We start from the raw sequence: 110,218 nt of genomic DNA, 5'->3' as shown, positions 1-110,218 counted from the left end.
GTGCGGATCTCGAGCGGATCGCCCATGGGGGCAATGCGGGTGACGACGAGCTCGGCCCCGGGCGTGAGGCCCATCGCGAGCAGCTTGCGGCGGTAGGATTCGCCGCCGGGCGCATAGCCGGTGACGCGGGCGCGCTCGCCCACGGCGAGGTCACGCAGCAGCATGGGCATCGCGTTCCGCCACGAGGGATTCATGCACCAGGATCTTGTGCGCCATGCCGCCGCCGAGTGCGAAGCGCGTCTCGCCGCGCTTGACGACGAATTTTCCGCCCTCGCGTTGCTGCAAGGTGATCTCGCAGCCGACGTTCAAGCCGAGTTCGGTGAGACGGCGCGTGAATTCGGCGCCGCCGTGGAGCGCGGCGATGCGCAGGCGGCAACCGAGCGGGGCCACGGGAAGGGGAAAGGCTTTGGCGGCGGACTCAGGAACCATGGCAAGACTCCGGGTAGCGATGGGCAAATTCGATCGGTTGGATAGGCCTGATTGATTATAGTTCTCATTTACTGGCGTAGCAAGGGCTTTTTTTAAAATTTTGCACCGGATTTTTCTTTTTGCTGCAGTGGACTTGGCGGCTCGTTCCGGGTTCAGAGCATACCGAGTTGCGCGAGCGAGACGACGTTACCTGCCGTGACGATGAAATGGTCGAGCAGGCGTACGTCGATGAGCGCCAGCGCCTCGCGCAGCGTGCGGGTAAGTGCGGCATCGGCGCGGCTCGGCTCGGCGGCGCCGCTGGGGTGGTTGTGCGCGACGATGACGGCGCTTGCGTTGGCGTGGAGCGCCAGCTTGACGAGTTCGCGCGGGTGGACGGCCGTCTGGTCGACGGTGCCGCGAAAGAGTTCGTGGGCGGCGAGCAGGCGGTGGCGGTTGTCGAGCAGCAGGGCGTAAAAGACTTCGTGCTCCAGCCCGGCGAGCCGCAGGCGCAGCCAATCCTTGACGCTCTCGGGATCGGAGAGAAGGTCGGCTTCGCGGGCGGTTTCGGCCAGCGCCCGGCGGGCGAGCTCGAAGGCGGCCTGGAGCTGCGCGTATTTGGCCAGGCCCACGCCATGCACGGCGGCGAAGGCTTTGGGCTGGGCGGAGACGAGCGCGCGCACGCCACCGAAGTGTGTGAGTAGGTCGCGCGCGAGATCGACGGCGCTCTTGCCTCGCACGCCGACCCGGAGGAAAATCGCCAGGAGCTCGGCGTCCGAGAGGGCTGAGGCGCCGCGTTCGAGCAGTTTCTCGCGAGGGCGTTCCTGTTCTGGCCAGTCGGTGATGGGCATGGGGCGCCTGCGCAGCGAACGAGACGAGATGCATTTTCCATGAAGTGCGCCCCGGGCGCAACGGGGAAGAGGAGAGAAGATGGAGCGCAATGAAAGCGGGGCGCCGCCCTTTCTGTTCGGTCGGCGGATCGTGCTGGGCGTGACGGGGGGGGTGGCGGCCTACAAGGCGGCCGAACTCGTGCGCCGGCTCGTCAAGGCCGGAGCGCAGGTCGACGTGGTGCTCACGCCGGGCGGGGCGCATTTCGTCACGCCCACCACCTTCCAGGCGCTCTCGGGGCGGCCGGTGTGGTGCGACCCTTGGGACGAGCGACGCGCCAACGCCATGGCGCACATCGATCTCACGCGCGGGGCGGACCTGCTGCTGGTGGCGCCCTGCACGGCCGATGCCATGGCGCGCTTCGCCCAGGGGCAGGCCGACGATCTGTTGGCGACGCTCGCGCTGGCGCGCGCCTGCCCGATGGCCGTGGCGCCGGCGATGAACCGCCAGATGTGGCTGCATCCGGCCACGCAGCGCAACCGGGAACGGCTCGTCGCCGACGGCGTGCTCGTCTGGGGGCCCGCCGAGGGCGAACAGGCCTGCGGCGAGACCGGTCCCGGGCGCATGATCGAGCCCGAGGAGATCGTGGCGCGGCTGGAAGCGTTTTTCGCGCCGAAGTGGTTCTCCGGGCATGCGGTGCTGGTCACGGCCGGGCCGACCTACGAGCCGCTCGACCCGGTGCGCGTGCTCACCAACCTCAGTTCCGGCAAGATGGGCTATGCGCTGGCGCAGGCGTTCGCGCAGGCCGGCGCCGCGGTGACGCTCGTCTCCGGCCCCGTGAGCCTGCCCACGCCCTTGGGCGTGACGCGGGTGGACGTGACCACCGCCGAGCAGATGCGCGCGGCGGTGCTGGAGCGCGTCCCGGGGCATCGCATCTTCGCCTCGGTGGCGGCGGTGGCCGACTATCGGCCGGCGCGCGTCTCGCCGCAAAAGATCAAGAAGGGGGCGGAACGGCTCACGCTGGAGCTGGTGCGCAATCCCGACATCCTCGCCGAGGTGGCGGCGCTGCCCGAGCCGCCCTGGTGCATCGGGTTCGCCGCCGAGAGCGAGAATCTGGACGAATACGCCGAGCGCAAGCGCCGGGAAAAAGGGCTGCAGCTGGTGGTCGGGAACCTCGTGCAGGAGGCGATGGGGCGCGACGAGAACACCGTCGTGCTCTACGACGAGAACGGCCGCATTCCCTTGCCGACTGCGGACAAGGTCCAGGTTGCCTGGGGCATCGTGCGGCACGTGGCGCAGCGCCTTGGCTTGATCGACACGGCCGTGGAACGGGGGGATCTATGAGCGCTCCGACGCAGGGTAATGACGAAGTGACGGTGCAGGTGCGCTTTCTCGACGAGCGCATCGCGGCCCGCCCGCCGCAGTACGCCACGCCGGGTGCCGCGGGAATGGACCTGCGCGCGGCGATCGCGGCTCCGTTCGAGCTCGAGCCCGGTGCCACGGCGCTCGTGCCCACCGGCATCGCGCTCCATCTGGCCGATCCGGGCCTTGCGGCCCTCATCCTGCCGCGCTCGGGGTTGGGACACAAGCACGGCATCGTGCTGGGCAACCTCGTCGGGCTCATCGATTCGGACTATCAGGGAGAGATCCTCGTGTCGCTGTGGAATCGCGGCGATGAGGCGTTCGTGGTCGAGCCGCTCGCGCGTATCGCCCAGCTGGTGATCGTGCCGGTGATCCATGCGCGTCTCGTCGCGGTGGAGTCGTTCGACCCGAGCGAGCGGGGCGCGGGCGGATTCGGCAGCACGGGGCACGCTTGAGCGCCACGCCAGTGCGGTTCGCCATCCCCACCGCGGTGCAGGTACGGCTCTTCGACGAGCAGGGCCGGGTGCTTTTCCTGCGCCGCGCCGGTACGGGCTTTTTCGACGGGTTCTGGAGCCTGCCGGGCGGGCACGTGGAAAACGGCGAGAGCCTGCGGCAGGCCGCGGTGCGCGAGCTCGCCGAGGAGCTGGGCATCGAGGTGGCGCAGGAGGCGCTCACGCCGGTGGCGGTGGTGCATCGCGCATCCGACACCAACCGCATCGAGTTCCTCTTCGAGGCACGTCGCTGGCAGGGGGAAGCGCGCATCGCCGAGCCGCACCGCTGCGACGGATTGTGTTGGGCCGATCCAGCGCGGCCGCCCCAGCCCTTCGCGCCCTACCTCGCGGCGGTGTGGTCGCGGTTGGGGCAGACGTGGTTGCTCGAGGTAGGATGGGACTGACGCCCGGTGAGAGGCGGTTTCTGGCGTGCCGCGCATTCCCTTTTCCTCTTTTGCCGCAAGCTGCGGCGGGGGCTTTCGATGGCGCCGCGGCCTGCAGTTCTGCTGGCGCCGCGCCGCGTTAGCCCGTAAAATGGCGCCTTTGCGCCGCCATCGAGCATCCGGACGGACTATGAGCGAAGAAAAACCCACGTTTCAGGACCTCATCCTGCGCCTGCAGCGCTACTGGGCCGAGCTGGGCTGCGTGCTGCTGCAGCCCTACGACCTCGAAGTGGGCGCGGGAACCTCGCATACCGCCACTTTCCTGCGGGCCATCGGCCCCGAGCCGTGGAACGCCGCCTACGTGCAGCCCTCGCGCCGGCCCAAGGACGGGCGCTATGGGGAGAACCCCAACCGGCTGCAGCACTACTACCAGTTCCAGGTGGTGCTGAAACCCTCGCCGCTCGACATCCAGGATCGCTACCTCGCCAGCCTCGTGGCGCTGGGGATCGACCCGCGCGAGCACGACGTGCGCTTCGTCGAGGACGACTGGGAGAACCCCACGCTCGGCGCCTGGGGCCTGGGCTGGGAGGTGTGGCTCGACGGCATGGAAGTGACGCAATTCACCTACTTCCAGCAGGTCGGCGGCTTGGACTGCGGGCCGGTGCTGGGCGAGATCACCTACGGGCTCGAGCGCCTGGCGATGTACCTGCAGGGCGTGGAGAACGTCTACGACCTCGTCTGGACGCGCACGGGCGACGGCCGGGTGGTCACCTACGGCGACGTCTTCCACCAGAACGAGGTGGAGCAATCGAAGTACAACTTCGAATATTCCAACGTGCCCCTGCTCTTCGAACTTTTCGGGCATTTCGAGCTTGAAGCCAAGCGGCTGATCGAGGCGGCGCTGGTGCTGCCCGCCTATGAGATGGTGCTCAAGGCTGCGCACACCTTCAACCTGCTCGATGCGCGCGGGGCGATCTCCGTGACCGAGCGCGCCGCCTACATCGGGCGCATCCGGGCGCTCGCCCGCGCGGTGGCGCAGGCTTATCTCGCCAGCCGCGAGGCGCTGGGCTTTCCCATGCTCGCCGCGGCCGCAAAGAAAGGAGCCTGAGTCATGAGTGAACGGGAAACCCTGCTGGTCGAACTCGTCACCGAGGAACTGCCGCCCAAGGCGCTGCCGCGGCTGGGCGAAGCCTTCGGGCGCGGTGTGCTCGAGCGCCTACAGGCGCGGCGCCTGGTCGATGCCGACGCGCCCTGGCGCTGGTTCGCCAGCCCCCGGCGGCTGGCGGTGCAGGTGAGCGGCGTGCGCGAGCGTGCGCCCGATCAGGCCAAAGAAGAACGCCTCATGCCCGTGGCGGTGGCGTTCGATGCCGCCGGCAAGCCCACGGCGGCGCTGGAAAAGCGCCTCGCCGCCAAGGGGCTCACGCTGCAGAACGCCAAGCTCGAGCGCCGCATCGAGGGCAAGCAGGAAATGCTCTACCTGCACACGGTGGAAGCAGGGGCGCGGCTCGACGAGGCGCTCGCCGTGCTCGTGGCCGAGGCGATCCGCGCCTTGCCCATCCCCAAGCTCATGCGCTGGGGCTCGGGCGAGGCGCAGTTCGTGCGCCCGGTGCATCGCCTGGTGCTGCTGCACGGCGCACGGGTGGTGCCGGGGCGAGTGCTCGACCTGGACTCGGGCCGCGAGACCCTGGGGCATCGCTTCATGAGCCGCGGTGCGATCGAGCTCGCCCATGCCGAGGCCTATGAGCCGACGCTGCGCGCCGAGGGCAAGGTCATCGCCGACTTCGCCGAGCGGCGCGCCGAGATCGAACGCCAGCTGCAGGAAAAGGCCGCCGCCGAAGGGGACGTTCTGGGCGAGCATGCGGCGCTGCTCGACGAAGTAACCGCCCTCGTCGAGCATCCCACCGTCTATGTCGGGCGCTTCGAGGAGGAATTCCTCGCCGTGCCGCCCGAGTGCCTCATCCTGACGATGCAGGCGAACCAGAAGTATTTTCCCTTGTTCGATGCGCAGGGGCGGCTGACGAACCGCTTCCTCATCGTTTCGAACATGCACCTGCCCGAGCCCAAGAGCCGCAACATCGTCGAGGGCAACCAGCGGGTGGTGCGCCCGCGCCTGGCCGATGCGCGCTTCTTCTACGAGCAGGACCGCAAGGAACGGCTGGAATCGCGCCTGCCGCGGCTGGATGCCATCGTCTATCACAACCGCATCGGCACCCTGGGCGAGCGCGTGGCGCGGCTGGAATCGCTCTCAGGCTGGCTCGCCGAGCGGCTGGCCGCCGACGTGGCGCTCGCGCGGCGTGCGGCAAGGTTGGCGAAGTGCGACCTCGTCACCCAGATGGTGGGTGAGTTCCCCGAGCTGCAGGGCGTGATGGGGCGCTACTATGCGCTCGCCGACGGGGAGCCGGAAGCGGTGGCCGAGGCGATCGAGGATCACTACAAGCCGCGCTTTGCCGGCGACACGCTGCCGCGCCGGCTCACGGGGAAAATCGTGGCGCTCGCCGAGCGGCTCGACGCGCTCGCCGGGCTCTTTGCCATCGGCGAGATCCCCACCGGCGAGAAAGATCCCTATGGTCTGCGCCGCGCCGCGCTGGGGGTGCTGCGCATCGCCGTCGAGACGCCGCTGCCGCTCGAGCTCGACGCGGCGATCGAGCGCGCGCTCGCCGAGCAGCCCCCGGCGGTGCGTGCCCAGGCTCCGGCCGATACCGTCGAGAAACTGCGCCGCTTCTTCGACGAGCGTCTGCGCCATTGGCTGCGCGAGGCGGGGCATGCGCTCGATGCGATCGATGCAGTGCTCGCGCTGCGCCCGGGCCGCATCGACACGGTGCCGGCGCGGCTCGAGGCGGTGGCCGCTTTCCTCGAGGCGCCGGAAGCGCCCACGCTCGCCGCGGCCAACAAGCGCATCGCCAACCTGCTCAGGAAAGCGGGCGAAGAGGGCGCGGCGCACGTCGACGTGGCCCTCTTTGCCGAACCCGAGGAGAAGGCGCTCTTCGAGAAGATGCACGCCGTGGCGCCTTACGTCGCCTCGCATCTGGAAAACGAGGCCTACGCCCAGGCGCTCAGCACGCTGGTGGCGCTCGCCGCGCCGGTGGATGCCTTCTTCGATCGCGTGATGGTGCTGTGCGACGAGCCGCTCTTGCGCGCCAACCGTCTGGCGCTGCTGCGCGAGCTGTGGCGGCTCATGAACCAGGTGGCCGACCTGTCGGTACTCGCGCGCGAGGCCGGCGCCTGAGGGGGGCAGCGATGAAACTCATCGTGCTGGATCGCGACGGGGTGATCAACGAGCATTCCGAGCAGTTCGTCAAGAGTCCGGAGGAATGGATCCCCATTCCCGGTTCGCTCGAGGCGATCGCCCAGCTCACCCAGTGGGGCTGGCGCGTGGTGATCGCCACCAACCAGTCGGCGATCGGTCGCGGCCTCATCGGCATGGATACCCTCAACGCGATCCACGAGACCATGCTGCGGCGCCTGGCCGAAGTGGGCGGGCGCATCCACGCCATCTTCTTCTGCCCGCACGCCGAAGTGGAGAACTGCGCCTGCCGCAAACCCAAGCCGGGGATGCTGCTCGAGATCGGGCAGCGCTTCGGCGTGGATCTGTCGCAGGTGCCGGCGGTGGGCGACGGCATCCGCGACATCCAGGCGGCGGTTGCCGCCGGCTGCCGCCCGTGGCTGGTGCTCACCGGCAAAGGGCGGCAGACGTTGGCAAGCGGTCTGCTGCCGGAGAACGTGACCATCGCCGAAGATCTGGCCGAAGTCGCCCGCCGGCTCACGGAGTCGCCATGAGCCCCCGCCGCGCCCCGCTCTCGGCCTGGATCCGCTCGATCCTCTTCGTCGTGCTCATGACGCTCGTGACGGTGCCCTATTCGCTGGTGACGGTCGCCGTGCGTCCCTTGCCGCCGCTGCCGCGCCATCGCATCGTCAGTTTCTGGGCGAAGATCACCGCCTTCCTCATCTGGCACGTGCTCGGCATCCGCTGGCGGGTGGAGGGGAGGGAGAATATCCCGGCGCGGCCCTGCGTCTTTCTCGCCAAGCACCAGTCGGCCTGGGAGACGCTGGTGCTGGAGGCGATCCTGCCGCGGCTCGTCTTCGTGCTGAAAAAGGAGCTGCTGCGCATCCCCTTCATCGGCTGGGGACTGGCGAGCTGCTCGATGATCGCCATCGACCGCAACGACCGGCGCGGCGCGCTGCAGCAGGTGATCGAGCAGGGCAAGGAGCGGCTCGCGCAGGGCTTCTCGGTGCTCATCTTCCCCGAAGGCACCCGGGTGGCGCCGGGGCACACGAGGCGCTATCTCGCTGGCGGCGCGGCGCTTGCCGTGTCGGCGGGCGTGCCGGTGGTGCCGATCGCGCACAACGCCGGTGAATTCTGGCCCAAGGGGGCCTTCGTCAAGATCCCGGGTGAAGTGCTGGTGTCGATCGGACCGCCGATCGATCCCCAGGGAAAGAGCGTCGACGAGGTCAATCGCCTGGCGGCACAGTGGATCGAGGCCGAGATGCGGCGCCGCTTCCCTTGGCATTATGGCGACGGCGACGTGACGGCGGGGGTGCGAGCGTGAGCGAGAAAAAGGAAAGGAAACCCCCGCGTCCGGTCTGCGGTGCCGAGACGCGGGAGAAAATCCTCGATGCGGCCGAGGCGCTCTTTGCCGAGCACGGCTTCGAAGGCGCTTCCATGCGCATGATCACCGCCCGGGCCGGGGTCAACCTCGCGGCGGTCAATTATCACTTCGGATCCAAAGAGAACCTGCTGCGCGAGATCTTCCGCCGGCGTCTGGCCGAGATCACGGAGGAGCGACGACGCCGCCTGGCGCAGCTTCAGCGCGACGCCGAGGCGCTGGGAAAGGCGGTGCGACCCAGTCGCATCGTCGAAGCCTTCTTCGCCCCATTGCTGGAACTGGCCCGCACGGAAGGAGGGCGGCGCTTTCTCCAGCTCCTGGGCCGGACGATGACCGATCCGAGCGCCTTCGTGCGGCACGTGCTCGCCAAGGAGTACGGCGACGTCACCGACGAATACCTCGAGGCGCTCTACCGCTCCCTGCCGGGCGTGCCGCACGCGGAGATCTTCTGGCGTTTCCACTTCATGCTGGGCGCCGTCTCCTACGCCATCGCCGGCGCCGGGGGGCTGCAGCAGCTTGCCGGAGAATCCTTCGACGATCACGATCCGGCCAAGCTCGAAGCGCGGCTCATGAGTTTCCTTTTGGGGGGATTGCGCGCACCGTTGCCGGATTTTGCGGCACAAGCGCACGCCGGCTGAGCTTGGCGTATCATGAACGGGCCGTGATCCATTCCCCAGAGGAGACCCGAACATGGACCAATCCCAGACGACCGCCGCCGAGCCCCTGGTGCACACCAAGCTCGAAGACGGCGTGCTCACCCTCACCCTGAACCGGCCGCAGCAGTACAACGCGCTCTCCTGGGCGATGCTGGAAGCCTTGCGCGAGGCGCTGAGCTCGGCGCAGGATCCGGCCGTGCGCGTGGTCGTGCTCGCCGGCGCCGGCAAAGCCTTCTGCGCCGGGCACGACCTCAAGGAGATGCGGGCCAACTGCACGCTGGATTTCCAGCGCCGGCTCTTCGCATTGTGCTCCGAGGTGATGCTCTCCCTCATCAGATTACCGGTGCCGGTGATCGCGCGCGTGCATGGCATTGCCACGGCCGCCGGTTGCCAGCTCGTGGGCATGTGCGACCTTGCCGTGGCGAGTAGTCAGGCGCGCTTCGCCGTCTCCGGCATCAACGTCGGGCTGTTCTGTTCGACTCCCTCCGTGGCCCTGTCCCGCAACATGGGGCGCAAGGAGGCGTTCGAAATGTTGGTCACGGGGGAATTCATCGACGCCGAGGAGGCGCGCCGCCGCGGCCTCGTCAATCGCGTCGTCGCCCCGGAGGCGCTCGATGAGGAGGTGGAGCGGCTCGCCGCCGCGATCAAGGCCAAATCCCCCGTGGCGGTGCGCATGGGCAAGGAGCTTTTCTACCGTCAGCTGGAGATGGGGATCGAGGCGGCCTACCAGCTTGCCGGCGAGGTGATGGCCTGCAACATGATGGCCGAGGACGCCGCCGAAGGGATAGACGCCTTCATCGAGAAACGTCCGCCGCAGTGGCGCGGATGCTGATCGACACCCACCTGCACTGGGACGCCGAAGAATACGACGCCGATCGCGAGGATCTGCTCGCGGCAGCGCGCGCGGCCGGTATCGGCCTTTTCGTCGTGCCCGGCGTGGTGCCCGGGCTTTTCGCCCGGCAGGCGGAAAAATGCCGGGACGTGCCCGAAGCGCGGCTCGCCTGGGGCGTGCACCCGCTCTACGTACACGAGGTGCAGCGCCACGCCGAGGCGCTTGCCGGAGCCAAGCCGGATGGGCCGGGCGCCTGCGCCGCGGCGATGGCGCAGCTGGAATCCTGGATCGCGGCGCACCCGACGGTGGCGATCGGCGAGATCGGGCTCGACCGCTTCGTCGCTTCCCCTTCGCTCGAAGCGCAGCGGCCCTGGTTCGAGGCCCAGCTGCGGCTGGCACAGCAACTCGGTCTGCCGGTGATCCTGCACGTGCGCCGAGCCGTCGAGGACGTGCTCCAGAGCCTGGCGAAGCACCGCGTGGCTGGCGGCATCCTGCACGCTTTCAATGGCTCCTTCGCCCAGGCGGAACGGGCGCTGCGCCTGGGATTTGCTTTGGGATTCGGCGGCACGATGAGCTACGAAGGGTCGCGCCACGTCCGCCGGCTCGCCGCCGAGCTTCCCTGGGAGGCGATCGTGCTCGAGACCGACGGGCCGGACATCCCGCCCGTCTGGGCGCAGGACCGGCGCACCGTGCCGGCGGATCTGGCGCGCTACGCCGAGATCCTCGCGGAGCTGCGCGGCTGCACGGTTGCTGAAGTGATCGAGCGCACGGGCGAGAACGCGCGCCGCGTGCTTCGGCTGTGACATGCTCCGGTCGTCTTGTTCCGTCGTCGCTCGCGACGGTTGGACGCGGCGCCCTTCATTCGGCGTGCAGGCGCTCGCTGCTGCCCTCGTCGTCGCCCGCAGCGGGTCCGGTGATCCAGCCGGCGATGCGCGTCTTCAGACGCTCGATTTCCTGCGGCATGCGCTCGACGTGCATGAGCGAGAAGCCGAAGACGTAGGCGTAGAGGAGCGTGGCCCGCGCCGTGGCCTCTTCTTCCGAAAGCCCCAGCGCGAGGAAGAGGTCGCGGGCGCAGGCGAGCCGGATCGCATCAACTTCCGCCACCACTTCGGCCACTTCCGGGTCGCGTTGCGCCCATTCGCGGATGGCGAGTTCGATGAGGATGCCCTTGCGGTTGCGGCTCGCGCTATAGACGTCGATCACGTGGCGCAACTGCTCGGCCTCGTGCCCTGGTCGGGCACGGGTCTGTTTGTGGATGTCGCGGATGCGCCCCTCGCGCCAGTGCTCGAGCAGCGCCCGCTGCAGCGCCCGGCGGTCGCGGAAATGCCAGTAGAAGCTGCCCTTGGTGACGCGCAGCTTGCGCGCCAGCGTCTCGATGCGCAGGCCGGCGATTCCTTCCGTGGCGATGAGATCGATCGCTGCCTCGATCCAGGCGGCGCGATCGAGCGAGGCACGCTCGACGGGGGAGCGGTTTGGGTCGTTCACGGTTGCCATCTTGACGAAATCCTTTCCATACGATACCGTATGGAGCACGATCCCGCAAGGGGTGGCCCGGCCCGGCCGGGCGAGGTCGAGATGGCATACTCAACTCGGGGAGAAAAATGAAGATCCTGGTACCGGTAAAACGCGTGGTGGATTACAACGTCAAGATCCGCGTCAAGCCCGACGGCAGCGGCGTGGATACCGCCAACGTCAAGATGTCCATGAACCCCTTCGACGAGATCGCCGTGGAAGAGGCGATCCGGCTCAAGGAAGCGGGCGTGGCGAGCGAGGTCATCGTGGTCAGCTGTGGCGTGGCCCAGTGCCAGGAAACGCTGCGCGCGGCCATGGCCATGGGGGCCGACCGCGGCATCCTGGTGCAGACCGACGTGGAGCTGCAGCCGCTGGCGGTGGCCAAGCTCCTCAAAGCCGTGGTGGAGAAAGAGCAACCGGGCCTGGTGATCGCCGGCAAACAGGCGATCGACGACGACGCGAACCAGACCGGCCAGATGCTCGCGGCGCTGCTCGGCTGGCCGCAAGCCACCTTCGCTTCCAAGGTGGAGATCGCCGACGGCAAGGCCCGGGTCACGCGCGAAGTCGACGGCGGGCTGGAGACGGTCGAGCTGCCGCTGCCCGCAGTCATCACCACCGACCTGCGTCTGAACGAGCCGCGCTTCGCCACCTTGCCCAACATCATGAAGGCGAAGAAAAAGCCCGTCGATACGCTCACGCCCGAAGCGCTCGGCGTAGATGTCACGCCGCGCCTTGCCACCCTCAAGGTCGAAGAGCCGCCCAAGCGCAAGGCGGGGGTGATGGTGGGCAGCGTCGATGAGCTCATCGAGAAACTGCGCAACGAAGCCAAAGTGATCTGAGCCGGGAGCCAAATACCATGAAGATTCTCGTCATCGCCGAACACGACAACCAGAAACTCGCTCCGGCCACGGCGCATGCCCTGGGCGCCGCCAAGGCGCTGGGCGCGGCAGCCGACGTGCTGGTGGCCGGCCATGGCTGCCGGGCGGTCGCCGAACAGGCGGCCAAGCTCGAGGGCGTGGCCCGCGTGCTGCTCGCCGATTCGCCGGCGCTCGCAGATCTCACCGCCGAGGCGCTCGCCGCCCAGGCGCTCAAAATCGCCAAGGAATACACCCACATCCTCGTGCCGGCCACGGCCTTCGGCAAGAACGTGGCCCCGCGCATCGCGGCGCTGCTCGACGTGGCCCAGATCTCCGACATCGTCAAGGTGATCGACGCCGACACCTTCGTGCGCCCGATCTACGCCGGCAACGCGCTCGCCACCGTGCGCTCGGGCGATCCGATCAAGGTGATCACCGTGCGCGGCACCGCGTTCGACGCCGTGGGGGACGGCGGAAACGCCCCCATCGAGGCGATCGAGGCCATCGCCGAGCCGGGGCCCACCAAGGTGGTCGGCCGGGAAGTGACCAAGTCGGCGCGCCCCGAACTGACGAACGCCCGCATCATCGTCTCCGGTGGGCGCGGTCTGGGCAGTGCGGAGAAATTCCACGAGGTGCTCGAGCCGCTTGCCGACAAGCTCGGCGCGGCCATCGGCGCCTCGCGCGCCGCCGTGGACGCGGGTTATGCCCCCAACGACTATCAGGTCGGCCAGACCGGCAAGATCGTCGCGCCCGAGCTCTACGTCGCCATCGGCATTTCCGGGGCCATCCAGCACCTGGCCGGCATGAAGGATTCCAAGGTGATCGTGGCGATCAACAAGGATCCCGAAGCGCCCATCTTCCAGGTGGCCGATTACGGCCTGGTGGCCGATCTCTTCCAGGCGGTGCCGGAGCTGACGCAGAAACTGTGAGCGACACGGCGCGAGATGAACCTGCCTTCGGCGCTCTTTTCCGCAGAATGGATCGCCGGTTCCTGGGTGCTGGCGGGGCTGTGGCTTTGGCGCAGCGCTCGCCACACCCCTTGGCAAGCGCTCAAGGACGACCGGCGTTTCCATCTCGTCGCGGGCTGGGCGCTGGGGCTGGCGTTGCTGTGGAGCATTCGCGCCGGCATCGAAGCGGGGCTTACCTTCCACGTGCTCGGGGCGATGGCCGCCACGCTCTCGCTGGGGGCGCCGCTCGCCACCCTGGCGCTCGGCTTGGCCCTCGCCGTGGTGTGCGCCAATGGGGCGTTCGATGCACCGGCCTATGCGCTCAATTTTCTCGTGACGTCGGTCTGGCCGGTGATCTTTGCCGATGCCTGGCGCCGCTTCGTCGCGCGATTCTTACCGGCGCATTTTTTCGTGTTCATCTTCGTGGTGGCCTTCTTCGGGTCGGGATTGACGCTGCTCGCCGAAGGGGCGCTCGCCATCCTGGTATTGTGGGGAGCTGGCGCCTATACGCTGGAGCACCTGCTGCAAGATTGGGCACCTTATTTTGTGCTCATGGGCTTTGCCGAATCGTGGCTCAGTGGGGTGGTGATCACGATGTTCGTGGTCTATCGTCCTGACTGGGTGGCGGCTTTCGACGATGCCCGATACCTGAAAAACAAATGAAAAAACGAAGCCGGCATTCGACCGGGGTGGAAAGGGAACAGGTACCGGAGCCCAGGCTCCGGGATTCGAACGACGAAAACCCTGTAGGAGTAATCCATGAGTGAATATCGTGCCCCGCTGAAAGACATGCGTTTCGTGCTCGAAGAGCTGATCGGCCTCGAGCAGATCGCGCGCCTGCCGCAGTGCGAGGAGGCGAGCCCCGACGTGGTGGCGGCCATCCTCGAAGAGGGCGGCAAGTTCGCCGAGGAGGTGCTCGCCCCCTTGAACCGGGTCGGCGACGTGCACGGCGCCGTGTGGCAGGATGGCGAAGTGAAGACGGCGCCCGGCTGGAAAGAGGCCTACACCGCTTTTCGCGAGGCCGGCTGGACGGCGCTTGCCCGCTCGCCCGAGTTCGGCGGGCAAGGATTGCCCAAAGTGGTGGCCACTGCCGTGATGGAGCTGTGGAAAGGCTCGAACCTCGCCTTCTCGCTGTGCCCCATGCTCACCCAGGGGGCGATCGAGGCCCTCATGCTGTGCGGCTCGCCCGAGCAGAAGAAAATGTATCTGCCCAAGATGGTGAGCGGCGAGTGGACCGGAACCATGAACCTCACCGAGCCGCAGGCCGGTTCCGACCTCTCGGCGGTGCGCACCCGCGCCGAGCCGGTGGGCGACGGCACCTACAAGCTCTACGGCCAGAAGATCTTCATCACCTACGGCGAACACGACCTGGCCGAGAACATCGTGCACCTCGTGCTCGCGCGCCTGCCCGGCGCGCCCGAGGGGGTGAAGGGCATCTCGCTCTTCGTCGTGCCGAAATTCCTCGTCAATGCCGACGGCAGCCTGGGGGCGCGCAACGACGTGCGCTGCGTCTCCATCGAGCACAAGCTCGGCATCCACGCCAGCCCCACCTGCGTGCTCTCCTTCGGTGACCACGGCGGCGCGGTCGGCACCCTGGTGGGCGAGCCCAACCGCGGCCTCGAATACATGTTCATCATGATGAACGAGGCGCGCTTCGCCGTCGGCCTCGAAGGGCTGGCGCTGTCCGAGCGCGCCTATCAAAAGGCGCTCTCCTACGCCAAGGAGCGCATCCAGGGGTTCGAGGTCGGTGTCAAGAGCGGGCCGCGCGTGCCCATCATCCGCCACCCCGACGTGCGGCGCATGCTGATGCTGATGAAATCACAGACCGAGGCCATGCGTGCGCTCGCCTATACGGTGGGGGCGGCGTTCGATCTGGCGCACCACCATCCGGACGAATCGGTGCGCCAGCGCAGCCGCGGCTTCGTCGAGCTCATGACCCCGGTGGTCAAGGGCTGGTGCACCGAGAACTCGGTGACCATCGCCTCGCTCGGCGTCCAGGTGCACGGCGGCATGGGCTTCATCGAGGAGACGGGGGCGGCGCAGCACTACCGCGATGCGCGCATCACCCCCATCTACGAAGGAACCACCGCGATCCAGTCCAACGATCTCATCGGCCGCAAGATCGCCCGCAACGGCGGCGTCATCGCCCGGGGGCTCATCGAAGAGATGCGGCTGGCGGCGGAGAAACTGCGCGCGCAGCCGGGCGAAGACTTCGGCGTGCTCGCGCGCCGGCTTGGCGCCGGCATCGATGCCCTGGAAAAAGGCGTGGCCTACATCCTCGAGACCTACGGGTCCAACCCAAAAGCGGCCCATGCGGTTTCGGTGCCGCTGCTCGAACTCTTCGGCATCGTCTGCGGTGGCTGGCAGCTCGGTCTGTCGGCGCTGGTGGCGGCCAAGCGCCTGGCCGAAGGCGGGGGAGACGAGGCGTTTTATCGCGCCAAGATCGGCACGGCGCGCTTCTATGCCGACCATGTGCTCGCCCGCGCCCCGGCGCTGGGGATGACGGTCACCGAAGGCGCGGCCGGTGTGCTGGCGCTCGACGAGGAGATGTTCTGAACCTGGGTAAAGAGGGGAATCCCATGATGAAACGCCTGCTCCTTGGCGTACTCGTGCTCGTTGCCGTCGCCGTGGCTGCGCTAGCGGTGTTCGTGGCCACTTTCGATGCGGCGCGTTACCGCGACGAGATCGACCGCTGGGCGCAGGCCCACCTGGGGCGTTCCCTCGAGGTGCACGGTGAGCTGCAGCTCGCGCTCTGGCCCCGCCTTGCGCTCGAAGCGCAGACGGTGCGCCTGGGCAACCCGCCGGGGTTCTCCTCCCCCGCCCTGGCCGAGATCGATCGGCTCGCGCTTGGGGTGGATCTTTTGGCCTTGTTCTCCCGCCGGATCGAGGTGGATACGCTCACGCTGGAAGGCGTGCGCCTGCACCTCGAGCGCCGCTCCGACGGGCGGCAGAACTGGCGGTTCGACCGCCCGACGTCCGTGGCCGCGGCGTCCGGAGCCGAGGCCGAACCCGCGCCTGCGGCCGAGCCGGCGGGGGCGAGGGCGGCCGCCCTGCCGCTTGCTTTGGGCCGCGTGTCGGTGCGCGAGGCGTATGTCCTGTGGTATGGGGCGGGGCGCGAGCAGCCGTTTCGCCTCGGGCCGCTCGCGCTCGAGGCCGGGCCGGTGGTGTCCGAGGCAGCGGTGCCGCTGAAAGCGACCCTGGCGCTGTCTGAGCGCAGCCAGATGAGCCTGGCCGGCCGGCTGGAGCAGTGGCCGCGCGCGCCGCGCTGGGTGGGGCGGCTGGAAGTGCCGGAGTTCGATCTTCGCGCCTGGCTCGAGGCGCAGGGCGTGGCGCTCGATCTGCCGTCGTCGGCTCTGCGTCGGGTGCGCCTGTCTTCCGACGTGCTGGCCGACGCCGCCGCGCTGCACCTGGACGCGCTCGAGCTCAGCGTGGACGAGGTCGCGCTGCAAGGGCGGTTGGGGGCGGATCTGCCGGGCGATCGCGTGGAGACGACGCTCAGCGGAAGCGCCTACGGCGGAGCCCTGCGCCTTCAGGCAAACCTGGACGATCTCGCCGGGTCGCCTCACTGGCAAACGGAGGGGCGGCTCGAGGGGGTCGACGTGGCGCGGCTGCTTACCGCCGTGTACGGCAAATCTTCGCTCACCGGCCAAGGGAGCGTCGATTTCGCCTTGCGCGGACGGGGGCTGACGGCCAACGAGGCGCTGCGCTCGGCCCAGGGCACGCTGCGCGCACGGGTGCGTGACGGAGCCGTGCTGGGGGTGGACGTCGAACGCCTGTTGCGCGACGCTTCGGCCGTGCTGCGCGGCGAGCGGCCGGCCGGCGGCGGAGGAGGGGACCGCACGCCGTTCGAGGAACTCTCCGGCAGCGGGGTGCTGGCTGGCGGCGTGCTGCGCAACGACGACCTCTTCGGCCGCACGGCGCTCTTCACCGCCGAGGGGGCCGGTCGCGTGGATCTGATCCGTTCGGAGCTCGATTACCGCCTGCGGGTGCGATTGACCGCCACGCCCGAAGTGCAGCAAGACGGACCGCTCGCCGTCCTGCTCGGGCTGCCGATTCCGCTGGAAGTGACGGGGCCGCTCGCTTCGCCCGCCTACCGGGTGGTGACCGAGGAACTGGCCCGGGATTTCGCCAAGGAGGCGATCCGCCGGCGGCTTGCGCCACCGGAAGAAGGGCAGGTGCAAGAAGAACAGCCGCCGGTGGTGCCGGCGGTGAAGGAGATCTTTCGCGGGCTGATCGGCCGCTGAAGTGGCGCAGGGGGCTTCCTGCAAGGAGCAGGGGCACCCCTTGCTTCTTTCTTATTCCACTTTCGCTTTCGCGACCAGCTCTTCGAGGTGCTTCTGGATCTTCTGCTGCTGCAGCTGCTGCTCGATCTGCGGCCGGATCTGCTCGAGCGGCGGCGGCGTTTGCGGGCGCACGTCGTCGACGCGGATCACGTGGTAGCCGAACTGGGTCTTGACCGGGGTCTTGGAGGTCTCGCCCTTCTGCATCTTGCCCAGCGCCGTGCCGAAGTCGGGCACGAACATGTCGGGCGTCACCCAGCCGAGATCGCCTCCTTTGTCCTTGCTGCCGGTGTCTTTCGACTGCTTGGCCAGCTCATCCCACGAAGTGCCTTTGTTGAGCTTGGCGATGATGTCCTTGGCTTCGTCCTCTTTCTCCACCAGGATGTGGCGCGTGTGGAGTTCGTTGCCCGAGTACATCGTCTTGATCTTCTCGTAGGCGTTCTTGATCTCTTCTTCGCTCACGGGATTCTTGGCGACGAAATCCTTGAGGTAGGCGCGCACGAGCACGCCCTGACGGGCGAGCTCCATCTCGGCCTTCACTTCGGGGCTCTTGTCGAGCCCCGCCTTCTTCGCTTGCTCGGCGATGACGGCGCGGCGGATGAGCTCGTCCTTGACCGCCTGGCGCAGCTGCTCGTTGTCGGGCAGCCCCTGGGCGACCTGTTCCTTGACGATCACGTCCATGTAGATCTGGGGGATGGGCTGGCCATTGACCTTGGCCACGTTCTGCGCCAGGGCGGGCAGGGCAACGAGCCCGAGGCCGAGGACGGCGGCCCGGACGGGAGTGCGGAGTTTGGCGTACATGGGTTTCCTTTCACGGATGACGGTTCCGGCGCGCCGCGATGCGCGCCGCGAATCCGAGTGTAACCGATGACGGCCGAAAGTAATTCATCGACCTGTAGCAAACTGCAAGCGGGCCTCACTCGCCCGGGGCAAGGGCGGTGACGGCGAGCGCGTGAATCCCTTTTTGCATCAGATCGCCCGCAGCGGCGAACACCAGGCGGTGGCGTTGCACCCGGGAAAGCCCTGCGAAGCGGGGCGAGACGAGGCGCACGCAGTAATGCCCGCCACCGGCCGCTCCGGCGTGGCCGGCGTGCGCGGCGCTGTCGTCGCGAATCTCGAGTTCGAGCGGTTCGAGCGTCTGTAGCCGCCGGCGCAGTTCGGCGATGGGGTCGTATTCAGGCATCGGATCGTTCCTCTTCAAGATGACGGGACAGCCACAGGGATTGGGCGAGCACGAACAGCAGCATCGCGCCCAGGGTGCCGAAGAGCTTGAAATTCACCCAGACGGTTTCGGAATAATGCCAGGCGACGTAGAGGTTCAGCGCGCCCATCGCCAGGAAGAATCCGCTCCACAGGTCGGAGAGCCGCGCCCAGACGGGATCGGGCAGCCGCAGCTGCGCCTGCATGGCGCTGCGGATCAGGTTGCGGCGCAAAAACCGCGCACCGATGAGCGCCGCGGCGAAACTCCAGTACAGCGCCGTGGGCTTCCACTGGATGAAGGCGGGATCGTGCAGGAAGAGCGTCGCCCCGCCCAGAACCGTGACCAGGACGAAACTCACCCACAGCATGCGATCGACGGGCCGCCGGCGCAGGCGCAGGGCGAGGATCTGGGCCGCGGTGGCGAGCATGGTCGCCGCGGTGGCGATGGCCAGCGGCAGGGTCGAGGGCGAGGCGCCCATCGCCATCCCCAAGGGAGCGAGGGCGTCCGGAAAGAACCCTGCCAGGCGATAGGCGAGGAAGAAGACGAGCACGGGGAAGAGGTCGAAGAGCAGTTTCATGAAGCGTCCTGCGAAGGAGTGGGAGCGGGAAGGGGAGGCGGGGCGGGTGGAAGTTCGAGGGTTACGGCGAGACCGCCGCCGTCGCGGTTGGCGAGCGTGAGGCGCCCGCCGAGCGCCTCGATGGTGCGCTTGACGATGGCTAGCCCCAAGCCCGAGCCCGTCACGCCGCTGCGCATGGCCGATTCGGTACGGGCAAAGGGGGCGAGCACCCGCTCGAGCTGGTCTTCGGGGATGCCGGGACCGCGGTCGGCCACGGTAAGGGTGGGGGCGGCTGCGTCCTCGCCGAGCAGGATCTCGATGGGGTGTTCGGTTCCGGCATATTTCTTCGCGTTGTCGATGAGATTGACCAGCACCCGGCGCAGGGCCGCGCGGTTGGCGCGCACGAAGACGTGGGGCACGTCGCTTTTCCATTCGATGGGGGTACCGCGCAAACGTTCCTTGGCCACGACTTCTTCGACGAGGTCATCGAGCGCGAAGGTCTCGTCGGCAGCGAGCGCGTCGACTTTGGCATAGTCGAGGAATTGGCCGACGATGCGGTCGATGTCGTCGAGATCGGCCTCCAGCGCCTGGGCTTCGCGCTCGTCGATGGGGAGCAGCGCCAGGGCGAGCCGCAGGCGCGTGAGGGGGGTGCGCACGTCGTGCGACACGCCGGCGAGGATGAGCGCCCGTTCGGTCTCGTTGAGCCGCAAGCGTTCGACCATGGTGTTGAAAGCCAGCACCAGCTTGGCGAGCTCGGCCGAGGCAGGCATGGGCAGCAAGGTGGGCTGGCCGCCGGCGGCCACCATCTCGGCGGCGCGGCGCAGCACCCGCAGCGGGCCGCTGATCCAGCGGGCGATGACGAAGGCGCCCAGGAGCGCCAGGGCGAGGATGACGCTGGCGAGCATCAGCCATTGCCGCGGATCGGGGCGAGGAATGCGCTCGGGGGGAAAGCGCAGCCAGTAGCCGCGAGGGTCCTCCGGCGAGAGGCGGAAGTACACCCACAGTCCGGGCTGCTCGCGCCAGCTCTTGCCTACCTGGGTGGAGGGGCCGAGCAGTCGGCGCAGTTCCTCCTGCAGGGCGCGATCGGGATCGTCGTCTGGCAGTGGCTCGACCTCGTCGCCGAAATCGGCCGGATAGACGGCGATGCCCTCGAGCGTGACCCAATCGATCATCAAGTCGCCTTGAAAACGCTGGGGGGTGTGGCGCAGCGCCGAGCGCGTCAGGTTGATCACCGAGGCGATCAGCCGGGCATTGTCCCGGGCGCGCTGTTCCGTCTCGATCTGCCAGGATAGCCACCACCAGCTGGCGGCGGCGGCGAGAAGCAGCGCGGTGATCGAGACGAAGAGCTGCCAGAAGAGGCTCACCCGGCACAGCAGCGCCCGCAGCCCTTTTTCACGCGACCCGCTCATGGCGAGGATTCGGCCTCCCCGGCGGGCACATCGGGAACGAAGACGTAGCCCACGCCCCAGACGGTCTGGAGGTAGCGCGGTTTGCTCGGATCGGGTTCGACGAGGCGACGCAGGCGGCTGATCTGCACGTCGATGGCGCGATCGAAGGGGCCATGCTCCCGGCCACGGGCGAGCTCCATGAGCTTGTCGCGGGTCATGGGCTGGTTGGGATGTTCGGCGAGCACGCGCAGCACGGCGAATTCGCCGGTGGTGAGCGGAATTTCCTCGCCGTGGCGCGTCAGGCGCCGCGTGGTGAGGTCGAGCACGTTGTCGCCGAAGACCACCGTGCCGCCCTGGGGCGCCGGGGCGCCGAGCGGTTCGCGCGGGCGGCGGCGCATCACGGCGTGGATGCGCGCCACCAGCTCGCGCGGGTTGAAGGGCTTGGGCAAATAATCGTCCGCGCCCAGCTCCAGCCCCCGGATGCGGTCTTCCTCGTCGCCCTTGGCGGTGAGCATGATGACGCCGAGTGGCGCCTCGCGCTGGCGCAGGCGGCGCAACAGCGTGAGCCCGTCTTCGCCCGGCAGCATCAGGTCGAGAATGACCATGTCGAAATGCTCGCGCTCTAGCGCCCGCTCCATGGCCGCCCCGTCGGCCACGGCCTTGACGGGAAACCCCTGGGTGTGCAGGAAGCGCGTGAGCAACTCGCGCAGGCGGGCGTCGTCATCGACGAGCAGGACGCGGCAGCGGCCGATTTCGTTCATGGTTCGATCCTCCCCGGCTGGAAAAACGTCAACGGCGTTTGGTGGGATTGTCGCAGATCGCACGCGAAAATGCCCAGCCCGGCGGTAAAATGCCCGCATGGATCTGCTCGCGATCGAAACTTCCGGCGAAATCGCCTCCGTGGCGCTGCAGCGCGGCGACACCGTCTGGGAACGCCGGCTGCAGGGCTACGCCCGCCACGCCGAACACGTGCTGCCCGCGGTCCAGGCCGTGCTCGAAGAAGCGGGGCTTGCCGTGGGGCAGCTCTCCGCCATCGCGTTTGGCGCCGGGCCCGGGGCCTTCACCGGGCTGCGGCTTGCCTGCGCCGTGGCGCAAGGGCTCGCCATGCCGTGGTCGCTGCCGCTCGTGCCCGTCGGCTCGCTCGAAGCCCTGGCGGCGCAGGCGGGCGAGGGCACGGTGCTGGCGCTTGCCGATGCCCGCATGGGCCAATGCTATCACGCCTGGTTTCGCTGCTGCGGCGGGCGAATCGAAGCGCTTGCCGCAGCAGGGGTGGACGCGCCCGAAGCGCTTTTCCCGCCCGCTGGGGTCGGCCCATGGCACGTCATCGGCCAAGGGATGGAGCCGCTGTGGCCGCGCCTGCCGGAAGCTATCCGCGCCGGCGCGGTCGAAATCGTGCTCGATGCCACGGTCCAGTCCCGCGACCTGTTGCCGCTCGCGCGGCGCATGCTCGCCGAGGGACGGGCGCTTCCCCCCTGGGAGGTCGCGCCCTACTACGTGCGCGACAAGGTGGCGCTCACGGCCGAAGAGCAGGCCGCCTTGCGCCAGCGCAGGGTGCAGGCGTCGTGAACTGGCTGCGCCTGCGCACCATGCGCGAGGACGATCTTCCTTGGGTGGTCGCGCTCGAACGCGACGCGCAGGAAGTCCCCTGGAGCGAAAAGAGCTTTCGCGAGGCGCTCGCGGCGGGTTACGCCTGCTGGGTGGCGGAAGTTCTCTCGGGGGATGATCCGGCCACGGCTTTGGCCGAACCGGTGGGGTTCCTCATCTTGCTGCTCGTCGCCGGTGAGGCCGAAATCCTCAATCTGGCAATCACGCCGACTCATCGCGGCCGCGGGCTGGGGCGCGAGATGTTGGAGGCTGCGCTCGACGAAGCGCGCGAGCGCGGCGCCGCCAGAGTATGGCTGGAAGTGCGCGTCTCCAACCAGGCGGCGATCGCCCTTTATCAGCGCAGCGGTTTTACCATCGTGGCCCGGCGCCGCGGCTATTACGCCACGCGGGAGGGGGCAAGGGAAGACGCGCTGGTGATGCAGCGGGAACTCGTTCGATGAGCGCGCCCCTCGACGAAAAAGAGCGCTTTGCCAAGCTCGAGGAAATGGGCTTGACGCCGCTGTGGCGTCTGCGTACCCGCTTGCAACCGGCCTGCGAGGCGGGTGAGGCCAAGGCCGCGCACCAAGAACTCCCTGCCGTCGCGGCCTCGACCGACCAGACACTGGATACGCCGCCGCAGAAACCCACTACGGCTGCAGTGGCAGCGCCCGCGCCGGCCAGGGAGCGCCCCAGGGTTCGGCCGCTCCATGCTCCTTTCGGACCGGTCGGACCGCCTCTGGCTCCGCCTCCTGTTCCGGCCGCATCCCGCGCCGCTGGCGCTTCGGCGCGGACCGTCGACCCGGATCGCGCCGCACGCATCGCCGCGCTCGACTGGGAGGCACTGGAAGCGGAGATCCGCGCCTGCACCGCCTGTGCGCTGCACCGCACGCGCACGCAGGCGGTGCCGGGCGTGGGCAACCGTCAGGCGCGCTGGATGTTCGTGGGCGAGGGGCCGGGGCGGGAGGAAGATCGGCGCGGCGAGCCTTTCGTCGGCCCGGCGGGCAAGCTGCTCGACGCCATGCTCTTCGCGCTGGGACTGGACCGCACCCAGGTCTACATCGCCAATGCGGTGAAGTGCCGTCCGCCGGACAACCGCACGCCCTCGCCCGAGGAGATCGCCGCCTGCGCGCCCTTCCTCTTCCGCCAGATCGAACTCGTACGCCCGAAGGTGCTGGTGGCCCTGGGGCGTCCGGCGGCGTTCGCGCTCCTCGATGAGGATGTCAAGATCGCCCAGGCGCGCGGCCGGATCTTCCGCTACGGCGAGATCCCCGTCGTAGTCACCTACCATCCCGCCTACCTCTTGCGCAACCCCGCCGACAAAGCCAAGGCCTGGGAGGATCTGTGCCGGGCCAGGGCGCTCGTCGAAGGGCAGGGGTAGTGCGCAGAGCGTTTTCGTTACACGGCGTTCATTCCGGGTTAAGCCTTCGTCCTTTCTCGGCGGTTATCCTATGGCGATGCCAATAGGATAAATATTTCTTGTGGAGGTATGTGATGGATCGGATGCGCCATGGGTTGTGGACCCTGCTGCTCGGCTCTGCCCTGTTGTGGCTGGCGGCCGAGCCGACATTCTACGAAGCGGACACGCTCTTCGCCTGGCGCGAGGTGATGACGCAGTTGAGCGGCGTGCTCGCCTTCGGCTGCATGAGCGCGGCCATGGTGCTCGCGCTGCGCCTGCGCCCCGTCGAGCGCCTTTTCGGCGGGTTGGACAAAACCTACCGTCTGCACAAGTGGCTGGGAATCGGCGCGCTCGTCTTCGCCCTCACCCATTGGTTGTGGGTCAAGGGGCCGAAGTGGGCGGTGCAGCTGGGTTGGATCACGCGCCCGCCGCGCGGGCCGCGACCGGAGCCGAGCAATGCGATCGAGGCGGCGTTTCGCGCCGTGCGGGGTCTGGCCGAGACCATGGGGGAATGGGCCTTCTACGCCGCCGTGCCGCTGCTGCTGATCGCGCTGCTGCGCCGCGTGCCGTATCACGTCTTTGCCAAATTGCACCGCCTGATCCCGCTGCTTTTCCTCGTCTTCGCCTTCCACGCCCTCGTGCTCGTGAAGTTCTCCTACTGGGGCACGCAGCTGGGAGCGCTGCTCGCGCTGGAGATCGTTGCCGGAGTTTGTGCCGCCGCCGTCTCGCTCGCCGGACGCATCGGTGTTGCGCGGCGCATCCTGGGGCGGCTGGAGGCGGTGGAACCGTTGCCGGGCGCGGGAGCGCTCGCGCTCACCGTGGCTCCGCAACGCTGGCCGGGGCACGCAGCTGGACAGTTCGCTTTCCTCACGCTCGACGTGCGGGAAAAGGCTCATCCCTTCACCATCGCCAGCGTCTGGGACGAGCGCTCGCCGCGGCTCTCCTTCGTCGTCAAGGCGCTGGGAGATTTCACCCGCAGTTTGCCGCAGCGGCTGCGCCCGGGGCAAGAGGTACGAATCGAGGGGCCTTACGGCGGTTTCACGTTTGCCGACGAGGCGCCGCGCCAGATCTGGGTGAGCGGCGGCGTGGGGGTGACGCCGTTTCTCGCCGCGCTGCAGCAGAAAGCGCTACGCGGTTCGCCTTCCTGCCCGGTCGATTACTTCCATTCGCTGACGGCGCCGGACGAGGCCGCCGAGGCACGGCTGCGGGCGCTCGCCGAGGCGGCGGGGGTGGCGCTGTACCTCGTCTGGCCGCAGCGCGACGGGCGGCTCACCGGCGAGCGCATCCGCGCTGCCGTGCCGCAGTGGCGCGAAGCGAGCCTGTGGTTTTGCGGCCCCGAGGGGTTTGGTGAAGCGCTACTGCGCGACTTCTCCGCGCAGGGATTCGACGTGCGCCGGCGCTTCCATCGCGAACTCTTTGCGTTTCGCTGACGGGGCGAAACGCCGCGCCTCAATGCCGCTCGACCATCTCCAGTAGGTGGAGCGAATCGATGCGGCGCTGGTTGGCGCGATGCCATGCCCAGATGGCGACCATGGTACCCGCTACGAAGAGCCCGAAGAGCATGATCACCTGGTGGACCGGCAAGTCATACCGCAAAAGGATCGCGTAGAGGCCGGTCATCACCAGGATGGCGAGGTTTTCGTTGAAGTTTTGCACCGCGATCGAATGCCCCGCCCCCATGAGGACGTGGCCGCGGTGCTGCAGCATCGCGTTCATCGGCACCACGAAAAAGCCGGCGAGCGCCCCGACGGCGATCATCAGGATGATCGCCAGGGCGAGCGAATGCACGAAGATCATGCCGATCGCCGCGAATCCCATGACGATCCCCAGAGGAATCACCCGCGGCGCCTCGCGTAGCGCCACCCATTTGGCCGCCGCGACCGCCCCCGCCGCGATGCCCACGGCCACCACTCCTTGCAGCATCGACGCCTGGGATAGCGGCAAACCGAGATTCACCTCAGCCCATTTGAGCACGATGAACTGCAACGTCGCCCCCGCGCCCCAGAAAAGGGTCGTCACCGCCAGAGAGATCTGCCCCAGCTTGTCGCGCCACAGCAGCAGGAAGTAATGCCCGAACTCGTGCAACAGATAGAAGGGGTTCTTCTTGAGCGGCACGTGCGCCACACCCGTGTCGGGTACGTAGAGGTTGCACACCGCAGCGACGCCATAGACCAGCACCACCACGAGCAGGGACACCCACAGCCCGTTGTGCAGCCAGGGGAACCAGGCGTCGAACCGGGCGACCAGACCCGGGGCCACCAGGGCGCCGCCGAGCAGCGTTCCCAAAATGATCGCCCCGACCGTGAGCCCTTCGATCCAGCCGTTGGCTACCACCAGCAGGCGGTGCGGCAGGTACTCGGTGAGGATGCCGTACTTGGCCGGCGAATAGGCCGCCGCCCCCACGCCGACGATGGCGTAGCCCAGCAGGGGATGCACGCCGAAGACGATGAGAAGGCACCCGACGATCTTGATCGAATTGGTGATGAACATCACACGCCACTTCGGCATGGAATCGGCGAATGCCCCCACGAAGGCCGCGAGCAGCACGTAGGAGAGGGTGAAGAAGAGCTTGAGGAGCGGCTCGTACTCGGGTGGCGCCTCGAGTTGGCGCAGGATTCCCATCGCGACGATCAGCAGGGCATTGTCGGCCAGCGCGGAAAAGAATTGCGCGGCCATGATGGAATAGAAACCGCGGGGCATCGGAACGGCGCTCCTCGTGCGACTGCGTAGGATGCGGATACCGCCTAGTGTAACAAGAACCGCGGATCAGAGGCGCGCCCAGCGGGGAAAAAGTCGGACAAGTCCCCCGTCTCTCGTACCGCTCCCAGCGCGTGCGACAGGGGTTGACGTCCGAAAGGCGAGCCCGTATCATTGCGGTCTCTGCACACGACGGGCGGTTAGCTCAGCGGTAGAGCACTGCCTTCACACGGCAGGGGTCAGTGGTTCGATCCCACTACCGCCCACCACCCAGGTGGGTCATACCGTCGTGCAAGATCATGGGCCGGTAGCTCAGCTGGGAGAGCGTCGCGTTCGCAATGCGAAGGTCGGGAGTTCGATCCTCCTCCGGTCCACCAAGCACTTCCCCCAAGACTCTCATACGACGCTCCATACCGACGACAGCGCCTCGGCCTGCGCCAGCACGGTCTGTACGGCGGCATCCTGCAGATCCGGCGGGTAGCCGTATTTGCGCAGGATGCGCTTGACCAGCACCCGCAGCCGGGCGCGGGCCGATTCACGGTGGGCCCAATCCACCGAGACGTTGTCCCGCAGGCTCATCAGCAGTTCGTGGGCGATCACGCGCAGCTTGTCGTCTCCCATCACCTGCACCGCGGATTCGTTCTCCGCCAGGGCGTCGTAGAAGGCGACTTCCTCGTCCGACAGTCCCGATTCCTCGCCCCGCTTCCGGGCGGCGCGGATGTCGCGGGCCAGCTCGATCAGTTCTTGCAGCACCTCGGCGGTGGTGATGGCGTTGGCGTGATAGCGGGCGATCGCCGCTTTCAGCCGTTCGGAGAAGGCGCGGGTTTGGACCACGTTGGTGCGGGTGCGTGAGTGGATGCCGTCGCCGATGAGCTTGCGCAACGCTTCCAGCGCCAGGTTCTTCTTCTCCATCTGCTGCACTTCGGCCAGGAACTCGTCGGAGAGGATGGAGATGTCCGGGCTCTTGAGCCCGGCGGCGCGCAGAATATCCACGATCTCGGTCGAGACCACCGCGCGGCTGACGATCTGCTGGATGGCAAGCGAGCGCTCTTGGGCGGAGGAACCGGAAGCGCTGTCCGATTTGACGAGCGCCGCCCGCACGGCCTGAAAGAAACCCACTTCTTCGCGGATGCGACGTGCTTCGTCCGAGCTGGCCGCCAGCGCAAAGGCTTTCGAAAGGGCGAGCACTGCGTCGGCAAAGCGCCGGTGCGCGGCCTTCTTGCCTTCGGGGGTGGTTTCCTGCTCCGCCCAGTGCTGCTGCTTGGCGAGGATCCATTCGATGGCTTCGGCCAGCATCGCCAGACGCGCTCGAGGCGAGGCATTCAAGGCGGGGCGGTAGTCCAGCCCGAAAAACAGGTCGCGCACGACTTCGTACTTTTCCTGCAGGGCGGCGACGGCCTCGGCTTCGTCGATGCCGGTCTGCTCGCGGTCGCGGGGCGAGTACTGGGCGAGCGCGTTCTTCAGGTTCTGGGCAATGCCGATGTAGTCCACGACCAGCCCGGCCGGCTTGTCGCGAAACACCCGGTTCACGCGGGCGATGGCCTGCATCAGGCCGTGGCCGCGCATGGGTTTGTCGAGGTAGAGGGTGTGCAGGCAGGGTGCGTCGAAGCCGGTGAGCCACATGTCGCGCACGATCACGAGTTTCAGCGGATCGGCCGGGTCCTTGATCCGCTTGGCGAGCAGATCGCGCCGCGCCTTGTTGCCGATGTGCTTCTGCCATTGCGGCGGATCGGCGGCGGAGCCGGTCATCACGATCTTGATGGCGCCTTGGGTGTCGTCGTCGCTGTGCCACTCGGGGCGCAGCCTGACGATTTCATCGTAGAGCTTGACGCAGATGCGCCGGCTCATGCACACGATCATCGCCTTTCCCTCGAGCGCCGCCACTCGGGCTTCGAAGTGCTGGACGATGTCCTCGGCCACCTGGCGCAGGCGTTTGTCCGCGCCCACCAAGGCCTCGACGGTGGCCCACTTCTGCTTGGTCCGTTCGCGGACGCTCTCTTCCTCGTCCTCCAGGATCTCTTCGATCTCGGCGTCGATCTTGGGCTTCTCGTTCTCGTCCAGTTCGATGCGCGCCAGGCGCGATTCGTAGTAGATCGGCACCGTGGCGCCGTCTTCCACCGCGCGGCTGATGTCGTAGATGTCGATGTAGTGGCCGAACACGGCCGGGGTGTTCACGTCGTCGGCCTCGATGGGCGTGCCGGTGAAGCCGATGAAGGAAGCGTTGGGCAGCGCGTCGCGCAGGTATTTGGCAAAGCCGTAGGAAACGTCGCCCGTTTGGGCGTCCACCTTGGCCTTGAAGCCGTACTGGCTGCGATGCGCCTCGTCGGCGATGACCACGACGTTGCGCCGCAGGGTGAGGGGGCCTTCGAGCTCGCCGAACTTCTGCAGGGTGGTGAAGATCACTCCGCCCGAGGCCCGGCTCAAGACCTTTTGCAAGTCTTCGCGGCTCTCGGCCTGGATCGGTGTCTGCCGGATCAGGTCACGACACATCGAGAAGGTGGCAAAGAGCTGATCGTCCAGGTCGTTGCGGTCGGTGATGACCACGATCGTGGGGTTTTCCAGCGCAGGGTGCTTCACCAACAGGCCGGCGTAGAAAGCCATCAACAGACTCTTGCCCGAGCCCTGGGTGTGCCAGATCACGCCCACCCGTCGATCGCCGGCGCGTTGCGTCCTTGCCGACGGCAGCCCGTATTCCGCCGGGTCTTCCTGGGCGATACGAGCCGGGGGCATGGCGCGTAGGGTCTGCTCCACCGCCTTCTTCACCGCATGGAATTGATGGTAGCCGGCGAGGATCTTGATGAGGCCCGCGGGCGTTTGCCCGAACACCGTAAAGTCCCGTACCAGATCGAGCAGTCGCCGCGGCGTGAGCACGCCCTCGATGAGGGTGGCGAGCTCCGGCGCGCCTTTCGGCGCGATGGCCGTGCCGTCGGTGGTGCGCCAGGGCATGAAGCGCTCGAAGTCGGCCGAGATCGAACCCACTCGCGCCGTGAGGCCGTCGGAGGCGATCAGCAGCGCATTGGTGTGGAACAGCTGCGCAATGTCCTGCTTGTAGGTCTGCAACTGGTTGAAGGCGGCCGCGACGCTCGCCTGGGCGCTGCCCGGCGCTTTCAGTTCGATCACTACCACCGGCAGGCCGTTGACGAACACCACCACGTCCGGCCGCCGCTTGGCCTGCCCGTTGATCACCACGAACTGGCTCACCGCCAGCCAGTCGTTGTTGGCCGGGTCATCGAAGTCGATCAGGCGCACCTTGCCGGCGGTGAGCGCGCCGTCGTCGGCGTCGTACTCCACGTCCACGCCTTCGGTCAGCAGGCGATGCAGCCGGCGGTTCTCTTCGAGCAGATTCGGTAGCTCGGTCTGGAGCACGCGCCGGATCGCCTCCCGGCGCGCGGAAGCCGGCAAGGCGGGATTGAGACGCTCGACCGCCGCCGTCAGCCGCCGCTCGAGGATCACTTCGTCATGGCTCTTCCGCTCGGGACGGTGCCCGTCCGGGCCGATGTCCTCCTCACGCTCGATGGCATAGCCCAGCGCAGCCAGCTGCTCCAGCAGGGCAGCTTCCACTTCGGCCTCCGACAGAAACGCCACGGCTCATCCTCCTCCGCTTGCCGGCAAGGCCAGCATGTTTTCGATCAGGCGGATCATCACGTCCTTGTTTTTGGCGTCCGACTCCGCTATCAGTAGCGCCAGCGCGGCAAGCCCCACGTCGTTGATCACCGGCATCCCGTCGCGCAGCAGGCGGCCATTGCGCGCCAGGAACTCCACGAACAAAAACGCGCCCGTGCGCTTGTTGCCGTCCAAGAAGGGGTGATTCTTGATGACGAAATAGAGCAGGTGCGCGGCCTTGGTCTCGAAGGTGGGATAAGCCGGCTCGCCGAACACACTCTGTTCCAGATTGCCCAAGATGGCGGCGAGGGCATCGCCGCGCTCGCGGCCGAAGAGGTCGGACGCCTCGCCGCGCGCCATCAGGTCGGCTTTCAGGCGTGCAATGGCCGCGCGGGATTCTTCCAGCGAAGGCAGCACGCCGCCGGGACTGCCCGGTGGGGCGGTGAGCAGCCCTTCGTCGTAGCGTTGCAGCCACAGGAACGTCTGCGTGTAGCGGGCGATCACGTCCACCAGCCCGCGCCCCTCGTCGAGGGTGATCGCTTCGCCCGCGGCGGCCTTTTTCACCAGGTGCAGCGCGGCTTCGAGTTCCGCGGCATTGCGCTCGAAGCGCTCGCGGTCGAGCGAGAATCCGTGCGTCAGGTGCTCGCGCAGCACGCCGGTGGCCCATTGGCGAAAGCGCGTCGCCCGGGTGGAACTCACGCGGTAGCCCACGGAGATGATGGCGTCGAGGTTGTAGTGCTTGAGCCGGCGCTGCACCTGCCGCGTGCCTTCGGTTTGAACCACTAAGAATTCCTTAGCCGTTGCCTCCTCCTGCAGTTCGCCCTCGGCGTAGATGTTCTTCAGGTGCATCAGCACGTTTTCGGGCGTGGTGGCGAACACCTCGGCCATCTGGCGCTGGGTGAGCCAGATGGTTTCCCCCGCCAGCCGAACCTGCACGGCATGACCGGCAGACTCGAAAATGATGATGGGGTTGTTGGCGCTCACAAGCCACGCTCCGCAAGGAAGGCTTCGGCGTCTTTGACGCGCAGCTCGCCGGAGATGAGCTTGGGCAGGAGGGTATCCCGGAGGTTGGCGAGGGTACGGGATTCGTGTTGATTTTCTGCGACAGCATTCAGAATTGGCGCAGCCCGATGATTGAACGCCGTCAAAATGTCTTTATGCGGATGAAGAAAATCAACTTTCATTATTTGTGATGGCTGTGCCCGTTGGCGGCTGCCAGTCGATCCCGTGACGTGCTTCAGCACTTCGCTTTTTATCGCTTCAGATGACATGAGGCAATATAGGTACGCTCGGTTCCCTCGGTCATATGGAACAAACTGCATAAATTCAGTAGAACAAATGGCATGCGCAGTAGCAACGGCGGGCAACCAAATGCGTGGAGTCTGTGGGTTCAGCTTAGAGATCAGAATAGAATTGGCATCGACCCTATACTTGTTGCTCTTGATCGATGCACCAAATTCCATTGCTGGCATGCGTCCTGCGTCATAAGCCGGAATGCTGTAATGCTCGAAAACGGTCTCTGGTGACTTCCATGGCGAAACACTGGTGGTCACGAGCGCAGCGAAGGTATCAAGCGCTGCTATCGACCACCCCTCCGGAATCTCCCCCAATTCCGATTCGACGAGCCGGTCGGGGAAAAGGTCGTAGAGGTGCGCGGGCAGGCCGGGGAGCGACTGGCCCCGCTGCCAGTGGCCTTCGATTTTGGCGCGCACCGGTTCGAAATCCACGAACCACGCCTTGAACAAGGCCCGCGCCATCGCTTCCAGCGTTTCGTTCTGCTGGCGCAGGTTTTCGATCTTGTCGTCGAGCGTGCCGAGGATGTGGGCGATGGCGCGTTGTTCTGTGGGATCGGCTGGAATCCGAACTCTCGCCTGATGTAAATGGTTGCGATTCAAGCCGGGAACAGCAGCTTTGTCTGAATAGGCGAGAAAATCGACGTTACGCAGAAAGTAGCTGATGAAGCGCGGGTCGCTGCCTTTGAAGTCGCGCACATAAAGCGTTGTGTTGAGCGGCCAAAAATCCTGCTCAACATAAAACACTTGTCCCAATGTTCCATATCGTCCCGTTACGACTCCAGGTCCCTTGACCATAGCTTCTGCGTGTGTATCTGTGACACCCGAAGATGAAACGAGCGGAACATCACCAGGCCGACGGTCTTTTTGCGGCAAGTCGTATCCGCGCTTCAATTCGATCACCTCGCCGAGCGAGCAGTCTTTCCACTCACTTGACATACCCAATCTCCTTCCAACCACCGGCGTCCGCTGCACTCAGCCCGCACGCCTCGCCCCGCAAATCCCGCCTTCGTCCGCCACTCACGCCTGCGCCCCTTCATTGAGAATGTCCAGAAGCCCCTGATAGGCAAACACCCGCTCGCGGCTTTTCTGGGTGAGTTCGCGCAGGATGCGGAGTTGCACCAGTGCCTCCACGTGCCGGGCGGCGGTGGCGAAGCTGACGCCGGTTTGCTGGGCGAGCATGCCGATGGTGGCCACGGGGCGGCGGCGCAGGGCGTCGAACAGGTGTAGCGCATTGGCGGCGCTGCGGCCGAGGGTGCTCACGCGCACGGCGTCTTGCTGAAACAGCGCGAGCAGGCGGTGCGCGGTGTCCATGGCGCCAGTGGCGGTTTGCTCGACGCCTTCGAGGAAGAAATCCAGCCAGGATTCCCAGTCGCCGGTGTGGCGCACGGCGTCGAGCTGGCGGTAGTACTCGGCGCGGTGCTGTTTGAAATACAGCGAGAGGTACAAGAGCGGCTGGCGCAGCACGCCGTCGTGATGCAGGATCAGGGCGATGAGGAGCCTTCCCACGCGCCCGTTGCCATCCAGAAACGGGTGGATGGTTTCGAACTGCACGTGCGCGAGCGCCGCCTTGACGAGCGCCCCCGGGGCGTCAGGCGCGTGCAGGTAGCGCTCCAGCGCGCCCATGCAGGGTTCGACTTCCTGCGGCGGCGGGGGCACGAACTGGGCGTTGCCCGGCCGGGTGCCGCCGAGCCAGTTCTGGCTGGTGCGAAATTCGCCGGGTTGCTTGGTCGCGCCGCGCCCGCTCGCCAGCAGCCGGGCGTGGATTTCGCGCAGCAGCCGGTTGCACAGCGGAAAGCCTTCGCGCAGGCGCGCCAGGCCGTGTTCCAGCGCGGCGACGTAGTTGGAGACCTCGGTGACGTCGTCGAAAGGTACGCCGGGCGCCTGGTCGAGCTCGAACATCAACAGATCGGACAGCGAGGACTGTGTGCCTTCGATCTGGCTGGAGAGCACGGCCTCGCGCCGCACGTAGGCGTAGAGGAAAAGATCGGGCTCGGGCAGCAGCGCGGTGATGGCATCCAGCCGTCCGCAGGCGAGCAGCGCACGTTCGAGCAGGCGCTGGCGCGCACCGGTCAGCTCGATGGCGGGTGTCGGCGGCAGGGGCGCCGGCACAAAGGCGCGTACCGTCTCGCCCGCCACGGCGGTGGCGGTGTATGTTCCCGTGGTTCCGCGTTGCACCGCTGGCCTCCCTGAGATCGGCTGTTTTCACGAGTGAAAATGAGGCACTAGGCTATTTTTACATGAATCGACCCGTGAAAATAGCACATTTTCAAAACTCTGTAGCGGACAATATGTGCTACGAAACCGGACCGTTCTATTTGTTGACAACAGCCCTGTGAGCAATACGAGTACCGCGAAAGCGAATGCACGCGTGCATTTTTATGGGAATCGCGCATAAATATGAGCGGCTCTTCAAAACTTATGAGCGCGCTCATATCTTTTGTCCCTGCTCATACCAGGCGCCCTTGCGCGCACCATGGCGCACCAGGCGGCCCTCGTCCACGAGCCGGGACAGCAGCCGTGTGGCCTGGTAGGGGCCGATGCGGCATAGCTCCGCGACTTCCCGGCGTGTGATCCGCCCGTGTTTTTCCACGTATTGCAACACCATTTGCTCCTGCTGCAACGGCTCGAATCCGCGCTGCCGGACGTAGCCCGCTTTGTCGCCCAACAGCCTATAGACGGCGGCGACCAGATGCCAGGTGCGGCCTTTCTTCTGTCCGCGCTCTTCGACGAGGCCCGCTTCCACCAGAGTGTGCAAGGTGGAGCGGGTTTGCGCTTCGGATTTCTGCAGGAGGTGTGCGGCATCACCGGTCGTGAGGCTGCGCTCCTGCCACAAGGCGTTGAGGATCAGCAGCTCGTCCAAACCCAAGACACGTCCGCTTTGACCTTCCGTGACGAGCAGACGCACGAAATCGAGATTGGCCTCGCCGCCGGGGATGACGAGGGTGACCCCCGTTGCATCGCTGCGTGCGTAAGACGGCGCCGGGCGACCGTTGCGCAACTGCTCGTAGAAGATGGTATCGATGCCGCGCGCGGTGCGTTCGACGATGCCGGCGCGCTTGAATGCATCGGCGAGCAGAGGGTTCCTTGGGCGAGGGGCGGTGACGAGCAGGTTGTCGAGGCGCACGCCTTCGGGAAAGCCGCCGGGATTGCTGATTTCGATCCGGTCCGGGTGCCATTGGAAATGCACCGCCCCCAGACGCAGATAGTCGCGGTGGATGAGGGCGTTGGCTACCGCCTCGCGCAGGGCACGCTCGGGGTAATCCGGCACGCCTACGCGCAGCAGGCCGACCATCAGCTCCTGCTCGCGGTTGCGGGCGCGGATGCGAGCCTCGATTTCCTCCATGATCCTCAGCAGCGGCCAGCGGAAGAAGTCGTTGACCTCCACGTCGAGTCCGCGCAGCACCTGAAAAGCCGCTTCGTGGGCGGGCACAAAACGGCGCAGGGCGTCTTCCTTGCCAAAGAGCAGCAGAGCGGCCAGGCGCACGCCGCGCACGCTGCCGTTGGCTTCGACCACGCCGAGTGCCTTGGCAAGGTCCAGATCCGGAAGGTCGAGCAGGCTTTCGTCACTGCGGCCGCGCCGCTCACGTACGCTGCGGCGGAAGCGCTCGAACTCCAACGGGTCGAGGTCCTGCCAACGGGCTTCAGCGATAATCTGCGCCGAGGGATCCAGCAACCCTCGACCGGCTTGCAGGGACTGCACGTCATGGGCATCCATCGGCATGCAGGCGGGTTTCCCGTCACCGCCTGTTGTTCGGCGTAAAAAGACGCCGTCCGCGCTGGCTATGGGGTGCTGCTGCGGTGGAATTTCAATCACGAGTACAAAGCGACCATCGAGTTCGACCGACTCAACCCGCACCGCTACCGAAGGGCGGGTCTGGTTGGCGATCAGGGCAGCCAGCTTGTTTCGGTCGGTGGTGTCGCCGTGTCGCGGGCGTGCACCGGTGATACGTCCATCGTCTTCGACGCCAATCAACAGATATCCCGGTTCATGTCCGCTGCGATTGGCCAGGCACACGACGGCTTTCACGAGGTCGCGATCGTTGAGCGGTGTCCGTTCCTCGCCCTTGAACTCGACCGCGAGGGTTTCGCCTGCGGCGATCATCTGCAAGAGCTCATCGGCTGTCATATCGCGCTCCACTTGGGGGGCACACAAAGGCAGCTATGTTCAACGCAGCGTTCAAAACCCCAGCTCCCGCAGATTCGCTTCGATCGCTGCATCCAGCCGCGCTGCTTCTTCGCGCTGGGCGCGCCATTGCGCCGACAGCCGTGCCATCTTCTCGGCGAAAGGTTCGCCGTCGTCCTCCTGTGCCGCCGCGCCGACGTAGCGGCCGGGGGTGAGGACGTGGCCGTGCTGGCGGATGTCGTCCAGCGTGGCGGATTTGCAAAAGCCGGGCTCGTCGGCGTACTCGCCGGCATCCGGTTCGCCGCGCCACGCGTGGTAGGTGCGGGCGATTTTCTGGATTTCCTCGTCGGTGAGCTCGCGCCGGGTGCGGTCGACCAGCACGCCCATCTTGCGGGCGTCGATGAACAGCACTTGCCCGCGCCGGTCGCGCCATCCTTTGCCGGGGTTCTTGTTGCGGGCAAGAAACCACAGGCAGGCGGGAATCTGGGTGGAGTAGAAAAGCTGTCCAGGGAGCGCCACCATGCAGTCCACCACGTCGGCTTCGATCATGGCGCGGCGGATCTCGCCTTCGCCGGACTGGTTGGAACTCATCGAGCCGTTGGCGAGCACCACGCCCGCCACGCCGTTGGGGGCGAGGTGCCAGTGAATGTGCTGCAACCAGGCGAAGTTGGCGTTGCCCACGGGCGGGGCGCCGAACGTCCAGCGCACGTCCTCGCGCAGGCGCTCGCCGCCCCAGTCGGAGACGTTGAAAGGCGGGTTGGCGAGGATGTAGTCGAAGCGCAGATCGGGGAATTCGTCCTTGTGGAAACTTCCCTCGTTGTTCCAGCGGATGTCGGCGTCGATGCCGCGTACGGCGAGGTTCATCTTGGCAAGGCGCCAGGTGGTGTAGTTGCTCTCCTGGCCGTAGATGGCGATGTCGCCGATGCGCCCGCCGTGCTCGGCCACGAACTTTTCCGACTGCACGAACATGCCGCCCGAGCCGCAGCAGGGGTCATAGACGCGTCCGCGGTAGGGTTCGAGCATCTCCACCAGCACGCGCACCACCGAGCGGGGCGTGTAGAACTCGCCGCCGCGCTTGCCTTCGGCACCGGCGAACTGGCCGAGGAAGTATTCGTACACGCGGCCGAGCACGTCCTTGGCCCGGTTGGCTTCTTCGCCCAGGCCGATGTTGGAGAGCAGGTCGATGAGCTCGCCGAGCATCACCTTGTTGAGCGCCGGGCGGGCGTAGTCCTTGGGCAGCACGCCTTTGAGCGACTCATTGTCCTTCTCGATGGCGCGCATGGCTTCGTCGATGAGGCTGCCGATTTCCGGGCGCTTGGCGTTGGCCTGCAAGTGGGACCAGCGCGCCACCGGGGGCACCCAGAAGATATTTTCAGCCAGATACTCGTCGCGGTCTTCGGCGGCCAGCGGGTCGTCGGCGAGGAGCGCGCGGTGCTTGGCTTCGAAGGCGTCCGAGATGTACTTGAGGAAAATGAGTCCCAGCACGACGTGCTTGTAGTCGCTGGGTTCCATGTTGCCGCGCAGCTTGTCGGCGGCCTTGAAGAGTTCGGCTTCGAAGCCGAGGCTCGCGCCGTTGGTGGGAAGACTACGTTTTTTGGCCATGGACTTGCTCTGTGCGTTTTGCCGCGAGGCGGCGATCAAGGATGCACGTCGGGAATGAAGCGCAAGACTTCACCGTTGATGCAGTAGCGCAGGCCGGTGGGCGCAGGGCCGTCGTCGAAGACATGTCCTAGGTGGATGCCCGTGCTGGCGCTGCGCACTTCGGTACGGATCATGCCGTGCGAGCGGTCTTCGTGTAGCGTCACCGCGCCGGGGAGGGCTTCATGGAAGCTCGGCCAGCCGCAGGGGCTGTCGAACTTCGCCTCCGAGCGGAAAAGCGGTGCGTTGCTCAGGCGATCGACATAGACGCCAGGGCGCCGCTCGTCGAGGTGGGGGCCGGTGAAGGGGCGTTCCGTGCCTTGCTCGCAGGCGATCCAGCGCGCGAGCGGCGGCAGGTGGCGCTCGGCGAGCGTGCGCCAAAAGGAATGCGGCATGCGCACGCCCGTGCCTCCCAGGCCGCAGTACCCGTTCGGGTGCTTCAGCAGGTAGTGCTGATGGTATTCCTCGGCCGGCGTGTAGGAAACGAGCGGGGCGATTTCGGTGACGATCGGCCCGTAGCCGGCGGCCGAGAGCGCCCGTTGATAGGCGTCGCGCGTGGCGAGCGCCGCTTCTCTTTGTTCCGGCGTGGTGGTGTAGATCGCGCTGCGGTAGTTGCTGCCGAAGTCGTTTCCTTGTCGGTCGAGCTGGGTGGGATCGTGGTTTTCCCAAAACCAGGCGAGCACGGCTTCCGTGAGCACGAGTTCGGGGTCGTAGACGACCTTGACGACTTCGGCGTGATTACGCCCGTTGACCGATCCCAGGCGGAGAAGACGCTCGAAGTCGAGCACTTCGTCGTAAGTGGGATCGGGAAAGCTGCCGCCTGCGTAGCCCACTTCGGTTTCCAGCACGCCTGGCAGCGCGGCCATGCGCTTTTGCGCGCCCCAGAAACATCCCATGCCGAGGACGAGGGTTTCTCGCCGATCACTCATACAGCCTCCTTGGTCCGCACTTGCAGCCGCAGCTGCAGCCGGTAGCAGAGCCACATGAACCCCACCCAGATGGGCAGGGCGATGACGGAAGCGCGCGTGCCGGGGTTGTCGAGCATCAGAAAGAGCAGGAAGGCGACGAAGGCGAGGCAGAGGTAGTTGGCGAGCGGGCTCCAGAAGGCCTTGAAAGCAGGGGTGACGTGGCGCTGCTGCAGGACGCGGCGGAATTTGAGGTGGGTGAGGCTGATCATGGTCCAGTTGATCACCAGGGCGGCCACCACCAGCGACATCAAGAGTTCCAGGGCGCTTTGCGGCAGGAGGTAATTGACCGCCACGCAGAAGAAGGTGATGAGCGCGGAGACGCCCACTGCCAGGACCGGTACACCGTAGCGGTTGATTCTCATGAGGGCGTGGGGGGCGTCGCCTTGTTCGGCCAGGCCGTAGAGCATGCGGCTGTTGCAATAGACGCCGCTGTTGTAGACCGACAGCGCCGCCGTGAGCACGACGAGGTTGAGCAGGTGTGCCGCCGTATCGCTGCCGATGAGCGAGAAGATGCGCACGAAGGGACTGGCGCTGTAGGGGTCGCCGGCGGCGGTGAGCGAGGCCACCAGCTGGTCCCAGGGATAGAGGGAGAGCAGCACGGCGATCGCGCCGATGTAGAAGATGAGGATGCGGTAGACCACCTGATTGATGGCCTTGGGGATGACACGGCGCGGGTCGGAGGCTTCGGCAGCGGTGATGCCGACGAGTTCGAGCCCGCCAAAGGAGAACATGATGATCGGCAGGGTAACCACCAGGCTGCCGAAGCCGTGGGGGAAGAATCCGCCGTGGCGCCAGAGGTTGGTGACGCTCGCCTGCTCGCCGCCCCGTCCGCTCGTGAGCAGGTAGAGGCCGAGCACGATCATGCCGACGATGGCGGCCACCTTGATGATGGAGAACCAGAATTCGGCTTCGCCAAAAGCGCGCACGTTGGCGAGGTTGATCAGGTTGATGAGGAGGAAGAACGCCAGAACGGTGACCCAGGTGGGGATCTCCGGCCACCAGAACTGGACGTATTTGCCGATCGCCGTCAGCTCGGCCATGCCGACGAGCACGTAGAGCACCCAGTAGTTCCAGCCGGAGAGAAAGCCGGCGAAGCGGCCCCAGTAGGTGTGGGCGAAGTGGCTGAAGGAGCCGGCCACGGGTTCTTCGACGATCATCTCGCCGAGCTGGCGCATGATGAGGAAGGCGATGAGGCCACCGATGGCGTAGCCGAGCAGCATCGACGGTCCGGCCGTGGCGAGCACGCCGGCCGAGCCGAGGAAGAGCCCGGTGCCGATGGCGCCGCCCAGGGCGATGAGCTGGATGTGACGGTTTTTTAGGCCGCGGCGCAGCGGGACCTCGTGGAGGGTGGAATCGGTCATGGTCGACTTTCAGGATCGTGGCAACGGGCGCAATCTTACACGCGTCTTGGGACGGCGCGCCGATCGGTCGAGTTCCTGGAGTCTAGGGGGGATCAGCGGTTTGCGTCGGCGATCGCCGCGCGGGCGCATTCGCGGATCCGCTCGATCATTGCCCGCAGTCCGTTGCCGCGCGTGGGGGAGAGGTGGGCGAGCAAACCCAGACGCTCGAAAAGCGCGAGGGTGTCGAGTTCCAAGGCTTCCTGGGGCGTTTTGCCGTCGTAGGCGGCGAGCACGATGGCGGCCAAGCCCCGCACGATGAGCGCATCGCTGTCGATCGCCAGGCGCAAGCGGCCGTTGTCGAGGCGGCAGACGAGCCAGACGCGGCTTTGGCAGCCGCGCACGAGGTTGGCGTCGGTACGCTCGGCTTCCGGGAAAGGGGGCAGCGAGCGCCCCAGCTCGATGAGGTAGTCGTAGCGCCCGTCCCAGTCGTCGAAGAGGGCGAAATTTTCTTCGATTTCGGCAAGCGTCGTCATAGCAGCCCCAGTTCGAGCCGGGCGGTCTCGGAGAGCCGGTCGGAAGTCCAGGGAGGATCGAAGACGACGTTGACCGTGGCTTCCTTGACGCCCGGGATCTGCTCCACCCGCTGCTTGACTTCTTCGCTCAAGACCGGGCCGAGCGAGCAGCCTGGGGCGGTGAGGGTCATGTCGATCTCGACATGGGCGCCGTCGTCTCTTTCGTCGATGTCGAGGCGGTAGATGAGGCCCAGGTCGACGATGTTGACCGGGATTTCAGGATCGTAGATCTGGCGCAGCACTTCGAGGATGTGCTCGCGCAGGTCGCCTTCGGCGGAGGCGGGAAGGACGGCGAAGGGTTCGAGCCCGAAGGCGTCGGCATCTTCGCCGGCCACGCGCACGAGGCGCCCGTCGTAGAGCACGGTGAGGCTGGTGCCCAGTGTCTGCGTCAGGCGCACTTCGCTGTCTTGGGGGATCGTGACGGGTTCCCCCGAGGGGACGACGATACCGTAGACGTCGCGCTGGGTGGTGACCGTTTGGGCGTTCATGGGGCAGGGGCTCCCAGACGTTCGAGGGCGCGGGAGAGCGCCGACAGGGTTTGGTCGATGTCTGCTTCGTTGTTGTAGAAGGCGATCGAGGCGCGCACGGTGCCGGGCAGTCCGTAGCGGGCGATCAGCGGCATGGTGCAGTGGTGCCCGACGCGCACCGCGATGCCTTGCGTGTCGAGCAGGGTCCCGAGGTCGGCCGGGTGGGTGCCGGCGACGTGGAAGGAGGCGATGGGGGCCTTCTCTTCCGGCGGAAGGTCGGCGAGGAGCCTCAGCCCGTCGATCGCCACCAGGCCGTCCCTCAGCCTGCGGTAGAGGTGGGCTTCCCAGGCGGCCAGTTGTGCCCGATCGAATTGGCGTAGGTAGTCGATCGCGGCACCCAAGGCGATGGCTTCGGCGATGGGCGGGGTGCCGGCCTCGAACTTGTAGGGAAGTTCGTTGGGTTCGAAGCCGTGCTCGTCGACCCAGGCGATCATCTCGCCGCCGCCTTGCCATGGGGGCATGGCTTCGAGCACTTCCTGACGCCCCCAGAGCACCCCGATGCCGGTGGGACCGAGCATTTTGTGGCCGGAGAAGGCGTAGAAATCGCAACCCAGCGCTTGCACGTCCACGGGAAAATGCCCCACCGCCTGAGCGCCGTCGATGAGCACGGTCGCCCCCACGGCCTTGGCTTCGGCGATGAGCTCGGCCACGGGATTGATGGTGCCCAGGGTATTCGAGACGTGGGCGAGCGCCACCAGTCGGGGTCGCCGCTCGAGCAACTGGCGGTAGCGTTCCCGGTCGAGCGTTCCGTCGTCCCGTACCGGCACGAGGGCGAGTTCGGCGCCGGTGCGCCGGGCGAGCATCTGCCAGGGGACGAGGTTGGCGTGGTGCTCCATCTGGGTGGCGACGAGGAGATCTCCCGCCTTGACGAAGGCATTGCCCCAGGCTTGGGCCACGAGGTTGATCGCTTCCGTGGTGCCGCGCGTCCAGAGGACTTCTTTTTCGCTCGCGGCGTGGATCCAGCGGGCGACGGTGGTGCGGGCGGTCTCGAAACAGTCGGTGGCTTCCGTGCTCAAGGCGTGCGCGCCGCGGTGCACGTTGGCGTTGCGGTTCTCGTAGAAATCGGTGAGCGCCTCGATTACCTGCCGTGGCTTCTGGGCGGTGGCGGCGTTGTCGAGGTAGATGAGGGGCTTGCCGTAGACCCGTCGGTGCAGGATGGGAAAGTCTTCGCGCCAGCGCTCGACGGTGGCCGCCTCAGGCAGCGGCGTCGTCAGGGAGGGGGAGACGGGATTGGACATGGCGGAGGACCTCTGCAAGGGTGAAACGCTGCAGGACCGGAGCGAGGAAAGCGTCGATGAGCAGTTGCCGCGCTTCGACTTCGGGAATTCCCCGGCTGCGCAGGTAGAAGAGCGCTTCGTCGTCGAGCCGGCCAAGCGTGGCGCCGTGGCCGCAGGCGACGTCGTCGGCGTAGATCTCGAGCTCGGGTTTGACGTCGGCGGCGGCGCCGTCGGCCAGGAGCAGGTGATCGAGCCGCATGGCGGCATCGGTGCGCTGGCCGGCGGGTTCGATGAGGATGCGGCCGATCACGGCGGAGTGCGCTTCGGCCGGCACCAGGCCGCGCCAGCGCACGTCGGTGGCGGCGCTGGGGGCGGCGTGGCGGATGCGCAGGGCAACGTCGGTGGAGCCTGGAGGCGCCCCGTAGGTGATGCCGGACAGCCGCAGGGCAGAGGATTCGCCCAGCGTGACGTCCCATTCGAGGCGCTGATAGCTGCGGGCGGAGGCGAAGGCCTGCACGTCGAGGCGGGCACGCGCGCCGAGTTCGGCGCGGACGCGGTGCAGCAGGGCTTCGCCCTCGTCGGCCGTGAAGACGCCGTGGGTGAGTTCGGCGCCCTCGCCGAGCCAGAGCGTCACGGCGCCGTTTTGCGTGGAGGGGCCGAAGGAGGCGAAGGTCTCCACGATCGCGCCGCGCGCGCCTGCAGCGACTTCGACGAGCAGGAGGGGCTGGGCCCATCCGGCGCCGTGGCGGTAGCGGATCTGCAGGGGAGCGTCGGCCGTTTCCTCGAGTTCGAGGAGCAGCACCGCATCGGCCTCGACCAGGTTGCGCACCGAGAAGTAATCCTCGCCCGGCTCCAACCGCTCGCGCCAGCGTGCGCGGGTGGCTTCGTCCAGCTCGGACCAGGGGCGCAGGCGCCAGGCGCGGGTGTGCGCGGCCACGGGCCGACCCTGGTCGAAGTATATCCATTCGCCGGCGAGCGGCTCGGGCGAGGGGAAGGGGAAGTCGAGGCCGCGGCCGGCGCGCTCGGGGGCGAAACAGGCGGAAAGCCGCGAGTAGCGCCAGAATTCGTTCTTGCGCGAGGGGGGTGTGAGCGAGGCGAGCCGCTCGGCGAGCTGCTCGTGCCAGGCGCGCGTTGCTGCGTCTTCCGCCCAGCCGCAGCGGTGGCAGACGGCGAGTGCGGTATTCATGCGACCGACCCCTCGAGCACGGCGGCATAGCCGCCCGCTTCGATCTGGTGGGCGAGCTCGGCTGCGCCCGAACGGGCGATGCGTCCGCCGTGCAGCACGTGCACCCGGTCGGGGCGGACGTATTCGAGGATGCGGGGATAGTGGGTGATGATGAGGAAGGCGCGATCGGGGCGGCGCAGGCGATTGACGCCGGCGGCCACGAGCTTGAGCGCGTCCACGTCCAGGCCCGAATCGGGTTCGTCGAGAATGACGAAGCGCGGTTCGAGCAGCAGCATCTGCAGGATTTCGTTGCGTTTTTTCTCGCCGCCGGAGAAGCCTTCATTGACGCCGCGCTTGAGGAAGTCGGCCGGCAGCCCCAGCACTTGCGCCGCTTCGCGCGCGGCGCGCAGCAGGGCGGCGCTGTCGAGTGGCGCTTCGCCCCGGGCCTTGCGCAGGCAGTCGAGCGCGGTGCGCAGGAATTGCAGGTTGCTCACGCCGGGGATTTCCACCGGATGCTGGAAGGAGAGAAAAAGCCCCGCCTGGGCACGCGCTTCCGGCTCCATCGTGAGCAGGTCTTGGTCATCGAGGAGCGCTTTGCCTTCCAGGACTTCGTAGCCTTCGCGGCCGGCCAGGACGTTGGCGAGCGTGCTCTTGCCCGCGCCGTTGGGGCCCATGAGGGCATGGACTTCGCCTGCGGCGATGTCCAGATCGAGCCCGTCGAGGATGCGCCGACCTTCGACGGCGACGGTGAGGTTGCGTATCGTGAGCATCATCCGACCGATCCTTCTAGACTGACTTCGAGGAGTTTGCCGGCCTCGACGGCGAATTCGAGCGGCAGTTTCTGGAACACGTCCTTGCAGAACCCCCCCACGATGAGGGCGACGGCGCGCTCGGGGTCGATGCCGCGCTGGCGGCAATAAAAGAGCTGTTCTTCGCTCACGCGCGAGGTGCTGGCTTCGTGTTCCACGATGGCGCGCGGATTGCGGCTCTCGATGTAGGGGAAGGTGTGCGCGCCGCAGTGCGGGCCGATGAGCAGCGAATCGCACTGGGTGTAGTTGCGCGCCCCGCTCGCGCCGGGGTTGATGCGCACCAGCCCCCGGTAGGCGTTCTGGCTGTGGCCGGCGGCGATGCCCTTGGAGACGATGGTGCTGCGGGTGTTGCGCCCCAGGTGGATCATCTTGGTGCCGGTGTCGGCCTGCTGCCGGCCGCGCGTGAGCGCCACCGAGTAGAATTCGCCCACGCTGTCGTCACCCTTGAGGATCACGCTGGGATATTTCCAGGTGATGGCCGAGCCGGTCTCGACCTGGGTCCAGGAGATCTTGGCGCCGCGCCCGGCGCACAGCCCTCGCTTGGTGACGAAGTTGTAGACGCCGCCGCGCCCTTCTTCGTCGCCGGGGTACCAGTTCTGCACCGTGCTGTAGCGAATCTCGGCCCCTTCGAGGGCGATGAGTTCGACCACCGCGGCGTGCAGCTGGTGCTCGTCGCGCATGGGGGCGGTGCAGCCCTCGAGGTAGGAGACGTAGCTGCCTTCGTCGGCGATGATGAGCGTGCGCTCGAACTGCCCGGTGCGGGCGGTGTTGATGCGGAAGTAGGTGGAGAGTTCGAGCGGACAGCGCACGCCCTTGGGGATATAGACGAAGGAGCCGTCGCTGAAGACGGCGGAATTGAGCGCGGCGAAGAAGTTGTCTCCCGGCGGCACGACGCTGCCGAGATACTTCTGCACGAGTTCGGGATATTTTTGCACCGCCTCCGAGATGGGGCAGAAGATGACCCCGGCTTCGGAGAGCTTGTCCTTGAAGGTGGTGAGCACCGAGACCGAATCGAAGACAGCGTCGACCGCCACTCCGGCGAGCGCGGCGCGCTCGTGCACCGGCACGCCGAGCTTTTCATAGGTCTCGAGGAGCTTGGGATCGATCTCGGTCTCGCTGCGGCGCTTGGGCGCAGCGTAGTAGATGAGCCCTTGATAGTCGATGGGCTCGTAGCGCACGTGGGCCCAGTGCGGCTCCTTCATCGTCTGCCAGCGACGGAATGCGTCGAGCCGCCATTGGCGCAGGAATTCGGGCTCGTTCTTCTTGGCCGAGATATATTCGATCACTTTTTCATCGAGGCCGGGCGGTAGCGTCTCGGTCTCGATGTCGGTGACGAAGCCGGCCTCGTAGGCTTGGCTGAGGGCGGTGTCGAGTTCGGTGGTGGACATGCGGCTCACTCCCCCGGAAGTCCGTGGATTTGTTGACCATTATACTAGGTTTTTGCAGGGAGAGCGCCTATGCTCTCCCTAGCCTGGCTCTATTGGGGGAGGGGAGGAGAGGTTTCGTTGAGGACGATGTTGACTTCGAGGATCTCGAGGTTGTCTTGCCGCTCGAGCTGGACCTTGATGTCTTCGGGGGCGATCTTCACGTACTTCGAGATGACGTCGAGCAGTTCTTTTTGCAAAGCGGGAAGGAAGTCGGGCGAGGACTTGCCGTCGACGTGCTCGCGCGCGATGATGAGCTGCAGGCGTTCCTTGGCGATCGCCGCGGTCTTTTTCTTTTCCCCGAAGAGGCGCGTGAGCAGCGACATCAGGTGCTCCCGAAGAGGCGTTTGATGAGGCTGGGTTTCTCGTAGGAGACGAAACGCAGCGGTTTGTCCTCGCCGAGAAAACGGGCGACGACGTCGGCGTAGGCTTCGGCCACGTCCGTGCCTTTGAGGTGGATGGCCGGAACCCCCTGGTTGGAGGCGTGCAGCACGGCGTCGGATTCGGGGATGACGCCGATGAGGGGCACGCGCAGGAGTTCTTGGATGTCCTTGTAGGAGAGCATCTCGCCTTCTTCGACGCGCTTGGCGCTGTAGCGCGTGACCAGCAGATGCTCCTTGACCGGTTCGCGCCCTTCGATCGCGCGACGGGACTTGGATTGCAGGATGCCGAGGATGCGGTCGGAGTCGCGCACCGAGGAGACTTCGGGGTTGGTGACGACGATGGCTTCGTCGGCAAAGAGCAGCGCCATGAGGGCGCCGCGCTCGATCCCGGCGGGCGAATCGCACACGACGTAGTCGAAGCCCATCGCTTCGAGCTCGCGCATCACCTTTTCCACGCCTTCTTCGGTGAGGGCTTCCTTGTCCTTGGTCTGGGAGGCGGGCAGGATGTGCAGGGTGTCGACGTGCTTGTCTTTGATGAGCGCCTGGGTGAGCTTGGCCTCGCCCTGGAGGACGTTGACGAAATCGTAGACGACGCGGCGTTCGCAGCCCATGATGAGGTCGAGGTTGCGCAGGCCGACGTCGAAGTCGACGACGGCGGTCTTGAAGCCGCGAAGCGCCAGGCCCGAGGCGAAAGCGGCGCTGGTGGTGGTCTTGCCCACCCCTCCTTTGCCGGAAGTGACGACGACGATGCGCACGTGGTAAGCCTCTCAAATGGTTTCGATGGGTTCGATGAGCAGGTGGCTTTGCCCTTGAATGACTTGCAATTTTACCTGCACGGGGCGGTTTGCGATAGAGGCGGGAAGACCGTTTTCGAACGTCTGGTACACCCCGGCGATGGAAACGAGCTCGGGGCCGAAGTGGGTGGCGACGATGCGGGCTTCCAGGTTGCCGCCGGCTCCGGCGAGCACCCGTCCGCGCAGGGGGCCCCAGCAGTGGATGCTGCCGGCGGCGATGATCTCGGCGCCGGGGTTGGAACCGGCCATGAGCACCACGTCGCCTTCCGGAGCGTAGATCTGCTGGCCGGCGCGCACCGGGCGATCGATGAATTTGGTGGAGGCGGCGCGCGCCGTACCGGTCTGCGGGGAGGCGGGAGCTTGCGCCGAGGTTGGGGCGGCAGGCGGGGGCTCGGTTGGCCGGGCGGCCTCGAGCCGCAGCGCGGCCTCGTCGAGGTTGGCCAAATGCAGGCGCTTCAAGGCGGCATCGAACGATTCGGGCACCCCGCGCACGCCGATGGGTTGCAGCCCGAGGCGGCGGAAGAAGGCCACGAGGCCGCTCCAGTCGACCTGTTCGGGCCAGTCGCGCACTTCCGAGAAGTCGAGCACGGCGGGTTCGCCGCCGAAGTAGCTTTCCGTGCCGGCGAAACGTTTGTGCAGCACGTCGGCGAGCCGTGCGGGACTCACGAGCGGCGAGCGCACGACGATGCCCTCGAAGCGCCCGCTCTCGAATCGTACTTCTTCACTCATGATCGAAATGGCCTTTGCGGTCAGTGGCGGGTGGCGGGTGCGCTGCCGTCGTCCTCGGTGAAGATGCGGGGAAGATCGTCGCGGGTGAAGCGGTATTCGAGGCCGCCGAGCTCGTCGCGCACGACGATCTCTCCGTCGCGCGCGAGTTGCGCTTCGATCTCGTCCCGGCCGAGGAGCCGCAGCATCTGGATGACGGCGGCTTCGTTGGGCTTGACCTCGTGGGTGATGCCGAGCGCCGTGAAGAGGCGCACCGTCTCTTCGGGGAAGAGGCGGGAGAGGAGCTCGGGGGCGTCGAACGCGAGCAGTTCGGGCTCGGTGACGGTGTCGGCGAGGCGGGTGAGGCGGTTCCAGCCGTCGGGGTCTTTCTCGTCGGCGGAGGGGAGCTTTTGCAGCAGGAGCCCCGCGGCGGCGTGCGCGTCGGCGGCAAGCCACAGGCGCGCCGGTTGCTGCTCGGACTGGGCGAGGAAGGCTTCGAGCGTATCGCTCAGGGTTTGGCCACTCCAGGGAACGATGCTCACGTAGGGTTCCTTGGAGACGGGGAGGTCGAGCACCATCTGCAGCTGGGCTTCGCCCAGGAGCTCGCGCGCGCTGGCATCGGGCCGGGGTGCCCGCTCGCCCTCGTAGCGGGCGAAGGCGCGCAGGTTGCGCTCGGGGCTGAGGTCGACCACGAGCAGGCTCACGGGCCCTTCTCCCTGAGCCTGGAAGGTGACGCGGGTGGGATCCTTGAGCCGGGCGGCGATCATGGCGGCGAAAGCGGCGAGTTCGCCGAGCAGGCGCTGCACCGCGGGGGGATCGTTGCGGCGCGCGGCGATGCCTTGCCAGGATTGGACCAGGCGCACGTGGGCGCCGCGGATGTCGGCGTTGTCGATGAGGAAGGGCTGGACGGCGTCGTGCATGGGGGGACCTCAGCGCTCCAGGGCGCGGGCGAGCGCCTGGGCGAGTGCGCTCTCGGGGGCAGGGGATTCGCGCCGGCCGGGCTTGGCGGGTTTGGCCGCCTTGGCGGGGCGGCGTGCTTCCTTGGCGGCGGGTTCGGCGCGCGGCTGGGCCGTCGGGGCCGCTTCGGTACGTTCCTTTTTCAGCGACAGGGCGATGCGGCGCCGTTCGAGGTCGACTTCGAGCACGCGCACGCGCACGATCTGGCCCGGTTTGACGACTTCATGCGGATCGCGCACGAATCGGTCGGAGAGTTCGGAGACGTGGGCGAGGCCGTCCTGGTGGACACCGATGTCGATGAAGGCGCCGAAATTGGTGACGTTGGTGACCACGCCTTCGAGCCATTGGCCGGGGCGGAGGTCTTCGAGCGATTCGATCCCTTCGGCGAAGCGTGCGGTGCGAAATTCCGGCCGCGGGTCGCGCCCCGGCTTGACGAGCTCGGCGAGGATGTCGCGCACGGTGGGCAGCCCAAAGCGCTCGTCGGTGAATTCGGCCGGGTCGAGCGTTTCGATGAGGGCGCGCTGGCCGAGGACTTCGCGTACGTCCTTGCCGATGCGCTGGAGGATCCTGCGCACCACGGGGTAGGCTTCCGGGTGTACGGCCGAGGCGTCCAGCGGGTCGTCCCCTTCGGGGATGCGCAGGAACCCGGCGGCCTGCTCGAAGGTGCGCGGGCCGATGCGCGGGACTTCGCGCAGTTGCTCGCGCCGGCGAAAGCCGCCGTGGCGCTGGCGCCAGGCGACGATCTCTTCGGCGATGCTGCGGTTGAGCCCCGAGACGCGGGCGAGCAGCGCGGGGCTGGCGGTGTTGAGGTCGACGCCGACGGCGTTGACGCAATCCTCGACCACGGCGTCCAGCGTGCGCGACAGTTGCGTCGCGTCGAGGTCGTGCTGGTACTGGCCGATGCCGATCGACTTGGGATCGATCTTGACGAGTTCGGCGAGCGGATCCTGCAGGCGGCGGGCGATGGAGACGGCGCCGCGCAGGGAGACGTCGAGCTCGGGGAGTTCCTGCGCGGCGAGCTCGGAGGCGGAGTAGACCGAGGCGCCGGCTTCCGAGACGACCACTTTCTGCGCCCGCAGTTCGGGGTGGCGCGCGAGGCACTCGGCGACGAGGCGCTCGGTCTCGCGGCTGGCGGTGCCGTTGCCGATGGCGATGAGTTCGACGCCGTGCTGGGCGATGAGGGCGGCGAGCGCGGCGATGGTCGGCTCGTAGTGGCGTCGCGGCTCGAAGGGGTAGAGGGTGTCGGTGGCGATCACGCGGCCGGTGGCGTCGACCACGGCGACCTTGATGCCGGTGCGGATGCCCGGGTCGATGCCCATGGTCACGCGGGCGCCGGCCGGTGCGGCGAGCAGCAGCTCCTTGAGGTTGCGCCCGAAGACGCGGATTGCTTCCTCGCCGGCGCGCTCGCGCATGCGGTTGAGGGCATCGAGCTCGAGGTGGACCGAGAGCTTGGTCGCCCAGGCCCAGCGGGCGGTGTCGAGCCGCCAGCGGTCGGCGGGGCGCCCCTGGTCGGCCAGGCCGTAGCGGCGCGCCAGGACGGTGAGCGCCGGGTGGGGGCTGCCTTCTTCGTGCGGAACATCGACGCTGAGCCGCAGCACGCCTTCGTTGCGCCCGCGCAGCAGGGCGAGTGCCCGGTGCGAGGGGATGGCGGCGATCGGTTCGTGGTGGTCGAACCAGTCGCGGAACTTGGCGCCTTCCGATTCCTTGCCTTCGACGACGCGACTATGAACATGGGCCTCACGCTCGAAGAGGGCGCGCAGCTCGGCGAGCAGATCGGCGTCTTCGGCGTAGCGCTCGGCAAGGATCTGGCGCGCGCCTTCGAGCACGGCCTTGACGTCGGCAAAACCCGCCTCCGGGTTGAGGTAGGTGGCGGCGAGCGATTCCGGTTCGGCGAGCGGGTCGTTGGCGAGCGCGTCGGCGAGCGGCTCGAGCCCCGCCTCGCGGGCGATCATGGCTTTGGTGCGCCGCTTGGGGCGATAAGGGAGGTAGAGGTCTTCGAGCGCCTGTTTGGTGTCGGCGGCGCGCAGTTTTTCTTCGAGCTCGGCGCTGAGTTTGCCCTGTTCGGCGATGGAGGAAAGGATCGCTTCGCGGCGCGCTTCGAGCTCGCGCAGGTAGCCCAGGCGCTCTTCGAGCCGGCGCAATTGGGTGTCGTCGAGCCCGTCGGTGAGCTCTTTGCGGTAGCGGGCGATGAAGGGGACGGTGGCTCCGGCATCGAGCAGCGCCACGGCGGCCATCACCTGGCGCGGCGCGACGCCCAGTTCCTGGGCGATTCGGGTTTCGATCGTCGACATCGGCTATCGTCTTGGCGGGAAAAGGCGGATTGTGGCTGTCGGCGCGGCGGCGGTCAACGTTCGGGCAGCATGAGCGCCTGGCGTCCGGCCCATTCTTCGTCGGCTCGAAGCGACACGGGAACGCTCGCCTGCGCCGCTTCGATGCACACGAAATGGCGCCAGGCACCGGCAGGGAGGTCGGCTGGGCCGTGTTCGCCCGGGTTCCAGAGCACGGTCTCGCCGAAACCCGCCTGCGCGATCTCGGTGCGCAGGGTGGGCGTGGCAAGCGTGAGCACGCGCTCGCCGCCGCGATAGAGCCGATCGAGCGGCGGTTCCAGCCGTGTGACGTTTTCCGGCTCGGCGTGCCACCGGCTGGGATCGGCCGGATCAGTGTATTCGCTGCCCCCCAGCCCTTGCAGGGCGCTGCGCTCGATCTCGGGCACGGCAAGGTAGGTGTGCAGCGCCGCGGTGAATGCGAAAGGCGCAGTGCCGGTGTTGCGCACGGCGAGTTCCACGTCCAAGCGCCGCTCGGAGAGGAGCACGGTGACTTCGGCGAGGAAGTCGTGGGGGAAGGCGGTGCGCGCACCGGGTTCGAGTAGGGAAGGATCGAGCTGCAGGGTCACGAGCACGTAGTCTTCGCCCTGGCGCGTCTCGTCGATGCGCCAGGTGTGCGTGCGGGCGAAACCGTGGCGCGCTCCGGGGCCGAGGGTACCGAACTGGGGAAAGACGATGGGGATGCCGCCGCGAATGGGCTGTGCGCCGCCGAGGGCGGCGGATTCGCTGAGATAGAGGCGTTCCTGGCCGTCTTCGGGGATCCAGGAAAGCACCTGGGCACCAAACGGGGTGAGGGTGGCGCGGGCTTCGCCCAAATGGAGGGTGAGGGCCGGTAGTTCGCCGAGGCGGTGGGTATCGATGCGGGTGGCGGACATGTTCAGGAACCTTGCAGCGGCAGGATGCCTTTCTTGATGGTACGGTCTTCGGGATCGTCGGTGAGGGTAAAGCCGAGGCTTTGCACGAAGCGCAGCATGCGCTCGTTGTTGGCGAGGAAAATCCCGGTCATGTATTTCAGGCCGCGGGCGCGCGCCGTCTCGATGAGCACCTGCATGAGGCGGCGCGCCAGGCCCCGGCCTTGCCATTCGTCGTCGACGACGATGGCGAACTCGCAGGATTCGCCGTCCGGGTTGACGGCGTAGCGGGCTACGCCCAGCTCGATCTCTTGGCCGTTTTGGTCTTTGGTGACGGCGATGAAGGCCATTTCGCGGTCGTAGTCGATTTGGGTGAGCCGCGCGAGCATGGGCGGAGGCAGCTCGTTGAGGGTGGTCATGAAGCGGAAGTACTTGGTCTCGGGCGAGAGGCGGCGCACGAACTCGGCCTCGAGCTCGGCGTCTTCGGGGCGGATGGGGCGGATGGTGATCTCGGTGCCGTCGCCCAGGGTCCAGGTCTGGATGAGGTGGGAAGGGTAAGGGTGGATCGCCATGTGGTCGTAGCGATCCGCCGACGGGTTGACCGGCTGGATGGTGATCTTGGCATCCAGCGCGATGGCATCCTGGCTATCGACCACCAGCGGATTGATGCTGAGATAGTCGATCCAGGGAAGTTCGCACACCATCTCGGAGACGCGCAGCAGCACCTGTTCGAGCTTGTCGAAGGCGATGGCCGGCATGTTCCGGTATTCTTGCAGCATGGGGTAGACGCGGCTGTTGCGCACGAGATCCTGGGCGAGGAAGCCGTTCAAGGGCGGCAAGGCCACGCTCATGTCCTCTTCCATGCCCACGCGCTTGCCCCCTTCTCCGAAGAGGATCACCGGGCCGAAGACGGGGTCGCGGCGCACGCGGATGGCCAGTTCCCGTCCGTGGCGCTTGATGACCATGGGTTCGATGGCCACGCCGTTGATCACTGCATCGGGCACGTTCTTCTTGACTTCGGCGATGATCTCCTGATAGGCGGTGCGCACCGCGGCCAGGGAGCCGAGGTTCAGGCGCACGCCGCCCGAGTCGGCCTTGTCGATCACCGAGGGGGAATCGATCTTCATCGCCACGGGCAAGCCCAGCTCCTCGGCGAGCACCATGGCTTCGGTGACGCTGCGCGCGACCACCGTCTGGGCGATGGGGATGTGGAAGGCGGCGAGAATGGCCTTGGATTCCATTTCGTTGAGGCGATTGCGCCGCTCGGAGAGCGCCGTCTCGATGACGAGCTGGGCGTTTTCCACCCGCGGCGGTTCGTGGTGCGACAGGGGGGCCGGCGTCTGGGCGAGGAGCTTCTGGTTGCGGTAGTAGGAAGAGACGTGCGAGAAGAGCTCGACCGCGGGCTCGGGCGCCTCGAACGTGGGGATGCCGGCGGCGATGAATTTCTGCCGCGCCTCTTCGACGAGCTCCTGCCCCAGCCAGCAGGTGACGACGGGCTTTTCGGCGTGTTTTTCTTCCTCGATGATGGCTTCGGCCACGGCGGTGGGGTCGGTCATGGCCTGCGGCGTGAGGATGACGAGCACCCCGTCGACTTCGGGCGATTCGAGCACGATCTGGAAGGTCTTGCGGTAGCGCTCGGCGTCAGCATCGCCCAGGATGTCGAGGGGGTTGCCGTGCGACCAGGATTCGGGCAGGAAGGCGCTGAGCCGCCCGAGGGTGTCGTCGCTGAGTTCGGCCAGAGGGATTTTGAGGTCGGCCGCACGGTCGGCCGCCATCGCCCCTAGTCCGCCGCCGTTGGTGATGATGGCCAGCCGATTGCCGCGTGGGCGTAGGCGGGCGAAGAGCGCCGTGGCGGCGGCGTAGAGCTGGCTGATGTTGTAGATGCGGATGACGCCCGAGCGGCGCAGCGCGGCGTCGAACACGGCGTCGTTACCCGGCTGGTTACCGCTGTGCACGAGGATGGCGCGCATCACTTCCGGTCGACGCCCGGCCTTGAGCACCAGGACGGGTTTGACCCGGGCGGCGGCGCGCAGCGCGCTCATGAAGCGGCGCGCGTTGCGGATGCCCTCGATGTAGAGGATGATGGATTCGGTGCGGTGGTCGGTGGCAAGGAAGTCGAGCACGTCACCGAAGTCGATGTCGGCCGACACGCCCAGCGAGACGACGGCGGAAAAACCCACGCCGTTGGGCTTGGCCCAGTCGAGCACGGCGGCGCACAGCGCGCCCGATTGCGACACGAGCCCGATGGAGCCCTTGATGGCGGAGGCGTGGGCGAAGGTGGCGTTGAGCCCGATGCTGGGGCGCACGAGCCCGAGGCAGTTGGGCCCGAGCACGCGCATCTTGTAGCGCCGGGCGATCTCGATGATCTGGCGCTCGAGATAGCTGCCGCGTGGGCCGGATTCGGAGAAACCGGAGCTGAGCACGACGATGGCCTTGACTCCGGCGCGGCCGCAGGCCTCGACGATGCCGGGGGCCCGTTCGGGCCGGGTGCAGATGACCGCCAGGTCGAGCCGGTGCGGCACGTCTTCGACCGACTTGTAGCAGGGCAGGTCGAAGAGCGTTTCGTGGTTGGGGTTGATCAGGAAGAGCCGCCCATGGAAGCCGGCCTCCAGCATGTTGCGGGTGACGGTCTGCCCGAGCGAACCCGGGCGGTCGGAGGCGCCGATGATGCCGACGGAACGCGGTTCGAGCAGCGGCTGGAGATAATGGGTCTCTTTCATGACGTCGGGCCCCGAGCGATGAGGCCATAAGTTTATCGCACCCCAGCGCAGCGCGGGCATGGTGCGCGGCGCTCGGGGGTAGAATCGTCGGGCGGCTGTGCGCGCGATGAGAGGAAAGGAGCGAAGGATGTCGCTGGAGGCGGTGCGGGCAAAGGGTTTGCTGGTCGATCGGGCCTGGATCGGAGGGCAATGGTGCGAGGCCGATTCGGGAAGGCGCTTCCCCGTCTTCGATCCGGCAAGCGGCGATCGCCTGGCCGAAGTGCCGGACATGGGAGAGGCCGAGACCCGGCGGGCGATCGCGGCGGCTGCGGCGGCGTTCGATTCCTGGCGCCGGAGCCTGCCTCAGGAGCGGGCGGTGGTGCTGTCGCGCTGGGCGGCTCTGATGCGCTCTTCGCTCGAGGAGCTCGCCACGCTGGTGATGCACGAGCAGGGGAAACCGCTCGCGCAGGCGCGCGGCGAAGTGGCGCACGCGGCGGCTTTCGTCGAGTGGTTCGCCGAAGAAGGGAAGCGCATCTACGGCGAGATCATGCCGACCAATCGGGCCGACCGGCGTTTCCTCGTGCTGCGTCAGCCGGTGGGCGTGTGCGCGGCGATCACGCCGTGGAATTTTCCTGCCTCGATGATCACGCGCAAGGTGGCGCCGGCGCTGGCGGTGGGCTGCACCGTGGTGGTGAAGCCGGCCGAGCAGACGCCGCTCACGGCCCTGGCGCTCGCGCGGCTCGCCGAGCAGGCGGGCATGCCGCCCGGGGTGCTCGATGTCGTCACCGGCGCCGATCCAGCGCCGATCGGCCTGGCGCTCACGTCCGATCCTCGCGTGCGCAAGATTTCTTTCACCGGCTCGACCGAGGTCGGGCGGCTGCTGATGGCGCAAAGCGCTGCCACGCTCAAGCGCCTGTCGCTGGAGCTGGGAGGGGACGCTCCCTTTCTCGTGTTCGACGACGCGGATGTGGAGGCCGCGGTGCAGGGGGCGATCGCCTCGAAATACCGCAATTCGGGGCAGACCTGCGTGTGCGCCAACCGCATCCTGGTGCAGGCGGGGATCTACGAAGCGTTCGTGCGCCGCTACGTCGAGGAGGTAGAGAAGCTCGCCGTCGGGCCGGGATGGCAGCCGGGGGTGACGGTGGGGCCGCTCATCGACGAGGCGGCGCTCGACAAGGTGGAGGCTTTGGTGGCCGACGCGCGCGAAAAAGGGGCGCGGCTCTTGTGCGGCGGTCGGCGCGCGCAGGGGCTTTTTTACACGCCGACGGCGCTCGAGGGGATCACGCCCGACATGCGCATCGCGCACGAGGAGATCTTCGGGCCGGTGGCGCCGCTCTACCGCTTCGAGACGGAGGAAGAAGGCATCGCCTTGGCGAACGCCAGCGACTACGGTCTGGCGGGGTATCTGTACGCGCGCGACGTGGGTCGCATCCTGCGCGTGGCCGAGGCGCTCGAAGTCGGCGTGGTCGGCGTCAACACGGGGTCGACTTCGAACGAGGCGGCGCCTTTCGGCGGCATCAAGCAGTCCGGCTTTGGGCGCGAGGGCTCGAAGTACGGCGTGGAAGAGTATCTCGAGCTGAAGTCGGTGTGCCTGGCGGGGCTGTAGGGAGGCGCGAAGGGTCGCTGGCGCGGCGAATTCACCCTTGCTGGGCGGCGAGCGCCCGGGCGGCGGTGCGCTGGTTCTCGCCCAGCGCCGCCAGGCCGATGCCCAGGAGCAGCAGCACGAAACCGAGCGCCTGCAGGCCGCCGAGCCGCTCGCCGAACACGAGCCAGGCGAGCAGGCTGCTGCCCACCGGCTCGCCCAGGGTGACGATGGCCACAAAAGCGGCCGAGACGTGGCGCAGCGACCAGTTGTAGGCCGTGTGCCCCACCACCTGCGGCAAGAGGGCGAGCAGCAGCAATGCCTGCCAGCCTGCAGAAGACCACCCCGAAAGCGGCGTGCCGCTGAGCAGGCAGGCGAGCATGAGGAGCGCCGCGGCGCTGGTGTAGACGCTGAAGACGTAGGCCGGCAGCGTGAGCCGAGCCCGCAGCCGGTGGCCCACAAGCAGATAGGCCGAGAAACACCAGGCGCCGGCGAGCGCGAGGAAGTTGCCCCAGAGGGAATCGGCGCCGCCCGTGTGCCGGTCGCTCCAGAAGATGGCTAGGCTGCCGGCGAGTGCGAGCGCCATGCCGGAAAGCAGCGTGCGGTTGAAGCGCTCGCGCAGGAAGAGGAAGCCGACGAGGGCGATCCAGATGGGGTTGGTGGTGACCAGCACCGTGCTCGAGGCGACCGAGGTGAGGGCGAGCGAGCGGATCCACAGCGCGAAGTGCAGGGCGAGGAAGGCGCCGGCGAGTAGCGCCAGACCCAGCTGCCGCAGGGTCATGGCGCGCAGCGAGGCCCGGTCGAAGAGCAGGGCCGCGGGTGCCACGGCGAGCGCGGCGAAGGTAAGGCGCCATGCGGCCACGGCGAGCGATTCCACCCCCTCGCCCTGGGCGATGCGCGCGCAGATCGCCCCGGCGGCGATCGACAGCATTCCGCCCACGGCAACGAGATAGGCGAGTGCCCGGTGTTCTTTCATGAGGCGGCGTCGAGGTAGGCGGCGCGCACCTGGGGGTCGGTGAGCAGTGCCGCGCCGCTGCCCTCGAGCACGATGCGCCCGTTTTGCAGGACGTAGCCGCGGTGCGCGATTTTCAACGCCTGCCGGGCATTTTGTTCTACCAGCAGGATGGTGAGTCCGTGTTCGCGGTTGAGCGCGACGATGGTGCGAAAAATGGTGCGGATGACGAGCGGCGCGAGCCCAAGGGAGGGTTCGTCGAGCAGCAGCAGGCGCGGTTCGCTCATCAGCGCCCGGCCGATGGCCAGCATCTGCTGTTCGCCCCCGGAAAGGGTACCGGCACGCTGGGTGCGGCGCGTTTCGAGCACGGGAAAGAGCGAGAAGACCCGCCGCAGGTTTTCTTCGACGTGCGCTCCCTCGAGCGGCGTCGCGCCCAGCAGCAGATTCTCGTAGACGCTCATCTTGGCGAAGACGCGCCGCCCCTCGGGAACGAGCGCAATGCCGCGACGCGCGATCCGGTGCGGCGGCAGCGCCGTGATGTCCTCGCCCTCGAGCAGGATGCGGCCGCTGCTCGCGCGCGGCGTGCCGAAGAGGGTCGTCATCAGGGTGGATTTGCCGGCGCCGTTCGCGCCGATGAGCGTGACGATCTCGCCGGCGCGCACCACCAGATCGACTTCCACGAGCGCCTGGATGGGGCCGTAGTGGGCGCTGACGCGCTGCAGTTCAAGCATCGGCGGCCTCTTCGTCCTCTTCGCCCAGATAGGCGCGGATCACTTCGGGGTCGCGGCGCATTGCCTCGGGCGGCCCTTCGGCGATCTTGCGCCCGAAGTTCATCACCACCACGTGGTCGGACACGTTCATCACCACGCTCATGTCGTGCTCGATGAAGAGCAGCGTCAGGCCGTGTTCGTCGCGCAGCGCCGTGAGGAGTACGTTGAGCTCGGCCGATTCGCGCGGATTGAGTCCGGCGGCCGGTTCGTCCAGGCACAACAGGCGCGGGCGGGCGCACAGGGCGCGGGCGATTTCCACGCGGCGCTGGGTGCCGTAGGGCAAGGCACCCGCCGGTGTATCGGCAACGGCGGTGAGCCCCAGCTCGGCGAGCCAGCGCCGGGCGAATTCGAGCGCCTCGCGTTCGGCGCGCCGATAACCCGGCGTGTGCAGCAGGCCGGCCAGGGCGAAACGCGACGCCTGTGCGAGCGCATGATGCTGGGCTACGAGCAAATTTTCCAGCACCGTCATGCCGCCGAAGAGGCGGATGTTCTGGAACGTGCGCACGATGCGCGCCTCGCGCGCGATGCGGTGGCCCTTGAGACGGGTGAGATCGCGCTCGCTACCGTCGTCCTCGTGCAACAGGATGCGGCCGGCGCTGGGGCGATAGAAGCCCGTGATGCAGTTGAAGAGCGTGGTCTTGCCCGCGCCGTTGGGGCCGATGATGGCGGTGATCGCTCCCCGCGGCACTTCGAGCGAGAGTCCGTCGATGGCGGTGATGCCGCCAAAGCGCATCACGAGGCGATCCACCGTGAGGAGCGGTGTCATGGTGCGGCGCTCCGCTCGGGATTCAGCCGCACGGTGGGTTCGCGCCGCGCGAGCAGCCCCGTGGGTTTGACCGCCATGATGGTGACCATGGCCGCGCCGAAGACGAGCATGCGATAGTCGGCGAACTGGCGGCCCACTTCCGGCAGCACGACCAGCACCGCCGCGGCGAGCACCACGCCGAGCTGCGATCCCATGCCGCCCAGCACGACGATGGCGAGGATCGTGGCCGATTCGGCGAAAGTGAAACTCTCCGGCGAGATGAACCCCTGCCGGGCGGCGAAGAACACGCCGGCAAAGCCCGCGAGCATCGCCCCGGTGGCGAAGGCCGAGAGTTTGACGGTGGTGGTGTTGAGTCCCAGGGCCTTGCAGGCGATCTCGTCTTCGCGCAGCGCTTCCCATGCCCGCCCCGTAGGCAGCACGCGCAGGCGGCTGATGAGGGCGTGCGTGAGCAGCGCCAGCACCACGATGAGATAGTAGAGAAAAATGAAGCGGTGCATGGGCGAGAATTCCAGCCCAAAGAATTCATGGAAGGTTCGCCCCTCGGCGCTGCGCGCGAACGCCAAGCCGAAGAAACTCGGGCGGGGAATGCCGCCGATGCCGTTGGGTCCGCCGGAAAACGAGGTCCAGTTGAGGAGCACGATGCGGATGATCTCGCCGAAACCCAGGGTGACGATGGCGAGGTAGTCGCCGCGAAGCCGCAGCACCGGATAGCCGAGCAGGATGCCGAAGAGCGCCGCCAGGGCGCCCGCCGCCGGCAGCGCCTCCCAGAAGCTCCAGCCGAACTGGGTCGATAGCAGCGCATAGGTGTAGGCACCCACGGCGTAGAACGCGACGTAGCCCAGATCGAGCAGCCCGGCGAGACCCACCACCACGTTGAGCCCCCAGCCGAGCATCACGTAGATGCCCAGCGTCGTGGCCGTGTCGATCACATAGCGGTTGTCGGCGAAGAAGACCGGCAGCAGGAGCGCCGCCGCCAGCAGGCTCGTGCCGGCGGCACGGCGCAGCACGGCGTCCCCGCTCGAGAAGACGGCGCGCTTGCGGGCCGGTCTGCGGCTGCGCCAGGCATCAAGCGCCGCCCGCAGCAACAGCCGCCCAAAGAAGAGCGCCGCGAGCGTCGCCCCCCACGCCCCCCAGCGGGTGCGCACGGTGAGCGCACCTCCCTCTTCGACGGTGACGAGCCCGATGAAAGGCAAGGCGAGCAGCCCGCCGAGTACCGTGACGGCGAGCGCGTCGCGCAGGCGCAGGGCAAGCGGCGAAGACGCAGAGATCACGGCGGCGGTCATCACACTTTCTCCACGTCGGGTTTGCCCAGCAGCCCCGTGGGACGAAAGAGCAGCACCAGCACGAGGATGGAGAAGGTGGCTACGTCTTTGTACTCCGGCGAGAGGTAGGCCGACCAGAACGCCTCGACGAGGCCGATGAGGAGGCCGCCCAGCATGGCGCCGGGAATGGAGCCGATGCCGCCGAGCACTGCGGCGGTGAAGGCCTTGATGCCGGCGATGAAGCCGATAGAGAAGTCGATCACGCCGTACTGCAGCACCGCCATCATTCCCGCTACGGCCGCCAGCGCCGCACCGAGGATGAAGGTGAGCGAAATGGTGCGATCGACGTCGATGCCCAGCAAGGCGGCCATTTTGGGATCCTGCTCACAGGCGCGCTGCTGGCGGCCGAAGGAGGTGCGTGTGATCATCCAGGCAAACCCGGCCATGACGATCAGCGTGACGACGACCACGGTGAGCTGTGCCCAGCCGAAGGTGACGCGGAAGTCGTCGGCCGACCACAGCGTCACCCCTCCCTGCCACAGCGGCGGCACGGCCTTGATGCGCGCGCCCTGCGTGAGCTGGACGTAGTTCTGCAGGAAGATGGACATGCCGATGGCCGAAATCAGCGGAGCGAGGCGCGGCGCCCCGCGCAGCGGCCGGTAGCCGATGCGCTCGACCGCCCATCCGTAGAGGGCGGTGAAAGCGACCGACACGAAGAGCATGGCGAGCAGCACGAGCGGCGTCGGCCCGATCCCCAACGCGGTGCACAGCACGTAGGTGAGCACCGAGAGGAAGGCGCCGATCATGTAGATCTCGCCATGGGCGAAGTTGATCATGCCGATGATGCCATACACCATCGTGTAACCGATGGCGATGAGGCCGTACATCGCCCCCAGGGTCAGCCCGTTGATGAGCTGTTGCAGCGCGTAGCCCAAAAGCGTCTCTCCCTCGTGCGTCCGCCTACCTTACTCGGCGTAGTCGTAGCGCCCGCCGGTCCACTTGTAGATGGCGAAGGCCGGTTTCTTCAGGTCGCCTTTCTCGTCGAATTCGAGCGTGCCGATGGCCGTGTCGAATTTCCCTTTGCGCAGTACCGGCTCGAGCTTGGTGCGCTCGACCCCGCCGGCCTGCGTCACGGCCTGCTCGAAGAGCTGCAGGGCGGCGTAGGCATAGAGCACGTACCCCTCGGGTTCGATCTTGGCGGCGCGGAAGCGCTCGACGATGGGCGCGGCTTGCGGATTCTTGCGCGGATCGGGCGTGAAAGTGAAGTAGACGCGATCGGCGAGTTTGCCGGCGGCGGTGACGAGTTCGGAGTTGGTCATGGTATCTCCGCCCACGACGACGAGCGGCAGTCCCACCTGATCGGCCTGGCGCAGCAGCAGCGCGACCTCGGTGTGGTAGCCGCCGTAGGCGAGCACGTCGACGCCGGCGTTCTTGAGCCGCGTGACGATGCCGGAATAGTCTTTCTCGCCGGCGGTGATGGATTCGCGCAGCACCGGCTCCTTGCCGGCGGCTTTCATCGCCTTGGCGATCTCGTCGGCGAGCCCCTTGCCGTAGGCGCTCTTGTCGTCGAGCACGGCGACTTTCTTGTCCTTGAATTTGCTGGCGATCCGTTGCCCGATCACCGAGCCTTGCTGGTCATCTCGCCCCATGATGCGGAAGAGGTTCTTCAGGCCGCGTTCGGTTACCTGAGGGTTGGTCGACACGGTGGCCATGAGGATGTCGGCATCGTTGTAGATGTCGGAGGCCGGGATGGTGGAGCTGGAGCACCAGTGGCCATGCACGAACTGCACTTTCTTGTTGACGAGGGCGTTGGCCACGGCCACGGCCTGTTTCGGGTCGCAGGCATCGTCGCCGTATTCGAGTTTGATCTTCTGCCCCAGCACGCCGCCTTTGGCGTTGATGTCGGCGGCGGCCGCTTCCGCCCCTTTCTTGATCTGGTCGCCGGCGGAGGCGTATTGGCCGGTGAAGGGGCCGGCCACGCCCACCAGCCAGTCGGCATGGGCAAGGAGCGGTGCGGCAAGGCCGGCGGCGAGGGCGAGGGTGCGCAGCGGAGTCATCGGAGTCTCCTTTCTCGGTGTGGGTAAGAACGGCGCTCGGAGGGGGTGCGGCGCGAAGGATAGCGTGCGCCGCGCTGCCTGCCTATTGGGGTTTTCCCGCCTCAATCCTCCAGCGTCATGAGGCTCGCGTTGCCGCCCACCGCGGCCGTGTTGATGCTGAGGCTGCGCTCATGGATCAGCCGCTCGGGGCGGTAGGGCGGAGTGAGCAGCGGCACGATCGGCCCGGGACGCTCGGCAAGCCGCCTGCGCCACAGGGCGGCGAGCGCGGCTTCCCCCTCGAAGAGCAGCAAATCGATGGGTTCGGCGAGCAGGTCTTCGCTCAGGCGGCAGCGGGCTTGCAGGGAAGCCGGCAGGTCGTGCCGGATGCGCTCGGTCTGCGGGTTTGCGGGCAGCACGAGCGGGGCGCCGTTGGCGAACGCCGTCACGATCTGGCCGGCGTAGCCCTCGGGCGTGGTGGCGAAGCCGCCGATGAGATGGCGCGGCAGGAAGCGCAGGCGATTCTCCTCTCCCGTTGGACCGGGCAAGAGCAATTCCTTGCCGACGAGCGAGCGTCCGCGCCAGGCTTCCAGCGTTTCGAGGAGCCGCTGCCTCGTTTCGGTGCCGAAGAGCGCTTCGCCACGGGCTTCCAGCCAGTCGCGCAGCGGGCCCAAGTCTGGAGGTTCGTGCAGGAGCCGGGCCTGGGGAAAGCGCGGCTCCGGGGCGCGCGCGAGCAGCCGCAGCAGGTAGAGCGGCCCGCCGGCCTTGGGGCCGGTGCCCGAGAGCCCCTCGCCGCCGAAAGGCTGCACGCCCACCACCGCGCCGATGATGGTGCGATTGACGTAGAGGTTGCCGACGTGGGCGCGCCGGGCGACGAATTCCACGGTGCCGTCGATGCGGCTGTGGATGCCCATCGTCAACCCATAGCCCGTGGCGGAGATCTCGTCGAGCAGGGCGTCGAGTGCTTCGGCGCGAAAGCGCTTCACGTGCAGGATGGGGCCGAAGCGCTCGCCGCCGATCGCTTCGATGCGGTCGATTTCGATCACCGTGGGGGCGACGAAGGTGCCGGCAGCGCAGGCGGACGGCGGCTCCAGCCTGTGCACGCGGTAGCCGGCGCGGGCCATGCGCTCGACGTGCGCTTCGAGCGCGGCGCGGGCTTCGTCGTCGATCACCGGCCCGACGTCGGTACGCAGGTCCCGCGGGTCGCCCAAGCGCAGCTCGCGCAGAGCCCCGAGCAGCATGGTCAGGGTCTTGTCGGCGATTTCTTCCTGCAGGCAGAGCACGCGCAGCGCCGAGCAGCGCTGCCCGGCCGAGTCGAAAGCGGAGGTGATCGCGTCGGCCACTACCTGCTCGGTGAGCGCGCTCGAGTCGACGATCATCGCATTGAGCCCGCCGGTCTCGGCGATCAGCGGCACTTCTTCCTCGCGTGCGGCGAGCGTGCGCTGGATGGCACGCGCCACGGCGGTGGAACCGGTAAACATCACGCCGCGGATGCGCGGGTCGGCCACCAGGCGCGCGCCCACCGTCTCGCCGCGCCCGGGCAGCAGCTGCAGCGCTTCGCCGGGGATGCCCGCTTCGTGCAGCAGCCGCACGGCCTCGAAGGCGGTGAGCGGCGTCTGCTCGGCGGGTTTGGCGAGCACGGCGTTGCCCGCCGCGAGCGCCGCGGCGATCTGGCCGACGAAGATCGACAAGGGGAAGTTCCAGGGGCTGATGCACACCACCGGGCCCAAGGGGCGCAGGTTCGGCTCTTCGTCGGCAAGGCTGCGGATCTCGGCGGCGTAGTAGCGGCAGAAGTCGACCGCCTCGCGGATTTCGCCCACGGCGTCGGCCCAGGTCTTGCCGGCTTCACGCACGATGAGCGCCAAGAGCGCGTCGGTGTGGGCTTCGAGCGTATCGGCCGCCGCCTCGAGCCGGCGGGCGCGCTCTGGTGGCGGGGTTTCGCCCCAGCGGGCCCGGGCGGCGATCTCGAGAGCCGCCTCGATCGCCGGTTCGTCGGCTTCGATCGCCTTGCCAAGCAGGTCGGACCTGTCGGCCGGATTGCGGCAGGGCAGCTCGAGGGCTCCTTGGCGCACGGTTCCCCCCACGAGCGGAGCGGCCGTGCGCCGGATCGTGTCCTCGGCGGCGATGCGGGCCGCGAGCCGGCGCTGGGTGGGACGATCGGCGAGGTCCAGCCCCAGCGAATTGCGCCGCAGCGGCGCAAAGAGTTCGGGCGGCACGGGGATGTTGGGGTGCGGCGCGCCGCCGAGCGTCCGGGCGCGTGCCACCGGGTCGGCGAGCAGCGTTTCCAGCGGCACGTCGGCGGCGATGCGGTTGACGAAACTCGTGTTGGCGCCGTTTTCCAGCAGGCGGCGCACGAGATAGGGCAGCAGCGTCTCGTGGCTGCCCACCGGGGCGTAGATGCGTACCTGGCGGTGGCGTTCGGGGTGCCCGACGAGCGATTCGTAGAGCGGCTCGCCCATGCCGTGCAGGCATTGGAATTCGTACTCGCCGGGCTGCCAGCGCTCGCCGGCCAGATGGAAGATCGCCGCGAGCGTGTGTGCGTTGTGCGTGGCGAATTGGGGGTAGACCACGTCGCGCGCGGCGAGCAGCCGCTTCGCGCAGGCGAGATAGGAGACGTCGGTATAGACCTTGCGCGTATAGACGGGGTAGCCGGTGAGCCCATCGACCTGGGCGCGCTTGATCTCGCTGTCCCAGTAGGCCCCCTTGACGAGACGAATCATCAGCCGGCGCTCGCGTGCCCGAGCCCGAGCCACCAGCCAGTCGATGACGAAAGGGGCGCGTTTCTGGTATGCCTGCACGACGAATCCGAGCCCGTCCCAGCCGGCGAGCTCGGGGTCGGCGAGCGCCGCATCGAGCAGGTCGAGCGAGAGCTCGAGCCGGTCGGCTTCCTCGGCGTCGATGTTCAGACCGATGTCGTAGCGCTTGGCGAGCCGGCACAGCTGCAGCAGGCGCGGCAGCAGCTCGGCGAGCACGCGGTCGGGCTGGGACCAGTGATAGCGCGGATGCAGGGCGCTCAGTTTCACCGAGATGCCGTTGCCGTCGATCACGCCGCGCCCGGCGTCGCGCCGGCCGATGGCGTGGATGGCGTGCTCGTAATCGGCCAGATAACGCGCGGCGTCTTCGGCCGTCATCGCCGCTTCGCCCAGCATGTCGAAGGAGTAACGGAACCCTTTCTGCTCGAGCGGCCGCACGCGATCGAGCGCTTCCTTGATCGTGCGGCCGGTGACGAAGGTTTCACCCAGCAGGCGCATGGCCACGTCCAGCCCCTTGCGCACCAGCGGCTCGCCGCCGCGCGCGAGCAGGCGCGTGAGGGCGGAGGAAAGCGCCTTTTCCTCGGCAAGGGAAACGAGCTTGCCGGTGACGACCAAGCCCCAGGCGGCGGCATTGACGAAGATCGAGCGGCTGCGGCCCAGATGCTCGCGCCATTGGCCGCGCGCGAGCTTGTCGCGGATGAGGGCATCGCGCGTGGCGGCGTCCGGGATACGCAGCAGCGCCTCGGCCAGGCACATGAGCGCCACGCCTTCGCGGCTCGAGAGGCTGAATTCGGCCATCAGTGCGGCCACCCCGCCCTGCTTGCGCTGACGCTCGCGCAGGGCCTGGGCGAGTTCGGCAGCCAAACCTTCGATGTGCGGCAAGAGATCAGGCGGCCAAGCGGCCTCTTCGACACGGGTCGGTACACAATCTGGTTCCGGCGGCCGGGTGGCGAGCGCGATGAGGTCGCGCCGGGGGTCCGCAGGCGCTGCGGAGGCGGGAGTGAAGCTCATGGCGTCTCCCAAGAGAGGGGGTGCGCCGATTATAAACCGTCCGGATGGAGGCATTGACGGAGCGCCGGAACCTCGTCGATCTTCCAGTGCGCCACCGCCCAGGCAAGGAGCTCCGCGGGCGGCGCGCCGCGCAGTTCCGCTGGGGGCGTATGGCCGAGAAAATCGAGCGCCTGGGCAAGGCGCACGCTCGCTTCGGCGGCTTCCAGTGGCCGGGCGCGCGTCTGCTTCGAGAGCTTGTCGCCGCGCGCGTCGACGGCCACCGGCAGGTGCGCATAGCGCGGCACCGGCAGGCCAAGGGCGCGATGCAGGGCGATCTGGCGCGCCGTGGAGCCGAGCAGGTCGGCGCCGCGCACCACGTCGGTGACGCCGCCGAGCGCATCGTCGATCACCACCGCGAGCTGATAGGCGAAGACGCCGTCGGCGCGCTTGACGACGAAGTCGCCCACCTCGCGCGGCAGATCCTCGACGACGCGCCCCTGGATGCGATCATCGAACACCACGCAGCCTTCGGCGCGGAAACGCCAGGCCCGCGCCGTTCTGCCCGGCGGCAGCCCCTCGCGGCAGGTACCGGGGTAGAGCGTGCTGCCATCGATCGCCCGCGGCGCCTCGGCGAGGTCCCTGCGGCTGCAGCCGCAGGGGTAGAGCCACCCCCTGTCGCGCAGCGTCGCAAAGGCGGCTTCATAATGGATGAGGTTCCGGCTCTGGTAGGCGACTTCGCCGTCCCAGGAAAAACCGTAGGCTTCGAGCGTGCGCAGGATGTCGGCATCCATGCCGGGAATGGCACGCGCCGCGTCGAGATCGTCGATGCGCACGAGCCAGCGCCCGCCGCGCGATCTCGCGTCGCAATGGCTGGCGAGCGCCGCCAGCAGCGAGCCGAAGTGCAGCCGACCGGTAGGGGAGGGGGCGAAGCGGCCGACGACGGGGGAGGGCGGAGCGGCACGGGGCGGATGTTTCATCGTCGCTTGCGGCATGGCGGGGAAAGATGGCATGCTCGATCCTACTACGAGACGTGTGCAAGGAGAGGGGGATGGAGGAACGGCCCGTGCAGGGAAAGGACGGTGCGGCGTATCGGCTCCGGGAAGTGCCCCGCTGCCGGCGGCTGCCGCTGCGGGGTCTGGAAGAATCGTGCGTGCGCGAATGGGGGCCGGAAGGCGGGCTGCCCGTGTTCCTGCTGCACGGCTGGATGGACAGCGGTGCCACCTGGCAGTTCGTCGTCGATGTCCTCTTGGAGCAGGCGCCATCCTGCCGTCTGATCGCCCCGGACTGGCGCGGCTTCGGCGACAGCGCCTGGTGTGCCCACGGCTACTGGTTTCCCGACTATCTGGCAGACCTGGAGGCGCTGCTCGAAGCGCTCGCGCCAGGGAAAGAAGTCGTGCTGGTCGGGCACAGCATGGGCGGCAACGTCGCCGGGCTCTATGCCGGCATCCGCCCGGAGCGCGTGCGCGCGCTCGCCCTGCTCGAGGGCTTTGGCCTGCCGGAACATCGTCCCGAAGAAGCGCCGCGGCGCTACCGCGCCTGGTTCGAGCAGCTCTCGGCTCCGCCGGCCTTGAAAGCGCCCGACTCGATCGAGGAATTCGCGCTACGCTTGTGTCAGCGGCATCCGAACCTGCCGCTGGAGCGGGCGCGCTTCGTGGCCGACTCCTGGCTGCGGCTAGCCCCCGACGGGCGGCTCGCCTTCCGCGCCGATCCGCGGCATAAGATCCTCAATCCCATTCTCTATCGTCTGGAGGAAGCCAAAGCCTGCTGGCGCGCCATCACCGCGCCTTGCCTGTGGCTGTGGGGCGAGGAATCGGAAATCCCCCGTCAGCTCGCTGCCGACTGGGAGGCGCGCAAGGCGTGTTTCCGTCGCTGGGAGGGTAGGACGATCGCCAAGACAGGGCACATGATGCACCACGAGCAGCCCGAGGCGGTCGCGCAGGCACTGGGGGAATTCATCGCCCGGACGGTGCGGATTCCGGGCTGACGTCCTTGGTGGCTCAGTCGATCACTTCCCAGCGACCTTCACCCACGGCGCATGCCTTGCCGCGAACTTTTTCCTTGCGTCCGTCGCGGGTGATCACCGCCTCGTAGTGTCGGCACTTGCGCCCGTTGCGGACGAATTCGTCGAGCGGGGTGACGGCGTAGGCCACGCCGTAAGGAGCGCGCCAGCTCACGGTCTGCCCCCGTTTACCCAGTTCCAGCGTGTGGCCGAAGCACGCCCGATCCTCTTCGTCCATGTCCCGCCCCAATTCGGCGCCGAGTACCGCCCCGAGCACGCTGCCGAGGATGATCGCCGCCGCGCGCCCGCTGCCGTCGCCGATCTGGCTCCCCACGACGGCGCCGGCCATGCCGCCCAGGGCCGCACCGAGCGCCTCGCGGTTGCAGCGTCCGGCATAGATGCCGAAATCATTGCCCCATTTTTTTCCCGAATACCCCAGATAGAGCGGGTCGTGCTGCTTGCGCCAGCCGTGGGCCGGGGCCCAAGAAGGAGGATCGGCAAGCACGGGGGCTGGCAGTGCAGAGGAGAGGAGGGTGGCTGCGGCGGCAATCAGGATGCCACGTGAAAAAGGACGTTCCATCGAAAGACTCCAGGATGTCATGCCGAACGATGCAAGATTATCTCGTGTCGTCGGTCGTGGCGCATCATTTTTTCAGACGGTAACTCAATTGCGGCCGCGTCAGCCCGAGCAGACGCGCTGCCGCCGAGAGATTGCCGCCGGCGCGTTCCACTGCGCGGTGCAAGAGCATGCGCTCGAAGGATTCGAGGGGAACGCCTCGTTCGATCAACGCGTCGGCGAGATCGGTGTGGGTCTCCCTGCTCTTTTCCTCCAGTCCGCCGCTCGTTCCAAGCACGTGGGCGCGCGTCTCCTCGCTTCCGTTGCCGACGAAAAGATGCTCGACCTCGATGGTGCCGTGGTTGGGTGCGAGAATCACGCCCCGTTCGATCACGTTCTCCAACTCGCGCACGTTGCCCGGCCAGTGGTATGCCTTGAGCGCCAGCATGGCCTTGTCGCTGATGCCGGTGATCTTCTTGCCGTGCAGGCTCTGGAAGCGCGCGATCATCGCCTCCACGAGCAGCGGGATGTCGGAGATGCGCTCTCGCAGCGGCGGGATGTGGATGGGGTAGACGTTGAGCCGGTAGAAGAGGTCGCGGCGAAAGCGCCCTGCCTCGACGGCCTGGTGCAAATCGACGTTGGTGGCCGCGACCAGTCGAACGTCAATCTTGCGCACCTGCTCGCCCCCGAGGCGTTCGATCTCCCCTTCTTGCAGCACCCGCAGGAGTTTTGCCTGGGCCGCGGGCGAGAGCTCTCCGACCTCGTCGAGAAAGAGGGTGCCACCGTTGGCGCGCTCGAATTTGCCGGCACGCGGGGCATGGGCACCGGTGAAGGCGCCGCGCTCGACGCCGAAGAGCTCGGATTCGATCAGCTCTTCAGGAATGGCCGCGCAGTTGACGGCCACGAAAGGCCCGTTTTTCCGCGGGCTGAGCTCGTGCAGCGTGCGCGCGAAGCGCTCCTTCCCTACGCCGGTTTCGCCCAGCAGCAAGACGGTGACTTGTGTCCCGGCGGCGCGCTCGAGCAAATCGTAGGTGAGTAGAAAAGCGGCAGAGGCACCGATGAGCTTGGGGACCCGGCGCGGTTCGACCAGCCGCTCGCGCATGCTCTCGATCTCTTCGCGCAATTCCAGCAGACGCCCGACGATGGGATCTTCCTGAAAGAAACCGATCAGCTCCGGCGCGTCGCTCCATTCTTCGGCCGGCTTGCCGACGATATGGCAACGCTCCTGTCCCATCGCTGCACAAGCGGTCTCCCGAAAGACGATGAAGCGGTTCATGAAGGCCGAGGTATAGCCTGAAGCATAACCGATCATCATCCAGCAGGCCGGCTCATCGCTCGTGCCGATTCCCTGCAGATGTGCCTGCGCTTCCCACGAGTGCTCCCAGGCGAATTCGCCGTGAAACGTTCCGTCTTCGAGCTTGATCGTGAGGGGGATGACGCGGGCGCTGCCCTCGAGCATGTGCAGCTGGGGACCGACGACGAAAGCGTCGCGCAGCGTGCCCTGCGGTCGGGTTTTCTTCGCCAGCTCGGCGTCGCGCATCCCGGAGACGAACCCCATGCGGGTGAGCAGCCGCCTCGCCTGCACCTTCCCGACCGAGGCGACCAATTCCTTGCGCAAGGCCGCAAGCGCTCCGACGTGCAGGAGCAGCATGCGATGTTCGCCGAGCCAGATCAAACCCTCTTCGGGAAGAAAACGCAGCAGGCTGCGCAGATCGGAGCCTTCCGGATACTGGATCGTCGCCATTTCCTCTCCTCGGTGGTTCGGCGTCTGGGCGCCGTGGTGTGCAGGATGTCCGATGGGGATGATGGTACCCGCGGACCTGTCCGCAGCGTCTGTCGTTGCGTTGAGGATGGTTGTTATGATTAAGTCATAAAAAGGGTGTTTGTCGTGTTGCAATGCAATAAATTTGTTGTATCAAATGATCAATGCGCTTTGGCGAATTTTATCAAAAGATCAGCCTGTACCGGAAAAATCTCGAGAAATATCGGTGTTTACGAGAGATTATTTTTTGGCACTGAAATTGCTACAAGGGAGACGCAGGACGAACCTAGGGCAGAAGCGGAGAAAAGGCATGAAACCTGCAGCAGAAGCATTCGACGTCGGGCGCAAGTTCGTGCGCGTGCTGGAGCGGCGTCCCGACGGGCTGGTGGCCTTCGAGTTCGCCATCGGTGAGCCGGATCTGTGCGTCGACATGCTGCTGCCCGCCGAGGCGTTCGCGCGTTTCTGTGAGGAGCAGCAAGTGATCCATCTGGAGGGAGCGGCACGTGAAGACGGGCTTTCCGACTGGGATTGGAGCATGCGCACGGCGGCACAGCAACGGTTTCGCTGAGCATCATTCATTCGAAAGAGGAGGAGAGGATCCATGCAAATTGATCTGCGAACGGTGACGATCAAGCCATTGCGCCACACGTTCGATCATATCGCCCGATACCTCGGTACCGACAAGCCGGTGTCGCGCTACATCGAAGGCAGCCTCGGCATCCAACCGAAGGACATTTTTCACTACCGCCCGACCTGGGACCCGGAACATGAGATCTTCGACGAGCGGCGCACCAAGATCCGTCTGAAAGACTGGGAGGTGCTCAAGGATCCACGTCAGTTCTACTACGGCGCCTATACCAGCGCCCGGGCCCGCCAGCAGGATGCGATGGAGGCCAATTTCGACTTCGTCGAATCGCGCGGCCTGGTCGAGACATTGCCGGAGGACGTACGGCAAACCGCCGTCGCGCTGCTGGTGCCCCTGCGCCATGTCGCTTGGGGGGCGAACATGAACAATGCCGCCGTTTGTGCCTACGCCTATGGCGGAATGGCGGCGCAGGCAGCCATCTACCAGTCGATGGACCAGCTCGGCATCGCGCAGTACCTTACGCGCATCGGGTTGCTCTTGGGAGACGTGGAGGCGCTGTCGGCGGGCAAGCAAGCTTGGATGAACGATCCGGCCTGGCAGCCGCTGCGTCGCTACGTCGAGGACAGTTTCGTCGTCAAGGATCCTTTCGAGCTGCACACGGTGCAAAACCTCGTGCTCGACGGGCTGCTCTACCCCCTGGTCTATGACACGATCGTCGATCAGGTCTTCGCCGCGCGCGGTGGGGCGGCGATTGCCATGCTCACCCAGTTCATGACCCAGTGGTCGGCGGAGACGCGCAAGTGGGTCGATGCGACGCTGAAGGCGATCGTGACGGAATCGGCGGAGAACCGCAGCATCGTGCAGGATTGGGTCGATGCTTGGCTTCCCCGGGCGAAGGAGGCCTTGTTGCCGGTGTCGGCGATCGCCGTGTCCGAGCAAGCGCCGGCGCTGCTCGATGAGGTGATGGAGGGGTTTGCCCAGCGCCTGGCCAAGATCGGCCTGTCGGCCTGAGGGAGGAAGAAGATGTCGACCGTATTCATCGCCTTTCAGACGAACGAAGAGACCCGCCCGATCATCGAGGCCATCGTCGAGGACAACCCCCACGCGCGCGTCAATGAAGCACCGGCCATGGTGAAGATCGATGCCGATGGGCGGCTCATCGTCAAACGCAGCTCGATCGAGGAGCGCCTCGGGCGCGAGTTCGATCTGCAGGAGCTGCACATCAACCTCATCTCGCTCTCTGGCAACATCGAAGAGGACGAAGATCAATTCGTGCTGGTTTGGAAAAACTGACACCGGGAAGGAGCAAGGGACATGGATATGCAAGTGGCGAAAAAGAAGCTTGGCCTGAAGGAGAAGTACCAGGTCATGACGCGGGATCTCGACTGGACCCCGACCTACCAGAAGATGGAGGACATCTACCCTTACGTACACTACGAAGGCATCAAGATCCACGACTGGGACCGCTGGGAGGACCCTTTCCGCCTGACGATGGACGCCTACTGGAAGTACCAGGCGGAAAAGGAGAAAAAACTCTACGCCATCATCGATGCCTATGCGCAGAACAATGGGCATCTCAACGTCACCGATGCGCGCTACATCAACACCGTCAAGCTCTTCCTCACCGGGGTCAGCCCTCTGGAATACATGGCACACCGCGGGTTTGCCCACGTCGGGCGGGCTTTTCCGGGGCCGGGGCCGCGCGTCGCCTGTCTGATGCAGTCGCTCGACGAGATGCGCCACTTACAGACCCAGGTCCACGCCATCTCCAACTACAACAAGTATTACAACGGATTCCACGATTTCCGGCAGTGGCACGATCGGGTCTGGTACCTCTCGGTGCCGAAATCCTTCTTCGATGACGCGATCACCGCGGGGCCGTTCGAATTCGTGGTCGCCATTGGGTTTTCCTTCGAATACGTGCTCACCAATTTGCTGTTCGTGCCTTTCGTCTCGGGTGCGGCCTATAACGGCGACATGGGAACGATGGCCTATGGCTTCTCGGCCCAATCCGACGAGGCGCGGCACATGACGTTGGGGTTGGAGGTGATCAAGTTCATCCTCGAGCAGGACCCGGACAACCTTCCGATCGTGCAGCGCTGGATCGACAAATGGACCTGGCGCGGCTATCGGGTACTGATGCTCGTGGCGATGATGATGGACTACATGCTGCCCAAGCGCACCATGAGCTGGAAGGAAGCCTGGGAAATCTACTTCGAGGAGAACGGCGGGGCGCTCTTCCGGGATCTCTCCCGCTACGGCATCCGTATGCCCAAGTGCGCGGAGACGATCGCACTCGAAAAGGATCATCTCTCGCACCAGGCCTGGTGCGCTTTCTACAACTACACCGCGGCCACGGCGTTCCATACCTGGATACCGACCGAAGACGAGATGCAGTGGCTCTCGGCAAAATATCCCGAGAGCTTCGACAAATACTACCGCCCGCGCTGGGATTTCTGGCGCGAGCAGGCGGCTCAGGGGAACCGGTTCTACAACACCACGTTACCCATGCTGTGCCAGACCTGCCAGATTCCCATGCTTTTTACCGAGCCGGGCGACCCGACCAAGATCTGCTACCGCGAAACCGATTACAAAGGCATGAAGTACCACTTCTGCTCGGACCACTGCAAGGAGATCTTCGAGCACGAGCCGGAAAAATACGTCCAGGCATGGCTTCCGGTACACCAGATCTACCAGGGCAATTGTTTTCCCGAAGGAACCGATCCCACGGCCGAAGGATTCGATCCGCTCAAAGCGGTATTGCAGTGGTACAACATCGTCCACGGTCGTGACAATCTCGACTTCGAAGGTTCGGAAGATCAGAGGAATTTCGCCGCCTGGCGTGCCCAAGCCACGCGAAACGTTTGAATCAGATCATTCTTTTGACATGAGACGACGGTACCAAAGTAACCGTCGTCCTTTAGGGAAGGAGACCGACATGGCCGTTGCCGCCATTCGTGAATATTCGTTCGCACCGCTCGACCTCGAGGAGAAATTCCACGGAAACCGCCTCCTCTACGTGGGTTGGGACGATCACCTGATGTTCTGCGCCCCGTTGGCTTTTCCCTTGCCGCCGACGATGCCCTTCCGCGATCTGGTAGAGAAGGTGCTGCCGCCTGCCTACAGCTACCACCCCGATTTTGCCCGCATCGATTGGGCGGCGGTGCAGTGGTTCAAATCCGGCCAGCCGTGGCAGCCGCAATGGGACGAGAGCCTGGAGCAGAATGGGTTGCGCCACAAGGACGTGATCCGTTTCCGTACGCCGGGTCTGACCGGCCTGCAGGGCTCGTGCAGTTGAGCGCGACTCGAATCACCGGGAGGAAGGGATGAGCCATCAGCTGACGATCGAGCCGCTCGGCCAGACGATCGAGGTCGAGGAGGGACAGACCATCCTCGATGCGGCGCTGCGCGCCGGCATCTGGCTACCGCATGCCTGTTGCCATGGTCTGTGCGCCACCTGCAAGGTGCAGGTGCTCGAAGGGGAAGTCGATCATGGCGAGGCATCCAACTTCGCCCTGATGGATTTCGAGCGGGAAGAAGGAAAAACGCTTGCCTGCTGTGCCCGGCTGGAAAGCGACGTAGTGATCGAAGCGGAGATCGATGAGGAACCCGATGCCGAGATCATTCCGGTGCGCGATTATGCCGGCACCGTCAGCCGGCTCGTCGAGCTTACGCCAACCATCAAGGGCGTTTTCATCATGCTCGACGAGCCGCTGCACTTCCAGGCGGGGCAGTACATCAACCTCGAGATCGACGGTGGACGGCTCACTCGGGCGTTTTCGCTGGCCAATCCGCCTTCGCGAGCAACGGAGGTGGAACTCAACGTTCGCTTGGTGCCCGGAGGAGAAGGGACGACCTGGATCCACACGCAGCTTGCCGAAGGCGACCGTATCCGGCTCTCCGGCCCCTACGGTCGCTTCTTCGTGCGCAAGTCCGCTCCGGGCGACCTCATCTTCATGGCGGGTGGCTCGGGGCTGTCGAGCCCCCGTTCCATGATCCTTGATCTGCTGGAAAAGGGAGATCGGCGCAACATGACGCTCATCTACGGGCAGCGCCGCCGCGACGAGCTCTACTATCACGAGGAGTTTCTCGAATTGGCCCGTCGGCACTCCAATTTCCGCTATGTGCCGGCACTCTCCGAGGAACCGACCGAGTCTGCATGGGAGGGGTTCCGCGGCTTCGTGCATGAGGCGGCCAAAGCGGCTTTCGGTGGCGATTTCCGCGGCCACAAGGCATATCTGTGCGGGCCGCCGAAGATGATCGAGGCGTGCATCGCCACTCTGATGCAGGGAAGGTTATATGAGAGAGACATTTATACGGAGAAGTTCATCTCGGCGGCCGACGCGCAACAGGTGCGCAGCCCCTTGTTCCGCACCCTGTGAGGGAGAAGCGCCGATGGTGGTGCGTTCAGGGGCGCAGGGTGAAGAAGTCGCGCGGCATGTGCCGGACGGCTTCGAGCGTGCGCAGGATGTGCTCGCGCAGCACCGCTGCGGCCGCATCGGCGTCTCGCCGCAAGGCCGCTTCGAACAGGGCTTGATGTTCCGCATGGACGTCGCGCGGGATGGGGCGACGGAACACGCTCAGGCGCCGGTAGCGCTCCGACTGGCGATAGAGGATGGCCTGGAAATGAAGCAGCCAGCGCGAGGGGCAAGCCTGGATCAGACTCTCGTGGAAGAGGCGGTTGCGCAGCTCCCATTCCGCCACCACTGCGTGATCCTGATCCAGGCGATCCTCGGCGCGGCTCAGCAGATGAAAGGCCGAGACGAGCTTCGCTTCCCATTCCTCGCCGCCAGCCTGGATCGACTGGCGCAGCGCCTCGGTCTCGAGCAGGACCCGCGTGCGGGTGATGTCCTCGAAGTCGGTCAAGGACATCGGGGCGACGCGAAACCCCCGCTGCCCTTGCACCAGCACGAGGGCATCGGAGACCAGGCGCAGCAGGGCTTCGCGCAAGGTGCCCGCGCCCACGCCGTAGCGGTCCTTGAGATGTTCGACGCGCAGCTTCTCGCCCGGAGCGAGGATGCCCTCGACGATGTCGTCGCGCAGGCGCTGATAGGCCGCTTCGACGAGGGTGGTCGGTTCCGTGGGAGACGGTATGGTTCGGTCGTTCATGGGAATGAAGGAAAAAGTCGAGTCGCATTATAGCCGACTCGAGGGTGCAAGAGCGCTTGTAAATCTCGAGATTTTGTGGTGTAATCAAAAAAACGATATGAATCGATAAAAAGGAGGGGGGGATGGAGCTGGAGGTTCCGACCACGACCCTGAGCTGGGAAGCGGGACACGCGGCCGTTGCGGCCGCGGTAGCGCACGCGCAGCGGCTCGGGGTGCGCATCAACGTGGCCGTGTGCGACGCGTCTGGCCTGCTCGTCGCCTTCCTGCGCATGCCGCTTTCCTTCCCCCAATCGATCGAACTCGCCATCGACAAGGCGCGTACGGCGGCGGGCTTCGGCTTTCCGACTTCGGCCTGGATGGCCGTATGCGGCGAGGACGAAGCGATGAAACTCGGGTTTTCCTCGCGAGCAGGGTTGATCGTGTTCGGTGGCGGGGTGCCGATCCGCCGTGGCGAGCGCGTCGTCGGCGGCGTCGGCGTCTCTGGTGCCTCCGCAGCCCAGGACGAGGAATGCGCCCGCGCTGCTTTGTCTGCTTTGGGTCTGTCGGAAGGCTCGTGAGGGGATGCATCCCAGCATAAAGCGGAGGAGAAGATGGAGACGATGGAGAGGGTAGATCCCCCCCAGAGACTGGCCCCGCCCCTGAGGGTCGAGGCGAGCGGCGAGCGAGGGGAGCATGAAGTGCTGCTGGTGCAGACCGGCGAAGTCTACACCTGTAGAGAACGCGAGACGCTGCTCGAGGGAATGTGCCGCTTGGGGCGTAGGGGAATCCCCGTCGGTTGCCTCGGCGGCGGATGTGGCATCTGCAAGGTCCGGGTGGTACGGGGCGAGGTCGTTCGGATCGGGCCGATCAGTAGGGCTCATATCAGCGAGGAGGAGGAAGGGCAAGGATACACCCTGGCGTGTCGTGCCGCTGCGAAGGGTGCAGTCACGCTGGAGGTGGTCGGCAAAATGCAGAAAGCTTTTTTCCGCGGTTTCACCGTACAGCAGGATATTTCACGCACGAAAGAAGGAGGAGCGTCATGGGAGTCTTGAGGATGGGACATGCCAGCCTGCGCGTCATGGATATCGACGCGGCAGTGCGGCATTATGAAGACGTGCTCGGTTTGAAAACCACGATGCGCGACAAGAATGGCAACGTCTACTTGAAGTGCTGGGACGAATGGGACAAATATTCCCTGATCTTGACCCCCTCGGATCGGGCGGGTCTGAATCACGTCGCCTATAAGGTCGAAAAAGAAGAGGACCTCGACGTCCTGCAAAAACGCATCGAGGATTATGGCATCTCCACCGAGATGCTGCCCGAAGGCAGCCTTCCGTCGACCGGGCGCATGCTGAAATTCCTGCTGCCCAGCGGCCACGAGATGCGTCTGTACGCGACGAAGGAATACGTCGGCACCGAGGTCGGCACCGTCAATCCCGACCCTTGGCCCGACGGGCTCAAAGGAGCGGGGGTGCACTGGCTCGATCATTGCCTCCTGTGATGTGCGAGCTCAATCCGGAGAAGGGCATCAACCATGTGGCCGACAACACCAAGTTCATGCAAGAGGTGCTCGACTTCTTCCTCGTCGAGCAAATCGTCGTCGGACCGGAAGGTTCGGTGAAGGCGGCCACTTGGCTCGCGCGCACGTCTACGCCGCACGACATCGCTTTCGTCGGCGGGCCGCGGATGGGGTTGCATCACATCGCTTTCTTCCTCGACTCCTGGGAGGACGTGCTGAAGGCAGCCGACGTGATGGGCAAACACCGCACCAAGATCGATGCCGGGCCGACGCGCCACGGCGTGACGCGCGGCGCCACGATCTACTTTTTCGACCCCAGCGGCAACCGCAACGAGACTTTTGCCGGACTCGGCTATCTCGCCCAACCGGATCGTCCGGTCACGACTTGGACCGAGGACAGGCTCTGGAGCGGCATTTTCTACCATACTGGTGAAGCGATGCCTTCCTTCACGGACGTCTATACCTGATGAGGGCGCGGCCGGGCCCGTCGGTCCGGCTGCTTTTTCACGTTCCCCTGCTCGACACAAGGATGATCATGAAAGAAATCCGCAACTTCATCGATGGCGCCTTCGTGGCCACCGGCAAGACCTTCGAGAAGCGTTCCCCCGTCGATGGGCAGGTGATCGCCTTGGTGCATGAGGCTGGCCAGGCCGAAGTCGACGCTGCGGTGCAGGCGGCGCGCGCGGCGCTCAAGGGTCCTTGGGGCAAGCTGACGGTGGCCGAGCGCGCCGAGCTGCTCTACGCCGTGGCCGACGGCATCAATCGGCGTTTCGACGAATTCCTCGCGGCCGAATGTGCCGATACCGGCAAACCGATGAGCTTGGCGCGCCACATCGACATTCCGCGCGGCGCGGCCAACTTCAAGGTCTTCGCCGACGTCGTCAAGAACGTGCCGACGGAATTCTTCGAAACGCCGACGCCCGACGGCAAGGGCGCCCTCAACTATGCGGTGCGGCGCCCCATCGGCGTGGTCGGCGTGATCTGCCCATGGAACCTGCCGCTCTTGCTCATGACCTGGAAGGTCGGTCCGGCGCTTGCCTGCGGCAATACGGTGGTTGTCAAACCCTCCGAAGAAACGCCGCAGACGGCCACGCTGCTGGGCGAAGTGATGAACGAAGTCGGCGTGCCGAAAGGGGTATATAACGTCGTGCACGGCTTCGGTCCGCAATCGGCCGGTGAGTACGTCACCACGCACCCAGGGGTGAACGCCATCACCTTTACCGGCGAGACGCGCACGGGCGAAGTCATCATGAAGGCTGCGGCCCACGGGGCGCGTCCCGTCTCACTCGAGATGGGCGGCAAGAATCCGGGGATCATTTTCGCCGACTGCGACTTCGAAGCGGCGCTCGAAGGGACGATGCGTTCGGTGTTTGCCAACTGCGGCCAGGTGTGCCTCGGAACCGAGCGTCTCTATGTCGAACGTCCCATTTTCGAGCGCTTCGTCGAGGCGCTCAAAAAAAGCGCCGAGAATCTGAAACTGGGACGCCCAGAGGATCCCGAGACCAACCTCGGGCCGCTCATCTCCCACGAGCATCGCCGCAAGGTGCTCTCGTACTACGAAAAAGCCAAGGCGCTGGGGGCGACCGTCGTCACTGGCGGCGGCATTCCCGACATGCCGCCGGAGCTTGCCGGCGGTTCCTGGATCCAGCCCACGATCTGGACCGGGCTGGGCGACGATTCTCCCATCGCGCGGGAGGAAATTTTCGGCCCCTGCACCCTGATCCAGCCGTTCGACGATGAGGACGAAGTGATCGCTCGGGCGAACGACATCGACTATGGCTTGGCCTGTTCGATCTGGACCAAAGACCTCTCCCGGGCACACCGCGTCGCCGGACAGATCGAGGCCGGACTCGTGTGGGTGAATTCCTGGTTCCTGCGCGATCTGCGCACGCCTTTCGGTGGCATGAAACAATCCGGAATCGGTCGCGAGGGAGGCGTGCATTCACTTGAGTTCTACACCGAGCTCAAAAACATTTGTGTCAAACTGTAAAGAAGAGGATATGATGAGTGAAAAAAACCCCGAGATCGGGCGCAGTATCGTCGCTGCCGGTATTCGCACCAATTATCACGACATGGGGAGCGGATTTCCTGTGCTGCTCATCCACGGTTCCGGGCCTGGCGTATCGGCCTGGGCCAACTGGCGGCTGGTGATGCCCAAGCTGGCGGAAAAGTCCCGGGTGATCGCGCCCGACATGGTGGGGTTCGGCTTTACCGATCGTCCGCAGGGCTATACTTATTCGATGGACAATTGGGTGCAGCATGCCTTGGGGCTGCTCGATGCACTCGGCCTCGACAAAGTCGACCTGGTAGGCAATTCCTTTGGTGGAGCGCTGTCGCTTGCGCTCACCATTCGCTATCCCCAACGCGTCCGCCGGCTCGTGTTGATGGGTAGCGCCGGCGTTCACTTCGAGATCACTCCGGGTCTGGATGCCGTGTGGGGCTATACGCCCAGCTTCGAGAACATGCGCAAGATCATGGACCTCTTTGCCTGGAATCGGAATCTGGTCAATGACGAACTGGCCGAGCTGCGCTATCGTGCCAGCATTCGTCCCGGGTTTCAGGAAAGCTTTTCCGCCATGTTCCCGGCGCCGCGCCAGCGCTGGGTCGATGCGCTTGCCAGTCCGGAAGAGGCGATCCGTGCCATCCCGCATGAGACCTTGATCATTCACGGCCGAGAAGACCGCATCGTTCCGCTCGAGACTTCGCTCAAACTGTCGCAGTTGATTTCACGGGCGCAACTGCACGTCTTTGGCCGTTGCGGACACTGGACGCAGATCGAGCACGCCGACCGCTTCGCCCGACTGGTGAGCGATTTCTTTGCCGAGGCAAGTGCCGACGAACCCCATCCCCTGGAAGGATCGGCATGATGGAAGAGCCCCTGTTGCAGCGACTGGGCGAGGAGCTCTACGAGGCGTGGAAAGGCTGCCGCGTGGTCGAGCCGCTCAGCCAGCGTCACCCGGAGCTGACGATCGAAGAGGCCTACCGCATCCAGCAGCATTTCATCGGGCAACGGCTCGCCGCTGGCGAGCGCGTGGTCGGCAAGAAAATCGGCGTCACGTCCAAGGCCGTCATGAACATGTTGGGCGTGTATCAACCGGATTTCGGCTACTTGCTCGACGGCATGGTCTACAACGAGGGCGAGGCGATTCCCGCCGACACCCTCATCCAACCCAAGGCCGAGGGTGAGATCGCGTTCCTGCTCAAGCGCGACCTGCGTGGCCCCGGGGTGACTGCGGCCGACGTGCTCGCGGCCACCGAGGCGGTAATGGCCTGTTTCGAGATCGTCGACTCCCGCATCCGCGACTGGAAGATCAAGATTCAGGACACCGTGGCCGACAACGCCTCCTGCGGTGTCTTCGTGCTCGGCGATCGATTGGTCGATCCCCGCCGCGTCGATCTCTCCACCTGCGGCATGGTGCTGGAGAAGAACGGCGAGATCGTCGCCACGGGCGCCGGGGCAGCCGCGCTCGGCGCGCCGGCCAATGCCGTGGCCTGGCTCGCCAATACACTCGGCCAGTTGGGCGTGTCCCTGCAGGCCGGTGAAATCATCCTATCGGGCTCGCTCGCTGCCATGGTGCCGGTGCGCGCAGGCGACAATCTCTCCGTGACGATCGGCGGCATCGGCCGCTGCTCGGTCCGTTTCACCTGATACCAAGAGAAGAGGGAACCCATGAAGAAGATCCGCTGCGCCGTGATCGGCTCCGGCAACATCGGCACCGATCTGCTCTACAAACTCAAACGCAGCAGCGTGCTCGAACCCGTATGGATGGTCGGCATCGACCCGGCTTCCGAAGGGCTCGCGCGTGCCCGCGAGATGGGGCTCAAGACCACCGCCGAGGGCGTCGACGGCTTGCTCCCCCATGTGGAAGAAGACGGGATCCGCATCGCCTTCGACGCGACCAGCGCCTACGTGCACCCGGAAAACAGCCGCAAGCTCAACGCGCTCGGCGTGTTGATGATCGACCTCACCCCGGCGGCGATCGGCCCCTACTGCGTACCCCCGGTCAACCTCAAGGAACACGTCGGCAAGGGTGAGATGAACGTCAACATGGTCACCTGCGGCGGTCAGGCGACCATCCCCATGGTGTATGCCGTCTCTCGTGTGCAACCGGTCGCCTACGGCGAAATCGTTGCCACCGTGGCGAGCAAGTCCGCCGGGCCGGGTACGCGCAAGAACATCGACGAATTCACCCGCACCACCGCCGGGGCGGTGGAGAAAGTGGGCGGAGCCAAGAAAGGCAAGGCCATCATCATCCTCAACCCCGCCGAACCGCCGCTCATCATGCGCGACACGGTGCATTGCCTCACCGAGACTGAACCCGAGCGCGAGCTCATCACCGCCTCGATCCACGACATGATCAAGGAAGTGCAGAAGTACGTTCCCGGCTACCGCCTGGTCAATGGCCCCGTCTTCGACGGCAACCGCGTCTCCGTCTATCTCGAAGTCGAAGGGCTGGGCGATTATCTGCCCAAATACGCCGGCAACCTCGACATCATGACCGCGGCCGCGGCGCGCACCGCCGAAATGTTCGCCGAAGAGATCCTGGCCGGCAAGCTGCGACTCGAACCCAACCGCGCCGTGGCGCTCGCCTGAAAGGAGGAGAGAACAAATGGATCTTCGCGGCAAGAAAATCACCGTCCATGACATGACCCTGCGCGACGGGATGCACCCCAAGCGCCATCAGATCACGCTCGAGCAGATGGTCGCGATCGCCAAAGGGCTCGACGAAGCGGGCGTGCCCCTCATCGAAATCTCCCATGGCGACGGGCTGGGCGGGGCCTCGGTCAATTACGGCTTTCCGGCGCACAGCGACGAAGAGTACCTCGCCGCTGTCATCCCCAAGCTCAAGCGCGCCAAAGTTTCGGCCCTGCTGCTACCGGGCATCGGCACCGTCGATCACCTGAAAATGGCCCACGAACTCGGGGTGAATACCATCCGGGTGGCCACGCATTGCACCGAAGCCGACGTCTCCGAGCAGCACATCGGTATGGCGCGTAAACTCGGTATGGACACCGTGGGCTTTCTCATGATGGCCCACATGAACACGCCCGAAGGGCTGGTGCAGCAAGCCAAGCTCATGGAAAGCTATGGCGCCAACTGCATCTACGTCACCGATTCGGCCGGGCACTTGCTGCCCGACGGCGTCAAGGCGCGCGTGGGTGCGGTGCGCGAAGCGCTCAAACCCGAGACCGAGCTCGGCTTCCACGCCCACAACAATCTCGGCATGGCGATCGCCAACTCGCTCGCCGCCATCGAAGTGGGTGCCGTGCGCATCGACGGCTCGGCCGCGGGTCTGGGCGCGGGCGCAGGGAACACGCCCACCGAAGTGCTGGTGGCCGTGTGCGACCTGATGGGCATCGAGACGGGCATCGACGTCTTCAAGATCCAGGACGTGGCCGAAGACCTCGTCGTTCCCATCATGGACTTCCCCATCCGCATCGACCGCGACGCCCTCACCCTGGGTTACGCTGGCGTCTATGGCTCCTTCCTGCTTTTTGCCAAGCGCGCCGAGCAGAAATACGGCATCCCGGCCCGTGAGCTCCTCGTCGAGCTCGGACGTCGCGGCATGGTCGGCGGACAGGAAGACATGATCGAGGATACGGCGCTCAGCATGGCCAAGGCGCGGGAGATGGCGGCATGAAATTGGCACAGGAAGCGATCGAGCGCTTGGCCGAACACCTCGAGCGCTGCGAACTCGAGGCGCGCGACACGACCAAGATCACCGACGACTATCCCGACATGGACTGGGAAGACGCCTACGCCATCCAGGAGGCGATCAAACGGCGCAAGCTCGCCCGCGGCGCGCGGGTGGTCGGCTTCAAGGCAGGCCTCACCTCCCATGCCAAGATGCGGCAGATGGGCGTCTCCACCCCCTGTTTTGGGTTCCTCGTCGATGACTATGCCGTGCCCGAAGGAGGAGAGATCGACACGAGTGCGCTCATCCATCCCAAGGTCGAGCCGGAGATCGCGTTTGTGACCAAAGCTCCGCTCAAAGGGCCGGGCTGCCACATTGGCACGGTGCTCGCCGCCACCGATTTCGTCATCCCCGCCATCGAAGTGATCGATAGCCGCTACCGCGATTTCAAGTTCGACCTGAAGAGCGTGATCGCCGACAACTGCTCGAGCAGCCGTTTCGTCGTGGGAGGGCGCATTGTGCCGCCACAAGAGCTCGATTTGCGCACGATCGGTGTGGTATTGGAGAAAAACGGCGAGCCGGTGGCCTTTGGTGCCGGCGCGGCCGTGCTGGGGCATCCGGCGAGCGCCGTGGCCATGCTCGCCAATGAACTGGGTCGACGCGGCGAGGAGATTCCCGCCGGCAGCCTCATCCTCTCGGGCGGGATCACCGAGGCGGTGAGCGTACAAAAAGGGGATGCGATCACACTGCGGGTGCAGCACCTGGGATCCGTCGGCGTTCGGTTTCGTTGAAGAAAGGGGAGAAATCATGCCGTTCGTGCACATCTACATTCTCGAAGGCCGTACCGAAGAGCAGAAAAAGGCGGCGATCGCCAAGGTGACCGAGGCGCTGGTCGAATCGCTCGGTTCGCCCAAGGAGAACATCCGCGTGATGATTCAGGAGGTGCCAAAATCGCAATGGGGAATCGGCGGAGTGACCGCCAAGGATCTGGGCCGTTGACGCGTCAGTAAAACAAAAACGTTCAAAGGAGGGGTGTGATGAGCAGGAAACAGTGGCTTGCGGCGCTGGCGTGCGCTGGCTTGATGGGCGCGGCCTTCGCCAAAGAGGGGGGAGACCAATATCCCAACGGGGCCGAGAACTGGCTTGCCGGGGCGATCCCCCCGCCCGGTGACTATTTCATCAACTACTTCGGTTATTACAGCGGCGATCTCGTCGATGGCGACGGGCATAAGGTGAAGGGGGGGAACGACGTCTCGGCGTGGTTCGACGCATTGCGCTATGTGCACGTGAGCGAGGTGAAATTTCTGGGCGGTAACTGGGGCTGGCACGTCATTATGCCGTTCGTCTATCAGGATCTATCCTTGGGGGGCAATTCCGACGACAAGTTTGCTCTGGGCGACATGACGTTCAACCCGTTCTTCCTCGCGTGGCACAAGGACAATTGGCACTGGGTGGCTGGGGTGGACATCAACGCACCCACCGGGAAGTACGAATCCGGCGAGCCGACCAAGAGTATCGGCGCGAACTACTGGAGTTTCGAACCGCTCTTCGCCTTCACTTATCTCGGCGATACCGGCTGGGAGGTCTCCGCCAAGTTCATGTACAACGTCAAGACGGAGAACGAGGATTTTCGTCCCGCGCCGGGCGCGCCGAAAATGGATTATCAATCCGGTGATGAATTCCACATGGACTATCTCGTCGGCAAGCGCTTCGGTCAGTGGGGAGTCGGCCTGGCGGGCTACTATCTCAAGCAGACGACCGACGATGAGATCGACGGCAAAGAGATTTCCTCCGCCATGGGCCCCTGGTCGGATGGCCGACGGGGACAAGTATTCGCCATCGGCCCGAGCGTGACCTACACCACCGCCAAGGGAACGCACATGATCGCGCAGTGGCAGCATGAAAGCCATGTCGAAAACCGTTTCGAGGGGGACAAGTTCTACTTCAAGCTCATCATGCCGCTACAGTGGCAGTGAGCCACCCATTTTTTACCCCTCGCGCGAGCGCGCCGTTTCCACGATTCGCGGCAGGATCTGGGCGGCGTCGCCGCGCAGGCGGTAATCGACGAGGTGCGACACGGCAGTCGGTTCGGGGTTGATCTCTATCGTAGGTATGCCGGCGCTGGCGGCGAGCGCCACCGGTTCGGCGATGTAGGGGAAGAGGCTGGTCGTACCCACCGAGAACACGAGGTCGAATCCGCGTGCGAGCTCTTCGTCGAGTCGGGTGAGCGCTTCCGGCGGCAAGGGCTCGCCGAAGAGCACCGCACTGGGGCGCAGCACGGCGCCGCACTCAGGACAGCGCGGCGGGATGGGTAGATTCTGCCAATCTTCGTTTGGACGCCGGTAAGTGCACACGGTGCAGTGCAGCTCACGCAGATTGCCGTGAATCTCGATGACGTTGCGGCTGCCGGCTTCGAGATGCAGTCCGTCGACGTTTTGCGTGAGCACCACCGCGTGTGGCAGCGCGGCGATGGCGCGGTGCGCTTCGTTGACTTGCGCGCGGCCGGCCAGGCGCTGCGCCATGCGCAGGAGCTCGCGCCAGGTGAGTTCCGGCCGTGTGCGCAGCATGTAGCCCGAAAGCACGTCCTCGTAGGGCAGCCCTTCCTCATTGAGGCCGTTGGCGTAGAGCCCGCCCGTGCCGCGGTAGGTGGGTAAGCCCGAGGCGGCGGAAATGCCGGCTCCGGTGATGAAGAGCGGCCGACGGGCGAGGGCGAGCAGTTCGGCGATTTCGTCCAGCGTATGTGTATCGGTCATGATGATCGTTTATCTGAATGCGGATTCTAGATAGACCATCAGACCGGAAAGGTCAAATCCGGTTCGCACGGCTGCGCCGATGGCGCAAGGCGTCGTCGAGCGTGGCGGCCACCAGCCCGGTGAGGATGAACACGAAGCCGGCGAGATCGTTCCACGGCAGCGCCTCGCCCAGCATGGCCATGGAGGCGAGATAGCCCACCAGCGGCACGCTCAGGGTGGCGAGGCTGGTGGTGATGGCGGGCAGCGCCCGCGTGACGGTGATCATCGCCCAGAAGCAGAAGGCGGTGGTGATCGGTCCGTTGTAGAGGAGGATGATCCACAGCGGCGCTTCCCAGCGGATGTGGGCGACGTCTTCCAGCGCAAGGGAGAGCGGCAGCAGCACCAGGGCGGCGATGCCCGTCTGCCAGGGAGCGAGCGAAAGCGGTGTGCCGCGCCAGCGATGGCCTCGTACCTGCACGATCAACACCGCCCACAGGAGCGCCGCGAGCAGCAGCGCCCCGTTGCCGAACAGCACCTGCGGATCGCGCCAGTCGAAGGCGAGGGGATTGAATAGGATCACCACGCCGGCAAGCCCCAGGGTGACGCCCAGCAGCCGCAGGCGCGTGAGCGGCTCGCGCAGCCGCCATACGGCGAGCGGCAATACCCACAGCGGTGTGGTGTAGGCGAGGATGGCCGAGCGCCCGGCGGAGACGTATTGCAAGCCGAGGTTGACCAGGGCGCTGAAGGCGGCCATCTGCAGCAGACCGACGCTAACGACTACGGGCCAATCCTCACGGTGCGGCCACTTCAGCTGCCCGCGCCAGGCAGCCACGGCGGCGAGGATGGCGGTGCCCAGCACCATGCGCGCCGCGGCAAAGGCGATCGGCGGGATGTACTGCAGGCCGTATTTCATGATGGGCCAGTTGACCCCCCACAGCAGGATTACCGTGACGAGCAACATCGACGCCGCATGCGGCGCAAGGCGAGTAGAGGAGGGTTCGGGATCGGAGGAAGTCATGATGTCGTAGAAAGTGGGTTTTCCTCGGCGAGCAGGCGATATTGTGACGGAAACCTCGGCGATGGAAGTCATATTGCGGTAACTTTTTCGCCGTAGGCTGGTATCTCTCACAAGAGGGGATCACGATGGCCGAGGTTTTCCTCTCTCATGATCTCGTGTTGACGAAGACGGTCGATGGTTTCGACGAATTGGAGCGACGCAGCCGCGGTTTGCATGTGCGGGCGCGTCGTATCCTGATTTTGTGTGATGGAAATCGCCGTCTGGGAGAGATCGTTTCCGTTCTCGGTGCCAGTGCCGTCGCGGTGGCGTTCGAGCTCATGGAGCAGGGATTCTTGGCGGTTTCCGCCTCTGCCGAGCTCCACTCTCCCGCCCTCTCCTCCGCTGGGGCTAAGGAAAAGGAGCCAGAACCCGCGGGGCCAAGTGGCATGTTCCGCAAGAGTCGGGACGAGGGCAACAAAGCGTCGTCGCGCAACCGGCGACGCTCTATCGCCATGGCGCGTATGTATATGTTTGACATGGTTCACCGGCTCCTCGGGGATCAGGAGGAACCAGCCAGGGCCTATTTGCGTGACGCACGTTCTCCGGAAGCGTTGGTGGACGCTTTTTATGAATGCCTGCTGCTGATCGAAGAGATCAGCGGCGCGGAGATGGCGGGCAAGGTGGCCTCCCAACTGTTGGAGATGGTGCCAGAAGAACTGATGGAAACTTTGTCTCGGCGCACCGCCCTGCTGGGGCAAGGGTGAATGGATGCGCTCCAGCCTCGTCACACATTGAAGAGGAAGTGGATCACGTCGCCGTCCTGAACCACGTAGTCTTTGCCCTCGGCGCGCATCTTGCCGGCTTCCTTGGCGCCGTGCTCACCGCCGCAGCGGATGAAATCTTCATAGGAGATGGTCTGGGCACGGATGAATCCGCGTTCGAAGTCGGTGTGAATCACCCCGGCCGCCTGCGGGGCGGTGGCGCCGATGGGAATGGTCCAGGCGCGCACTTCCTTGACGCCGGCGGTGAAGTAGGTTTGCAAACCCAGGAGCCGGTAGGCGGCACGGATGAGCCGGTTCAGTCCCGGTTCTTCCAGCCCCATCTCGGCGAGGAAAGCCTGTTTGTCCGCCTCGTCGAGCTCGGCGATCTCGGCTTCGATCGCGGCGCAGATGGGGACGACTTCGGCGCCTTCGGCGGTGGCGTGTTCGCGTACGGCTTCGAGCAGCGGGTTGTCGGTGAAACCGTTCTCGCTCACGTTCGCGGCGTAGAGCACGGGCTTGGCGGTGAGCAGAAAGAGGGGCTTGAGAAGCGCCCGTTCTTCTTTGCCGAGCGCGAGCGCGCGCACCGGTTTGCCGGCGTCGAGCTGGGCGTAGACCTGTTCGAGCACGGACACGAGCGCCTTGGCCTCCTTGTCCCCGGCCTGCGCCGGCTTGCGCCAGCGGGTGAGGGCCTTTTCCACCGTGGCGAGATCGGCGAGCGCCAGTTCGGTGTCGATCACCTCGATGTCGCGGATCGGGTCGACGCCGCCCGCGACGTGCACCACGTTCGCATCTTCGAAGCAGCGTACGACGTGCACGATGGCATCGGTCTCGCGGATGTTGGCGAGGAACTGGTTGCCCAGACCCTCGCCCTTGCTCGCGCCAGCCACCAGCCCGGCGATGTCGACGAACTCGACGATGGCCGGGACGATGCGCTGTGGCTGCACGATGCGGGCGAGTTCGGCCAGGCGCGGGTCGGGTACTTCGACCACGCCCACGTTGGGTTCGATGGTGCAGAAGGGGTAGTTGGCCGCTTCGATTCCGGCCTTGGTGAGGGCGTTGAAGAGGGTGGATTTTCCGACGTTGGGTAGTCCGACGATGCCGCAGCGCAGACTCATGAGCTTCTTTCCTTGTCCGTTGGGCCGCTCTTGGGCGGTTTGGGTTTGGCGTTGATGCGCCCCATGGCGCGTTCCCAGCGCCCGGCAGCGATGTCGGGCCAGGCGGCGAGCGCGCGTTCGATGGCCTCCTCGATCGCCTGGCGCTCTTCGGCGCGGGGGGGCTTGAGCACGTAGTGGATCACCGCGTCGCGCTGCCCGGGGTGGCCGATCCCCAGGCGCAGGCGCCAGAAGCGGTCGGTGCCCAGTGCCGCCTGGATATCCTTGAGGCCGTTGTGACCGGCGTGGCTGCCGCCGAATTTCAAGCGCACGTCGCCGGGCGCGAGATCCAGTTCGTCATGGACCACGAGGATCGCTTCGGGTTCGATGCGAAAGAAGCGCGCGAGCGTTCCCACCGCCAGGCCGCTGCGGTTCATGTAGGTGGTGGGCAGGAGCAGCCGCAGCTCGCCCGCGCGGCCGACGAGGCCGTGAAAGCGGGACTCGGGCACGAGCGCGATGCCGAGCAGCTTGGCGAGCCGCTCACAAAACCAAAACCCGGCGTTGTGCCGGGTTTGGGCATATTCGGCCCCGGGGTTGCCGAGGCCGACCACGAGGCGCGGCGCCGCGCCGGGTAGTTGCGTCATGGCCGAATGGGGGATCAGCTGGCAGCCGCTTCGCCGCCCTCACCCTCGGCTTCGCCGCGCACCTTGAGCGCCGTGGCCACGACCGGATCGCCTTCACCGTGGTGCACGATCTCGACGCCGGGCGGCAGGCTGAGCTGCGACAGGTGCAGCGACTGTTCAGGCTGCAGGCCGGAGAGATCGACGGTGAGGTATTCGGGCAGATCCTTGGGCAGGCAGCGCACCTCCACTTCGGTGAGCACGTGGCTGACGATGCAGCCGCCGAGCTTGACCGCGGGGCTTTCTTCGGCGCCGATGAAGTGCAGCGGCACGTTGAGGTGGATCTTCTCGTTGGCCGAGACGCGCTGGAAGTCGACGTGCAGCACGAGCGGCTTGTAGGCGTGCCATTGGGCGTCGCGCAGCAGGACGGATTCACGTTCGCCGTCGATTTCGAGCATGAGGATGGAGGCGTGGAAGGCCTCGTTGTTGAGCTGATGGTAGATCTCGTTGTGATCGAGCGTGATCGGCTGGGGTGCCTTGTCGCCACCATAGACGATACCGGGCACGCGGCCGGCACGACGCAGGCGGCGGCTCGCACGCGTTCCCTGCTCGGTTCTCCGGCTGGCTTTCACGGTGATTTGCATCGGGGTTTCTCCTTGCGGTTGCTGGGTGCCGCCCGCGACCAGGCGGCGGAAGATCCGGCGCCGGGGCGCCGGGAAATTTATTCGTGGATCATTCGCTGAAGAGTGAGCTCACCGACTCTTCGTTGCTGATGCGCAGCAGGGTGTCGGCGATGAGCGCGCTCACCGAGATCTGGCGAATCTTGGGGCAGGCGCGCGCGTCGTCGCGCAGCGGAATGGTGTCGGTGACCACGAGCTCGTCGAGTTCGGAATCCTGGATGCGGGCGACCGCCGTGCCCGAGAGCACGGGGTGGGTGCAATAGGCGAGCACGCGGGTGGCGCCGTGCTCTTTGAGCGCCTGGGCGGCCTTGCACAGCGTGCCGGCGGTGTCGACGATGTCGTCCATGATGACGCAGGTACGCCCCTTGACTTCGCCGATGATGTTCATCACCTCCGAGACGTTGGCCTTGGGACGGCGCTTGTCGATGATGGCGAGGTCGCAGTCGAGCCGCTTGGCAAACGCGCGGGCGCGCACGACGCCGCCGACGTCGGGCGAGACGACCATGAGGTTCTCATAGCGCTGTTTTTCCAGGTCGTCGAGCAGCACGGGGGTGGCGTAGATGTTGTCCACCGGGATGTCGAAGAAGCCCTGGATTTGGTCGGCGTGCAGATCCATGGTGAGCACGCGCTGAACGCCCACGGCCTGCAGCATGTTGGCCACCACCTTGGCGGTGATGGGCACGCGGGCCGATCGGGGGCGACGGTCTTGCCGCGCGTAGCCGAAATAGGGCAGCGCGGCGGTGATGCGCCAGGCCGAGGCGCGCTTGAGCGCGTCGACCAGGACGATGAGCTCCATGAGGTTGTCGTTGGTCGGGGCGCAGGTGGGCTGTAGAATGAAGACGTCCTGACCGCGGACGTTTTCCAGGATCTCGACGTTGATTTCGCCGTCGGAGAAGCGCCCGACCGTGGCTGCTCCAAGGGGTATTCCCAGGCGCCGCACCACGTCTTGGGCGAGCTTGGGGTTGGCGTTGCCGGTGAAAACCATCATGCTGCCGCGAGGCATGCGTATTCTCCGCACCCGAGTCCGTCGTCACGGGACCAGACCCGCGAAAGTCGAAACGGGCAGGCGAGAGGCGCCTGCCCGTCGTGTTGGCTGGGGAGGAAGGATTCGAACCCTCGAATGCCGGAATCAAAATCCGGTGCCTTGACCAGCTTGGCGACTCCCCAAGTAACCGGTTCGCAGCGGCGCTCAGAGCCAATCGTGGAGCGGATGGCGGTGCAGCGTTCGCGCGACCTTCGCCTGCCAGCCCGAAGGGACTTGGGCGGCAATGCGCTCGGCCTCGGAGGGCTCGGCGAATTCGGCGAACACGCAACTGCCCGATCCGCTCATCCTGGCCATTCCGGCATGCCGGGCGAGCCATTCGAGCGCCGCATCGACTTCTGGAAACAACGCTCTTACCACGGGTTCGAGATCGTTTCGCAGAGGCGTCGCTGCGAGAGACGCTATTGTGCCAATGGGGGTATTCCTTGTCAAGCGGGGCGAGGCAAAAACCTGGGCCGTGGGGACGTGGATGCCTGGCCACAAGACTACGAACCAGCGCTCGGGGCCAGGGTAAGGGGTGAGACGCTCGCCAATGCCCTCGACGAAGGCGTCTTCGCCGAAGAGGAAGAAGGGGACGTCGGCGCCGAGCTGCAGGCCGAGTTCCATGAGCTGGGCCCGGGAAAGCCCGCCGTTCCAGAGGCGGTTGAGGGCGATCAGGGTGGTGGCGGCATCCGAGCTGCCTCCGCCCAGGCCGGCGCCGGCAGGAAGGACTTTGTGCAGGGTGAGGTCGACTCCGTACGGGGTGCCGAGGCGCTCTTGCAGCAGACGGGCGGCGCGAAGCGTGAGATCGGCCGATTCCGGCACGCCGGGGAGTTCGTGCGTACGGCGGATGAGTCCGTCGTCGCGGCGGGCGAAGTCGAGCGTGTCGCTCCAGTCGATGAGGCGAAAGTGCGATTGCAGCAGGTGGTAGCCGTCTTCACGCCGTCCGACCACGTGCAGGAAGGTGTTGAGCTTGGCCGGGGCTGGACAGCCCGTGAGCCAATCAGTCATGGTTCGGAACTCCAGGTGTCGAGCAGCAGCACGAGCCGGGCGGCACCGCGCTCGATCGTCAGCCGGCGCGGGCGATCGTCCTGCCAGGAATCGAAGGTGACGATCCAGCCGGAATGCCAGACGCGATAGGGCCTGCCCGCTTGGTCGCGCTCAATGCGGTCGGGCGCGGGGCCGGGGTCGCCCTGGATCCAGGCGGTGAGGGCGGAAAGCGGCGGCGGGGAGAAGCCGAGAAGGGGTTCGAGGAGCGCTGCGGCGTCGGCTTCGTGCCGTTCGCCTTCGGCCGTGGCGAGCGCGGCATCGCCGTCTTCGAGGGTGAGCCGCGCCAGCGTCTGGCCGGTGGGGGCGAAAAGGGAGAGTTCGGCGCGGCTTGGCGTGTGACTCCAGGCAAATGCAGTGGCGAAGCGATGTTCGCCGTCATCGGCGGCAAGCCGCCCTGTGAGGCGGAATTGGGTCAGCAGCGGGGCAGGGGTCGCGGCGGGGGGTTCGGGCGCGTTTCCGGGGACGGTAGCGCAGCCGTAGGGCAGCAAGAGCGCTGCCAGGAGTGCGCATCGCGCCGCGAAAGGACGACTCATTGGCCCTGTTGGCGCAGCCAGCGCTGTACGCGGCGCAGCGCTTCGGCATCGGGCGAGCGGCCGAGCGCCTGCTCGAGCAGGGCTTGAGCTTCTTCATGCCGCCCGAGCACGGTGAGGACCTCGACCAGGTGGGCGGCGATTTCGGGATCGTACTGGCGGCGATAGGCGCTTTGCAGCAGCGTCAACGCTTCTTCGGGGCGGCCTTGGCGGTAGCGCAGCCAGCCGACGCTGTCGAGGATGAAGGGGTCGTTGGGGGCGAGCGTGAGCGCGCGGGTGAGGAACCGCTCGGCTTCGTCGAGATCGCGGTTGGCATCGGCGAGCAGATAGCCCAGGGCGTTGAGCCCGTGGGCAAAGTCGGGGTGCAGCGCGACGAGCTTGCGCAGGTGGCCTTCGGCGGCTTCGTGCTGGCCGAGTCTTTCCAGGATCATGGCGTATTCGTAGAGGAGCTCGGGTTCGTCGCCGAGCTCGGCGATTGCCTCGTCGACCCAAGCGCGGGCGTCTTCGAGCCGGCCGGCGTCTTGCAGCAGGCGGCTTTTCAGGAGCACCTCGGTTTTGGGGTCGAGCACGGCGCGGGTCTGGTCGAGCGTATCGAACGCGGCTTCGATCTTGCCTTGCTTGGCCAGCGCCTGGGCGAGCAGCCGCTTGCTCTCGTCTTCCAGATCGGGATGGGAGATCTTGCGCAGTTCGAATTCGGCGCGCCGCGGCTGGCCGGCGGTGAGGTAGAGCTGGGCGAGCTGCAGGCGCAGGAAATCGGTGTTGTCTCCCGCTTTGGCGATGGCGCGCTTGAGCGCGGCGATGGCGCGGTCGACGTGGCCGGTGCGCTCGGCCATCAGGGCCACGGCCTGCAGCAATTGGGCGTCGTCAGGGGCGTCGGCGAGCAGTTTTTCGAGGTGCTGGAGGGATTCTTCCTCGCGCCCGGGCGTGACGGCGAGGTGCTTGGCGAGCGTGAAGCGCACGACGCGGGCGTAGGGGTGTTCCTGCAGATAGGATTCGAGCCGGGCGATGGCGGTGGCCGTGTCGCCCTGCTCGCCGAGGATTTCGGCCCACAGCGCGAGCGCGAGATCCCAGTCGGGGCGCAGGGTGAGGGCGTGCTCGGCCGCCTGGCGCGCGGCGGGGAGGTCGCCGGCGCGGCGGGCGGCTTCGGCGCGGGCCAGCTGCGCTTCCGGGTATTCGAGGTAAGGGGTGGTGGCGAGCTCGATGATGCGGCGCGCCATTTCGGCATCGTCCAGCTCGTCGAGGGCGGCATTCAGGCCGAGAAGGTTCTGCGGCAGCTGTTCGGGGTGGCGTTTGAGGATTTCGTCGAGCTGCGCCAAGACGGCTTTTTCGCGCTGGGCATCGAGCTCGGCGCGCATGCGCTCGAAGCGCTCGATGGCTTCGGTATCGGGTTCGATCTGGCGCCAGAGGGCGAGGGCGCGGTTGAGGGCATCTCCCTGGCGCGTGATGGCGGCGATCTCGGCCGCGCGGCGGGCGAGTTGCGCCGAGCGGGCATGGCGGGCGGCGAGCAGGAAGGCTTGCGTGGCCCGGCCGTACTCTTGCTGGCGCAGGGCGAGCTCCCCGATGAGCGTCCAATAGACCGTTTCGCCGTCGAGTGCTTCTGCCGGCGATTCGGCCGGTGCGGCGGCATCCATGGGGGGATGGGGCGATTGGGCGAGCACACAGGAGCAGGCCGTGACGAGGCCCAGCGAGAGGAAGAGACGGCGAAAGCGACGGTTCATGGCACCTCGATGCGGGGAGGGCCGGATCGGGGATGATGCGCGGCGACGAGGCCGCTTGCCCGATCCCGGCCAGCTTTTTGCATAGGATAGCGCAGAAACCACCGATCCGCGCCCTTGGGTAAGATCAGGGGTTGGGTGCCGCCAAGGCGTCGTGGAGCGTCCGGGCGTTGATCTCGACGAGATCGCGGTAAGTCGGCGCAGCACCGCCGGGGCCGCTGAGGGCGTCCGAATAGAGGCGTCCGCCCACGGTAAGCCCGGCTTCGCGGCGCAGCTGTTCGACGAGGCGGGGGTCGGAGACGTTCTCCAGGAAGGCAACGCGGATGCCCTCGCGCCGGGCGCGGTCGGAGAGCGCAGCGAGCGCCTTGGCGCTGAGCTCGCCATGCGGCACCACGCCCTGGATGCCGATGAGCTCCAGGCCGTAGGCGCGGGCAAGGTAGCGGAATGCGTCATGATTGGTGTAGGCGCGGCGGGATTCGGGCGGCAAGGTGGCAAAGCGCTCGTTCCAGGTGTGCCACAGGGATTCGAGGCTTCGAGCATAGTCGGCGGCGCGGCGCCGGTAGTCGTCGGCGTGCGTGGGGTCGCGTTGGGCCAGGGCTTCGGCCAGCATCGGCATCACCTTGGCCACGAGGCGCGGATCTTGCCAGAAGTGGGGGTCGAAGGCGCCGTGATGGTGGTCGTCATCGTGCTCGTCGTGTGTCTCTCCGGCGGGCAGGAGGTCTTCGGGCGGCAGCAGCTCACCCAGCATCACGATCGGTTTTTTACCGACGCTGCGGGCGAGCCGTTCGATCCAGTCATCGAACCCCAGATCGATGCCAACCACGAGGGAGGCTTCCTTGAGGGCGCGGGTATCCGAGGGCTTGGGCTGGTAGCCGTGGGCATCGGCATCGGGGCCGATGAGGGCCGTGACTTCGACCCGGTCGCCGCCCACTTGCCGCACCCAGTCGGCGGCGATGGAGAACGTGGCGACGACGCGCAAGGGGGCTTCTGCCCGGGCGCCGACGGGGGAGAGGAAGAGGAACGGTGCAGCGGCGAGCGCGAGGAGAAGGCGACGGCGGATGGTCGGCATGGGGAGCTCCGGTCAGTTTTCGAGGTGCTGTTTGCGCGGGCGGCGCCGGCGCAGGAATCCGTGAGGGGCAAGAAAGAGCGAGCAAAGATAGGGAAGCGCGAGCGCGAGTGCGATTGCCGGGCCAGCGGGCAGATCCCAGCGGAAAGAGGCGACGAGCCCGAGGTAGCTGCCCAGGATGCCGCAGCCGGCGGCGAGCACGAGCGCCTTGCCCAGGCCATTGACCCACAGTCGGGCCGTGGCGGCGGGCAGGATCAGCACGCTGATCGCGAGCAGGGTGCCGATGGCGTGAAAGGCGGCCACGAGGTTGAGCACGACCAGCACGAGGAAGCCGTAGTGCGCCAAGGCCGACAGGCGCGGACTGTAGCGGCGCAAGAAAGGGGCGTCGAAGCATTCGAGCACGAGGATGCGCCAGCCCAGGGCGAGCAGCACCAGCGTGGCGGAGGCGACCAGGGCGATGAGGGTGAGCGTGTCGCGGTCGATGGCGAGGATGGAGCCGAAGAGCAGCTGCAGCACGTCCACGGGGCGGCCGTGTGCGGTCATGAGCAGGATGCCGGCGGTGAGCGAGAGGATCTGGAAGGTTCCCATGGCGGTGTCTTCGAAGAGCACCGAGTGGCGCGCCGCCCAGCCGGTGGCGATTGCCACGAGCACGCCTGCGGTCAGCCCGCCGAGCGTCATCGCGCCCAGCGACAGGCCGGAGAAGAAATAGGCGGCAGCCACACCAGGGAGCACCGCATGGCTCATCGCGTCGGCCATGAGGCTCATGCGGCGCAGCATGAGAAAGACGCCCACGGGAGTGGCGCCCAGGGTGAGCATCGAGGCGCCGGCGAGCGCCCGGCGCATGAAGTCGTAGTCGGCAAACGGGGTGATGAGCTCGGGCAGGGTCATGGGGCGACCTCGTCTTTCTCCTCGTCCACAGGCAGCGGACAGGGCGCGGCATGTTCGTCGAAGGCTTCCGCATGGCGCCGGGCGCGGTCGAGGTGTTCGGCGCACAAAACTTGCTCGGTGGGGCCGAAGGCGACGAGCTCGCGTGCGAGCAACAGGGTCAGGGGAAAGTAGCGGCGCACGCGGGCGAGATCGTGCAGTACGGCGATCACCGTGCGCCCTTCTTCGTGCCAGCGGTGGATGAGGGTGAGGAATTCTTCTTCTGTGGTTTCGTCGAGCGCGTTGAACGGCTCGTCGAGCAGGATGAGGCGGGCATCCTGCACGATGATCTGGGCAAAGCGCACCCGCTGCAGCTGACCGCCGGAGAGCGATTCGAGCGGACGGTGTTCGAACCCCTGCAGTTTGACTGCGGCGATGGCATCGGCAACGCGCCGGTGCGCCGCCTCGTCGAAGGCGCGCCACGGGCCGAGCCAAGGCCAACATCCCATGGCAATGGCATCGTGGACGTCGACGGGAAAATCGAGCGACCAGGTCGGCTGCTGTGTGAGGTAGGCGAGCCGCTGCCGGCATGGCGCCGGCAGGCTGACATGGCCCGTCATCGGCTTGAGTTCGCCGGCGAGCACCTTGAGCAGTGTGGATTTGCCCGCGCCGTTGGGGCCGGCCACGGCGAGCAGCGCACCGCAGGGGATCGTGGCGTGCAGATGGTGGATGGCCGGATGTCGACCGTAGCCGGCGGTGAGGTCGTGCAGGACGATGCTCGGGGTGTTCATCGGGTCCCCCAAAAGTAGAGCAGCCAGATGAGCCCCAAGGGCAACGCTGCCAGACCGAGGCGGCCGAGGATGCCCAGCGTCCACAAGGATCGAGCGCTCATGCATTTTCTCCGGCGCGGCAGGCGGCGCACAGGCCGTGGATCACCAGTTCGACACGTTCGGCGACATACCCTGGCGGCAGCGTCGGCAGTGGGGGAGAGGGCGCGGGCAGGCAGCGCGTCTGGCCGCAGCGGCGGCATTGAAAATGGGCGTGCGCTTCCCGATCCTCGACCGGTTCATAGCGGGCGGCGCGTCCCACCGTCGCCAGACGCCGTACCAGGCCATGGGCGGAGAGCCAGTCGATCGCGCGATAGATGGTGACCCGGTCGGGGACATGGCCGGGGGTTTGGGTCAAGTGCTCCAGTACTTCGTCGGGCGTGAGCGGCTCTTCGGCCGCCGCCAGGCAGCGCAATACCGCCAGACGCGCCGCGGTCACGCGGCCGCCGGCATCGCGGATGCACCGGGAAAAATCCGGATCGTTCATGGCGGGGTTTCGTTTGGAATTTTTGCCATTTTATTGCATTTTATTGCATTTTTACCTGGCGTCAAGGCAGCGTAGAATCGAGCCGGAAGTCCAATGAGGAGTCGATCATGTCCCGTGAAGAATTCGTGATTCCTGCGCCGGCGCTGCCGGTAGTGCCGGTGGGCTGCGGCGGGCTCTTCCCTGTACGCCGCATCTTCTGCGTGGGGCGCAATTACGCCGAACACGCGCGCGAGATGGGGGGGGATCCGAGCCGCGAGCCGCCGTTCTTCTTCATGAAACCGGCCGACGCCGTCTGGCATCCTCACGATGCCGAGTCGCACTGGCCCTATCCGCCGGCCACCCAAGAAGTGCACCACGAAGCCGAACTGGTGGTGGCGCTGCGCGGCGGAGGCCGGGAGCTCTCCCCGGAGGAAGCCGCGGAGGCGATCTATGGCTACGCGGTGGGGCTAGACATGACGCGGCGCGACTTGCAGGCGGAGGCGAAAGCCAAAGGCCGGCCTTGGGACGTGGCCAAGGGGTTCGATGCCTCGCTGCCGATCTCCACGATCCTGCCGAAGCCGGGCGAAGTGCTGCGCCGTGGCGAGATCGGCCTGGAGGTTGATGGTACGCCACGCCAGCGCGGCGACCTCGCACAGATGATCTACGACGTGCCGGTAGTGATCGCCGAGATCTCGCGCTATTGGCGGCTCGCGGCGGGTGACCTGATCCTCACGGGAACGCCCGCCGGAGTCGGCCCCGTGCGCCCGGGCGAGCGCGTGCGCGCCTGGGTGGAAGGCGTGGGCGAGCTCGCTTTCGTGGTGGGCGAGGCGGCTTGAGGCGGCGCTAGCGCGCGAGGCGACGCACTGCGGAAGTCGCCTCGATGAGGCCGTCGCGCTCGTAGGCGTCGATGCGATCCTGCAGCTTGTCCGGCTCGTAGCGGTAGTTGACCATGATCGCCCAGGATTGGCGCCAGCCTTTGGGCGAGGTGTCGGCGAGCCAGTTGAGCCGTTCGATGCGCGCGCCGTTGCCCAGGTGGAAGCGCGCCACCGGGTCGAGCGCGCGGCCGTTCTCCGTGGCGAGCAGATAGCGTGCTGCGGCGCGCAAGAGCGGCGCGGCGAGCGCCTCGCGCCACGCTTCGGTGCCGGCGATCTCGGGTGTCTCGAGCAGCCGCTGCAGCAGTTCCATTCCTTCGGGAGCGCCGGCGGCGCGCAGCCGGCGCCAGTCGGAGGCGGTGAAGGCATCGGCGAGCGCCTCGGGATGCGCGCGGTACCAGCGCACCAGCCCCGGGATGGGCGAGAGGGTGGCGAATCGCTCGAGCTTGGGAAAATCGCGGCGCAGGTCGTCGATCACGCGCTTCAAGAGAAAGTGGCCGAAAGAGATGCCGCGCAGCCCTTTCTGCGTGTTGCTGATGGAATAGAAGATGGCCGTGTCGGCCCGCTCGGTGGCAAAGAGCGGCGCGGAGACGTCGAGCAGCTGCTGCACGTCGCCGGCGAGCCCCTCGGTGAGCGCTACCTCGACGAAGATGAGCGGCACCGAGGGCATGCGCGGATGAAAGAAGGCGTAGCAGCGCCGGTCGGAATCGAGCCGGTTCTTCAGATCCTGCCAGGATTCGATTTCGTGCACCGCCTCGTACTGCATCAAGCGCTCGAGCACGTCGGCCGGGCTGTGCCAGGTGATGCGCTGCAGCTCCAGCAGCGCCACGTCGAACCACGAGGCGAGCAAACCCTGCAGTTCCAGGTCGAGCGCAGCGAGCAGCGGGTCGTCGCGCAGGAAATCGAGCAGCTCGGCGCGCAGGTCGACGAGGAAATGCACGCCGGCGTCGGAAGCCGAGAACTGGGTGAGGATGCGGCTGCGGGGGCTGCGCAGGCTCTCGCGCAGCGCCGCTTCCGCCTGCCATTGCTCGTCGCTGCCGCGCGCCGCGCGGTAGGCGTCGTAGGCGGCGTCGATGCGCTCGGGCTCGGGGCCGAACTCGGTGAGCAGGATACGCAGGAAAGCCCGCCGGCCGTTTTCGTCGAGCTCGGCATAGGTCTTGGCGAGCTTGGCGGCGCGCTGGCGCGCGCTCACCTCGCCGCCGATGAGGTCGGCGCATTCGCGCAGCTCGTCGCGGATGCGCTCGAGCACTTTCTCGGGCGGCGGCTCGAACCAGCCGCGCACCAGCGACAGTCCTTTGCTCAGCAGATCGTTGCTCATGGGTTCGTCCTCGCGTCGACGGAAGAGGGGATGCGGCGCGTCTGGCGGTAGAGTACGGCACCGGCGAGCAGCATGGCCAGCGACAGCCACTGCGCCGTGCTCAGCGCCGGGGTGAGCCAGGAGAGGATGCCGGGGTCGGGCGTGCGAAAGAGCTCGCACACGAAGCGGATGGCGCCATACCCCATCAGAAAGACGGCCGAGACCCGCCCCGCGGGCCGGGGGTGGGCGGCGTACCACCACAGCAGCGCGAAGAGCAGTGCGCCTTCGCCGAACGCCTCGTAGAGCTGCGATGGGTGGCGCGGCAGGGTATCGACTTGGGGATAGACCATGGCCCAGGGCAGGGACTCGGGGGCCGGACGTCCCCACAGCTCGCCGTTGATGAAATTGCCCAGCCGACCGAATCCCAGCCCCGGTGGCACGAGCGGGGCGACGAAGTCGGCCACCTGCCAAAACCCCATGCCCTCGCGCCGCGCGAAGAGCGCCATGGCGAGGATCACGCCGATGAGTCCGCCGTGAAAACTCATGCCGCCATGCCAGATGGCGAAGATCTCGAGCGGATGGGAAAGATAGTAGGCGGGCTGGTAGAAGAGCACTTCGCCCAGCCGCCCGCCCAGTACCACGCCGAGCACGCCGTAGAAGAGCAGGGCGTCGAGCCGCTCCCGCGTCCAGCGGCCATCGCCCAGGCGACGGGCGTGACGCGGCGCGAGCCAGAGGAAGGCGAGAAAGCCGGCGAGGTACATGAGCCCGTACCAGCGTACCGACAAAGGGCCGAGGGAGAAGGCGATGGGGTCGAACTGCGGATGCACGAGCATGGAAGAAAGACCGCGGTGTGGCGCACGGGTTCATTGTAGCCCAAGGCCGGTTCGGGACTAGAATAACGGGCATCGCAGCCAACGGATCGAGGATCTCCCATGCCGCAGTATCGTTCCCGCACCAGCACCCACGGCCGCAACATGGCCGGCGCCCGCGCCCTGTGGCGCGCCACCGGCATGAAGGAAGAGGATTTCGGCAAACCGATCATTGCCATCGCCAACAGCTTCACCGACTTCGTGCCCGGGCACGTGCACCTGCGCGATCTCGGCCGCCTCGTGGCCGAGGAGATCGAAAAGGCGGGCGGCGTGGCCAAGGAATTCCACACCATCGCCATCGACGACGGCATCGCCATGGGGCACCAGGGGATGCTCTATTCGCTGCCCTCGCGCGAGCTCATCGCCGATTCGGTCGAATACATGGTCAACGCCCACTGCGCCGATGCGCTGGTGTGCATCTCCAACTGCGACAAGATCACGCCGGGCATGCTCATGGCCGCCCTGCGCCTCAATATCCCCGTGGTCTTCGTCTCCGGCGGACCGATGGAGGCGGGCAAGGTGCGCTGGCAGGATCAGGAGCTCTCGCTCGATCTGGTCGACGCCATGGTGAAGGCGGCCGACCCCAACGCGAGCGACGAAGAAGTAGCGCTCGTCGAGCGTTCGGCCTGCCCCACCTGCGGCTCCTGCTCCGGGATGTTCACTGCCAACTCGATGAACTGCCTCACCGAGGCACTGGGGCTGGCGCTGCCGGGCAACGGCACGCTCGTGGCCACGCACCGCGACCGCGAAGGGCTCTTCCGCCGCGCCGGGCGGCTCATCGTCGAACTCGCCAAGCGCTATTACGAGCAGGGTGACGAATCCGTCCTGCCGCGGCGCATCGCCACCTTGGCCGCATTCGAGAACGCCATGGCGCTCGACGTGGCCATGGGCGGTTCCACCAATACCGTGCTGCACCTGCTCGCCGCGGCGCATGAGGCCGAAGTGCCGTTTACCCTGGCCGACATCGACCGCATCTCGCGCAAGGTGCCGTGCCTGTGCAAGGTGGCTCCGGCGGTGAGCACGGTGCACGTCGAGGACGTGCATCGCGCCGGCGGCGTGATGGGCATTTTGGGCGAGCTGCAGCGTGCCGGGCTCTTGCACGACGAAGTCTCCACCGTGCATAGCCCGACGCTGCGAGCGGCGCTCTCCCACTGGGACGTGATGCAGACCTCGGCGCTCGACGTGTTCGAGTTCTATCGCGCCGCCCCCGGCGGCGTGCCGACCCAGCGTCCCTTCTCCCAGGAACGGCGCTATCCCTCGCTCGACCTGGATCGCACCGCCGGCGTGATTCGCGACCGGGCGAACGCTTTTTCCCAGGATGGCGGCCTGGCGGTGCTCTACGGCAACCTCGCGCCGAATGGCTGCATCGTCAAGACGGCCGGCGTGGACGAGTCGATCTGGGTTTTTCGCGGCCGTGCCCGCGTCTTCGAGAGCCAGGAAGAGACCGTCGCCGCCATCCTCGGCGACAAAATCCAGCCCGGCGACGTGGTGGTGGTGCGCTACGAAGGGCCCAAAGGGGGGCCGGGCATGCAGGAGATGCTCTATCCCACGAGTTATCTGAAGTCCAAAGGCTTGGGGAAATCCTGTGCGCTCCTCACCGACGGGCGTTTCTCTGGTGGCACCTCGGGCCTCTCCATCGGGCACGTCTCGCCGGAGGCCGCCTGTGGCGGCACGATCGCCCTCATCGAGGAGGGCGACACGATCGAGATCGACATTCCGCAGCGGCGCATCCATCTGGCGGTGGCTGACGAGGAGCTCGCGCGCCGGCGCGCCGCGATGGAGGCCAAAGGGGAGGCTGCCTGGCGCCCGGCTTCGCGCCAGCGCCAGGTCTCGGTGGCGCTGCAGGCCTATGCGGCGCTCACCACCAGCGCCGACACGGGGGCGGTGCGCGATCTGGGGCAGCTGCGGAGGTAAGCGATGGAGACGGAACTTGCGCATCTCGAACGTCAGGCCGAGCGGCTCGCGCAGCTCGTGGAGCGTCTGAGCGCGCACAATCAGCGGCTGCAGCGCCAGGTGGCGCAGCTCGAAGCCGACAAGAGGATTCTCGAAGGCAAGCTCGCGCAGGCGATCCGCGGCATCGAACGCGCCGTGACCCTGCTCGAACCGGCGGAGACGAGCGATGTCTGAAACGCACGTCGACGTGACCCTGATGGGGCGCACCTATCGCCTGGAGTGTGAGGAGGGCGAGGCGGAGCCGCTCGCCCAGGCGGCGAAGCTGCTCGACGAGCGCATCGCTGCGCTGGCGCAACGCTCGGGCCTGAGCGGAGAGAAACTGGTGCTGTGGACGGCGCTGGAAGTGGCGCTCGATCTGGTCAAACTGCAGCAGCAGGGAGGGTTTGACATCACGCGATTCAAGCGTAGAATTGAGCTCATCGGCGCGCGGCTCGACGGGGTCTTGAGTCAATACGACCGCCCCCTCTAGCCGCTGCCCTCAGGTTTCCCCTGCGGCGTTCGGGAAGGTCGTACGATCCTAGAACCAATATCGTGACGATGGGTCGCGGCCCCGAGAAACCGCCAGTGTGCGCGCCCTTCGCGGGCGTGCCTGAGGCGGAAGGAAAGCGACCAACCTGAACCTCGGGTTCAGGAGCATCGGCCTGATCGGCGCTCGCGGGGGATCTCCCTTACCAAACCCGGCTCGGTCCGGGTTTTTTCATGGGGGCAAACGATGGACGCATGGTGGCTGGCTTATCCGCTGCTCGGTGCCGTGGTCGGCATCTTCGCCGGCCTGCTCGGTGTGGGCGGCGGGGCGATCATGGTGCCCATCCTCACCTCGCTCTATACCGCCCAAGGGTTCCCGGCCGAGAACGTGGTCCATCTGGCGCTCGGCACCTCCATGGCGAGCATCGTGCTTACCTCCGTGAGCAGTTCGCGGGCGCATCACGCGCGCGGGGCGGTGGAGTGGGGCGTGGTGCGCACCATGGGACCGGGTGTGATCATCGGTATTTTCCTCGCCTCCTTCATCGCGGCTGCGCTGCCTTCGCGGCCATTGGCGATTTTCTTTGCCTGCTTCATCGCCTACGTCTGCGCGCAGATGCTGCTCGACATCAAGCCCAAGGCTTCGCGCCAGCTGCCCGGCCCCTGGGGGCTGGCGGCAGCTGGCGCGGTGATCGGGGCGGTGTCGGCGCTGGTGGCGATCGGTGGCGGCTCGCTCACTGTGCCGTTCCTTACCTGGTGCAACGTGCCGGCGCATCGCGCCATTGGCACCTCCGCCGCTCTCGGGCTGCCGATCGCATTGGCGGGCGCGATTGGCTATGTCGTCATGGGCTGGGGACATCCCGGTCTGCCGCCTTATTCGCTGGGCTACGTCTATCTGCCGGCGGTGATCGGGGTGAGCGCCGTGAGCTATTTCACCGCGCCGCTGGGCGCGGCGCTCGCTCATCGCCTGCCGGTGCGCACGCTCAAGCGTATTTTCGCCTTGGTGCTGCTCGCGCTGCTCGCGAAGATGCTGCATTCCCTCTTCGGATGATCACCCATGAGTGAGCTGTGGCTCGGTCGCCAGGTGGCGGTTCCTTCGTCCTACGACCCCGGCGTGCTCACGCCGATCGCGCGGGCGCAGACTCGCCGCGACCTCGACCCGCCACCTTTCGTCGGTTTCGACGAGTGGCGTGCCTATGAGCTCTCCTGGCTCGATGGGCGCGGCAAACCGGTGGTGGCGCTCGCGCGCTTTCGCGTGCCCTGCGATTCGCCCTGCCTCATCGAATCGAAGTCGCTGAAACTCTACCTCAACGGCTTGGGCGGCACGCGTTTTTCCGAGGTCGATGCGGTCGCGGCCACGATCCGGGCCGACCTGTCGCGGGCAGCTGGGGCGGCGGTGGAGGTGGCGATCGCGCCGCTCTCGATGCGGCCGCAGCGCGCGCCGGGCTATCCCGCAGGCGATTGCGTCGACGAGTTGCCGGTGGAGATCGAGACCTACCGCTACGATCCGGCGCTGCTGCGCATCGCCGAGGAAGCGCCAAGGGCGCAGTGGCTCGTGAGCCATCTGCTCAAGTCGAACTGCCCCGTGACGGGACAACCCGACTGGGGCTGCGTCGTCGTCCATGCCCTGGGGCCGGTGATCGACCCGGCTTCATTCCTGCGTTACGTCGTTTCCTTTCGCGAACAGCAGGAATTCCACGAACAATGCGTCGAGCGCATCTATCGCGACCTGTGGCGCCTGGGGATGCAGGAACTGATGGTGTTCGCCTGCTACACCCGCCGCGGCGGGTTGGACATCTCCCCGGTGCGCGCCTCGCGCGTCGGCTTGCTGCCGGAGACGCTGCCCGAAGAGATCCGGCAATGAAGGGGGGGTCGTTTCGCTTCGTAAATGGTGCTTGCTTTTCCTGCGCTCGGAGCTATGGTTGACGATGTGGGCGCGTTCAGTTTGGGTTAACATAGCGCCTCGCGCCGCGGGAGAGGCCGCGGTTGGAGCGACGAAGACGCCGGCAGCGCCTCTCGCCGGGCGCTTCGAACTTTTTTCAGTGACTCAAAGGAGAGTACGATGCACAAGGCACTCTGGGTTGGCGCTGCGGCGCTGTTCCTGGCCGGACCGGCGCTTGCCGCCACGGAAGGCGAGACCCTGATGAAGACCAAGGGCTGCGTGGCCTGTCACGCAGTCGACAAGAAGCTGGTCGGCCCGGCCTACAAGGACGTGGCCAAGAAATACACCGAAGCCGACGTGCCCAAGCTCGTCGAGAAAGTGAAGAAGGGCGGCGTAGGGGTGTGGGGCCAGGTGCCGATGCCGCCCAACGCGCAGGTGGCCGATGAGGACATCGAGAAGATCGTGCGCTGGATTTTGACGCTGAAGTGAGCATCCTCGCGCTGCGGCGTATTTGCGCGCCGCAGCGTTTTTACGCATTGAGTCGATCGGCGTATTCCAGCGCCGTGAGATGGGCCCGGTTCAACGTCAGGGAGGCGAGCCCTAGTTTTTCTGCATGATGGCGCAGCAGCGCCGCATCGGGGCTCTCGCACGCACGGGCAAGTTCGAGGAAAGGGGCAAATTCTCCTTGTCCTCGCGTGAGCGCTTCTCGTATCGCCTCGCTCACGGCGATGTTCTGCAGGACTTCCACCATCGGCACGCCGAGCAAAACGTCGAGGATGGAAAAAACACCGCACAGGAACAGCTGTTCCGTGATCTCGGCGGAAAAAAAACCTTTACCGATCTCTTCCATGAATCGGCCGCGGACGATGGACGTCTGGGCAAGGGCTTGCTGCGAGGGATGCTGCGAGGCATTCAGCAGCAGTAATGACAGCCATTTCAGCAGATTGCGGTAGCCGAGGATCTGGACCGCGTGCCGGAACGAGGTCACTTCGCACATCAGTCCCATCCCGGCCGAATTGATGTAGCGCAAGAGCCGATAGCTGAGCGCGACGTCCCGTTTGAGGAGTTCTTCGATCTCGGCGATGTCGGCGTCGCGCTGGAGTTTCTGGATGAGCTGCAGGACGATGCCGAAGCTGGGGGTGGCGCGTTTCTGGACCACTTCGGGGGTGCCGCGCAGGAAGAACCAGCCGCAGGCGCCGGAAAAGCCTCGTGCGATGGTGTCGGCGAAGGCAGCGGGATCGGTTAGCCCCCAGGCAAGGGCAATGCCGGGTGCCTGTCCGGGGACGGAACTGCGGCGCAGATCGACCAAGGTGAAGCGCCAGTCGCCGATGGGAGGGACGGGGCTTACGCCGTCGTACCAGCCGAGGCAAAGAGGAATTCCTTGGGCATGGACGAGGGGCAACAGGGCCTGGACTTTGGGATGCGTGAGGGCAGGGGCGGGAATTTCGAGAAAGGTCCCTTCGGGCCAGGACCAATCGAGGAGCTCAGGCCCTGGAACCAGGCGTCCGAAAGAGAGAAAGACCGTGTGTGCGCTCGGCCAGCAAGGACGCAGACGCGCCAGTTCTTCGAGCGCAGCCTGCATCGAGGAGGCATGCAGGAAGAGACGGTTGGCGGTGATCGCCTGTTTGCGATTGACGGCGGGTTCACGCGTCAGAAAGGTGGCGTTGTCGCTCATGTAGGGCTCGTGGCGAAGGTGAAGGCGTCGCTGAAGAAGGACTCGGCGTCCAGACCGTGCGCCAGGAAGTCGCGCTGGGCGGCTTCGATCATCGCCGGAGCGCCGCAGGCGTAGACCTCGTGGCCCGAGAGCGTCGGGAAGTCTTGCAACACGGCGCGGTGCACGAGCTCGGTGCGACCCCTTCCCAGCGGTCCTCGACCAGGGGTTCGGAGAGCACCGGCACGTAGCGAAACCACGCGTGCTCGGCGGCGAAGCGTTCGAGCCATTCATGCCGGTAGAGGCCGGCGCGCGTGCGCGCCCCCCAGTAGAGCGTGGCGGGACGGGCGATGCCGGCATGGTGCATGTGCCGCAGCATCGACTGGATCGGTGCAAACCCCGTGCCGCCGGCAAGAAAGAGGATCGGCGCTTCGCTTTCCTCGCGCAGGAAGAAGCTGCCGAGCGGCCCTTCGAGTCGTAACACTTCCTTCGGCTTCATCGCCGTGAAGACGTGCGTGGTGAAGCGGCCGCCGGGCACGAGCCGGACGTGCAGTTCGAGGAAGTCGGTTTCTTCCGGGGCGTTGGCGAGCGAGAAGCTGCGCCGCGCGCCGTCGGGCAGCAGCACGTCTACGTATTGGCCGGCGCGGAAGCGGAAATCCAGGCTCGCCGGCCGTTTGAGCGTGAGGATCGTCACGTCTTCGGCGGCGCGCTCCAGGTGCTCGACGCGGGCGGGGAATTTGTGGACCGGAAAGTCGTCGGCACGGCGCAGCTCGCGCACGGCGATGACGAGATCGGTGAGCGCCCGGGCGCGGCAGGGCAGAAACCAGCCTTGTGCCCGTTCCTCTTCGGTGAGGGCCGAGGCGGCCACGGGGCCGGTATATTCGATCTTGCCGTCGAGGAGTCGGGCACGGCAGGCGCCGCAGGCGCCGTCGCGGCACCCATAGGGCAGCAGCAGCCCGGCGGCGAGCGCCGCTTCGAGCACGGTCTGATCCGGGGCGACGCGGAAGTCGGCGCCGGCATGGTCGGCGATGCGGACGATGGCGTTCATGGTAGGCTTGCGCATCCAGCGTGACGCAGAAAGCGCAAAAGGATAGCATGAAGCGGGCAAGGAGATTGCTGGTGGTCGGGGCAGGCGACGTGGCCGCGCGGGCGATGCGTTTTCTGCCGAAGGGGGTGTCGGTCATCGCGCTGGTGCGCCGTCCCGAGGCGGCGACGGCCTGGCGTGAGAGGGGGGCGAAGGTGCTGATCGCCGATCTCGACGACCGGCGCGGTCTGCGTCGCCTCGCCGGGCTCGCGCCCTGGGTGTGGATGCTCGCCCCTCCGCCGGCCGAAGGGATGGACGATCCTCGCTCGAAGCGCCTCGCGGCGGCGCTGGCCCGCGGCGGGAGGCGCCCTCGCCGTCTGGTCTATGTCGGCACGAGCGGTATCTACGGCGATCGCGGCGGCGCCTGGGTGCGCGAATCCGATCCGCCGCGACCGCAGACGGGCAGGGGAAAACGGCGGCTGGCTGCCGAGCGGCGCTGGCGCACGTTTGCGCGCCGGCTTGGCGTGCGGCTGTCGATCCTGCGCGCGCCGGGGATCTACGCCGAGGATCGCTGGCCGCTGGAGCGGCTGCGCCGCGGCTGGCCGCTGCCGCAAGAGCCAGTGTGGACCAACCACATCCACGCCGATGATCTCGCTCGCGCCTTGTGGCTTGCCACCTTCCGTGGCGCGAGCCTGCGTGCCTATCACGTGGTCGATCGAAGCGCGCTCACCTTGAGCGAATTCTACGAACGGCTCGCGGAAACCTTCGACTTGCCGGCGCCGCCGCGCTTGCCCCTGGCCGATGCCCTGGCGGCAGTGCCACCCGCCACGGCCTCCTTCATGCGAGAATCGCGCCGTCTGCGCAGCGAGCGGTTGCGCGAAGAACTGCGCCTGTGCCTGCGCCATCCGACGGTGGAGGGCGTGCTGGCGGCGATCGCAGCCCGCCGCGAAACGAGAGGGCAGCTTGAAGAACCGTCGCGAGCGGCGACAGGGCAAGGCGCCCGGAGCGCAGGATGCGAGACATATCAACCAAGATAGGCGAGCATCCGAGCACCGCGCAACGCCGCCATGCAGCCGCGCAGTAGGTTATTCGAGCTGCCCAAAAGGAGAATGAGTCCATGCTGGTCGTCAAATCCCTGCACATCGTCTTCGTCGTGAGCTGGTTCGCCGGGCTCTTCTATCTGCCGCGCATCTTCGTCAATCTGGCGATGGTCGAAGAGCCGGCGGTGCGGGCACACCTCTTGGTGATGGCGCGCAAACTCTACCGCTTCATGACGCCGCTGGGGGTGCTGGCGATCGTCTTCGGTCTGTGGTTGTGGTTCGGCTTCGGCTTTTCCGGCGGCTGGCTGCATGCGAAGACGCTGCTCGTGGCCTTTCTCGTCGTCTATCACCTGGCGTGCGGCCGCCTGCTGCGCGCTTTTGCCGAAGGGCGCAATCGTCACTCGCATCGCTGGTATCGCGTCTTCAACGAGATTCCCGTGCTGGTGCTCACGGCGGTGGTGTTCCTCGCCGTGTTGAAACCTTTTTGAGGAGGCGGCGTGAGCGAGCGGTTTTTCGTCCCTTGTCCGCGGGGTCTGGAGGGGGTGCTCGCCCAGGAGCTGGCGCGCCTGGGGGTCGAGCGGCCTGAGCCGGCTTCTGCTGGGGTGGGCTTTGCCGGCGAGTTCGCGCTCGGCGCTTGGGTGAACCTGACGAGCCGCATCGCCACGCGCGTGCTGTGGCAGGTGGGGGAAGGGGACTATCGCAACGAGGACGAGCTCTATCGCCTGGCCCGCGACATCCCCTGGCCACGGCATTTTGCCGTGGAGTGCACCATCCGCGTCGATGTGCGCGCGCAGCGCTCGCCCTTGCGCAGCCTCGAATTCGCGGCGCTGCGGGTCAAGGACGCGGTCTGCGACCGCTTCCGGGCGCAGCTGGGCGCGCGGCCCAGTGTCGATACTGTGGCGCCGCAGGTACGCCTGTGGGTTTTTCTGCAAGAGCGGCGCGCGCGGCTCTATCTCGATCTGAGCGGCGAGCCGCTCTACCGCCGCGGGTTCAAACGCTCGACGGTCGCCGCGCCCTTGAAGGAAAACCTCGCGGCGGGGATTCTCATGCTCACCGGGTGGCGACCGGAGGAGCCGCTGGTCGATCCGATGTGCGGCAGCGGCACGTTCCTTCTCGAAGCGGCGATGGCCGCGCGCGGCATCGCCCCGGGGCTCGCGCGCGGTTTCGCCCTGGAAAACCTGGAAAATTTCGACCCGGCGCAGTGGCGGGCTTTGCGCCAGCGTGCCAAGGCGCTGCGCCGCGACGTGCCGCTGCGGCTGTGGGGCTCCGACGTCGATCCGGCGATGGTGGCGGCCGCGCGCGACAACCTCGCCGCAGCGGGTCTGGAGGAGGCGGTGCACTGGCAAGTGGCCGATGTGGGGGAACTCGTCGCCCCGGCACCAGAAGGCGTTTTGGTGGCCAACCCGCCCTACGGCGTTCGGCTCGATGAAGCGCAGAGGCTGGCGGCATGGTATCCGCGGCTGGGCGATGCGCTCAAGCGCCACTGGACGGGCTGGCGCGCGTGGATCCTTACCGCCGACCCGGAATTGCCGCGGGCCATCGGACTCAAGGCAAGCCGGCGCGTGCCGCTCTTCAACGGGGCGCTGGAATGCCGCCTTCTGGAATACCGCCTCGTGGCCGGCCCGATGCGGCGGCGCACCAGCACGCCGCTGTGACGCACGCCATCAGAGGACGTCGAGGCCGTCGGGCGGACGGATGTCGGGTTTGTCTTCCCGTTTGCTGTAGAGCTTGATCTGTAGCCGCAGGTCGTTGACCGAGTCGGCGTAGCGCAGCGCGTCTTCGTAGCGGATGAGCCCCGCTTCGTAGAGGTCGAAGAGGGCCTGGTCGAAAGTCTGCATGCCCAGCTCGCGCGAGCGCTTCATCACGTCCTTGATCTCGCCCACTTCCCCTTTGAAGATGAGATCGGCAATGAGCGGCGAGTTGAGCATGATCTCTACGGCCGGAACCCGCCCAGGACCGTCGGCGCGCGGCAGCAGGCGCTGCGACACGAAGGCGCGCAGGTTGAGCGAGAGATCCATGAGCAGCTGCTGGCGCCGGTCTTCGGGAAAGAAGTTGATGATGCGGTCGAGCGCCTGGTTGGCGCTGTTGGCGTGCAGCGTGGCGAGCGCAAGGTGTCCGGTTTCGGCGAAGGCGATGGCGTAGTCCATGGTCTCGCGGTCGCGAATCTCGCCCATCATGATGACGTCAGGGGCCTGGCGCAAGGTGTTTTTCAGGGCGATTTCCCAGTTTTCGGTGTCGATGCCGATCTCCCGCTGCGACACGATGCAGTTTTTGTGCGTGTGCACGAATTCGATCGGATCTTCGATGGTGATGATGTGGCCGAAGGAATTCTCGTTGCGGTAATCGACGAGCGCGGCGAGCGAGGTGCTCTTGCCGGTGCTGGTGCCGCCGACGAAGACCACCAGGCCGCGTTTGAGCATGGCGATCTCCTTGAGAATGGGCGGCAGCATCAGCTCCTCGAAGGTGGGGACCCGGTCGGCGATGGCGCGCAGCACCAGCGCCACGGCGCCTTTTTCCAGATAGGCATTGACGCGGAAGCGCCCGATCCCGGTGGGATTGATGGCGAAGTTGCATTCCTTGGTCGCCTCGAACTCGGCGGCTTGCCGGTCGTTCATCAGGGCGCGGGCGATCTCCGCGGTATGGATGGCGGTGAGCGGCTGCGCCGTCTGCGGGGTGATCTTGCCGTCGATTTTCAGCGCCGGAGGGAAGTCCGGCGTGATGAAGAGGTCGGAGGCCTTTTTCTGCTTCGCGAGCTTGAGCAGGTCGTTGACGAAGCGCAGTGATTGGTCTTTTTGCATGATGACGGTCCTTAGCCGGTTACTGCTTGGGTGGAATGCCACCAGAGACTTAGATGACGCGCGTCGGAGCGACCTGGAACTGATCTTTGTTCTGTGCCACCGAGCGGGCTTCTTCGACTGAGATCACCTGCTGGCGTACCAGCTCCATGAGGCACTGGTCGAGCGTCTGCATGCCGATGGCCTGGTTGGTCTGGATGATGGAGTACATCTGGGCCACCTTGTTCTCGCGGATGAGGTTGCGGATGGCCGCGTTGGCGATCATGATCTCGTGCGCCGCCACGCGACCGGTGCCGTCCTTGCGCTTGAGCAGCACCTGCGAGATG

Annotated in this window: 108 protein-coding genes, 3 tRNA genes, 1 other RNA gene and 2 pseudogenes (2 of these 114 running past the window's edge); 52 read left to right on the top strand and 62 right to left on the bottom strand. The window is 66.4% G+C overall.

The features are described 5' to 3' along the window. The 3 genes from ASC37_RS03075 to radC all read right to left on the bottom strand — a co-directional run. Positions 1–164, bottom strand: partial view of a FeoA family protein gene (locus ASC37_RS03075; RefSeq protein ID WP_055422986.1) — the 5' portion only. The gene continues 67 nt to the left of window position 1, outside the view; only the first 164 of its 231 coding nucleotides appear in the window; it begins with the start codon at positions 162–164; the stop codon falls past the left edge of the window. Next, complete coding sequence (locus ASC37_RS03070; RefSeq protein WP_051240675.1) at positions 151–429, bottom strand: FeoA family protein; 279 nt, start codon at positions 427–429, stop codon at positions 151–153. Before ASC37_RS03070 ends, ASC37_RS03075 begins: the two co-directional genes overlap by 14 nt. A 152-nt stretch (positions 430–581) precedes the next feature. After that, the gene (radC, locus tag ASC37_RS03065) at positions 582–1,256 is read right to left on the bottom strand and encodes a RadC family protein (RefSeq protein ID WP_028874549.1); all 675 of its coding nucleotides are present in this window, start codon (positions 1,254–1,256) and stop codon (positions 582–584) included. 79 nt (positions 1,257–1,335) lie between these two features. On the opposite strand from radC, the gene coaBC reads away from it, so the two are divergent. From coaBC to ASC37_RS03015, 10 genes are all read left to right on the top strand, one after another. Beyond that, positions 1,336–2,577 (top strand): bifunctional phosphopantothenoylcysteine decarboxylase/phosphopantothenate--cysteine ligase CoaBC, encoded by a 1,242-nt coding sequence (coaBC, locus tag ASC37_RS03060; RefSeq protein ID WP_037989611.1) that lies wholly within the window; start codon positions 1,336–1,338, stop codon positions 2,575–2,577. Positions 2,578–2,603: 26 nt separating this feature from the next. Next, positions 2,604–3,050 (top strand): dUTP diphosphatase, encoded by a 447-nt coding sequence (gene dut / locus ASC37_RS03055; RefSeq protein ID WP_028874547.1) that lies wholly within the window; start codon positions 2,604–2,606, stop codon positions 3,048–3,050. Further along, positions 3,047–3,490 carry an NUDIX domain-containing protein gene (locus ASC37_RS03050; protein WP_269745010.1) on the top strand — a complete coding sequence of 148 codons (444 nt, stop codon included), beginning with the start codon at positions 3,047–3,049 and terminating at the stop codon, positions 3,488–3,490. The genes dut and ASC37_RS03050 overlap by 4 nt, the downstream gene beginning before the upstream one ends. 169 nt (positions 3,491–3,659) lie before the next feature. Then, a complete protein-coding gene (gene glyQ, locus ASC37_RS03045; RefSeq protein ID WP_055422961.1) occupies positions 3,660–4,577 on the top strand; it encodes a glycine--tRNA ligase subunit alpha in 918 nt (305 codons plus the stop codon). Positions 4,578–4,580: 3 nt separating this feature from the next. Continuing rightward, a complete protein-coding gene (gene glyS / locus ASC37_RS03040; RefSeq protein WP_055422960.1) occupies positions 4,581–6,695 on the top strand; it encodes a glycine--tRNA ligase subunit beta in 2,115 nt (704 codons plus the stop codon). An 11-nt stretch (positions 6,696–6,706) separates the two neighbouring features. Next, positions 6,707–7,246 carry a D-glycero-beta-D-manno-heptose 1,7-bisphosphate 7-phosphatase gene (gene gmhB / locus ASC37_RS03035; protein ID WP_028874543.1) on the top strand — a complete coding sequence of 180 codons (540 nt, stop codon included), beginning with the start codon at positions 6,707–6,709 and terminating at the stop codon, positions 7,244–7,246. Continuing rightward, positions 7,243–8,016 (top strand): lysophospholipid acyltransferase family protein, encoded by a 774-nt coding sequence (locus ASC37_RS03030; protein ID WP_055422959.1) that lies wholly within the window; start codon positions 7,243–7,245, stop codon positions 8,014–8,016. The genes gmhB and ASC37_RS03030 overlap by 4 nt, the downstream gene beginning before the upstream one ends. Next, positions 8,013–8,711 carry a TetR/AcrR family transcriptional regulator gene (locus ASC37_RS03025; protein WP_055422958.1) on the top strand — a complete coding sequence of 233 codons (699 nt, stop codon included), beginning with the start codon at positions 8,013–8,015 and terminating at the stop codon, positions 8,709–8,711. The genes ASC37_RS03030 and ASC37_RS03025 overlap by 4 nt, the downstream gene beginning before the upstream one ends. A gap of 52 nt (positions 8,712–8,763) precedes the next feature. After that, the gene (locus tag ASC37_RS03020) at positions 8,764–9,561 is read left to right on the top strand and encodes an enoyl-CoA hydratase (RefSeq protein WP_055422957.1); all 798 of its coding nucleotides are present in this window, start codon (positions 8,764–8,766) and stop codon (positions 9,559–9,561) included. Then, positions 9,555–10,364: a TatD family hydrolase gene (locus ASC37_RS03015; RefSeq protein WP_055422956.1), complete on the top strand. Its 810-nt coding sequence runs from the start codon at positions 9,555–9,557 to the stop codon at positions 10,362–10,364. The genes ASC37_RS03020 and ASC37_RS03015 overlap by 7 nt, the downstream gene beginning before the upstream one ends. A gap of 55 nt (positions 10,365–10,419) precedes the next feature. Here the strand turns inward: ASC37_RS03015 and ASC37_RS03010 are convergent, their stop codons facing one another. Further along, a complete protein-coding gene (locus tag ASC37_RS03010) occupies positions 10,420–11,055 on the bottom strand; it encodes a TetR/AcrR family transcriptional regulator (RefSeq protein ID WP_055422955.1) in 636 nt (211 codons plus the stop codon). Positions 11,056–11,162: 107 nt separating this feature from the next. Between ASC37_RS03010 and ASC37_RS03005 the strand changes: the two genes are divergently transcribed. The 5 genes from ASC37_RS03005 to ASC37_RS02985 all read left to right on the top strand — a co-directional run bounded on the left by ASC37_RS03005 (position 11,163) and on the right by ASC37_RS02985 (position 17,121). Further along, entirely contained in the window at positions 11,163–11,912 is a 750-nt protein-coding gene (locus ASC37_RS03005; protein ID WP_055422954.1) for an electron transfer flavoprotein subunit beta/FixA family protein, read from the top strand. Between the two features lie 17 nt (positions 11,913–11,929). Next, positions 11,930–12,859: an electron transfer flavoprotein subunit alpha/FixB family protein gene (locus tag ASC37_RS03000; RefSeq protein WP_055422953.1), complete on the top strand. Its 930-nt coding sequence runs from the start codon at positions 11,930–11,932 to the stop codon at positions 12,857–12,859. 15 nt (positions 12,860–12,874) lie between these two features. Further along, the gene (locus ASC37_RS02995; protein ID WP_072247896.1) at positions 12,875–13,540 is read left to right on the top strand and encodes an energy-coupling factor ABC transporter permease; all 666 of its coding nucleotides are present in this window, start codon (positions 12,875–12,877) and stop codon (positions 13,538–13,540) included. 96 nt (positions 13,541–13,636) lie between these two features. After that, positions 13,637–15,433: an acyl-CoA dehydrogenase gene (locus ASC37_RS02990; RefSeq protein WP_055422952.1), complete on the top strand. Its 1,797-nt coding sequence runs from the start codon at positions 13,637–13,639 to the stop codon at positions 15,431–15,433. Between the two features lie 23 nt (positions 15,434–15,456). Then, positions 15,457–17,121, top strand: a complete 1,665-nt coding sequence (locus tag ASC37_RS02985) for an AsmA-like C-terminal region-containing protein (RefSeq protein WP_055422951.1) — start codon at positions 15,457–15,459, stop codon at positions 17,119–17,121. Between the two features lie 51 nt (positions 17,122–17,172). On the opposite strand, the gene ASC37_RS02980 is transcribed toward ASC37_RS02985, so the two are convergent. From ASC37_RS02980 to ompR, 5 genes are all read right to left on the bottom strand, one after another. Next, positions 17,173–17,958: a peptidyl-prolyl cis-trans isomerase gene (locus tag ASC37_RS02980; protein WP_055422950.1), complete on the bottom strand. Its 786-nt coding sequence runs from the start codon at positions 17,956–17,958 to the stop codon at positions 17,173–17,175. A gap of 115 nt (positions 17,959–18,073) precedes the next feature. Next, positions 18,074–18,340: a BolA family protein gene (locus ASC37_RS02975; RefSeq protein WP_055422949.1), complete on the bottom strand. Its 267-nt coding sequence runs from the start codon at positions 18,338–18,340 to the stop codon at positions 18,074–18,076. Next, positions 18,333–18,935, bottom strand: coding sequence for a septation protein A (locus tag ASC37_RS02970; protein WP_055422948.1), 603 nt, complete (start codon positions 18,933–18,935; stop codon positions 18,333–18,335). The genes ASC37_RS02975 and ASC37_RS02970 overlap by 8 nt, the downstream gene beginning before the upstream one ends. Further along, positions 18,932–20,323, bottom strand: a complete 1,392-nt coding sequence (locus tag ASC37_RS02965) for a HAMP domain-containing histidine kinase (RefSeq protein WP_055422947.1) — start codon at positions 20,321–20,323, stop codon at positions 18,932–18,934. The genes ASC37_RS02970 and ASC37_RS02965 overlap by 4 nt, the downstream gene beginning before the upstream one ends. After that, a complete protein-coding gene (gene ompR, locus ASC37_RS02960) occupies positions 20,320–21,063 on the bottom strand; it encodes an osmolarity response regulator transcription factor OmpR (RefSeq protein ID WP_055422946.1) in 744 nt (247 codons plus the stop codon). Before ompR ends, ASC37_RS02965 begins: the two co-directional genes overlap by 4 nt. A gap of 97 nt (positions 21,064–21,160) precedes the next feature. On the opposite strand from ompR, the gene tsaB reads away from it, so the two are divergent. The 4 genes from tsaB (at position 21,161) to ASC37_RS02940 (ending at position 24,712) form a co-directional block, all read left to right on the top strand. Beyond that, positions 21,161–21,868, top strand: a complete 708-nt coding sequence (tsaB, locus tag ASC37_RS02955) for a tRNA (adenosine(37)-N6)-threonylcarbamoyltransferase complex dimerization subunit type 1 TsaB (protein WP_055422945.1) — start codon at positions 21,161–21,163, stop codon at positions 21,866–21,868. Beyond that, positions 21,865–22,347: a ribosomal protein S18-alanine N-acetyltransferase gene (gene rimI, locus ASC37_RS02950; RefSeq protein WP_055422944.1), complete on the top strand. Its 483-nt coding sequence runs from the start codon at positions 21,865–21,867 to the stop codon at positions 22,345–22,347. The genes tsaB and rimI overlap by 4 nt, the downstream gene beginning before the upstream one ends. Next, positions 22,344–23,264 (top strand): uracil-DNA glycosylase, encoded by a 921-nt coding sequence (locus tag ASC37_RS02945; RefSeq protein ID WP_055422943.1) that lies wholly within the window; start codon positions 22,344–22,346, stop codon positions 23,262–23,264. Before rimI ends, ASC37_RS02945 begins: the two co-directional genes overlap by 4 nt. Before the next feature lie 113 nt (positions 23,265–23,377). Then, the gene (locus ASC37_RS02940) at positions 23,378–24,712 is read left to right on the top strand and encodes a ferredoxin reductase family protein (RefSeq protein ID WP_055422942.1); all 1,335 of its coding nucleotides are present in this window, start codon (positions 23,378–23,380) and stop codon (positions 24,710–24,712) included. A gap of 19 nt (positions 24,713–24,731) precedes the next feature. Here the strand turns inward: ASC37_RS02940 and lplT are convergent, their stop codons facing one another. Next, complete coding sequence (gene lplT, locus ASC37_RS02935) at positions 24,732–25,982, bottom strand: lysophospholipid transporter LplT (protein ID WP_055422941.1); 1,251 nt, start codon at positions 25,980–25,982, stop codon at positions 24,732–24,734. A gap of 191 nt (positions 25,983–26,173) precedes the next feature. On the opposite strand from lplT, the gene ASC37_RS02930 reads away from it, so the two are divergent. Both ASC37_RS02930 and ASC37_RS02925 read left to right on the top strand, forming a co-directional pair. Beyond that, a tRNA-Val gene (locus tag ASC37_RS02930) sits at positions 26,174–26,248 on the top strand. A 32-nt stretch (positions 26,249–26,280) separates the two neighbouring features. After that, positions 26,281–26,356 (top strand) — tRNA-Ala (locus ASC37_RS02925). Positions 26,357–26,375: 19 nt separating this feature from the next. On the opposite strand, the gene ASC37_RS02920 is transcribed toward ASC37_RS02925, so the two are convergent. The 21 genes from ASC37_RS02920 to ASC37_RS02820 all read right to left on the bottom strand — a co-directional run bounded on the left by ASC37_RS02920 (position 26,376) and on the right by ASC37_RS02820 (position 53,394). Next, complete coding sequence (locus tag ASC37_RS02920) at positions 26,376–29,564, bottom strand: type I restriction endonuclease subunit R (RefSeq protein ID WP_055422940.1); 3,189 nt, start codon at positions 29,562–29,564, stop codon at positions 26,376–26,378. A 3-nt stretch (positions 29,565–29,567) separates the two neighbouring features. Then, complete coding sequence (gene rhuM, locus ASC37_RS02915) at positions 29,568–30,566, bottom strand: RhuM family protein (RefSeq protein WP_055422939.1); 999 nt, start codon at positions 30,564–30,566, stop codon at positions 29,568–29,570. Next, entirely contained in the window at positions 30,563–31,813 is a 1,251-nt protein-coding gene (locus ASC37_RS02910; RefSeq protein WP_055422938.1) for a restriction endonuclease subunit S, read from the bottom strand. The genes rhuM and ASC37_RS02910 overlap by 4 nt, the downstream gene beginning before the upstream one ends. Before the next feature lie 81 nt (positions 31,814–31,894). Then, positions 31,895–33,052 carry a Fic family protein gene (locus ASC37_RS02905; RefSeq protein WP_055422937.1) on the bottom strand — a complete coding sequence of 386 codons (1,158 nt, stop codon included), beginning with the start codon at positions 33,050–33,052 and terminating at the stop codon, positions 31,895–31,897. Positions 33,053–33,305: 253 nt separating this feature from the next. Next, entirely contained in the window at positions 33,306–35,003 is a 1,698-nt protein-coding gene (locus ASC37_RS02900; RefSeq protein WP_055422936.1) for an RNA-binding domain-containing protein, read from the bottom strand. A 51-nt stretch (positions 35,004–35,054) separates the two neighbouring features. Continuing rightward, positions 35,055–36,602, bottom strand: a complete 1,548-nt coding sequence (locus tag ASC37_RS02895) for a class I SAM-dependent DNA methyltransferase (protein ID WP_055422984.1) — start codon at positions 36,600–36,602, stop codon at positions 35,055–35,057. Positions 36,603–36,637: 35 nt separating this feature from the next. After that, the gene (gene msrA, locus ASC37_RS11685) at positions 36,638–37,567 is read right to left on the bottom strand and encodes a peptide-methionine (S)-S-oxide reductase MsrA (protein WP_055422935.1); all 930 of its coding nucleotides are present in this window, start codon (positions 37,565–37,567) and stop codon (positions 36,638–36,640) included. Then, a complete protein-coding gene (locus ASC37_RS02885) occupies positions 37,564–38,967 on the bottom strand; it encodes an amino acid permease (protein WP_055422934.1) in 1,404 nt (467 codons plus the stop codon). Before ASC37_RS02885 ends, msrA begins: the two co-directional genes overlap by 4 nt. Before the next feature lie 92 nt (positions 38,968–39,059). Beyond that, positions 39,060–39,479, bottom strand: coding sequence for a SufE family protein (locus ASC37_RS02880; protein ID WP_055422933.1), 420 nt, complete (start codon positions 39,477–39,479; stop codon positions 39,060–39,062). After that, entirely contained in the window at positions 39,476–40,006 is a 531-nt protein-coding gene (sufT, locus tag ASC37_RS02875) for a putative Fe-S cluster assembly protein SufT (RefSeq protein WP_055422932.1), read from the bottom strand. The genes ASC37_RS02880 and sufT overlap by 4 nt, the downstream gene beginning before the upstream one ends. Next, positions 40,003–41,283, bottom strand: a complete 1,281-nt coding sequence (locus tag ASC37_RS02870) for an aminotransferase class V-fold PLP-dependent enzyme (RefSeq protein ID WP_055422931.1) — start codon at positions 41,281–41,283, stop codon at positions 40,003–40,005. The genes sufT and ASC37_RS02870 overlap by 4 nt, the downstream gene beginning before the upstream one ends. Next, positions 41,240–42,448 (bottom strand): SufD family Fe-S cluster assembly protein, encoded by a 1,209-nt coding sequence (locus ASC37_RS11205; protein WP_082438350.1) that lies wholly within the window; start codon positions 42,446–42,448, stop codon positions 41,240–41,242. The genes ASC37_RS02870 and ASC37_RS11205 overlap by 44 nt, the downstream gene beginning before the upstream one ends. Then, positions 42,445–43,197: a Fe-S cluster assembly ATPase SufC gene (sufC, locus tag ASC37_RS02860; RefSeq protein WP_055422983.1), complete on the bottom strand. Its 753-nt coding sequence runs from the start codon at positions 43,195–43,197 to the stop codon at positions 42,445–42,447. The genes ASC37_RS11205 and sufC overlap by 4 nt, the downstream gene beginning before the upstream one ends. Beyond that, positions 43,197–44,624 (bottom strand): Fe-S cluster assembly protein SufB, encoded by a 1,428-nt coding sequence (gene sufB / locus ASC37_RS02855; protein ID WP_055422929.1) that lies wholly within the window; start codon positions 44,622–44,624, stop codon positions 43,197–43,199. Before sufB ends, sufC begins: the two co-directional genes overlap by 1 nt. 89 nt (positions 44,625–44,713) lie before the next feature. Beyond that, positions 44,714–44,986 (bottom strand): cell division topological specificity factor MinE, encoded by a 273-nt coding sequence (gene minE / locus ASC37_RS02850; RefSeq protein ID WP_055422928.1) that lies wholly within the window; start codon positions 44,984–44,986, stop codon positions 44,714–44,716. Further along, on the bottom strand, positions 44,986–45,798 hold the full coding sequence (gene minD / locus ASC37_RS02845) for a septum site-determining protein MinD (RefSeq protein WP_055422927.1): 813 nt from the start codon (positions 45,796–45,798) through the stop codon (positions 44,986–44,988). The genes minE and minD overlap by 1 nt, the downstream gene beginning before the upstream one ends. Before the next feature lie 12 nt (positions 45,799–45,810). Beyond that, positions 45,811–46,566, bottom strand: coding sequence for a septum site-determining protein MinC (gene minC, locus ASC37_RS02840; RefSeq protein ID WP_055422926.1), 756 nt, complete (start codon positions 46,564–46,566; stop codon positions 45,811–45,813). A gap of 20 nt (positions 46,567–46,586) precedes the next feature. Next, the gene (gene hslO / locus ASC37_RS02835) at positions 46,587–47,462 is read right to left on the bottom strand and encodes an Hsp33 family molecular chaperone HslO (RefSeq protein ID WP_055422925.1); all 876 of its coding nucleotides are present in this window, start codon (positions 47,460–47,462) and stop codon (positions 46,587–46,589) included. Positions 47,463–47,471: 9 nt separating this feature from the next. Further along, positions 47,472–49,790, bottom strand: coding sequence for a Tex family protein (locus ASC37_RS02830; protein ID WP_055422924.1), 2,319 nt, complete (start codon positions 49,788–49,790; stop codon positions 47,472–47,474). A 53-nt stretch (positions 49,791–49,843) separates the two neighbouring features. After that, entirely contained in the window at positions 49,844–50,698 is an 855-nt protein-coding gene (locus ASC37_RS02825; RefSeq protein WP_055422923.1) for a D-hexose-6-phosphate mutarotase, read from the bottom strand. A 2-nt stretch (positions 50,699–50,700) separates the two neighbouring features. After that, positions 50,701–53,394, bottom strand: a complete 2,694-nt coding sequence (locus ASC37_RS02820) for a bifunctional acetate--CoA ligase family protein/GNAT family N-acetyltransferase (RefSeq protein WP_055422922.1) — start codon at positions 53,392–53,394, stop codon at positions 50,701–50,703. 127 nt (positions 53,395–53,521) lie between these two features. On the opposite strand from ASC37_RS02820, the gene ASC37_RS02815 reads away from it, so the two are divergent. After that, on the top strand, positions 53,522–54,979 hold the full coding sequence (locus tag ASC37_RS02815; RefSeq protein ID WP_055422921.1) for an NAD-dependent succinate-semialdehyde dehydrogenase: 1,458 nt from the start codon (positions 53,522–53,524) through the stop codon (positions 54,977–54,979). Positions 54,980–55,010: 31 nt separating this feature from the next. Here ASC37_RS02815 and ASC37_RS02810 read toward each other — a convergent pair whose 3' ends face one another. The 8 genes from ASC37_RS02810 to gluQRS form a co-directional block, all read right to left on the bottom strand. Beyond that, positions 55,011–55,931 (bottom strand): DMT family transporter, encoded by a 921-nt coding sequence (locus tag ASC37_RS02810; protein WP_055422920.1) that lies wholly within the window; start codon positions 55,929–55,931, stop codon positions 55,011–55,013. Continuing rightward, complete coding sequence (locus ASC37_RS02805; protein ID WP_055422919.1) at positions 55,928–56,638, bottom strand: ABC transporter ATP-binding protein; 711 nt, start codon at positions 56,636–56,638, stop codon at positions 55,928–55,930. Before ASC37_RS02805 ends, ASC37_RS02810 begins: the two co-directional genes overlap by 4 nt. Next, positions 56,631–57,443 (bottom strand): ABC transporter ATP-binding protein, encoded by an 813-nt coding sequence (locus ASC37_RS02800; RefSeq protein ID WP_055422918.1) that lies wholly within the window; start codon positions 57,441–57,443, stop codon positions 56,631–56,633. The genes ASC37_RS02805 and ASC37_RS02800 overlap by 8 nt, the downstream gene beginning before the upstream one ends. Beyond that, the gene (gene livM, locus ASC37_RS02795) at positions 57,440–58,726 is read right to left on the bottom strand and encodes a high-affinity branched-chain amino acid ABC transporter permease LivM (protein WP_055422917.1); all 1,287 of its coding nucleotides are present in this window, start codon (positions 58,724–58,726) and stop codon (positions 57,440–57,442) included. Before livM ends, ASC37_RS02800 begins: the two co-directional genes overlap by 4 nt. After that, entirely contained in the window at positions 58,726–59,640 is a 915-nt protein-coding gene (locus ASC37_RS02790) for an ABC transporter permease subunit (RefSeq protein WP_055422916.1), read from the bottom strand. The genes livM and ASC37_RS02790 overlap by 1 nt, the downstream gene beginning before the upstream one ends. Positions 59,641–59,670: 30 nt before the next feature. Beyond that, positions 59,671–60,762: a branched-chain amino acid ABC transporter substrate-binding protein gene (locus ASC37_RS02785; RefSeq protein WP_055422915.1), complete on the bottom strand. Its 1,092-nt coding sequence runs from the start codon at positions 60,760–60,762 to the stop codon at positions 59,671–59,673. Between the two features lie 101 nt (positions 60,763–60,863). Beyond that, a complete protein-coding gene (putA, locus tag ASC37_RS02780; protein ID WP_055422914.1) occupies positions 60,864–64,502 on the bottom strand; it encodes a bifunctional proline dehydrogenase/L-glutamate gamma-semialdehyde dehydrogenase PutA in 3,639 nt (1,212 codons plus the stop codon). A gap of 29 nt (positions 64,503–64,531) precedes the next feature. Continuing rightward, the gene (gene gluQRS / locus ASC37_RS02775; RefSeq protein WP_198288972.1) at positions 64,532–65,491 is read right to left on the bottom strand and encodes a tRNA glutamyl-Q(34) synthetase GluQRS; all 960 of its coding nucleotides are present in this window, start codon (positions 65,489–65,491) and stop codon (positions 64,532–64,534) included. Positions 65,492–65,529: 38 nt separating this feature from the next. Between gluQRS and ASC37_RS02770 the strand changes: the two genes are divergently transcribed. After that, on the top strand, positions 65,530–66,465 hold the full coding sequence (locus tag ASC37_RS02770) for an alpha/beta fold hydrolase (RefSeq protein WP_082438345.1): 936 nt from the start codon (positions 65,530–65,532) through the stop codon (positions 66,463–66,465). 13 nt (positions 66,466–66,478) lie between these two features. On the opposite strand, the gene ASC37_RS02765 is transcribed toward ASC37_RS02770, so the two are convergent. Together ASC37_RS02765 and ASC37_RS02760 are read right to left on the bottom strand one after the other, a co-directional pair. Beyond that, positions 66,479–67,060 carry an RT0821/Lpp0805 family surface protein gene (locus ASC37_RS02765; protein WP_055422913.1) on the bottom strand — a complete coding sequence of 194 codons (582 nt, stop codon included), beginning with the start codon at positions 67,058–67,060 and terminating at the stop codon, positions 66,479–66,481. A 64-nt stretch (positions 67,061–67,124) separates the two neighbouring features. Further along, the gene (locus ASC37_RS02760) at positions 67,125–68,780 is read right to left on the bottom strand and encodes a sigma-54-dependent Fis family transcriptional regulator (protein WP_055422912.1); all 1,656 of its coding nucleotides are present in this window, start codon (positions 68,778–68,780) and stop codon (positions 67,125–67,127) included. A 328-nt stretch (positions 68,781–69,108) separates the two neighbouring features. Between ASC37_RS02760 and ASC37_RS02755 the strand changes: the two genes are divergently transcribed. The 6 genes from ASC37_RS02755 (at position 69,109) to ASC37_RS02730 (ending at position 73,766) form a co-directional block, all read left to right on the top strand. After that, positions 69,109–69,366, top strand: coding sequence for a phenol hydroxylase subunit (locus tag ASC37_RS02755; protein ID WP_055422911.1), 258 nt, complete (start codon positions 69,109–69,111; stop codon positions 69,364–69,366). A gap of 33 nt (positions 69,367–69,399) precedes the next feature. Continuing rightward, positions 69,400–70,395, top strand: a complete 996-nt coding sequence (locus ASC37_RS02750) for an aromatic/alkene monooxygenase hydroxylase subunit beta (protein WP_055422910.1) — start codon at positions 69,400–69,402, stop codon at positions 70,393–70,395. A gap of 12 nt (positions 70,396–70,407) precedes the next feature. Beyond that, the gene (locus ASC37_RS02745) at positions 70,408–70,677 is read left to right on the top strand and encodes an MmoB/DmpM family protein (RefSeq protein ID WP_055422909.1); all 270 of its coding nucleotides are present in this window, start codon (positions 70,408–70,410) and stop codon (positions 70,675–70,677) included. A gap of 21 nt (positions 70,678–70,698) precedes the next feature. Then, on the top strand, positions 70,699–72,252 hold the full coding sequence (locus ASC37_RS02740; RefSeq protein ID WP_055422908.1) for an aromatic/alkene/methane monooxygenase hydroxylase/oxygenase subunit alpha: 1,554 nt from the start codon (positions 70,699–70,701) through the stop codon (positions 72,250–72,252). A 70-nt stretch (positions 72,253–72,322) separates the two neighbouring features. Continuing rightward, the gene (locus ASC37_RS02735) at positions 72,323–72,682 is read left to right on the top strand and encodes a phenol hydroxylase subunit P4 (RefSeq protein WP_055422907.1); all 360 of its coding nucleotides are present in this window, start codon (positions 72,323–72,325) and stop codon (positions 72,680–72,682) included. Positions 72,683–72,710: 28 nt separating this feature from the next. Then, positions 72,711–73,766: an NADH:ubiquinone reductase (Na(+)-transporting) subunit F gene (locus ASC37_RS02730; protein WP_055422906.1), complete on the top strand. Its 1,056-nt coding sequence runs from the start codon at positions 72,711–72,713 to the stop codon at positions 73,764–73,766. A 25-nt stretch (positions 73,767–73,791) separates the two neighbouring features. Here ASC37_RS02730 and ASC37_RS02725 read toward each other — a convergent pair whose 3' ends face one another. Continuing rightward, positions 73,792–74,493 (bottom strand): FCD domain-containing protein, encoded by a 702-nt coding sequence (locus ASC37_RS02725; RefSeq protein WP_055422905.1) that lies wholly within the window; start codon positions 74,491–74,493, stop codon positions 73,792–73,794. Between the two features lie 122 nt (positions 74,494–74,615). Between ASC37_RS02725 and ASC37_RS02720 the strand changes: the two genes are divergently transcribed. The 11 genes and pseudogenes from ASC37_RS02720 (at position 74,616) to ASC37_RS02670 (ending at position 83,603) form a co-directional block, all read left to right on the top strand. Next, entirely contained in the window at positions 74,616–75,050 is a 435-nt protein-coding gene (locus ASC37_RS02720; RefSeq protein WP_055422904.1) for a GlcG/HbpS family heme-binding protein, read from the top strand. A gap of 42 nt (positions 75,051–75,092) precedes the next feature. Further along, on the top strand, positions 75,093–75,524 hold the full coding sequence (locus ASC37_RS02715) for a 2Fe-2S iron-sulfur cluster-binding protein (RefSeq protein ID WP_055422980.1): 432 nt from the start codon (positions 75,093–75,095) through the stop codon (positions 75,522–75,524). Further along, positions 75,512–76,458 (top strand): annotated as a pseudogene (locus tag ASC37_RS11885) (catechol 2,3-dioxygenase). The gene ASC37_RS02715 and the pseudogene ASC37_RS11885 overlap by 13 nt, the downstream one beginning before the upstream one ends. Positions 76,459–76,526: 68 nt before the next feature. Continuing rightward, positions 76,527–77,981 (top strand): 2-hydroxymuconic semialdehyde dehydrogenase, encoded by a 1,455-nt coding sequence (locus ASC37_RS02705; RefSeq protein ID WP_055422903.1) that lies wholly within the window; start codon positions 76,527–76,529, stop codon positions 77,979–77,981. Positions 77,982–77,994: 13 nt separating this feature from the next. Continuing rightward, positions 77,995–78,858 carry an alpha/beta fold hydrolase gene (locus ASC37_RS02700; protein WP_055422979.1) on the top strand — a complete coding sequence of 288 codons (864 nt, stop codon included), beginning with the start codon at positions 77,995–77,997 and terminating at the stop codon, positions 78,856–78,858. Continuing rightward, complete coding sequence (gene dmpE, locus ASC37_RS02695) at positions 78,858–79,640, top strand: 2-oxopent-4-enoate hydratase (RefSeq protein WP_055422902.1); 783 nt, start codon at positions 78,858–78,860, stop codon at positions 79,638–79,640. The genes ASC37_RS02700 and dmpE overlap by 1 nt, the downstream gene beginning before the upstream one ends. A 21-nt stretch (positions 79,641–79,661) precedes the next feature. Beyond that, positions 79,662–80,585, top strand: coding sequence for an acetaldehyde dehydrogenase (acetylating) (locus tag ASC37_RS02690; protein ID WP_055422901.1), 924 nt, complete (start codon positions 79,662–79,664; stop codon positions 80,583–80,585). A 16-nt stretch (positions 80,586–80,601) separates the two neighbouring features. Then, a complete protein-coding gene (gene dmpG, locus ASC37_RS02685) occupies positions 80,602–81,633 on the top strand; it encodes a 4-hydroxy-2-oxovalerate aldolase (protein WP_055422900.1) in 1,032 nt (343 codons plus the stop codon). Then, the gene (gene dmpH, locus ASC37_RS02680; protein ID WP_055422899.1) at positions 81,630–82,418 is read left to right on the top strand and encodes a 2-oxo-3-hexenedioate decarboxylase; all 789 of its coding nucleotides are present in this window, start codon (positions 81,630–81,632) and stop codon (positions 82,416–82,418) included. Before dmpG ends, dmpH begins: the two co-directional genes overlap by 4 nt. Continuing rightward, on the top strand, positions 82,363–82,626 hold the full coding sequence (locus ASC37_RS02675) for a 4-oxalocrotonate tautomerase (RefSeq protein ID WP_267885670.1): 264 nt from the start codon (positions 82,363–82,365) through the stop codon (positions 82,624–82,626). Before dmpH ends, ASC37_RS02675 begins: the two co-directional genes overlap by 56 nt. Positions 82,627–82,664: 38 nt before the next feature. After that, positions 82,665–83,603: a SphA family protein gene (locus ASC37_RS02670; RefSeq protein WP_055422897.1), complete on the top strand. Its 939-nt coding sequence runs from the start codon at positions 82,665–82,667 to the stop codon at positions 83,601–83,603. Positions 83,604–83,615: 12 nt separating this feature from the next. On the opposite strand, the gene ASC37_RS02665 is transcribed toward ASC37_RS02670, so the two are convergent. Then, on the bottom strand, positions 83,616–84,380 hold the full coding sequence (locus ASC37_RS02665) for an SIR2 family NAD-dependent protein deacylase (RefSeq protein WP_055422896.1): 765 nt from the start codon (positions 84,378–84,380) through the stop codon (positions 83,616–83,618). Between the two features lie 52 nt (positions 84,381–84,432). Further along, positions 84,433–85,377, bottom strand: coding sequence for a DMT family transporter (locus ASC37_RS02660; protein WP_055422895.1), 945 nt, complete (start codon positions 85,375–85,377; stop codon positions 84,433–84,435). Positions 85,378–85,502: 125 nt separating this feature from the next. Between ASC37_RS02660 and ASC37_RS11480 the strand changes: the two genes are divergently transcribed. Beyond that, the gene (locus ASC37_RS11480) at positions 85,503–86,120 is read left to right on the top strand and encodes a hypothetical protein (protein ID WP_072247894.1); all 618 of its coding nucleotides are present in this window, start codon (positions 85,503–85,505) and stop codon (positions 86,118–86,120) included. Between the two features lie 20 nt (positions 86,121–86,140). Here ASC37_RS11480 and ychF read toward each other — a convergent pair whose 3' ends face one another. From ychF to ASC37_RS02590, 12 genes are all read right to left on the bottom strand, one after another. Continuing rightward, on the bottom strand, positions 86,141–87,232 hold the full coding sequence (ychF, locus tag ASC37_RS02645) for a redox-regulated ATPase YchF (RefSeq protein WP_055422892.1): 1,092 nt from the start codon (positions 87,230–87,232) through the stop codon (positions 86,141–86,143). Then, positions 87,229–87,852, bottom strand: a complete 624-nt coding sequence (pth, locus tag ASC37_RS02640) for an aminoacyl-tRNA hydrolase (protein WP_055422891.1) — start codon at positions 87,850–87,852, stop codon at positions 87,229–87,231. Before pth ends, ychF begins: the two co-directional genes overlap by 4 nt. 14 nt (positions 87,853–87,866) lie before the next feature. Further along, entirely contained in the window at positions 87,867–88,472 is a 606-nt protein-coding gene (locus ASC37_RS02635; protein WP_055422890.1) for a 50S ribosomal protein L25/general stress protein Ctc, read from the bottom strand. An 88-nt stretch (positions 88,473–88,560) separates the two neighbouring features. Next, positions 88,561–89,511 carry a ribose-phosphate pyrophosphokinase gene (locus ASC37_RS02630; RefSeq protein WP_055422889.1) on the bottom strand — a complete coding sequence of 317 codons (951 nt, stop codon included), beginning with the start codon at positions 89,509–89,511 and terminating at the stop codon, positions 88,561–88,563. Positions 89,512–89,598: 87 nt separating this feature from the next. Then, a tRNA-Gln gene (locus ASC37_RS02625) sits at positions 89,599–89,675 on the bottom strand. Between the two features lie 22 nt (positions 89,676–89,697). Further along, positions 89,698–90,540 (bottom strand): 4-(cytidine 5'-diphospho)-2-C-methyl-D-erythritol kinase, encoded by an 843-nt coding sequence (gene ispE / locus ASC37_RS02620; protein WP_055422888.1) that lies wholly within the window; start codon positions 90,538–90,540, stop codon positions 89,698–89,700. Continuing rightward, positions 90,537–91,112, bottom strand: coding sequence for an outer membrane lipoprotein LolB (locus ASC37_RS02615; RefSeq protein WP_055422887.1), 576 nt, complete (start codon positions 91,110–91,112; stop codon positions 90,537–90,539). The genes ispE and ASC37_RS02615 overlap by 4 nt, the downstream gene beginning before the upstream one ends. Continuing rightward, positions 91,109–92,827, bottom strand: coding sequence for a tetratricopeptide repeat protein (locus tag ASC37_RS02610; protein ID WP_055422886.1), 1,719 nt, complete (start codon positions 92,825–92,827; stop codon positions 91,109–91,111). The genes ASC37_RS02615 and ASC37_RS02610 overlap by 4 nt, the downstream gene beginning before the upstream one ends. 124 nt (positions 92,828–92,951) lie before the next feature. Next, positions 92,952–93,893, bottom strand: a complete 942-nt coding sequence (locus ASC37_RS02605) for a metal ABC transporter substrate-binding protein (RefSeq protein ID WP_055422885.1) — start codon at positions 93,891–93,893, stop codon at positions 92,952–92,954. A 12-nt stretch (positions 93,894–93,905) separates the two neighbouring features. After that, positions 93,906–94,778 carry a metal ABC transporter permease gene (locus tag ASC37_RS02600; protein WP_055422884.1) on the bottom strand — a complete coding sequence of 291 codons (873 nt, stop codon included), beginning with the start codon at positions 94,776–94,778 and terminating at the stop codon, positions 93,906–93,908. After that, positions 94,775–95,545, bottom strand: a complete 771-nt coding sequence (locus tag ASC37_RS02595; protein WP_055422883.1) for a metal ABC transporter ATP-binding protein — start codon at positions 95,543–95,545, stop codon at positions 94,775–94,777. Before ASC37_RS02595 ends, ASC37_RS02600 begins: the two co-directional genes overlap by 4 nt. 97 nt (positions 95,546–95,642) lie before the next feature. Continuing rightward, positions 95,643–96,068: a Fur family transcriptional regulator gene (locus tag ASC37_RS02590; protein WP_055422882.1), complete on the bottom strand. Its 426-nt coding sequence runs from the start codon at positions 96,066–96,068 to the stop codon at positions 95,643–95,645. Positions 96,069–96,175: 107 nt separating this feature from the next. On the opposite strand from ASC37_RS02590, the gene ASC37_RS02585 reads away from it, so the two are divergent. Then, a complete protein-coding gene (locus tag ASC37_RS02585; RefSeq protein WP_055422881.1) occupies positions 96,176–96,883 on the top strand; it encodes a fumarylacetoacetate hydrolase family protein in 708 nt (235 codons plus the stop codon). A 7-nt stretch (positions 96,884–96,890) separates the two neighbouring features. Here ASC37_RS02585 and ASC37_RS02580 read toward each other — a convergent pair whose 3' ends face one another. After that, positions 96,891–98,237 carry a malonyl-CoA decarboxylase gene (locus tag ASC37_RS02580; RefSeq protein WP_055422880.1) on the bottom strand — a complete coding sequence of 449 codons (1,347 nt, stop codon included), beginning with the start codon at positions 98,235–98,237 and terminating at the stop codon, positions 96,891–96,893. Then, on the bottom strand, positions 98,234–99,049 hold the full coding sequence (lgt, locus tag ASC37_RS02575) for a prolipoprotein diacylglyceryl transferase (RefSeq protein ID WP_055422879.1): 816 nt from the start codon (positions 99,047–99,049) through the stop codon (positions 98,234–98,236). The genes ASC37_RS02580 and lgt overlap by 4 nt, the downstream gene beginning before the upstream one ends. 99 nt (positions 99,050–99,148) lie before the next feature. On the opposite strand from lgt, the gene ilvD reads away from it, so the two are divergent. The 7 genes from ilvD to ASC37_RS02545 all read left to right on the top strand — a co-directional run bounded on the left by ilvD (position 99,149) and on the right by ASC37_RS02545 (position 103,871). Continuing rightward, a complete protein-coding gene (ilvD, locus tag ASC37_RS02570) occupies positions 99,149–100,999 on the top strand; it encodes a dihydroxy-acid dehydratase (RefSeq protein WP_055422878.1) in 1,851 nt (616 codons plus the stop codon). A 3-nt stretch (positions 101,000–101,002) separates the two neighbouring features. After that, positions 101,003–101,212, top strand: a complete 210-nt coding sequence (locus ASC37_RS02565) for a hypothetical protein (protein ID WP_037989428.1) — start codon at positions 101,003–101,005, stop codon at positions 101,210–101,212. Then, a complete protein-coding gene (locus ASC37_RS02560) occupies positions 101,205–101,507 on the top strand; it encodes a cell division protein ZapA (protein WP_055422877.1) in 303 nt (100 codons plus the stop codon). Before ASC37_RS02565 ends, ASC37_RS02560 begins: the two co-directional genes overlap by 8 nt. 14 nt (positions 101,508–101,521) lie before the next feature. Continuing rightward, positions 101,522–101,703, top strand: a non-coding RNA gene (ssrS, locus tag ASC37_RS11975) — 6S RNA. 47 nt (positions 101,704–101,750) lie between these two features. Then, positions 101,751–102,551, top strand: a complete 801-nt coding sequence (locus ASC37_RS02555) for a sulfite exporter TauE/SafE family protein (RefSeq protein ID WP_055422876.1) — start codon at positions 101,751–101,753, stop codon at positions 102,549–102,551. A gap of 6 nt (positions 102,552–102,557) precedes the next feature. Then, on the top strand, positions 102,558–103,364 hold the full coding sequence (queF, locus tag ASC37_RS02550) for an NADPH-dependent 7-cyano-7-deazaguanine reductase QueF (protein ID WP_055422875.1): 807 nt from the start codon (positions 102,558–102,560) through the stop codon (positions 103,362–103,364). 198 nt (positions 103,365–103,562) lie between these two features. Then, positions 103,563–103,871, top strand: a complete 309-nt coding sequence (locus ASC37_RS02545; protein WP_055422874.1) for a c-type cytochrome — start codon at positions 103,563–103,565, stop codon at positions 103,869–103,871. A gap of 40 nt (positions 103,872–103,911) precedes the next feature. On the opposite strand, the gene ASC37_RS02540 is transcribed toward ASC37_RS02545, so the two are convergent. Both ASC37_RS02540 and ASC37_RS02535 read right to left on the bottom strand, forming a co-directional pair. Then, positions 103,912–105,057: an EAL and HDOD domain-containing protein gene (locus ASC37_RS02540; protein ID WP_055422873.1), complete on the bottom strand. Its 1,146-nt coding sequence runs from the start codon at positions 105,055–105,057 to the stop codon at positions 103,912–103,914. Further along, positions 105,054–106,081, bottom strand: a pseudogene (locus tag ASC37_RS02535) (CDP-6-deoxy-delta-3,4-glucoseen reductase). The gene ASC37_RS02540 and the pseudogene ASC37_RS02535 overlap by 4 nt, the downstream one beginning before the upstream one ends. 71 nt (positions 106,082–106,152) lie before the next feature. On the opposite strand from ASC37_RS02535, the gene ASC37_RS02530 reads away from it, so the two are divergent. The 3 genes from ASC37_RS02530 (at position 106,153) to ASC37_RS02520 (ending at position 108,752) form a co-directional block, all read left to right on the top strand. Next, complete coding sequence (locus ASC37_RS02530) at positions 106,153–107,094, top strand: NAD-dependent epimerase/dehydratase family protein (protein WP_072247893.1); 942 nt, start codon at positions 106,153–106,155, stop codon at positions 107,092–107,094. A gap of 80 nt (positions 107,095–107,174) precedes the next feature. Then, the gene (locus ASC37_RS02525; protein ID WP_055422872.1) at positions 107,175–107,585 is read left to right on the top strand and encodes a CopD family protein; all 411 of its coding nucleotides are present in this window, start codon (positions 107,175–107,177) and stop codon (positions 107,583–107,585) included. Positions 107,586–107,594: 9 nt separating this feature from the next. After that, positions 107,595–108,752, top strand: coding sequence for a THUMP domain-containing class I SAM-dependent RNA methyltransferase (locus tag ASC37_RS02520; RefSeq protein ID WP_055422871.1), 1,158 nt, complete (start codon positions 107,595–107,597; stop codon positions 108,750–108,752). Between the two features lie 9 nt (positions 108,753–108,761). Here ASC37_RS02520 and ASC37_RS02515 read toward each other — a convergent pair whose 3' ends face one another. Together ASC37_RS02515 and ASC37_RS02510 are read right to left on the bottom strand one after the other, a co-directional pair. Then, positions 108,762–109,895 carry a PilT/PilU family type 4a pilus ATPase gene (locus ASC37_RS02515; protein WP_055422870.1) on the bottom strand — a complete coding sequence of 378 codons (1,134 nt, stop codon included), beginning with the start codon at positions 109,893–109,895 and terminating at the stop codon, positions 108,762–108,764. A 49-nt stretch (positions 109,896–109,944) separates the two neighbouring features. After that, positions 109,945–110,218: the final stretch of a type IV pilus twitching motility protein PilT gene (locus ASC37_RS02510; RefSeq protein ID WP_055422869.1), read on the bottom strand. 788 nt of this gene lie beyond the right edge of the window; only the last 274 of its 1,062 coding nucleotides appear in the window; its start codon lies off the right edge, out of view; it ends in the stop codon at positions 109,945–109,947.

This window comes from Tepidiphilus thermophilus (assembly GCF_001418245.1).
Taxonomy (GTDB): Bacteria; Pseudomonadota; Gammaproteobacteria; order Burkholderiales; family Rhodocyclaceae; genus Tepidiphilus; species Tepidiphilus succinatimandens.
Note: the sequence above shows the minus strand (reverse complement) of the source record. Positions and strands in the feature narration are given on the sequence as shown.

Bases quoted from the DNA above. Each gene is read 5' to 3' on its own strand.
- ASC37_RS03070 (WP_051240675.1), bottom strand. From the start codon at position 429: ATGGTTCCTGAGTCCGCCGCCAAAGCCTTTCCCCTTCCCGTGGCCCCG.
- radC (WP_028874549.1), bottom strand. From the start codon at position 1,256: ATGCCCATCACCGACTGGCCAGAACAGGAACGCCCTCGCGAGAAACTG.
- coaBC (WP_037989611.1), top strand. From the start codon at position 1,336: ATGGAGCGCAATGAAAGCGGGGCGCCGCCCTTTCTGTTCGGTCGGCGG.
- glyQ (WP_055422961.1), top strand. From the start codon at position 3,660: ATGAGCGAAGAAAAACCCACGTTTCAGGACCTCATCCTGCGCCTGCAG.
- glyS (WP_055422960.1), top strand. From the start codon at position 4,581: ATGAGTGAACGGGAAACCCTGCTGGTCGAACTCGTCACCGAGGAACTG.
- gmhB (WP_028874543.1), top strand. From the start codon at position 6,707: ATGAAACTCATCGTGCTGGATCGCGACGGGGTGATCAACGAGCATTCC.
- ASC37_RS03030 (WP_055422959.1), top strand. From the start codon at position 7,243: ATGAGCCCCCGCCGCGCCCCGCTCTCGGCCTGGATCCGCTCGATCCTC.
- ASC37_RS03020 (WP_055422957.1), top strand. From the start codon at position 8,764: ATGGACCAATCCCAGACGACCGCCGCCGAGCCCCTGGTGCACACCAAG.
- ASC37_RS03015 (WP_055422956.1), top strand. From the start codon at position 9,555: ATGCTGATCGACACCCACCTGCACTGGGACGCCGAAGAATACGACGCC.
- ASC37_RS03010 (WP_055422955.1), bottom strand. From the start codon at position 11,055: ATGGCAACCGTGAACGACCCAAACCGCTCCCCCGTCGAGCGTGCCTCG.
- ASC37_RS03005 (WP_055422954.1), top strand. From the start codon at position 11,163: ATGAAGATCCTGGTACCGGTAAAACGCGTGGTGGATTACAACGTCAAG.
- ASC37_RS03000 (WP_055422953.1), top strand. From the start codon at position 11,930: ATGAAGATTCTCGTCATCGCCGAACACGACAACCAGAAACTCGCTCCG.
- ASC37_RS02995 (WP_072247896.1), top strand. From the start codon at position 12,875: ATGAACCTGCCTTCGGCGCTCTTTTCCGCAGAATGGATCGCCGGTTCC.
- ASC37_RS02990 (WP_055422952.1), top strand. From the start codon at position 13,637: ATGAGTGAATATCGTGCCCCGCTGAAAGACATGCGTTTCGTGCTCGAA.
- ASC37_RS02985 (WP_055422951.1), top strand. From the start codon at position 15,457: ATGATGAAACGCCTGCTCCTTGGCGTACTCGTGCTCGTTGCCGTCGCC.
- ASC37_RS02980 (WP_055422950.1), bottom strand. From the start codon at position 17,958: ATGTACGCCAAACTCCGCACTCCCGTCCGGGCCGCCGTCCTCGGCCTC.
- ASC37_RS02975 (WP_055422949.1), bottom strand. From the start codon at position 18,340: ATGCCTGAATACGACCCCATCGCCGAACTGCGCCGGCGGCTACAGACG.
- ASC37_RS02970 (WP_055422948.1), bottom strand. From the start codon at position 18,935: ATGAAACTGCTCTTCGACCTCTTCCCCGTGCTCGTCTTCTTCCTCGCC.
- ASC37_RS02965 (WP_055422947.1), bottom strand. From the start codon at position 20,323: ATGAGCGGGTCGCGTGAAAAAGGGCTGCGGGCGCTGCTGTGCCGGGTG.
- ompR (WP_055422946.1), bottom strand. From the start codon at position 21,063: ATGAACGAAATCGGCCGCTGCCGCGTCCTGCTCGTCGATGACGACGCC.
- tsaB (WP_055422945.1), top strand. From the start codon at position 21,161: ATGGATCTGCTCGCGATCGAAACTTCCGGCGAAATCGCCTCCGTGGCG.
- ASC37_RS02945 (WP_055422943.1), top strand. From the start codon at position 22,344: ATGAGCGCGCCCCTCGACGAAAAAGAGCGCTTTGCCAAGCTCGAGGAA.
- ASC37_RS02940 (WP_055422942.1), top strand. From the start codon at position 23,378: ATGGATCGGATGCGCCATGGGTTGTGGACCCTGCTGCTCGGCTCTGCC.
- lplT (WP_055422941.1), bottom strand. From the start codon at position 25,982: ATGCCCCGCGGTTTCTATTCCATCATGGCCGCGCAATTCTTTTCCGCG.
- ASC37_RS02910 (WP_055422938.1), bottom strand. From the start codon at position 31,813: ATGTCAAGTGAGTGGAAAGACTGCTCGCTCGGCGAGGTGATCGAATTG.
- ASC37_RS02900 (WP_055422936.1), bottom strand. From the start codon at position 35,003: ATGACAGCCGATGAGCTCTTGCAGATGATCGCCGCAGGCGAAACCCTC.
- ASC37_RS02895 (WP_055422984.1), bottom strand. From the start codon at position 36,602: ATGGCCAAAAAACGTAGTCTTCCCACCAACGGCGCGAGCCTCGGCTTC.
- msrA (WP_055422935.1), bottom strand. From the start codon at position 37,567: ATGAGTGATCGGCGAGAAACCCTCGTCCTCGGCATGGGATGTTTCTGG.
- ASC37_RS02885 (WP_055422934.1), bottom strand. From the start codon at position 38,967: ATGACCGATTCCACCCTCCACGAGGTCCCGCTGCGCCGCGGCCTAAAA.
- ASC37_RS02880 (WP_055422933.1), bottom strand. From the start codon at position 39,479: ATGACGACGCTTGCCGAAATCGAAGAAAATTTCGCCCTCTTCGACGAC.
- sufT (WP_055422932.1), bottom strand. From the start codon at position 40,006: ATGAACGCCCAAACGGTCACCACCCAGCGCGACGTCTACGGTATCGTC.
- ASC37_RS02870 (WP_055422931.1), bottom strand. From the start codon at position 41,283: ATGTCCAATCCCGTCTCCCCCTCCCTGACGACGCCGCTGCCTGAGGCG.
- ASC37_RS11205 (WP_082438350.1), bottom strand. From the start codon at position 42,448: ATGAATACCGCACTCGCCGTCTGCCACCGCTGCGGCTGGGCGGAAGAC.
- sufC (WP_055422983.1), bottom strand. From the start codon at position 43,197: ATGCTCACGATACGCAACCTCACCGTCGCCGTCGAAGGTCGGCGCATC.
- sufB (WP_055422929.1), bottom strand. From the start codon at position 44,624: ATGTCCACCACCGAACTCGACACCGCCCTCAGCCAAGCCTACGAGGCC.
- minE (WP_055422928.1), bottom strand. From the start codon at position 44,986: ATGTCGCTGCTCACGCGCCTCTTCGGGGAAAAGAAAAAGACCGCGGCG.
- minC (WP_055422926.1), bottom strand. From the start codon at position 46,566: ATGAGTGAAGAAGTACGATTCGAGAGCGGGCGCTTCGAGGGCATCGTC.
- hslO (WP_055422925.1), bottom strand. From the start codon at position 47,462: ATGCACGACGCCGTCCAGCCCTTCCTCATCGACAACGCCGACATCCGC.
- ASC37_RS02830 (WP_055422924.1), bottom strand. From the start codon at position 49,790: ATGTCGACGATCGAAACCCGAATCGCCCAGGAACTGGGCGTCGCGCCG.
- ASC37_RS02825 (WP_055422923.1), bottom strand. From the start codon at position 50,698: ATGTCCGCCACCCGCATCGATACCCACCGCCTCGGCGAACTACCGGCC.
- ASC37_RS02820 (WP_055422922.1), bottom strand. From the start codon at position 53,394: ATGAAAGAGACCCATTATCTCCAGCCGCTGCTCGAACCGCGTTCCGTC.
- ASC37_RS02815 (WP_055422921.1), top strand. From the start codon at position 53,522: ATGTCGCTGGAGGCGGTGCGGGCAAAGGGTTTGCTGGTCGATCGGGCC.
- ASC37_RS02810 (WP_055422920.1), bottom strand. From the start codon at position 55,931: ATGAAAGAACACCGGGCACTCGCCTATCTCGTTGCCGTGGGCGGAATG.
- ASC37_RS02805 (WP_055422919.1), bottom strand. From the start codon at position 56,638: ATGCTTGAACTGCAGCGCGTCAGCGCCCACTACGGCCCCATCCAGGCG.
- ASC37_RS02800 (WP_055422918.1), bottom strand. From the start codon at position 57,443: ATGACACCGCTCCTCACGGTGGATCGCCTCGTGATGCGCTTTGGCGGC.
- livM (WP_055422917.1), bottom strand. From the start codon at position 58,726: ATGACCGCCGCCGTGATCTCTGCGTCTTCGCCGCTTGCCCTGCGCCTG.
- ASC37_RS02785 (WP_055422915.1), bottom strand. From the start codon at position 60,762: ATGACTCCGCTGCGCACCCTCGCCCTCGCCGCCGGCCTTGCCGCACCG.
- putA (WP_055422914.1), bottom strand. From the start codon at position 64,502: ATGAGCTTCACTCCCGCCTCCGCAGCGCCTGCGGACCCCCGGCGCGAC.
- gluQRS (WP_198288972.1), bottom strand. From the start codon at position 65,491: ATGCCATCTTTCCCCGCCATGCCGCAAGCGACGATGAAACATCCGCCC.
- ASC37_RS02770 (WP_082438345.1), top strand. From the start codon at position 65,530: ATGGAGGAACGGCCCGTGCAGGGAAAGGACGGTGCGGCGTATCGGCTC.
- ASC37_RS02765 (WP_055422913.1), bottom strand. From the start codon at position 67,060: ATGGAACGTCCTTTTTCACGTGGCATCCTGATTGCCGCCGCAGCCACC.
- ASC37_RS02760 (WP_055422912.1), bottom strand. From the start codon at position 68,780: ATGGCGACGATCCAGTATCCGGAAGGCTCCGATCTGCGCAGCCTGCTG.
- ASC37_RS02755 (WP_055422911.1), top strand. From the start codon at position 69,109: ATGAAACCTGCAGCAGAAGCATTCGACGTCGGGCGCAAGTTCGTGCGC.
- ASC37_RS02750 (WP_055422910.1), top strand. From the start codon at position 69,400: ATGCAAATTGATCTGCGAACGGTGACGATCAAGCCATTGCGCCACACG.
- ASC37_RS02745 (WP_055422909.1), top strand. From the start codon at position 70,408: ATGTCGACCGTATTCATCGCCTTTCAGACGAACGAAGAGACCCGCCCG.
- ASC37_RS02740 (WP_055422908.1), top strand. From the start codon at position 70,699: ATGGATATGCAAGTGGCGAAAAAGAAGCTTGGCCTGAAGGAGAAGTAC.
- ASC37_RS02735 (WP_055422907.1), top strand. From the start codon at position 72,323: ATGGCCGTTGCCGCCATTCGTGAATATTCGTTCGCACCGCTCGACCTC.
- ASC37_RS02730 (WP_055422906.1), top strand. From the start codon at position 72,711: ATGAGCCATCAGCTGACGATCGAGCCGCTCGGCCAGACGATCGAGGTC.
- ASC37_RS02725 (WP_055422905.1), bottom strand. From the start codon at position 74,493: ATGAACGACCGAACCATACCGTCTCCCACGGAACCGACCACCCTCGTC.
- ASC37_RS02720 (WP_055422904.1), top strand. From the start codon at position 74,616: ATGGAGCTGGAGGTTCCGACCACGACCCTGAGCTGGGAAGCGGGACAC.
- ASC37_RS02715 (WP_055422980.1), top strand. From the start codon at position 75,093: ATGGAGAGGGTAGATCCCCCCCAGAGACTGGCCCCGCCCCTGAGGGTC.
- ASC37_RS02705 (WP_055422903.1), top strand. From the start codon at position 76,527: ATGAAAGAAATCCGCAACTTCATCGATGGCGCCTTCGTGGCCACCGGC.
- ASC37_RS02700 (WP_055422979.1), top strand. From the start codon at position 77,995: ATGAGTGAAAAAAACCCCGAGATCGGGCGCAGTATCGTCGCTGCCGGT.
- dmpE (WP_055422902.1), top strand. From the start codon at position 78,858: ATGGAAGAGCCCCTGTTGCAGCGACTGGGCGAGGAGCTCTACGAGGCG.
- ASC37_RS02690 (WP_055422901.1), top strand. From the start codon at position 79,662: ATGAAGAAGATCCGCTGCGCCGTGATCGGCTCCGGCAACATCGGCACC.
- dmpG (WP_055422900.1), top strand. From the start codon at position 80,602: ATGGATCTTCGCGGCAAGAAAATCACCGTCCATGACATGACCCTGCGC.
- dmpH (WP_055422899.1), top strand. From the start codon at position 81,630: ATGAAATTGGCACAGGAAGCGATCGAGCGCTTGGCCGAACACCTCGAG.
- ASC37_RS02675 (WP_267885670.1), top strand. From the start codon at position 82,363: ATGCGATCACACTGCGGGTGCAGCACCTGGGATCCGTCGGCGTTCGGT.
- ASC37_RS02670 (WP_055422897.1), top strand. From the start codon at position 82,665: ATGAGCAGGAAACAGTGGCTTGCGGCGCTGGCGTGCGCTGGCTTGATG.
- ASC37_RS02665 (WP_055422896.1), bottom strand. From the start codon at position 84,380: ATGACCGATACACATACGCTGGACGAAATCGCCGAACTGCTCGCCCTC.
- ASC37_RS02660 (WP_055422895.1), bottom strand. From the start codon at position 85,377: ATGACTTCCTCCGATCCCGAACCCTCCTCTACTCGCCTTGCGCCGCAT.
- ASC37_RS11480 (WP_072247894.1), top strand. From the start codon at position 85,503: ATGGCCGAGGTTTTCCTCTCTCATGATCTCGTGTTGACGAAGACGGTC.
- ychF (WP_055422892.1), bottom strand. From the start codon at position 87,232: ATGAGTCTGCGCTGCGGCATCGTCGGACTACCCAACGTCGGAAAATCC.
- pth (WP_055422891.1), bottom strand. From the start codon at position 87,852: ATGACGCAACTACCCGGCGCGGCGCCGCGCCTCGTGGTCGGCCTCGGC.
- ASC37_RS02635 (WP_055422890.1), bottom strand. From the start codon at position 88,472: ATGCAAATCACCGTGAAAGCCAGCCGGAGAACCGAGCAGGGAACGCGT.
- ASC37_RS02630 (WP_055422889.1), bottom strand. From the start codon at position 89,511: ATGCCTCGCGGCAGCATGATGGTTTTCACCGGCAACGCCAACCCCAAG.
- ispE (WP_055422888.1), bottom strand. From the start codon at position 90,540: ATGACTGATTGGCTCACGGGCTGTCCAGCCCCGGCCAAGCTCAACACC.
- ASC37_RS02615 (WP_055422887.1), bottom strand. From the start codon at position 91,112: ATGAGTCGTCCTTTCGCGGCGCGATGCGCACTCCTGGCAGCGCTCTTG.
- ASC37_RS02610 (WP_055422886.1), bottom strand. From the start codon at position 92,827: ATGAACCGTCGCTTTCGCCGTCTCTTCCTCTCGCTGGGCCTCGTCACG.
- ASC37_RS02605 (WP_055422885.1), bottom strand. From the start codon at position 93,893: ATGCCGACCATCCGCCGTCGCCTTCTCCTCGCGCTCGCCGCTGCACCG.
- ASC37_RS02600 (WP_055422884.1), bottom strand. From the start codon at position 94,778: ATGACCCTGCCCGAGCTCATCACCCCGTTTGCCGACTACGACTTCATG.
- ASC37_RS02595 (WP_055422883.1), bottom strand. From the start codon at position 95,545: ATGAACACCCCGAGCATCGTCCTGCACGACCTCACCGCCGGCTACGGT.
- ASC37_RS02590 (WP_055422882.1), bottom strand. From the start codon at position 96,068: ATGAACGATCCGGATTTTTCCCGGTGCATCCGCGATGCCGGCGGCCGC.
- ASC37_RS02585 (WP_055422881.1), top strand. From the start codon at position 96,176: ATGTCCCGTGAAGAATTCGTGATTCCTGCGCCGGCGCTGCCGGTAGTG.
- ASC37_RS02580 (WP_055422880.1), bottom strand. From the start codon at position 98,237: ATGAGCAACGATCTGCTGAGCAAAGGACTGTCGCTGGTGCGCGGCTGG.
- lgt (WP_055422879.1), bottom strand. From the start codon at position 99,049: ATGCTCGTGCATCCGCAGTTCGACCCCATCGCCTTCTCCCTCGGCCCT.
- ilvD (WP_055422878.1), top strand. From the start codon at position 99,149: ATGCCGCAGTATCGTTCCCGCACCAGCACCCACGGCCGCAACATGGCC.
- ASC37_RS02565 (WP_037989428.1), top strand. From the start codon at position 101,003: ATGGAGACGGAACTTGCGCATCTCGAACGTCAGGCCGAGCGGCTCGCG.
- ASC37_RS02560 (WP_055422877.1), top strand. From the start codon at position 101,205: ATGTCTGAAACGCACGTCGACGTGACCCTGATGGGGCGCACCTATCGC.
- ASC37_RS02555 (WP_055422876.1), top strand. From the start codon at position 101,751: ATGGACGCATGGTGGCTGGCTTATCCGCTGCTCGGTGCCGTGGTCGGC.
- queF (WP_055422875.1), top strand. From the start codon at position 102,558: ATGAGTGAGCTGTGGCTCGGTCGCCAGGTGGCGGTTCCTTCGTCCTAC.
- ASC37_RS02545 (WP_055422874.1), top strand. From the start codon at position 103,563: ATGCACAAGGCACTCTGGGTTGGCGCTGCGGCGCTGTTCCTGGCCGGA.
- ASC37_RS02540 (WP_055422873.1), bottom strand. From the start codon at position 105,057: ATGAGCGACAACGCCACCTTTCTGACGCGTGAACCCGCCGTCAATCGC.
- ASC37_RS02525 (WP_055422872.1), top strand. From the start codon at position 107,175: ATGCTGGTCGTCAAATCCCTGCACATCGTCTTCGTCGTGAGCTGGTTC.
- ASC37_RS02515 (WP_055422870.1), bottom strand. From the start codon at position 109,895: ATGCAAAAAGACCAATCACTGCGCTTCGTCAACGACCTGCTCAAGCTC.